This window comes from Streptomyces sp. NPDC049970 (genome assembly GCF_040660235.1).
Classification (GTDB): Bacteria; Actinomycetota; Actinomycetes; order Streptomycetales; family Streptomycetaceae; genus Streptomyces.
The window spans coordinates 57,672-171,945 of record NZ_JBFALP010000014.1 but is presented as its reverse complement, the minus strand read 5'-3'; the positions used below and the strand labels follow the sequence as shown (position 1 = coordinate 171,945).

Here is a 114,274-nt window from a genome sequence, read left to right as displayed (position 1 = left end):
AGCGGGTCCGGCCGGGGCCGGTGCGGCCGGTGGCGCGGGAGCGGCGGCGGCCGGTGGCGCGGGAGCGGCGGCGGCCGGTGGCCGCGGCGGGCTGCTGTCACGCAATCCGCTGAACACCAGCGCGGCGCCGGCCACCAGGGCCCAGGCGAGGTGTTTGACGGCTGGGAAGGACTGGGTGCGCGTGCTGTTCTCGGGCACGGTTTCCATCGCGTGTGCCTCTGCCTCACGGAGTGTCGGGAAGTCCGCGCGCCCCTGGAGCCGTGCCGGTCCGGGGCGGGCGGACGGGAGCCGTACGGTCAGCCGCGTACCGCGGTCGCACGGCGGCGCATCCTGACCACTCCCCCCGCCGCGGCTCCGGCGAGCAGCACGCCTCCCGCGGCGAGCTGGGTGCCCTGGTCGGTGGGAGCTCCGAAGCCGGCGTCGACGCCGCCGCTGGGAGCACGGTCCGCAATCCGGTAACTGTCCGTCAGCTTGATCCGCGGCGGGCACTTCACGGTGACGGTGTCCGAGCCGGGCGCGGTCCCCTTCGGGATCTCGAACACGCCTACGAGGACGCCCTTGCGGTCCCCCTCGAAGAGGTGGAAGGCACCGCCTGCCTCCGACGTCCCCTTGCCGTAGGTCTCCTTGCCGCAGGCTGTGGTGCTGACGGTGACCTGCGTACCGGGCGAGGCGTACCCGGGGCTGATGCGAATGGTCTGCTCACCTGCCGGGTCGGCCGCCGCCGCGACCGGTGCCGCCAGGGCGAGGGAACCTACGGCCAGACAGATACCCGCACCGATGCGTGTGTTGCGCATGAGGATCCTCCAACGGGAGCAGGGTCCGGCGGGACTGCGCGGTACCTCTGCTGTGCTCCGTGTCCGAGGCAACCGACACTCCGTCACCTGCGCAACACGAGTCGCTGCCGCGCCCGTCACCCGCCCAGGCGCGGTATTCGACCTCACGGCGCCTGTTTACGCAGGTCACTCGGCAGAGGGCGGGAACCGGGGAGGAGTCGTGCCGGCAGCGGCGAACGGGCTAAGGGCTGTCCCGTGACCGCTCGAATCCGGGCGCCCTGCGAACCGGCTCAAGCGAATTCCTCCGGAGGGGAGTTGGGTCAGCCCGCAGGTGCGGTGGGCGCCCGAGCCTCCCGGCGGAACGGACGCCGCTCCGCAACCGGGGCGGCCGGCCGCAGCCGCGGTCGACGGCCCGTCAGGTCCTGCCCCGGTCCGGATACGCGACGAGTCCCGGCAGGGTGCTCTCGTAGACCGGTGCGGGACCGCGCCGGGTGCGACGGCAGACGAGCCCAGCGGCCCGGTCCTGCTCGCGGGACCGGGCCGCTGGGCTCGTCCCGTGCGCGGAGCCGCCGGATTACCAGCCGTTCACGGGCAGGGCGGCAGCGCGGCCGGGCGACGGCCGGTCAGGGTCTCAGCTCTCGCGGCGTGCCGCCCAGACCGTGCGCTCGGTGCGGACCACGAGGTCGCGGCGGCGCAGGATGCTGTGGGGGCCGTCCGTGTCGAGCAGCCGGTCGAGTGCGGCACGGTCGGGAGCAGACAGCTCGTCGACCGCGCTCTGCCGCAGACGTTGCAGGGAGCTCAGCGCGTAGCGGCCGACGGCCGGGTCGCCGGAGCCCTCGATGTCGACGGTGACGGTGCGCTCGCCCTCGAGGGCGAATCCGGCAGCGGTCAGCATGGGCCCCCAGTCGGCTCCGCGGTGTGGCATGTGTTCGGCGTGGTGGCGCTCGCCGGCGGCGTGGCAGCGTTCCTCCAGACCGGGCCGGTCCGCCGGGGCGCCCTCCGGCAGGAAGCGGGGAAAGCCGGCCAGTTCGACGACGGCGAACAGCCCGCCGGGGGCGAGGATGTCGTGGACCGTGCGCAGCGCACGGGCCGGGTCAGCCATGTGATGCATCGAGGCCGACGCCCACACCAGTTCCGGATGACCGAGGTCGGGCCAGTGGGCGGCGTCGAGGTCGGCCTCGACGGTGCGTACGCGTTCCCGGACCCCTTCGTCGCTCGCCTTCTGCCGCAGGCGGTGAAGGTGCTCGGCCGAGAAGTCGACGGCCGTGACGTGCGCTTCGGGGAAGCGGGAGAGCAGGGCAAAGGTGCCGGTGCCCGTCCCGCAGCCCAGGTCCAGGATCTCCCGTGGAGCCCTCTGGGTGGGGAGCTGGGCGGTGATCTCGGCGATGTGCTCGGCGAGGACCTCCGCGTCCAGGTCGAGGATGTCCGCCTGGCTGTCGGAGTCCGCGACGTGTCGGGGGCCGTGGTGCGCCCCGTGGCCAGGGGTGTGTGAGTGCTCGTGGGTCATGTCCCCACGCTAGGACGATTTTGCGTCTGAAGCACGATCGCTTCCCGTTTCGGCAAGAGAATGACCGCTCGGGTTGCCGGAGGCGCAAAGAAGGGCGGGCGCGGCACGAGGCCACGGTCAGGAGCGTGCCGCCTCGCCGCCGTCCTCGCCGCGACCGGTGCCTCTGCGGCCGGTGCCGCTCTGGTGGCCGCGGCGGGCGTCACGGTCGAAGATGCCCAGAACCTCGCAGGGACCGCCCTCGGCCCCGATGGCGTGCGGCAGCATGGTGGGGAACTGGGCGGCCTGGTTGGTCTCCATACGGAAGTGGCGATGCCCCAGCATGAGGATCGCCGTACCGGAGAGGACGACGAGCCATTCACGACCGGGGTGCGCACGCATGCGCGCGGGGTTGTCGGGGGGCGGCTCGGTGATCCGCTGGCGGATGACGCTCATTCCGGGTTCCCCCTTGATCGGCCAGCGCAGCCGACCGTGCGCCCCGTCGATCACCGGACTGGTGACGACGTCGTCGGAGGCGGTCTCCACCAGCTGGTCCAGCGACGTGTCCAGGGCCCGGGCCAGGACGACCAGCTGATCCAGCGCGAGGCGGCGCTGCCCGTTCTCGATCCGCGAGAGGGTGGACTGACTGACGTCGGCGCGGGTGGCCAGTTCCTCCAGGGACCAGCCCTGGGCCAGCCGCAGCGCTCGGATCCGTTTGCGCACCAGGCCGTCAAGCCCGGGGTCATCTTGCGTCATGGGCGATACCGTATGCCCCGGGCGCAACTCGGGCGACGGCGTCCCGCCGCTCGGCCGTCATGGCCGACGTACTCAGGAACCCGCTTCGGAGAACCGGTCCCTCAACTCCCTCTTGAGGATCTTCCCGCTGGCGTTGCGCGGGAGTTCGCCGACGAACAGGACTCTCTTCGGTGCCTTGAAATGGGCGAGCCGCTCGCGGGCGTGCTCGGTGAGTTCGGATTCCGACGCCTCGCCCCTGAGCACCACGACCGCCGTGACGGCCTCGATCCAGCGCGGGTCGGGCAGTCCCACGACGGCCACCTCGGCCACCGCGGGGTGGGTGTAGAGGACGTCCTCCACCTGCCGGGAGGCGACGAGCACCCCTCCGGAGTTGATGACGTCCTTCACCCTGTCGACGACCGTGAAGTAGCCCTCCTCGTCACGTACCGCCAGGTCACCGGAGTGGAACCAGCCGTCGCGGAACGCCTCGGCGCTCTCGTCGGGCTTGTCCCAGTAGCCCTGGCAGAGCTGCGGTGAGCGGTAGACGACTTCGCCCGCCGTCCCGTCGGGCACCTCCTCGCCGTGCTCGTCGACCACCTTGGCCTCGACGAAGAGCACCGGACGGCCGCAGGACTCCATCCGCCCCTCGTGTTCGTCAGGGCCGAGGACCGTGGCGAGGGGACCGATCTCGCTCTGCCCGAAGCAGTTGTAGAACGCCAGCCCCGGAAGCCGTTCGCGCAGGCGTTCCAGCACGGGTACGGGCATGATCGAGGCGCCGTAGTACGCCTTGCGCAGTGCCCCTAGCTCACGGGTGGCGAAGTCCGGATGGTTGGCGAGTCCGATCCAGACCGTGGGCGGCGCGAAGAGGCTGTCGGCCTGCCCGGCCTCGACCAGGTCGAAGATCCGGCCGGCGTCCGGGGCGTCGAGGATGGTGTTCTCGGCGCCGACCGCGAGGTACGGCAGCAGGAAGACGTGCATCTGCGCGGAGTGGTAGAGCGGCAGCGAGTGCACGGGCCGGTCGGTGGCCCGGAGGTCGAGGGCGGTGACGGCACTGACGTACTCGTGCACCAGCGCCCCGTGCGTCATCATCGCGCCCTTGGGCTGGGCGGTGGTGCCGGAGGTGTAGAGCAGTTGGACCAGATCGTCGGCGCCGGGCTCGCGCGCGGCGGTGAAGGGGCGCGGGGTGTCCAGTTCGCCGAGGAGCGAGTCCCGCGTGTCACGCAGCGCCCGCACTGGGTGGCCGGCGGGGACGCGTGGGGCGAGGGCGGGGTCGGTGAGCACGAGGGCGCTGCCGGACTGCCGGAGGATGTACTCCAGCTCGTCGCCGGTGAGGTTCTGGTTGACCGGCACATGGACCAGGCCGGCACGGGCGCAGGCCAGATAGGCGATCAGGTACGCGTCGGAGTTGTGGGCGTACGACGCCACCCGGTCGCCGGGACGCAGGCCGTGCTCGGCGGTCAGGACCGCGGCGGCCGTGCTCACCGCCTCGTCGAGTGCGGCGTAGGTCCATGCCCGCTCGGCGTACCTGAGGGCGGTGCGCCCGGGAGTGCGCCGTGCGCTGCGTGCCAGGACACCGTCCACCGTGCTGCCGCGTACACCTGTCATGACGCGATCCTGGGTGGCGGGGCGCCGCCGGTCAAGAGCCGTCGACGCGTCCGTCGTGCGTGGCCGCGAGGCCACGGGCTCCGTTCGCGGACGTGAAGCGTTCCCGGAGGCGCGGGACCGATTGCCCTGACGTTGCGTCAGATTCTTTTGTTCCGTCAGGCACCCACGAGCGGCGGCGGTGACAGTAATCTCTGCCTCGGCAGGAAGTTTCATCACCGTACGAAATTTCGAAAGTTACTTTCACGCTGGTGCTTTCGACGTGAGGGGAAGGGGTTCCGGATGGCCGGAGACGTGTCGGACCGGGGAATGAGCCGTCGGAGGCTGGGCGGCGGGATACTCGCACTGGGCGGGGCACTCGCCCTGGCTCCGATCCCCTTCGCGGGAGCCGCGGGGCCCGCGGCCGGAGCGGACCGGGGCGCCGCGGGCAGTGGTGCGCCGGGCGCGGCACCGGGAAGCGGGGCGGATATGGGATCGCGGAGGGGCCGGCCGACGCTGCGCCGCGGCTCGGCGGCACGCGCCGGTCTGCTGCCGGATCAGCTGGACCAGCTGGTCGCGGATGCCGAGACCTATCTGTCCGACTCCCCCGCGCACCCCTGGTACGCGGGCGCGGTCCTGCTCGCCGGCCGCGGCGGCACCGTGGCGCTGCACCGGCCGATCGGCAAGGCGGTGCGCTACTCGGCGTACGACGAGAAGACCGACACCGGGGTGGAGTTCCCCCCGGACCAGCAGATCGCGATGGCCGAGGACACGGTCTTCGACCTGGCCTCGGTGTCGAAGCTGTTCACCTCGATCCTGGCCGTGCAGCAGATCGAGCGCGGGGCGCTGGAACTGGAGGCGCGGGTCGCCTCGTACCTCCCCGACTTCGCCGGCGGTGGCAAGCAGGACGTGACCGTGCGGCAGCTCCTCACGCACACCTCGGGCTTCCGCGCCTGGATCCCGCTGTACAAGGAGCCGACCCGGGAGGGGCAGCTGCGACTGCTGTGGCAGGAGGTCCTGGCCTCCGCGCCCGGCACGAAGTACCTCTACTCCGACCTGAACCTGATCTCGCTCCAGCTGGTCGTGGAGAAGATCACCGGCCGCACACAGGACGCCCTGCTCCGCGAGGAGATCACCGCTCCGCTCGGGATGCACCGCACGCGGTACAACCCGCCGGCCTCCTGGAAGCCGAAGATCGCGGCCACCGAGGACGCCCGGCTGCCCTGGTCGGGGCTCGAGCGCGGGCTGATCTGGGGGGAGGTGCACGACGAGAACGCGTACGGCCTGGGCGGGGTCGCCGGTCACGCGGGCGTGTTCTCCTGCGCCTGGGACCTAGCGGTGCTGGCACGCACCCTGCTCAACGGGGGCGTCTACGGCAGGTCCCGGATCCTGTCCGAGGAATCCGTGGAGCTGTTGTTCACCGACTTCAACACGGCTTTCCCGGGCGACGAGCACGGCCTGGGCTTCGAGCTCTACCAGCACTGGTACATGGGCGCGATGGCCACACCGCGCACGGCGGGACACACCGGGTTCACCGGCACGAGCCTGGTCCTCGACCCGAGCACGGACTCGTTCCTGATCGTCCTGGGAAACTCCGTCCATCCGGTGCGCAACTGGCGTTCGGGAAGCGCGCCGCGCGTGGCCACGGCCAACCGGATGGCGCGCGCGGTGCCCGTCCGCCCTGCCCGGGGCGGCACCGCCTGGTTCTCCGGCATGGCGAGCGCGACCACAGCGACGCTGACGCTCCCCCCGTTGCGCCCGGCCTCCTCCCGTCCGGTACTGAGCTGCGGTCTGTGGTGGGACACGGAGCCGGCGTCGGACTCCCTCCGGCTGGAGGCCTCGTCGGACTCCGGAGCGACGTGGCAGCCCGTCCCCTTCGCCACGGTGCCGGTGGAGGGAGCACGCCCCCGGAACTCCAGCCCGCATCCGGACGGCTCGGTCTCCGGCTGGTCGGGGCGTGTATGGCATCACCTGGAAGCGGATCTGAGCGGCTGGCGGGGCACGGAGGTGCGGCTGCGCTGGCGCTACAGCACCGACCAGCTGTATGTCGGGCGCGGTGTGTACGTCGACGGGGTCCGGGTGCGGGACGGCCGCCGTACGCTCTTCGACGAGAAGAGGCCGGGTGACGCGGCCCGCGTCGAGGCGACGGGGTGGACCGTTTCCGCCGACTGAGCGTGCCGGGCTGGTTGGATGGCCGGCATGAACGGAAACCAGTCCATAGACGCCCCGTGGGGCGTGTCGGTGTTCGGAGCGGCGAGTGTGGACGCCGCTCCGGACCTGGCACGCCTGCGGGTGGCCATATCACAGACCAGGAACAAGCCGGGCGAGGCCTTCGCGGCCACCCGGAGCGGGGTGAACCGCATCCGGGAGGTCCTGCGCGGGCACCAGGTCCCGGATACCGCCGTATCGACGTCGAGGCTGAACCTCCACTCGCAGTGGACCTACGGCAGCGAGCGCACGTTCCAGGGTTACGAGTGCACCGCGTCGTTCGTGATCGAGCTACGGGACCTCGACACCCTGGAGGGCGTGCTCATCGATGTCGTCGAGGCGGGCGCCAACGAGGTCAACGGCGTCGAGTTCGATGTGCGCGCCAAGAAGGAACTGCGGGCCGGGGCGCGTTCCGCGGCCGTGGTCGCAGCGCGCGAGAAGGCCGCCCTGTACGCGGAGGCGGCCGGTGCGCAGCTGGGTCCCGTCGTACACATCAAGGACGTGGACGCCGAGCAGGTGCAGAACTACCGCGGCCACGGCGGCAACGACGGTGACGGCGGCGAAGGCGATCTGACTCCGGGCAGGGTGACGGTGTCGGCGGGGGTCATGGTCGGCTTCTCGCTCATCGGCGGCTGAGGACCGCAGTCACCCTGGCGGCCCGGTCACCCCAAGGGCCGCCCGCACGAGGCCGAAGTCGAGGATCTCCACGACGCCGGGCGGCGGGACGGTGACGCCGGACGGCTTGACGTACCGGTGCGCGATCCCGGCGTCGTGAAGAGGTCCGCGGCACCTCAGGCGCTTGCGCACCCGCACCGTCCCCGACACCGCTTCGCCGACGCGGCCGAACCTGAACGCGTGACCGCTGCCGGCCCTCTCGGACCGCGAGCCCCCGGCTCGCCGGTGGCGTCGTCCCGATGAGCCGCACGTCTGCGCGACGTCGGGGATCGGCTTCTCCGTGGCGGGGAAGGGCGCCGCCCGCCCAGCGGTCCGGCGGGAGTCGTCGATCGCGGCCTCAGGAGCCGGCCCGGAGGGTTACGAAAGTTTCGGATTTCCCGAGAGTCCCGTTCGGTGTGTCCGGCTTTCACGGAGGGCACCGACGGCCCCTGATGACGACCAGTCGGCGTGGAAGCGCTGTTCACGCAGGTGGACCGCCCAACTACCCTCACATGAGCGGCTGTTCGCTCGGAAATGTTTCGGAAATGATGCGTTGACGCAGTGTCGCACCGAGCGCATACTCTCCCACGTTCCCCTTGTTCCACCGCTCGCCCTCCCGTCGGCACACGCGCCCCGAGGGCGGTCGGCCGACGGCTGCACAGCACCTCGAACGGTCCGCACCCCCAGTCCGGGCGCCCCTGTTCGACCCGCCCGGCACCGGAAGAAGAGGCTGGAAACGTGATGGTCCAGATACCCCCGCAGACACCACCGGGCAGCACGCCGAGCCGCCCGCACCTGCCGGTCCGCGCCCGGCGGGCGCTGTCCCTCGTCACCGCCGGCGTCCTGGCCGCGGCCGGTGTCGTCGCACTCGCCGGAAACGCGCAGGCAGTCGGTGCGCTCGGCGACGCCGCGGCCGCGAAGGGCCGGTACTTCGGAACCGCGGTGGCGGCCAATCATCTCGGTGAATCGGCGTACGCGTCCACGCTGGACGCCCAGTTCGACTCCGTGACTCCGGAGAACGAGATGAAGTGGGACGCGGTCGAGGGCTCCCGCAACTCCTTCAGCTTCGCGGCCGCCGACCAGATCGTCGGCCACGCACAGAGCAAGGGGATGAAGGTCAGGGGGCACACGCTCGTGTGGCACTCGCAGCTCCCCGGCTGGGTGGGCGGCCTGGGTGCGGATGATCTCCGCTCGGCGATGAACAACCACATCATCCAGGTCATGACGCACTACAAGGGCAAGATCCATTCCTGGGACGTGGTGAACGAGGCCTACCAGGACGGCAGCAGCGGTGCGCGGCGCAGCTCGCCCTTCCAGGACAAGCTCGGGAACGGATTCATCGAGGAGGCGTTCCGCACCGCCCGCGCGGTCGATCCCGGCGCCAAGCTCTGCTACAACGACTACAACACCGACGGCCAGAACGCGAAGAGCAACGCCGTCTACGCCATGGTGAAGGACTTCAGGCAGCGCGGCGTCCCGATCGACTGCGTGGGCTTCCAGTCGCACTTCAACGCCAACTCCCCGGTGCCGTCCGACTACCGGGCGAATCTGCAGCGCTTCGCCGACCTCGGTGTCGATGTCCAGATCACCGAACTGGACATCGAGGGCTCGGGTTCGGCGCAGGCCGCGAACTACACCTCCGTGGTGAACGCGTGCCTGGCCGTGACACGTTGCACCGGTCTCACCGTCTGGGGGGTCACGGACAAGTACTCGTGGCGCAGCAGTGGCACCCCGCTGCTCTTCGACGGCGCCTACGCCAAGAAGCCCGCGTACGACGCGGTGCTCGCCGCACTGGGCGGGTCGGGCGGAGGCGGTGACGGCGGCGGCAGCGGTGCCTGCACCGTCACGTACACCCAGACCTCGGCCTGGAACGGCGGGTACAACGGGCAGGTGACCGTCAAGGCGGGCGGTTCGGGCATCACGTCCTGGTCGGTGCCGGTGACCGTGCCCGCACCCCAGAAGGTGTCGGCCGTCTGGAACGGCTCGCCCACCTGGGACGGCTCGGGCGCCGTGATGACGGTGAAGCCGTCGTGGAACGGGACACTGGCGGCCGGGGCCTCGACGAGCTTCGGGTTCACCGTCACGACGAACGGCAACTCCTCGGCGCCTGCCATGGGTACCTGCACCGCCTCCTGAACGGTCCGTACGGGCGGAGCGGACCGCACCGGCAGCACGACCGCCTTTCGGTGCGGTCGTCCGACGGTGCGGACGCGTCGCGCCCGTACGGTCAGCCGGCGGTTCGGCGCCCGGCCCCCGTCGCGGCGAGCGCCGGGGCACCGGACGCGTCCGGTGCCGACGCGGCCCGGGGAACCCGAGCCGGCTCCGGGGCCTCGGCCGTCGATTCACGTACCACCAGGCGCGGCCTGATCAGCAGGGAGCGCCCCGCCGAGGGTGCGGAGTCGATCCGGGCCCTGAGCTGCTGGAAGGTCTCGGCCGCCATCTCCGGAAGCGGCTGACGGACCGTGGTGAGCGGCGGCTCGAAGAGGTCCGCGAGCAGGATGTCGTCGAAGCCGACCACCGAGACGTCCCGCCCCGCGCTGCGCCCGGCGTCCTTGGCGCCCCGGCAGATCCCGATCGCGCACATGTCGTTGATGGCGACGAAACCCGTGGGCGGGTTCTGGCGGGAGAGCAGCTCCCTGGCCGCGTTGCGTCCCAGTTCAGCGGCGTTCCTGTCCCCGAACTCGGTGGTGTCCGCGCCGGGCCAGACGATCGCGTCGGCCGGGTCGAGGCCCGCCGTCTCCAGCGCGGCTCTGAAGCCGCGCAACCGCTCCCGGCGGTTCACGCTGTTGACGGACCCGGAGACGAAGGCCAGCCTGCGGTGGCCCAGTTCGATCAGGTGGCGCGTGGCGAGCTCCGCACCCATCGCGTTGTCCACGCTGATACTGGCCAGTGACGACGGATCCCCCGCCTGGGCGGTGCGGTCGAAGGCCACCATCTTCAGCCCTCGGCCCAGCAGCGGCGTCATGTGGTCGAGCGACGGCAGCGACGAGCAGAGGACCACACCGCTCACACCGTCGGCGAGCAGCTCCTCGCCGTACCTGAGCTCACGCGCGGGGTCGCGCTCGCTGTTGCAGAGCAGTACGTGGTAGCCCTCGGCCAGCGCGATGGCCTCCAGCTCCCTGGCGAGCGCCCCCCAGAAGGGGTTGGCGACGGACGGCACGATCAGCCCGATGACCTTGATCCGACCGGTGCGCAGCATGCGCGCCGCCCGGTTGGGCCGGTAGTTGAGCTGTTCGATCACCTGCTCGACGCGCGCGAGGGTGGCCGCCTGCATACGGTCGGTACGCCCGTTGAGGACGTTGGAGACCGTGCTCGCGGAGACCCCTGCGGCCTCCGCGACCTGATGGATCGTTACCCCGCTCATGCCACCTCCGGTTCGGAACGCACTGCCGAGGTTAGTGTACCGATTTACTGAACGCACTCCACCGGTACACCCGTTAACATCCCTGAAAATTATTGTGCATCAGCTGTTGACGCCGCTCTGGCGACGTTCCTAGCATCAGTGCATCGATTTACCAGCACTTCCCAGCCATGTCCGGGACGTCATAGCTGGATCGATCCACCGACTCCACCTCAAGTCTCCACCTCAAAAGGGGTGTCCCATGGAACTCAACAGAAGGTCCGTACTCGCCGCCATCGGCGCGAGTGGCGCCGCGGCCGCGCTCGCCGGCTGCGGCGGCGGCGCCGCGTCGTCCGCCGGCTCCGCCGACGGGCCCGCCGAGGGTGAGATCACCCTGCTCACGCCGATCTACGAAGGCGCGGACGGGAAGACGCTGTTGGAGCAGAAGATCCTCGGCGGGTTCCGGAAGAAGTACCCGGACGTCAAGGTGAACGTGGACTACACCACGTATGCGCAGCTCAACGAGAAGATCACCACCGGTCTCGCGGGCGGACTGCTGCCCGACGTGCTGATGATGGGCGTCGGCTGGATCCCTCCGTTCGCCGCCAAGCAGGCGATCGCCGAGCTGCCGGAGAGCCTCGCCTCGGCGCACGACTACGAGAAGCGGGTGCTGGAGCCCTCGCGCTACGAAGGCAAGCTCTACGCCCTGCCCGTCGTCCTCGACACCCGGATCGTCGTGTACCGCAAGGATCATTTTGCCGAGGCCGGGGTGAAGCGGACGCCGGCCGACTGGACCGAGCTGCGCGCCGTCGCGAAGCAGCTGACCACCGGCGGTCACGTGGGATTCGACCCCTTCTCGATCGACCTGCGCCAGTGCTGGGAGACCTTCCTCTTCGCCAACGGCGGCCAGTTGTTCAGCTCGGACGGCAAGAAGGTGCTCTTCACCGGTGCGCGCGGGGTCGAGGCCCTCCAGTTGTTCAAGGACCTGATCAAGGACGGTTCGGCCGACTACGCCAAGAAGACGGACATCGGCGCCCCCTCGAACGTACAGACCGGCAAGGCGTCGATGATGATGACGACCAGCGCCCTGTGGAACCAGGTCAAGGACCAGAACCCCGAACTCGTCGAGGGCGACAAGCTGGGCTCGTTCGTGCTTGCCAACCGCCGGCCGGCGATGCTCCAGGGCGGCACGCTCGTCACGCAGGCCGCGCGCTCGAAGCACCCGGCGGCCGCCCGTGCGCTGGTGGAGTACCTCGCGACTCCCGAGTCGATCCTCGGGGCGGCGCGGCAGCGCGGGTCGGTTCCGGGTCTGCGCGACCTGAACGACACGAGTTACGTCAAGGAGAACCAGTTCGTCGATCTCTCCCTGAAGAACCTCCAGCACTCCGTCTCCGAGGGCGGCACGGCGGCCTGGATGGAGATACGGGAGAAGATCAAGCCCACGCTGGAGCCCGCGATCGTGGGCGACCAGTCCGCGAAGGACGCCATCGCGGAGCTCGGCCGTCTCGCCGAGGCCGCCATCGGCCGGATGTGAGGGCGTCATCGTGGGAGCGACAACCGTACTGAAGGCGCGGCCCGCACGGCCGCCCTCTACTACCGGGACCCCGGCTCCGGCGCGGACCGGGCGAACACCCGTCGGCCCGGGGCGCCGCCGACGCCGGGCGGGCATGCTCATGGTGGCGCCCGCGCTGCTGCACGCCTCGCTGTGGATCGGTCTGCCGGTCGTGGTCTCGGTCTGCCTGGCCTTCACGAAGTACGACGTCCTGACGGCGCCGGAGTTCGTGGGACTGGCCAACTTCAGGGACATGCTGGACGACGCGGTCTTCGTCAAGTCCATCGTCAACACCCTGCTCTACACCTTCTTCACCGTGCCGTTCGGGATGGCGCTGGGCCTTCTGGTGGCCCTCGCCCTGCACACGGGGCTCAAGGCGCGCGGCATCTTCCGCACCGCGGTGTTCCTGCCCCAGGTCACCGCGACCGTCGCGATCGCGCTGGTGTGGCTGTGGATCTACAACCCGGGCAACGGCCTGCTCAACGCGCTGCTTTCGTTCCTCGGCATCGACGGCCCCGCGTGGCTGTCCTCGACGACCTGGGCGCTGCCCTCGGTGATCCTCGTCGGCGTCTGGCAGGGCATCGGGATGAAGATGCTCATCTACCTGGCCGCGCTGCAGTCCCTCCCGAAGGAGCTGTACGAGGCCGCGTCGGTGGACGGCGCCTCCCGGGCGAGGCAGTTCTTCTCGATCACCCTGCCGCTGCTGAAGCCCGCGACGTTCTTCGTGCTCATCACCTCGATGATCGCCGCGTTCCAGTCCTTCGACCAGATCTACATCCTGACCGACGGCGGCCCGGCCAACAGCACCACGATGATGACGTACGAGATCTACAAGTCCGCCTTCCGGGAGTTCCGCGTCGGCTACGCGAGCGCGCAGTCCCTGGTGCTCTTCGTGCTGCTGATGGGCTTCACCCTGGTCAACAAGCGGATCATGGGAGGCACCCGTGGCCACAACTGAGCTGCTGAAGCCCGCTCCCGCGCCGAGGGCACGGACGAAGGGCGGGCGGGTCCCCGTCGGCCGGGTCGCGCTCTACGTGACGCTGTCCGTGGTCTCGCTCCTGATGGTGGTGCCGTTCGCCTGGATGGTGCTGACCTCGCTGAAGACCCCGGTGGAGATCGCCTCGCAGGACGCCGGACTGCTCCCGGAACACTGGCAGTTCGGCAACTACGCCGACGCGCTCAAGGCGGCGCCGTTCGCCACGTACGCCCGCAACAGCTTCGTCATCGCCATCAGCCACACCGTGCTGAACGTGCTGATGGCGTCGATGGCGGGATACGCGCTGGCGCGCATCAGGTTCCGCGGCAGTGAGGTGATCTTCTACCTCTTCATCGCGGCCCTGATGATCCCCACGTACACCAAGGTGCTGCCCGAGTTCCTGATCGTCCGCTTCATGCCCCTGGCGGGCGGCAACGACATCCTCGGCCAGGGCGGCAGCGGCTGGCTGGACAGCTGGTGGGCCCTCATCATCCCGGGCGCGGTGACGCCGTTCGCCGTCTTCCTCTTCCGCCAGTTCTACCTCGACCTGCCGGTGGAGCTGGAGGAGGCCGCCCGGCTCGACGGTCTCGGCGAGTTCCGGATCTACTCGCGGATCATGTCGCCGCAGGTCAAGCCCGCGTTCATCACGGTGGCGCTGCTGACCTTCGAGTCCTCGTGGAACAACTTCCTCTGGCCGCTGCTGGTCACCCACACGGACAGTCTCCGGGTGATCCAGGTGGGGCTCTCCGTGTTCAAGACGGAGAACGGCACCCAGTGGCACTTCCTGATGGCCGGCACCACGCTCGCCACCCTCCCCATGGTCGTCCTCTTCCTCATCGGCCAGCGCTACTTCGTGCAGGGCTTCGCAACCGCCGGTCTCAAGTGACCGGTTCCGGTCCCTGGTGGGCCGGTCACCGAAAGGGCTTCACCCATGTCTGCTGATCTCAACGGCTCCCGCGCACTGGTGACGGGGGCGGGCCACGGCATCGGCCGTGCCATCGCCGTCGCCCTGGCCGAGGCCGGCGCCGACGTCGCCGTCCACTACCACTCCTCGGCCGACGAGGCGGCGAAGACCGTCTCCGCGATCGAGGCGCTGGGCCGCAGGGCCAAGGCGTTCCGGGCGGACGCGACGGTGTCCGCCGAGGTGGACCTGCTGGTCGAGGAGGCCACCGGGTTCCTCGGAGGGCTGGACGTCCTCGTCTGCAACGCGGGCCACCTCATCGGCCGCGAGAAGATCGCGGAGATGTCGGACGACCACTTCGAGCAGGTGATCTCCACCAACCTGACGTCGACGTTCCGGACCGTGCGGGCGGCTCTGCCGCACCTGAAGCGGTCGTCCGCCGGGCGCGTGATCACGATGTCCTCGCTGGCCGCGCACAACGGCGGCGGTCCCGGCTCGGTGGCGTACGCGGCGGCCAAGGCCGGGGTGCGGGGCTTCACCAAGGGCCTCGCGAAGGAACTCGCCGGTACGGGCATCACGGTCAACACGGTCGCGCCGGGCTTCATCAAGGGCACCGCCTTCCACGACACGTTCACCGCCCTCCCCGCGCAGGAGGCGATGGAGGCGGGCATTCCGGTCGGCCGGGCGGGAACGCCCGAGGACGTGGCCCACGCCGTCGTCCATCTCGCGTCGCCCGCGTCCGGCTTCCTCACCGCGACCACGGTGGACATCGACGGTGGCGTATGGCCGCGTTGAGGCGGATCCCCCGGGAGCGGGGCGGCTGGTGGCACGCGTACGTCTGCCCGGCGCACGGCGTGGAACTCGATCACGGCGACCTTCTCGGCGGGGCCTTCCCGGAGGGCGGTGCGCGGTGCGCGCACGGCTGCCGGGTGGACACCGAGGCGGTGCGCGGCGCGTGGGTCGTCCTGTCGCACCAGGCGTGGGCCAGGCACCTGCGGGTGCTGGCCCACCGGGGGGAGCGCGCGGAGGCGGTGACGCGGCTGGCCGAGTACGCCGGGCTGTACGCGTCCCTCGCGACGGACCGGCACGACGAGGCGCAGGGCTGGATGCTGCGCGGCCGGCTGTTCCACCAGGCGCTGACCGATGCCATCTGGGCGGTGAGCATCGGGCACGCCGTGACCACGCTGGCCGAGGTCGGCACGGAGGATCTGGCTCCGCTGCTGCCGCTGCTGGACGAGTTGGAGCGGGCGGCGCTGGAGGCCCGGGGTGTCCTGACCGGCCGGGGGCAGCTGGCGTCCAACTACACCGCTTGGCTGAACGCCGCCGGCGCGTCCGCGGGCAGGGCGGCCTCCGCGGCCCGCGGACTGCCGTGGGAGGGCGCGAAGCAGTGGCTGGAGGGTGAGCACGGGCTGTACGCGCACCTGCGGGTCGCGGTGGCGGAGGACGGCTGGGAGTGGGAGGGCAGCACGTACTACCACGGCTTCGTGCTGCGTGCCGCGCTGCTGGCACTGCGCGGCACGGACCCCGCCGCGATCCCGTCCGACGTGGCCGGGGCGCTGGCCGGGATGACGGACGCGCTGGCCGCGATCGCGACTCCCGGCGGCGTGCTGCCCGCGCTCCACGACGGCCCGTACCTGCGCCTCCCGCTCGCCCTGGAGTGGCTCGAACTCGTCGCACTGGCACAGCAGTCGGTTCCCTCGGATGCCCTGGACGCGGTGGCGTCCCGGGCCCGGGAGGAGCTCGGAGCGTACGACGACGGTCTGGACCGCGAGCTGGACGGCTGGTTCGCGGGTCCGCCGCTGCCACGCCGTCCTGCGCCGGAGACGGTCACCGTCTTCCGGGCGGCCGGCTACGGCGTGGTGCGCGCGGCGGGCATCCACGCCCTGCTGGACTTCGGCCCGCACGGCGGTTCGCACGGCCACCGGGACAAGCTGTCGCTCTACCTCTACGGCGACACCACCCCGTGGCAGCCGGACCCGGGCCAGGTGCCGTACGCGCACGCGGAGTTCCGGGACATGTACGCCTCGACCGAGGCCCATCCGGCGTTCCGGGTCGACGGCGCGGAGCAGGCCGAGTGCGCGGGCGCGCTCCTCGGTTCGGACGCGCGGTCGGTGACCGCAGAGGTCACGACGGCGTACGAGGGGGTACGCGGAGTGCGCAGAGTGGTGGCGGGCGGGTGCTACCTGGTGGACCTGCTGAGCGTGACGGGCTCGGAAGTCCGCAGCTTCACCGCCCAGTTGCGGCCCGGCACGTCCCTGGACGTCCAGCAGCAGGCCGCCGGACCTGTGCTCACCACCTGGTACGGCGACGAGACCCTGCACGGCTGGCACACGCACACCCGCGGGGCGGAGGTGCGTCCGGTCTCGCGGCCGGGCCCCGGTCCGGCGGACGATCCGCAGCGCACGCGCACCCGGGTCGACTTCACCGCCGAGGCGGAGCGGATCACCTTCGCGTCGGTGTACCAGGCGGCATCCGCGGGCCCCGCGGTGACCGGTGTGCGGCTCGACGGCGAGGAGCTGACGGTGGAACTGGCGGACGGCTCCACGGCTCGCTTCGGGACGGGGTGCTGATCCATGCTGCTCTCCGCCACCCCGCCGCCCGGACCTCGGCCCGCACAGGAGACACGGCTGCGGGAGGAGGCCGCGCGCCATCGCGGGCTGACCCCGCCCCGTACGCACCCCCTGGCCAGCATCACCTGGCTCGGCCCGGCCGCCTCCAATCCGGCGCTGGCCTACCGCACCACCGGCGACCGGGTGCACCTGGACGAGAGCCGGCGCTGGATCGAGGCGGCGGTGCGGCTGCCGCACTGGGGTAAGGCGCACATGCCGGACCACGATCTGGACGCGGGCTGGCTGCTGCACCACCTCTCGCTGGCCTACCGGTGGATCGGTGACGCCCTGCCGGACGGTGTGCGGGCGCTGCTGCGGTACAAACTGCTGCTGCAGGGCCGGCGGATGTTCGAGTTCGCGGTGGCGAGCGAGGGCCGCTGGTGGTCGTCGTCGTACTGGCAGAACCACAACTGGATCTGCTACGCGGGCCTGGCGACCGCCGGCTACGTCCTGGGCAAGGAGGAGTGGACCGAGCGTGCCAAGGACAACCTCGGCACGGTCCTGGACCTGATGCCCGAGGACGGTTCGCACGCCGAGGGCGTCGTGTACTGGCGTTACGGGGTGCCGTTCCTGGCGATCCACCTCGACCTGCTCCAGGAGGCCGAGGGCGTCGACTGGTGGGACCGCGGCGGCTTCCTCGGCGCCACGTTCCGCTACCGGCTCCATCAGACCGCGCCCGGCTTCGCGTTCAACGTCGACCACGGCGACTGCCACGACCGGCGCAGCGGGCACAGCGCGGGCCTGTACTACCGGCTCGCGGCGCAGTACGGGATTGCGGAGGCCCAGTGGATGGGCGACCTGGCGTCCGATGAGCTGCTGTGGCAGGAGGCGGCGGAGAGCGGGGTACGGCCGGGAATCCTGCCGGAGGCCTATCTGGAGTACCTCTGGTACGACCCGTCCGTACGGGCGGAGCGGCCGGCCGAGACGCACGCCTACTTCCCGGACCTGGGGCTGCTCGCGGCGCGGACCGGCTGGGACGACGACGCCACGCTGGTGTCGTTCAAGGCGAGCCCGGGCGGCGGCCGCACGGCGTGGGACACGTCGGCGAAGCACCGTGCCGAGCTGGGGTGGGAGACGCTGAACCAGGGTCACCACCATCCGGACTCAGGCTCGTTCGTGCTGATCTCGCAGGGCGCCTTCCTCGCCGTGGACGAGGGTTACAGCAACCGCAAGCGGGCGGCGCACCACAATCTGCTGCTGGTGGACGGGCACGGGTACGCCGACGAGGACCGGTACCACGTCTACGAGGGCATCCCGTACGAGCGGCAGGCCGGTCAGCGCGACGTGCTGGCGGACGGCGAGGGCGGCTGGGCGCACGCGACGGCGGAGATCGCCGCGATGTACGACCCCGGGCTCGGCATCGGGCGCCTGGACCGGACGCTGGTGTTCACCCCGTCGGGGCGGCTCGTCCTGCTGGACCTGGCCGAGGCCGCCCAGGAGCGGGAGTGGACGTTCCTGCTGCAGACCGACCGGCCGACCGAGCCGCGCCCCGACGGCGGCAGGCTGATCAGGTCGGGGACGGCCACGGCTCTGGTGCGGCAGTTCGCGCCGGGCGACGCCTCGTTCGTCTGCGAGGTCACCGAGGTCGAGGCCAATCCGACGTCCAGTACCCCGGAACTGCGCCTTACCCGCACTCTGCACACACTGCGCGCCACCACCCCGCGGTCCCGCGAGGCCCTCTTCCTCACCGCTCTGGCACCGGGAGGGACGCCGGGTGGTGAGAGCGTCGCGTGCCAGGAGGGGCAAGGCGTCGCCTTCGCCGAGGCCGGGGAGACCGTCCTGCTGTCCCCCGCGCTCCGGCGCATACGCACGGACCAGCTCGACGCCGACGCCGCAGCCGTGCTGCTCGGCGCCGACGGCACGGCGTACGTGGTGCGGTGCACGCGACTGGAGCTGGCCGGGCGCGTCCTCGTCGACGCCCCGGAGCCGTACACAGGAAAGGTCGGCTGACCATGCGGGCAATCCTCCCGTCCGGCGGGACGGCGCTGCTGCGCCGGCTGGAGTTCATCGCGTTCCCGGCCGCCGCCGGAGCGGCGTGCACCGTGCTGTCCCTGGGTGTGGTGACCTGGCTGCCCGCGCTCGCGGCGATGGGGTACGCCCTTCAGCTGTGGCGCACCGAGGGCGACAGCCGGGTGTTCGCCAACGCGTTCGCGGCGTTCCCCCGCTACTGGCGGGCCCTGTGGCGGCACGGGCTCCTGTCGACGGCGGCGGCGGTCGTCCTGTCCGCGAACATCGTGTATCTGCTGGGCCGTTCCGAACCGTGGACGTTCGTCGTGCTCGCCGCGCAGGTGGGCATCGCCGCGGCTCTGGTCGTCCACCACGTCGCTCTGGCCGCCGAGGCGGGCCGGGACCGGGAGGGCTCGCCGCGCGTCTGGTCGGCCGGAGCCCTGGCGCTCGGATTCGGATCCCCGGCCCGTGGCACGGCGCTGCTCGGCGCCGTCGTCTCGGCCGTACTGCTCTCGCTCTTCGTTCCGCTGGGACCGCTGCTGCTGGGTCCCAGTGTTCCCGTACTCCTCGCTCTGTCCTTCGCCGATCCCAGGAGGCACACCTCATGAGCCGTGTACTGCGTACCGCCCTGGTCGCCGCGCTCGCCGCCGGCGTCCCGCTGCTTCTCGCCCCGCCCTCACCCGCCGCGGAGGCGGCGACCGCGTACTACGTCTCGCCGTCCGGTGACGACAGTGCGGCGGGGACGTCGGCGGGGGCGCCGCTCGCCACGATCCAGCGGGCCCTGGACCTGGCGCCGTCGGGCTCGGTGGTGAACCTCGCGGCCGGCACGTACCGGCAGGACGTGGTCACCACGCGCGCCGGGGTCACCGTCACGGGTCCGTCGAACGCCGTGGTCAAGGGTGCGGGCGACAGCCGGATCATCCAGGTGCGGCACGACTCCACGACCCTGAGCGGCTTCACCGTCGACGGGCTGCACGGCTCGGCCGACGAGGTCGCGGGCTACCGCCTCAAGCTCATCTATGTCATGAGCACGACTCCAGGGAACGGTGTGGGCGCTCTGCGCATCACCGGAATGACCCTGCGGAACGCGGCCGACGAGTGCCTGCGGCTGCGCTACCTGGTCACCGGCGCGGAGGTGGACGGCAACACGATCTCCGACTGCGGGGTCGCCGACTTCAAGTTCGGCGGGGGCGGCAAGAACGGGGAGGGGATCTACCTCGGCACGGCCCCCGAGCAGCAGGGCGCCAACGGGGCGCCGGACGCGGCGGCCGACGTCAGCAGGAACAACCGCGTCCACCACAACACGATCGCCACCCGGGGCAACGAGTGTGTCGACGTGAAGGAGAACTCGACGAACAACTACGTGGAGTACAACGACTGCAGCGGCCAGAAGGACCCGAGCTCGGCCGGGCTCGACGCGCGCGGCAGCGGCAACATCTTCCGCTGGAACACCGTGCACGACAACCTGGGCGCGGGCGTCCGGCTCGGTGGCGACACAGCGACCGACGGCACGGGGACGAGCGTGTACGGCAACACCGTCACCGGCAACGCGGGCGGCGGCATCAAGTTCATGCGCACCCCGCAGGGCCCGGTGTGCTCCAACACCATGAGCGGCAACACCGGCGGCGACGCGGTCGGTACCTACGCGAGCGAGTACGACCCGACCGGCGCGTGCCCGCAGTGACCGCCCGGGGGCCCGCGAGACGCGGGGTGATCACGGCAGCGGCGGCGGGGGTGGCCTCGGTCGTGGCGGCGCCCGCCGCCGGCGCGGCGCAGCCCGACGGGTCCGGCCGGCCGGCACGGGCGGGGACCTGGACCACGTCCTGGGCCACGGCACAGACCTCGCCGACCGCGGCGGACACGGTGGCGGCGGCCGGCCTGACCGACGGGGTGGCCACCGCGACCCTGCGCCTCTCGGCCGGCGGCCGAGTGCGCCTCAGATACGGAAACGCGTTCGGGGCCGTGCCCCTCCTGGTCGGGCCCGTGAGGGCCGCTGGGCGGGCGGTGACGTTCGCCGGGCGGCGGCAGGCGTGGCTGGCGGCGGGCGCGTCCCTGACGAGCGATCCGGTCGACGGACTTTACGCACCCGAGGCGTCGGCGCTGACGGTGGAGACCCGGCTCCCGGGGCCCACCGGCCCTCTCTCGTTCCACCGCAACACCCATGCCTCGCACACCGTCGACGGGGTCCGTACCACCTCGGTGTTCCTGCTGACAGGCGTCGAGGTGACGGGGGCCCGCGGACCCGTCGTCGCCGTGCTCGGCGACTCCCTCGCGGAGGGGGTCGGCACCCCTGACGACGCCGATCTGCGCTGGCCCGACCAACTGGCCCGGCGGCTTCCGGGCTCGGCCGTCGCCAACCTCGGTGTCAGCGGGAACAGACTGCTGCTGGACGACGACCGGTTCGGCCCCGGCGGCCAGGCCCGGTTCGACCGCGATGTGCTCTCGCTGCCCGGCGTGCGCACGGTGCTGGTCCAGCTCGGTGTGAACGACCTCCAACAGCCGCCGGGCCTGACGGACGCCTCGCTGGTGCTCGACGGCTACCGCCAGTTGGTGCTGCGGGCCCGAAGCGCGGGGCTGCGGATCGTCGGGGCGACCATCACCCCGTTCGAGGGCTGGATCCGCTGGACGCCCGAGCTCGACGAGGTGCGCCGGCGGATCAACCACACGGTGCGCACCGGTCGGCTGTTCGACGCCGTCGCCGACTTCGACACCGCGCTCCGCGACCCCACGCGTCCGTCACGCCTGCTGCCCGCGTTCGACAGCGGCGACGGCCTGCACCCCGATCCCTCAGGTCACGCCGCGCTCGCCGCGGCCGTCGACCGCCGACACCTGCTGTGAGGACACCGAAGATGACCCCAGCCACCGGCACCACACGCCGCACCGTCCTGGCCGGAGCGGCGGCGCTCGGCGCGGCCGTGACCCTGCCCCTCGCACTTGGGCCCGTAAACGCGTACGCCGCTTCGGGAGAGGCGGGCGCCCTGCGGGAGCGCTGGCACACCCTGCTGACCGGGGGCCCCGCGCTCGACCTGTCCGACGAGCGGATCGCCGCCGCCGTGGCCCGGACCGGCCGGGCGGCCGACACCGCGGTCAAGGGCCTCGACCCGGCCCGTACCGACGGGCTGTTCCCTGACCTGACCAGCACCACGCTCTCCAACCACGTCACCACGTCCTTCAAACGGCTCGCCGTCGTCGCGACCGCGTGGGCCGTCCCCGGCACCCCGCAGCACGCCGACCCGGCCCTGCGCGACCTGCTGCTGGCCGGGATCGACTGGATGCTGACGAACCGCTACGGTCCCGGGCACACCAGGTTCGACAACGACTGGGACTGGGAGATCGGCTCGGCACTCGCGCTGAACGACAGCGCCGTCCTGCTGTACGACGTGCTCGGCGCGGAACGGCTGGAAAGGGTGACGGCCGCGGTGCGGCACTACACCCCGGACCCGAACCTCTGGCGGGCCGACCGCCAGATCGCCACCGGCGCCAACCGGGTCTGGGTCTCCACCGTCGTAGCCGTCAACGCGGTGCTCAGGGACGACGGCGACGGCCTGGCACGGGTGCGTGACGCTCTTTCGGACGTCGAGGGTTCGGGCGCGAACAGCGTCCTGGCGTTCAACGACAGCACGGACGGCACGGCGGGCACCGGTGAGGGCTTCTACGCCGACGGCTCGTTCCTTCAGCACTACAAGCACCCGTACAACGGCGGATACGGCAAGGAGCTCCTCAACAGCCTGTCCCGGCTGCTGAACCTGCTGGCCGGCACCGCCTGGACGGTCACCGACCCGGACCTCGACAACGTCCGGACCTGGGTCCACGAGGGCTTCGAGCCGCTCCTCGCCCGGGGCGATGTGATGGCGTCGGTCTGCGGGCGGGAGATCGCGCGTCCCAGCAAGCAGGGCCACGCGTCGGCGCAGACCGTGATCGAGGCCGTGCTGCGGCTGATCCCCGGCTTCCCCGGCGAGGCGGCGGACGGGTTCACCGCTCTGGTCAAGCAGTGGATGGCGGAGGACACCTACCGGGACTTCCTCGCGGTCACCGACCCGGCGTCGCTCGTCGCCGCGCTGGACGCCATCGGGTCCCCCGTCCCCGCACGCGGCCCGCTCACCGTCCACAAGCAGCACCCCAGGATGGACAAGGCGGCGCACCACCGGCCGTCGTTCGCGCTCGGCATCTCGGCGTACTCGAGCCGGATCTACAACTACGAGTCGATCCAGAACGAGAACCTGCACGGCTGGCACCTCTCCGACGGCATGGTGCTGCTGTACACCGACGACCTGGGGCACTACAGCGAGGACTACTGGCCCACGGTCGACCCGGCCCGGCTGCCCGGCACCACCGTCGTGGCCGGCAGGCCCGCGGACTCCGCGGGGCAGCGCACGACGAGCACGGCCGACTGGGCCGGCGGCACCGCCCTGCCGGGCACGACACTCGGCGCGTACGGCATGGAACTGCGCGCGTACGGAAGCACGCTGCGCGGTCTGAAGAGCTGGTTCTGCCTGGACGACGTGATCGCCTGTGTCGGCTCGGGCATCAGCGGCGGTGCCGGCACCGTGGAGACGGTCGTCGAGAACCGCAAGCTCGGCGACCCGAGCGCGGCACTCCTCGTCGACGGCGTCCCCGTGTCCGGGGAACCCGGCTGGTCCGCGCGGCTGGACGGCGCGCGGTGGCTGCACGTCGAGGGGACCGGGGGGTACGTCTTCCCGGAGCCGGCCACGCTGCACGGCCTGCGTGAGGAGCGGACCGCCACCTGGCGGGAGATCAACCTCAAGTACGGCACGGACGCACCGGTCACCCGCCCGTATCTGACGCTGTGGCAGGACCACGGCACCTCGCCCGAGGACGCCGGGTACTTCTGGCTGCAGGCCCCGGCGGCGTCCGCCGCGCGTACCCGGCAGTGGTCGGCGGCGCCCCCGGTGGAACTGCTGGCCCGCTCCGGCGCGGTGCACGCCGTACGCCGGGCCGCCGACGGACTGGTCGCCGCGAACTTCTGGGGCGCGGGAGCGGCTCAGGAGCTGAGCTGCGACGGCCCCGCCTCGGTGCTGGTGCGCCCGGAGGGCAGGACCCTCACGGTGGCCGTGTCGGACCCGACGCAGCTGCGGTCCTCGGTCGTCCTCGGCCTGGACAGCCCCGGCCTGAAGGTCGTCGCGGCTGATCCCGGGATCAGCGTGACCCCGTCGGGCCGGGGTCTGCGGATCACCGCCGACACGGCCGGCCTGCACGGCGCGACCCTCGGCCTCACCCTGAAGAGGAGCTAGACCCTTGCTGTTCGACATGCCCCTGGAGCGTCTGCGCGAGTACCGGCCGGAGCCGGAGGAGCCCGCGGACTTCGACGCGTTCTGGGAGAAGACACTGGGCGAGACGGCCCGCCACGGCCTGGACGCGGAGTTCGTGCCGTTCGACGCCGGGTTCGCCACCGTGGACGTGTTCGACGTGACGTTCCGCGGCTGGGGCGGGCAGCGGATCAAGGCCTGGCTGATGCTCCCGCGCGTCCGCTCGGGCCCGCTGCCGGCCGTGGTGCAGTACATCGGGTACAACGGCGGGCGCGGCATCCCCTACTCCTGGCTGACCTGGAGCGCCCTCGGCTACGCCCATCTGGTCATGGACAACCGGGGCCAGGGCGGCGGCGGGAAGAACACCGCGGACACACCCGACATCGGCCCGGACGGCCACGGCTCCTCCTCCCCCGGGTTCGTCACGCGCGGCATCGAGGACCCCTGGCGGCACTACTACCGCCGTCTCGTCACCGATGCCGTGCGCGCGGTGGACGCGGCGAAGGCGCACGCGGCCGTGGACCCCTCACGGGTCGCCGTCATCGGCGGCAGCCAGGGCGGCGGCCTCGCGCTGGCGGTGGCCGGGCTCCGCAACGACCTGGCGGCGGTCCTGGCCGACGTGCCGTTCATGTGCCACTTCCGGCGCGGCTCGCAGATCACGGATGCCGGCCCGTACGCGGAGATCGCCCGCTGGCTGTCCGGGCACCGCTTCCGGATCGAGGAGGCGATGGAGACCCTGTCCTACTTCGACGGGGTCAACTTCGCGGCGCGGGCGACCGCCCCCGCGTGGTTCTCGGTGGGGCTGATGGACCGGATCTGCCCGTCCTCGACGGTGTTCGCCGCGTACCACGCGTACGCCGGCCCGGCCGAGCTGGAGGTGTTCGCGTACAACGGCCACGAGGGCGGCGCGGAGTACGACCTGCCGCGCAAGATCGGGGCGCTGCGCGGGGTGTTCGCCGGGTAGGCGCTGTCACCGGCCCAGCGCCGCCATGGCGGCGTTGTGGCCGGGCACCCCGCTGACACCGCCACCGCGCACCGCGCCCGCGCCGCACAGCAGGACGTTGGCGTGCGCGGTCTCCACGCCCCAGCGGCCGGTGTCCCCGGTGGCGTACGGGAAGGAGAGGTCTCGGTGGAAGATGTGGCCGCCGGGCAGCCCCAGTTCCCGTTCCAGGTCGAGCGGAGTCTTCGCCTCGATGCACGGCTTCCCCGTGGCGTCGAGGGCCAGGCAGTCGGTGATCGGCTCCTCGAGATGGGCGTCGAGTTCGGCCAGCGTCGCGTCGAGCAGGGCCGCGCGCGCCGCGTCGTTGTCCGCCTCGAAGAGCCGGGCGGGGGTGTGCAGGCCGAAGAGGGTCAGGGTCTGGTAGCCGCGGGCCACGAGGTCGGGGCCCAGGATCGACGGGTCGGTCAGTGAGTGGCAGTAGATCTCGGAGGGCGGGGCGCCGGGCAGTCGTCCGGCCGCCGCCTCGCGGTAGGCCTCGGCCAGCTGTTCGTACCCCTCGGCGACGTGGAACGTTCCGGCGAAGGCCCGGCGCGGGTCGACGGAGCGGTCCCGCAGCCTCGGCAGCCGCGTGAGCAGCATGTTCACCTTGAGTTGGGAGCCCTCGGCGGCGGGCGGCGGCTTCTCCCCGAGCAGCCCGGCCAGAGCCTGCGGCGACGCGTTGACCAGGACCGTGCGTGCCGCGACCACGTGCTCGCCGTCAGGGGAACGGACGGTGACCTCGGCGCGGGTGCCGTCGGTCTCGATACGGGTCGCCTCGTGCAGGACACGGATCTCGGCTCCCGCGGCCGACGCGGCTTCGGCCAGTGCGTCGGTGAGCGCGCCCATGCCTCCGACGGGTACGTCCCAGTCGCCGGTGGAGTTGCCGATCACGTGGTAGAGGAAGCAGCGGTTCTGGAGCAGGGACGGGTCATGGGCGTCGGCGAAGGTGCCGATCAGTGCGTCGGTGAGCACGACGCCGCGTACCAGGCCGTCGGCGAAGTTGTCCTCGACGGCGGCGCCGATCGGCTCCTCGAACAGCATGCGCCAGGCTTCCGCGTCGTCGACGCGCGCACGGAGGGCGTCGCGGGTCACCAGGGGTTCGGTGAGTGTCGGGAAGACGCGCTCGGCGACCCGCTGTGTCGTTCCGTAGAAGCGCTGCCAGGCCTCGTACTCGCGGTCGTCGCCCGTGAGCGCGGCGAAGGAGCTCCGGGTCCCGTCGCCGCCGACGAGCAGCCCCGTGGCCCGGCCGCCGCGCACGGCCGGTGTGTACGAGGAGACGGTGCGCTTGCGTACGGCGAAGTCGAGGCCGAGCTCGCGCACGATCTTCCGCGGGAGGAGCGAGACGAGGTAGGAGTAGCGGGAGAGCCGGGCGTCGACGCCCGCGAAGGGGCGGGTCGAGACGGCGGCTCCGCCGGTGCCCGCGAGGCGCTCGAGGACGAGGACCGACTGCCCGGCGCGGGCGAGGTACGCGGCGGCCACCAGGCCGTTGTGGCCGCCGCCCACGACGACCGCGTCGTAGTCGGCGCGCGCGGGTGTGCCGGGCGGGGTCATCTGGTCTGCGGACATGCCCCTTCGTAACACGCGCCGATCGTCCGTGGACAGAGGGCGGATCCGCGCGGTGCGACACCGGGGCACCGGAAACCTGTGGGCGGCGAGGTGCCGGCTGTGACAGGGTGCTCGCCCGGAACGACCGCCACCCGCCACGTCCCGCTCCGCGGGACGCCCGAGGAGACGCATGGACACCCCCGCACGTCTGATCCCGCTGCTGGAACAGTTCGACTGGGCGCGCGAGCGGCTCACCCACCGGTTGACGGGCCCGACGGCCGACAGCGGCAGTGGTACGGAGGTGGAGGTCGCGGCGCTGACGGACGCGGAGTACCTGTGGGAGCCGGTGCCCGACTGCTGGTCGGTCCGGCGGCACAGCGCGGGCCCCGGTCCGGGCGCGACGGCCCTGACCGGCTCCGGCGACTGGGGGCGTGACACGGCTGCGTCCCCGCATCCGTCGCCGCCGCCCTTCACCACCATCGCGTGGCGTCTGAGCCATCTCAGCGAGCTGCTGGCGCTGCGCGCCGACCACACCACGGGCAGCCACGGCATGACCCGCGGCGACTACCGCGTGGCGGGCGACGCCGCGGGGGCGGTCGCGGACTTCGAGGCGTCGGCGGACGCGTGGCGTTCGGCGCTCGTCGGCGCCGACGACACCGCGCTGGACACCGTCGGCCACAGCACCTACCCGTACGGCAGCGACCCGGAGGACCCCTTCGTCGACATCGTCTGGTGGGTCAACCAGGAGCTCCTGCACCACGGGGCCGAGATCGCCCTGCTCCGCGACCTCCACCGTGCGCGGGGCGCCTGCGCCTGACGTCAGCGCGGGGGTGCACCGCGCCGCCGGCGCAGGTCGGCGACCCTTCGGTAGAGGTCGACGGCCTCCGTGCCGCGACCGAGCTGTTCGAGGCAGTGCGCCTCGTCGTTGCGGCCCGCGAGCGTGTCGGGATGGTCGGGGCCCAGGACCCGTTCACGGGCCTCGGCGACCGCCCGGTACTCGGTCAGGGCATCCGCCCAGCGGCCGAGCCAGCCCAGGCCGACGGCCGTCTCGCGCCGGCTGACGAGCGTGTCCGGGTGGTCCGGCCCCAGGGTGCGCGAGCGGATCGCGCACACCTCGCGCGACTCGGCGAGCGCCTCCTCCCAGCGCGCCGTCCGCCCGAGGTTGACGCCCAGGCCGTGGCGCGCGCGGAGGGTCTCGGGGTGGGACGGACCGCTGACCCGGGCGCGGTCGTCGGCCAGGGCGCGGTACAGCTCCAGTGCCTCGGCGGTGCGGCCCAGCCGGCCGAGGCCGATACCCACCTCGTAGCGCGCGGAGAGGGTGTCGGGATGATCGGCGCCCAGGACCCGTTCGCGGGCCTCGGCCACGTCGAGGTAGGTCTGCAGGGCCTCGGTCCAGCGGCCCAGGCGGCCCAGCGTGTAGGCCACTTCGTACAGGGTGACCAGGGTGTCCGGGTGCTCGGCGCCCAGGACCCGGGCGCGGCTGTCCGCCACCTCACGGGCCATGCGGTACGAGTCCTCGACGCGGCCGAGCCTGCTGAGGTTGAAGGCGAGGTTGTGACGGCAGCGCAGGGTGTCGGGGTGGTCGGGGCCCATCGAGCGCTCCCGGGAGGCGAGCACCGCGGCGTACACCTGGTGCGCCTCGAAGTGGCGTCCGAGGCGCCCGAGGACGTACGCGGTCTCCTGCCGTGCCGCGAGGGTTTCGGGGTGGTCGGGGCCCAGCGCCCGTTCCCGGCCGTCGGCGACCCTGCCGAACTCGCGCAGGGCGTCCTCGGCCCGTCCGGTGCGGCTGAGGGTGAGTCCCACCTCGTACCTGCTGGCGAGGGTGTCGGGGTGGTCGGGGCCGAGCGCGTGTTCGCGTTCGGTGGCGACCGAGCGGTGCACCTCTCCGGCCTCCTCCCAGTGGCCGAGCCGCCCGAGGTCCACACCCGCGCTGTGCCGGTTCGCCAGGGTGGCGAGCAGCTCGGGCGACGGGGTGGGGCGGCCGGTCCCCGCCCGGGGGAAGGCGCCGGTGAGGGCGGAGCCGGTGGCCACCGTCCAGGCGACGGTCAGTACGGTCGCGTGGTCGGCGGCCGCGGTCCCCGCGGGCGGCTCCGAACCCAGAGCCCTGTGCCCGGGGGTCATGTCGCGGGTCCAGGACGGCAGCCGGGCCGCGCCCGCGACGATCCGCCCCACCGGTGGGGCGGGCGGGCCCCCTACGACGGCGGGCTGCTCGCCGCTGCGGCCGACGGCGATGCGCTGCCTCAGGTCACCGGCGTCGGCGGGCCGCTCCCCGGGTGTCTTGGCCAGCAGGTCGAGGACGACACGGTCGAGGAACCGGGGCAGTTCGGCCCGGCGGGCGCGTGGCGGCTCGGGCACGGTGTCGCGATGTCCGACGAGGACGGCCCAGGCGTCCTCCATGTCGAACGGCGGCACGCCCGTGGCTATCTCGTACAGCACGCAGCCCAGGGAGTAGAGGTCGCTGCGGTGGTCGACCTCCCCGCCGCTGATCTGCTCGGGCGACATGTAGTGCGGGGTGCCCATGGCGATACCCGTGCCGGTGAGCCGGGAGCTGAAGCCGATGTCGTGGCCGAGCCTGGCTATCCCGAAGTCGCAGATCTTCACCGCCCCGTCGTCGAGCCGCATGATGTTGGCCGGCTTGAGGTCGCGGTGCACGATGCCCTGCTGGTGGGTGTATCCGAGCGCGTCGGCGACCTGGTCGGCGATGTCGACGACGTCCTCCACCGGCAACGGGTGCTGCCTGTTGTCCTCCAGGAGCTGACTGAGGTTGCGTCCTTCCAGAAGCTCCATGACCAGGTACAGGACGCCGTCCGACTCGCCGAAGTCGTGGACGACGGTGACACCGCGGTGCTGGAGCGCGGCGGCGACCCGCGCCTCACGGCGGAATCGCTCGCGCAGGATGCGGGTGAAGTCCTGGTCGTGCTGCGGCCCCATCGGCTTCAGGCACTTGACGGCCACCTGGCGGCCCAGCGCTTCGTCCCGCGCGCGCCACACCTCGCCCATGCCCCCTCGCCCGATCAGGTCGAGGAGCCGGTAGCGGCTCTGGAACAGTCTGGTGTCCGCCATCGCCTGTCGTCGCCCCCGTCTGCTTCACTGCCCGCTGCCTACCGCTGTGCCCTCCCCGGCCCGTCCAGTATGGCGCCCTGTCTGCGGAGTTCGTACGGTGCGGGACGGCTGCCGGGACCGAGGCGTGCCATCGCCTTCGCGACGTGACCGGGCGGCAGCCGCCTTCGGAGGCGTCCGGGGACCCGTCGCAGGAGGGACCCCGCCACGCGCAGGCGGCGGTCGACCGCGGCCGGCGGCGGTGCGGTCCTGCCGTACAGCTCATGGGCGTACGGGGGCAGGGAGTCGTAGGCGAGGGCGGCCACGTGCCGCCACAGGAGGGCCCGTGCCGGGATCAGCGGGGCCGGGACGGGTGGGCTGCGCAGGAAGTCGTCGACGTCCGAGGCATCGGTGCCGGCGGCCGGCCGGGGACGGATGCCGGCGAAGTAGGAGGCGAGCGCGGCGGTCGATCCGGGCACGGCGGGCGGGTCGAGGCCCGGCCCCTGACGCGGCTCAGCGCTTGACCGCCCGCAGGACCACGAACTTGGGGTCACCCGCCACGGTGACGCAGTTGCCGAAGATCCGGCGCAGCTGTGTGTGGTAGGCGAGGTGCCGGTTACCGACGACCCAGAGCTCGCCGCCCTGCCGGAGCGCGGTGCGTGCTCCGTGGAACATGTTCCGGGCCGTGGCGTCGGTGACCGCCTGGTGCGAGTGGAACGGCGGGTTGGTGAGGACCAGGTCGACGCTTCCCGGGGCCACGTCCGCCATCGCGTCACCGACCAGGAAGTCCGCCTCGGCATCGGTGTTCGCCCGGAAGGTCTCCTCGGCCGAGGCGACCGCCTGGTAGGACTCGTCGATGAAGGTGACGGACGCGGCCGGGTTGGCGAGCGCCGCGGCGGTACCCACCACACCGTTCCCGCAGCCGAGGTCGACGACGCGGTCGGGGCCGGTCCGTGTGGGGAGGTGCTTGAGGAAGAAGCGGGTGCCGATGTCGAGGCGCTCGGCGCAGAAGATCCCGGCGTGGTTGGTGACGGTCCGGCCGGAGACCGCACCGACGTCGTCGGGCAGGTCGTAGTGGTAAGGCCAGGGACTCGGCGTCCTGGGCAGGGCCGGGTCCGGGGTGCAGAAGATCAGCCGTGCCTTCTTCACCGCGAGGGAGGTACGGGTGGGCCCGATGATCCGCTCGAACAGCTTGAGGGTGGAGGTGTGGATCTCCTTCACCATGCCGGTGCCGATGACGACGGTCCCGGCGTGCACGGCGGGCGCGAGCCGGTGGAGCTGGTCCTCGAGCAGCGCGAGGTTCTTGGGCACCCGCACGAGCAGCAGGTCCACCCGCTCGGGCGGGGTGTCGCGCGCCGACAGCATGCGCACGGAGTCCGCGGCGGCGCCGTTGCGCTCCAGGTTGGCGAGGGTCGCACGCCGGGAGAGGTACGAATCGGAGATCTGTACGGGACCGTGCGCGGCCAGCACGGTGGCGAGGGCGCCCCAGCGGTCGCCGACGACGGCCACGGTGCCGGACGTACGGACCGGTTCGCTCCCCTCGTCGCCGTCCAGCCGCCGCAGCAGGTACTCGTCGGCGGCGTCCCAGGCGCGGAGCTGGTCGCGCGGGTCCTCGGGAAAGCGGGCCAGGTCGAACTCGCCCTGTGGTGTCGTCAAACGGTTCATATGCGGTTCAGGCTAACCGAGTGGCGGGGAGCACCCCGCACGCTCCCCGGCCCGCGAGGTGCGCCGCCGGGGCCTACGGGAGCCGCTCGTCCATGGCCGACCGCCCTTCCTCGGACAGCGTGCGCCTCGCCCACTCCAGGCTCTCGGGGCTCAGATCACGCCCGGAGACGAGAACCAGGTCCTCCGCGCCGGGGTGGTCCTCGCCGCCGGTGTGCAGCAGGCGGTCAAGGGTCACGCCCCGGACCTCCGGCGCGGATACGGGATCGGACTCATCGCTCATAACGCCTCCTCGTCCTGACGGTCGCTCTCCCGCCGGGGCGCCGTCCGCGCACCCGATGCCCCGGCGGCCACCGGCGATGTGTCACTTGACTTGCACATGATGAATACGCAACGTTCACACGACCGGCACCGTGCGTGTGGAAGGCTCCCGACGGAGCAGACAGAACCCGGCCACCACGACACCGTTCGCAGCCCCGGAGAGGACACCCCACATGTCCAGTCGTCGCCATTTCTACGCGCGTCCACTTCTCGCCACAGCCGCCTCGGTCGCCGTCCTCACCGGCGTCGCGGCCACCGCACCTGCGGCCACCCCCACGGCGGCCGCAGCCGGGACGTCGTCCCCGGCCACCACCCTGGACGACACCTACTACCAGGACGCCCTGGGCAAGACCGGAACCGCGCTCAAGGCCTCGCTGCACACGATCATCAGCGACCAGACCAAGCTCTCCTACGACCAGGTGTGGGACGCGCTCAAGGCCACCGACCAGGACCCCTCCAACTCCTCGAACGTGATCCTCCTCTACACCGGGCGTTCGCAGTCCAAGAGCGCGAACGGCGGTGACACAGGCGACTGGAACAGGGAGCACGTCTGGGCGAAGTCCCACGGCGACTTCGGCACCGCGACCGGCCCCGGCACCGACATCCACCACCTGCGCCCCGAGGACGTACAGGTCAACTCGATCCGCGGCAACAAGGACTTCGACAACGGCGGCAGCGCGGTCTCGGGAGCGGCCGGCAACTTCACGGACAGCGACTCCTTCGAACCGCGCGACGCGGTCAAGGGCGACGTCGCGCGCATGATCCTCTACATGGCGGTGCGGTACGAGGGCGACGACTCCTTCGCCGACCTCGAGCCCAACGACAGCGTGAGCAACGGCTCGGCCCCGAACATCGGCAAGCTCTCGGTGCTGAAGCAGTGGAGCCAGGAGGACCCGCCGGACAGCTTCGAGCAGAACCGCAACGAGGTCATATTCGACCAGTTCCAGCACAACCGGAACCCGTTCATCGACCACCCCGAGTGGGTCGAGGCCATCTGGTAGGGCGTCACACCGGTCCGGCCAGGGCCTGCGCGCAGCGCTCGACCGCCTCCTCGCGGGAGCCGTAGCGCGGCAGGTCCTGGCCGGTCCGCTCCCGCACGAGGTCCGGGGGGCCGAGCCGGTTCCCCGGATCCACCACGGCCGCGCGCCGGCCGTCGCGCGCGAGCCGGGCCAGGCCGGCGTGCAGCAGGGCGAGGGCGACGGAGTCCGCTCCCGTCACCTCGCGCAGATCGAGCACGACCGAACCGACCTGGCCGGGGCCCGACTCGTCCAGGGCGAACAGCACCCGCTCGGCGGCGGTGAAGTCGAGGGCGCCCTGCGCGGCGACGACTCCGACGCGTTCGCGCAGCGCCCTCTCCCGCCGGCCGGACGGGGCCGAGGGCAGCACGTCGGCGGTGGTGGCCAGGGTGACGGTCGAGCCCGGCAGCGCGGGGTTCCTCATCAGGTGGAGCCCCAGCCTTTCCGAGAGTGCGCCGAGCGCGGCCCGGCCGCGCACCGAGGTCCCCGCCGCGTCGAGCAACGGGCTGTAGGCGGCGAGCCCGAAGCGGGCGGGCCCGGCCGCGATCAGGCCTCCCGAGACGCCGCTCTTGGCCGGCAGGCCGACCCGGAGCAGCCAGTCACCGGAGGAGTTGTACATCCCGCAGGTGGCCATGACCGCGAGCACCTGCGCCGCGACGTCGGCGGAGACGACGGCCTCGCCGGTGACGGGGTTGACACCCCCGTGCGCGAGGGTGGCTGCCATCACCGCGAGGTCGACGGCGGTGACCCGCACCGCGCACTGCCTGAAGTAGGTGTCCACGGCGGCCACCGGATCGACGGGCAGGGTCCCCGTGCTGCGGATCAGGTAGGCGAGGGCCCGGTTGCGGTCACCGGTCGCGGCCTCGGACCCGTACACCTCCTCGTCGACGTCGAGCTTCCGCCCCGCGAAGCGGCTCAGGGCCGTCAGGACGCGGGTGAACGCCGGAGCGTCCGGGCGGTCGGGGACCAGCGCCGTGGTGACGATGGCGCCGGCGTTGACCATGGCGTTGGCGGGCCGGCCGGTGCGGGGTTCCAGGCTGATGGCGTTGAACGCCTCGCCGCTGGGCTCGGCGCCGACCCAACGGCCCACCTCGTCGAGGCCGAGCGAGGACAGGGCCAGGGCGTAGACGAAGGGCTTGGACACCGACTGCAGCGTGAAGGGGGTGCCGGCCGCACCGGCGCTGTACCGGTGCCCGTCCATGCTGACGAGCGCGAGCCCGAAGTCATCGGCATCGGATCGGGCCAACTCCGGGATGTAGTCGGCCCTCTCCCCCTCTCGCACACCGGCGAAGCGCGCGTGCAGATCACGCAGCGCGTCCGTCACCGCCTCGGAGGCACTCACGGGCGCTCCCGGGCCGTCCCGGCACCCTGCGCACCCTCGGGCGACCGGGACTTCCACACCGTGAGCGCGGCCATCGCACGTACCTCCCGAGGAGATGGGGCACAACTCGCTCATCCTAGGTTCAAAAGGTATGAATTGACTCGTCGAACCATCCGCTCCGAGTCAGGGGCGGCGACCCGGCACCGCGGACCCCGAACCCTCCGGGAGTAAACGATGGACACGGACGCCCTGACCCCCGGCCTCTTGCGGGAACTCCGCAGGACACGGCCGTACCCGGCCCTGTCCCTGACGATGCCGACCCACCGCAAGGCGCCGGACAACGCGCAGGACGCCGTGAGGCTGAGGAACCTGGTGACCGAGGCGGCCAACCGCCTGGAGGCCGACCCCCGCGTGAGCCGGGAGGCCGGGGCGGCCGTGAAGGCCCAGCTCGACCGCGCGGTGGAGGAGGTCGACCAGCGGCGCGCCCTGGACGCCCTGGTCATCCTGGCCGATGCCGACGAGTACCAGATCTGGCAGCTCCCCCGCACCGCGCCGGAACGCGTGGTCCTCAGCGACAGCTACCTCACCCGCAACCTGGTCTCGGCCAAGGCCCGGGCACGGCTCTTCTGGGTCCTCAGCCTCTCCGCCGAGCACGCGACCCTGTTCTCGGGCACGGACGACGGCCTGCGCGCCGAGCGGAAGGGCGGGTTCCCGCTCACCGCCCCGCACGAGGAGCCCAACCCGCAGCGCGAGGAGCGGATCGGCGACACCCCGAGCACCTACAGCAGCGAGGACGCCCGCAACTTCCTGCGCACCGTCGACACGAAGCTGCGCGGCGTCCTGGCGGCAGACCCCCGCCCCCTCTTCCTCGTCGGCCTCCCGCCCGCGCTGTCCCTGCTCGACGAGGTGGGCGAGAGCGCGGGGAACGCGGTCGGCCGGGCGACCAAGGGGACGACCGCGGACACGACGCCGCCCGAGCTGCTCAGGGAACTGGGTCCGGCCCTGGACGAATGGCGGAAGCGGACCGCGGCCGGGATCCGGGGCCGCCTCGACAAGGCCATGAGCGGCCGCGCCTTCGCCGGCGGACTCGACGAGGTGTGGGCTGCCGTCAGGGAGGGCCGAGCGGGCCTGGTCACGGTCGAGGAGCACTTCGAGCAGACCGCACGGGTCACCGACGGGCATCTGGAGCCGGTGGGCCCGGACGGCGCACCGGCCACGGACGGCCAGGTCCGCGAGGACGTGGTGGACGAACTCGTCGAAGCGGCGCTGGACAACGGCTGCGAGGTGGCGTTCGTCGCCGACGACTCCCTCGCGGACCACGGCCGGGTGGCGGCGGTCCTGAGATTCTGACGGCGTGTCCCGCGTGAGGATTATATGAAGTATGTCTAGGTTTGGCGCTCCGAAGTCGATCCCACAGAGTTGATCTCGTCGATCACGCTCTGCACGAAGGAGAGCCATTCATGGAGCGATTCAGGCGCGCATCGGCGGCAGCCCTGTTGACAGCGCTGGCACTGGCCGGCGCGGCGGGCGGGGCCGTCGCCTCGTCCGACGTCCCCGCACCGCCGTCGGGACAGAGCGCCGAGGACCTCATGGCCCGGCCGGCTCTCTCCGCGCACGCGACCGCGCGCACCGTCGCGGCCTGGGAGGAGTTCCGTGTCCACGGATACGCCCGGAACATCGGCTCCGGCACGCCGGTCACGCTCCAGCAGAAGCAGGGCAGGCGCTGGGTTGCCCTGCCGGCCACGATGAGGACGGCCGCCGGGGGCGGGTACAGCCTGCGGGTGAAGCTGGGCATCAAGGGCGAGAACTCCCTCAGGATCGTCGGCGGCGGCGCCGTGTCGCCCGTCGTCCTCACGACCGTGCACTGAACGACGGCGAACCGGGCCGGCCCGACGCCGGACCGAGCGGCTCGTCCCCGCACCTGACACGTGACGCGGCCGGCCCACCACTCGGAGGGCCGGCCGCATCACGTCGGCGCGGGGCACGCCTGGGGCACTCAGCCCTCCCAGGCCCAGTCGGCCACCTCGGGCAGGTCCGTGCCGTGCTTCCGGATCCAGGCGTGGTGCCGGGTCCTGGCATCCGCCATCGCCTGCCGCACGGCGACGGCCCGTACCCCCAGCCCGGGCACCCGGTCGATCACGTCCATGACCAGCCGGTAGCGGTCCAGGTCGTTGCGGACGACCATGTCGAACGGCGTGGTGGTGGTCCCCTCCTCCTTGTACCCCCGCACGTGCAGCTGATCGTGGCCCGACCGCCGGTAGGCGAGGCGGTGCACCAGCCACGGATAGCCGTGGTACGCGAAGATCACCGGCTTGTCCCGGGTGAACAGGGCGTCGTACTCCGCGTCGGGCATCCCGTGCGGGTGCTCGTCGTGCGGCAGCAGACGCGTCATGTCGACCACGTTGACGACGCGTACGGCCAGGTCGGGAAGGTGCGTCCGAAGGAGCTGCGCCGCCGCCATCGTCTCCAGGGTGGGCACGTCCCCGGCGCAGGCCAGCACGACGTCGGGCCCGCGGCTGCCGTCCTCGCTCCCGGCCCATTCCCACACCCCGGCCCCGCGGGCGCAGTGCGTGCGGGCCTCGTCGAGGGTGAGCCAGTCGAACGAGGGCTGCTTGCCCGCCACGATCACGTTGACGTAGTCCCGGCTGCGCAGCACGTGGTCCGCCGTGGACAGCAGCGTGTTGGCGTCCGGCGGGAGATAGACGCGGACGACCTCGGGGCTCTTGTTGAGGATGTGGTCGACGAAACCGGGGTCCTGGTGCGAGAAACCGTTGTGGTCCTGGCGCCAGACGTGCGAGGTGAGCAGGTAGTTCAGTGAGGCGATGGGCGCGCGCCAGTGCAGCCGCCGGGAGGTGCGCAGCCACTTGATGTGCTGGTTGACCATCGAGTCGACGATGTGGGCGAAGGCCTCGTACGAGGAGAAGAGACCGTGCCGCCCGGTGAGGAGGTAGCCCTCCAGCCACCCCTGGCACAGGTGCTCGGAGAGCACCTCCATCACACGGCCGTCGCGGACCAGGTGTTCGTCGGTCGGCAGGATCTCCGCCTGCCAGGCCTTGCCGGTGGCCTCGTAGAGCGCGCCCAGCCGGTTGGACTCGGTCTCGTCGGGGCCGACGACACGGAAGTCGCGGCGCCCCGCGGTGGCCGCCATGACGTCCGCGAGGAGTCCGCCCAGGACCCGGGTGGGCTCGTGGAGGGAGCCTCCGGGCCTGTCGACCCGTACCGCGTGGTCCTCCAGCGGCGGGATCGGGAGGTCGCGCAGCAGCAGCCCGCCGTTGGCGTACGGCGTCGCACCCAGCCGCGCCGTGCCCTCGGGGACGCAGTCCAGGACCTGGGGCGTGGGCCGGCCCTCGGAGTCGAAGAGCTCGTGCGGGCGGTAGGACCGCATCCACCGCTCCAGCTGGCGCAGATGCTCCGGATTCTCCCGGACACCGGGCAGGGGCACCTGGTGGGCGCGCCAGGTTCCCTCGACGGGCAGCCCGTCGACCTCCTCGGGCCCGGTCCAGCCCTTGGGGGTGCGCAGCACGATCATCGGCCAGCGGGGGCGCTCGGACGCACCCTCGTCCCGGGCAGCGCGCTGGTACTCCGCGATGCGGTCCAGTGCGAGGTCCATGGCAGCCGCCATCGCCCGGTGGACGGTGGCGGGGTCGTCACCTTCGACGTAGAGGGGGTCGTGGCCGTATCCGCGCAGGAGCGCGTCGAGTTCGTCCTCGGGCAGCCGGGCGAGGACCGTGGGGTTCGCGATCTTGTATCCGTTGAGGTGCAGGATCGGCAGGACGGCCCCGTCGTGCACGGGGTCGAGGAACTTGTCGGAGTGCCAGGACGCGGCCAGCGGCCCCGTCTCCGCCTCACCGTCCCCCACGACGCAGGCGACGAGCAGTTCCGGATGGTCGAAGGCGGCGCCGTAGGCGTGGGCGAGGGCGTAGCCGAGCTCCCCGCCCTCGTGGATGGAGCCCGGGGTCTCCGGGGCGACGTGGCTGGGCACACCGCCGGGGAAGGAGAACTGCTTGAACAGCAGCCCCATCCCCTCGCGGTCGCGGCCGACGTCGGGGTAGGTCTGCGAGTAGCTGCCCTCGAGCCAGGAGTTGGCGAGGACCGCGGGGCCGCCGTGGCCGGGCCCCCAGACGCAGAGGGCCTGAGTGCCGCGTGCCTTGACGACGCGGTTGAGGTGCGTGTGGACCAGGTTCAGGCCGGGTGAGGTGCCCCAGTGGCCGAGCAGTCTCGGCTTGATGTGCTCGGGGGCCAGCGGTTCGTCGAGGAGGGGATTGCCCATCAGGTAGATCTGGCCGACCGCCAGGTAGTTGGCGGCCCGCCAGTGCGCGTCGAGTGCCGCGAGTTCGGTGTCGGACAGGACGGGTACCGCGGGCGGGGTGCGTGCGTGGGTCATGAGGCGTGTCTCCTAGCGGGCGTCCGGTTCGGGGCCGTACCAGACGGTGGTCGCGTTGCAGAACTCGCGGATGCCGTGTCCCGCAAGCTCGCGGCCGTAGCCGGAACGCTTCACTCCGCCGAAGGGCAGTGCCGGGTGGGAGGCCGTCATGCCGTTGAAGAAGACGCCTCCCGCCTCCACGTCGCGGACACAGCGGCTCATCTCCGCCTCGTCCCGCGTCCAGACGTTGGAGCTGAGTCCGAAGGGGGTGTCGTTGGCGAGTTCCACGGCCTCGTCCAGGTCCGCCACACGGTAGAGCGTCGCGACGGGGCCGAAGGTCTCCTCGCGGTGGATGCGCATGGCGGGGGTGATCCCGGTGAGCACGGTCGGTTCGTAGAACCAGCCGCGGTCCAGGCCCTCCGGCCGGCCTCCCCCGCACAGCGCGGTGGCGCCCTTGCCGAGGGCGTCCTCGACGAGCTCCTCGAGGTCGGTGCGGCCCTGTTCGCTGGAGAGCGGTCCCACGTCGGTGGTCTCCTCCAGCGGGTCGCCGACGGTCAGGGCCCGCATCCCGGCCGTGAACCGCTCGGCGAAGGCGTCGTACACGTCGGTGTGGACGATGAAGCGCTTGGCCGCGATGCAGGACTGCCCGTTGTTCTGCACGCGGGCCGTCACGGCCGTGTCCGCGGCCTTCTCCACATCGGCCGACGGCAGCACGACGTACGGGTCGCTGCCGCCGAGCTCCAGCACCGTCCTCTTCACCTCGTCTCCCGCGACGGAGGCGACCGCCCGGCCGGCCGGTTCGCTGCCGGTCAGTGTCGCCGCGGCGACGCGGGGGTCGCGCAGGACGGCCTCGACTGCGCCCGAACCGATGAGCAGGGTCTGGAAGCAGCCCTCCGGGAACCCGGCCCTGCTGAACAGGTCCTCGATGTACAGGGCGGTCTGCGGAACGTTCGAGGCGTGCTTGAGCAGCCCGGTGTTGCCGGCCATGAGCGCGGGCGCGGCGAAGCGCATGACCTGCCAGAGCGGGAAGTTCCAGGGCATGACGGCGAGGACGGGCCCCAGCGGGCGGTAGTGCACCCTCGCCCGCGAGGCACCGGAGTCCTTGACGTCGGCCTCGTCGGGGTGCTCGTCGGCCAGCAGGCGTTCGGCGTTGGCCGCGTACCAGCGCATGGCCTTGGCGCACTTGGCGGCCTCGGCGCGCGCGGCCTTGACCGGCTTGCCCATCTCCGTGGTCATGGTGCGTGCGATGTCCCGCTGATCCTCGTCCAGGAGATCCGCGGCACGGTTCATCAGACGGGCGCGCTCGGCGAAGTCCGTGGTGCGGTAGCCGCGGAACGCCCGGTGCGCGGCATCGAGCCTGCGCTCGGTCTCCCGCTCGTCCAGTGCGTCGAATGTCCTGAGCGTCTCACCGCTCGCCGGATCGACCGTCGCGATGGGCATGGCAGCGCCTCCTTGCATCGTTCCTCGACCGTGCCGCGCCGAGCGGCGCGGCCCTCACACACACGTACCCGGCCGGGACGGATCATGCGTGCCGGGAGGCACACCGCCCGCACCGGCCGGGACCGAATGGTTCGTCACACGAGTTCGGAGGCCGGGAGACCGCGGAAGGCGCGGCCTTCGGGCAGGGGTGCGCGCGGCAGCAGTCCGGTGGTGCACGGGGCCTCGACGTAGCGGGTGAACCACACGACCTTGCCGCCGTCGGTCCGGCAGGTACCCCAGCTGTCGCTCAGGGCCATGACCCGGCCGAGCCCGCCGCCACCGCCGTCCAGCAGCCGGGGCATACGCGAATCGCCGTCGGCCACGGACACCGTCAGGTGCCGGCCGGTCCAGCGCAGTTCGAGGACGCAGGGGTGCTCCTCGCCGACGTGCAGACGGACGTTCGTGAGGAGTTCGTCCGCCGCCCGGCACACCGGCCGTACGTGCAGGTCGAGACTCCAGTGGCGAAGGTGTGCGGCGACTATGCGCCGCATCCGGGAAATGCGCTCTGCCGAAACGTGCAGTTCGACCGAACACTGCCGGTCGAGTGGAACGGTCATCGTCGAGGCTCCTCACCGCGAGGCCCACGCGCTTCACCCCGTCTGAACCAACAACCCCCCGGACACGAAGCGTGAGCACTGATCACTTCTGGGTCACTCCTCAGGGTGGGCCCAGGGGGCCGGTCGCGCAACCGAGGGGGCGTCACGGCAGGTAGGGCAGCAGTTTGTCCGGGGTGAGCGGGAGTCCGCGGAGCCGGGCGCCCGTGGCGTGCCGTACGGCGTTCCCGATCGCGGCCGCCGTTCCGACGATGCCGATCTCGCCGATGCCCTTGCTGCCCATGGGGTTCAGGTGCGGGTCGTCCTCGTCGATCCAGTGCGCCTGGATGTCGGGGACGTCCGCGCAGGACGGCACGTGGTACGAGGCCAGGTCCCTCTCCGTGAAGTCCCCGAAGACCGGATCCATGGTGCTGCCCTCGGTGAGGGCCATGCCCAGCCCCATGACCATGCCTCCGATGAACTGGGAGCGCGCCGTACGGGAGTTCAGGATGCGCCCGGCGGCGTACACGCCGAGCAGTCTGCGCACCCGCACCTCACCGGTGAGGGAGTCGACGGCCACCTCGGCGAAGTGGGCGCCGAAGGCGTGGCGTGCGTACGGGCTCTCCCGCTCCGTCTCCTCACCCGTGTCCGCGGTGACGGTGATGCCGTCGGGCGGGACGGGGCCGCTGTGGCCGGCGAGCCGTGCGGTCAGGGCGGTGGCGGCCTTGTGCACCGCCGACCCCCAGGACGCCGTCCCCGAGGAGCCGCCCGCCAGCGGCGCGGCAGGCAGGTCGCTGCTGCCGATGTCGATCCGGACGTTGTCCGGGGGCGTGTCCAGGACCGAGGCGGCGATCTGCGCGAGGACGGTGCGGGCTCCCGTTCCGATGTCGGTGGCGTTGACCCCGACCCGGTAGGAGCCGTCCGGTGCGGCATGGAGGGACGCGGCGCACTTGGACACGAGTACCGGGTACGTGGCCGACGCGACCCCGGTGCCGAGCAGCCACGGCCCCTCCTCGCGGGACGCGGGCTGCGGGTCACGGCCGGACCAGCCGAACCGCCGGGCGCCCTCGGTCAGACAGGCCGCGAGATTCCGGCTGCTGAAGGGCCGTCCGCTGTCGGGTTCGGTCTTCGGCTCGTTGCGCAGGCGCAGTTCGACCGGGTCCATCCCGAGGACGTTGGCCAGTTCGTCCATGGCCGATTCCAGCGCGTACATGCCCGAGGCCTCCCCCGGCGCGCGCATCCAGGAGGGGCTGGGCACGTCGAGCGCCACGACCCGGTGCTCGGTGCGGCTGTGGGGCGAGGCGTACATGACGCGTGCGGGCACGGCGGCCTGTTCGACGAACTCCTTGATCCGCGAGGTCTGCGTGACGACCTCGTGCGACACGCAGGAGAGCACGCCGTCGCGGTCGGCGCCGAGGCGCACGCGCTGCACCGTCGGTGCGCGGTGCCCGACGATCGCGGCCATGTACCTTCGCGGCAGGGCGAGCTGGACCGGCAGCCCGGTGTGCCGCGCCGCCATCGCGGCGAGCACGACCTGGGGGCGCGGGGTGCCCTTGGAACCGAACCCGCCGCCGACGTGTTCGGAGACGACGGTGACGGCGTCCCGGTCGATGCCCAGGACCTGCGCGAGGGTGTCGCACACCGTGGTGGACCCCTGGCTGGAGTCGTGGACGGTCAGGCGTCCGCCGGCCCACACGGCGGTGGACGCGTGCGGTTCCATCGGGTGGTTGTGCAGCCCGCCCAGGGTGTAGGTCGCGTCGATCCGCACCGGCGCGGCGTCGAACGCGGCGGTGGCGTTCCCCCGTTCGCGCAGACCGGGGAAGCCGCCGTTGGCCTCGTCCGGAATCCTCAGGCCCGGGTGGTCCTCGGTGAGGACGACGTCGTGCCCGGCGGTGTCGTACTCGACCTGCACGGCCGCCGCACCGGCCCTCGCCGCTTCCAGGCCTTCCGCGAGTACGAGGGCGACGGGCCACCCGCGGTGCGGCACCCGGTCGTCCTGGAGCACGGCCAGGATCGGGTCGTCGGGCTCGTTCAGCCGGGGCGCGTTGTCGTGGGTCAGGACGGTGTGCACCCCCGGCAGGGCGAGCGCGTCGGCGGTGCGGACGGCGGTGACGCGTCCGCTCGGGACCGTGGCGGGCACGATCCAGCCGTACAGACAGCCGGGCCGGGTGTGCTCCGCGGCGTAGCGGGCGGTGCCGGTGACCTTGTCCCGGCCCTCCCGGCGGACGACGGGGGCACCCAGCGGCTGGGGGGTGTGGCTCATGGCGTAGGACCTCGGTTCGGGTGTGGGCGGGCCGGCGGGTCAGGCGGATGCCGCCCGGGAGGTGAGTTCGGTCAGGGCGCCGACGGCCAGCCTGCGGGCCAGCTCCACCTTGAAACCGTTGTCGCGCAGGGGTACCGCGGCTTCGAGCTCGGCGTCGACCGCCCGGGCGAAGGTCTCCCCGGACGCCGGAGCGCCCACCAGCACGCTCTCGGCCGCCCGGGCGCGCCAGGGCCGGTGCGCGACGCCGCCGAAGGCGAGGGCGGCATGCTCCACCCGGCCCTCCCGCACGCTCAGTACGGCGGCGACGGAGACCAGCGCGAAGGCGTACGAGGCACGGTCCCGGACCTTGCGGTACAGGGAGCCGGCTCCGGCGGGAGGCGGCGGCAACAGTACTCCGGTGATCAGTTCGCCCGGCCGGATCACGGTGTCCTGGTCGGGATTGTCACCGGGCAACCGGTGGAAGTCGGTGACGGGTACGGTCCGCTCGCCCTCGGGCCCGTGGAGCCGGACGGCCGCGTCGAGTGCCGCGAGCGCGACGGCCATGTCGGAGGGGTGGGTGGCGACGCAGTCCTGCGAGTGGCCCAGCACCGCGAGGTCGCGGTGGGCGCCCTCGCGGGCCGGGCAGCCCGAGCCGGGGACCCTTTTGTTGCAGGGCTTGGAGACATCCTGGAAGTACGGGCACCGGGTGCGCTGGAGCAGGTTCCCGCCGGTGGTGGCCGTGTTGCGGAGCTGCCCGGAGGCACCGGCGAGCAGGGCCTGCGACAGGGCGGGATAGTCCTTCCGCACGTCGGGGTGGGCGGCCAGGTCGCTGTTGCGTACGGTCGCGCCGACCAGGAGGCCGCCTTCGTCCGTCCGGGTCACGTGGTCCAGGGGCAGCCGGCTGACGTCGACGAGCAGCCCGGGCGACTCCACCCCGAGTTTCATCAGGTCGACGAGGTTGGTCCCGCCGCCGAGAAACCGGGCGCCGGGATCGCCGGCGCCGGCCCGTACGGCTTCGGCGACGGTGGTGGGACGGCGGTAGGCGAAGGGCTTCACGGGGTCACGTCCTCGATCGCCTCGACGATGTGCGGGTAGGCGCCGCAGCGGCAGAGGTTGCCGCTCATCCGTTCGCGGACCTCCTCGGCGCCGAGCGGGGCCGGGCCGTCGGCCGCGAGGCGGTTCTGCGGGGTGACGTGGGAGGGGAAGCCGTCCTCGGCCTCGCCGAGCATGCCGACCGCGGAGCAGAGCTGTCCCGGGGTGCAGTAACCGCACTGCAGCGCGTCCCGTTCCAGGAAGGCGGACTGCAGCGGGTGCAGCCGGTCGCCGTCGGCCAGCCCCTCGACCGTCGTGATGCGGGCGTCCGCCTGGGCGACCGCGAGCAGGAGGCAGCTGTTGGCCCGCCGACCGTCGACGAGCACGGTGCAGGCACCGCACTGGCCGTGGTCGCAGCCCTTCTTCGCTCCGGTGAGTCCGAGGTGCTCGCGCAACGCGTCCAGCACGGTGGTGCGGTGATCGAGTGTCAGGGTGTGTGACGTGCCGTTGACGTTCAACGCGAAGGTGGAACGGTCGTCGGGATCCGGCACCTGTGCCGTGTCCGTGCCGACGGTCCCGGGGATGGCGTTCATGTGCGCGTACCTTCCGGGTTCGGGTGGTGCGGGGCGTCACGCGGGGCGGTGGCTGTCCAGGCGCAGCCGGATCTCCTGTTCCTGGTCTCCGGCCGCCGTCCCGACGACGCGGACGGCGAAGGCGTGCGCGAGGTGCTCGCGGAGCCGGTCGACCGCCCAGTAGCCGCCCTGGGCCTCGACCGTCACCGGCGCGGACAGCCGAGCCGGCCCGGCGCCCTCTTTCGTCTCGGACACGTCGACGGTCGCCGTCCACACGGTCGGACGCGTGTCCGACGCGTCCTCGGGAGCGTCACCTGCGGGGCGGTCGGAGGCGAACGAGCGGCGCAGCACCTCGAACACGGTGCGCGCGTCCTCCTTGGGGCATCCGGTCACCGCCACCACGACGTCGCCGCTGCCCTGGTGCTCCTGTGCCTGTTCCCGTGGGCTGTTCACACTGGTTCCTTCCACCGGGCGCGCCCGGAGCGCTGCCCGGATGCCGGGGGACTCACTCCAGGCTCACCCCGGGGCCGCCCGTCGGCGACACGAGCGGGCACCCGGCGGGGCGGGCGCGGGGCCCGTCCCGGGGGAAGCCGACCGGGGGGACGTGGCCGCCCGACCGCCACCGTGAAGCCGATGTGAACTGTACGAAACATATTTACCGCTACATCGCCATAAAACATGAATTCATGCCACTGGCTGTCTGTGATCGATTCACCGGGGTATGCGCCCTGCATGGACGTAACGAACGGAGCAGGCAATGCACTCGCCGCCACTCTCGCCGCGGGCGGCCCGGGCGCCGTGGGTGTGGTCGTCGGCGTCGTCGGACTCGCCGTGGTGGTTCTGCTGATCGGCGGCTTCTGGTGGGGCATGCGGCGCAGGGACAGGGAACTCCCTCCGCCGCGCCCGGAGGAGCAGCCGCAACGGCCTGAGCACCGCACGGAGATCCGGGAGAGCGGCCAGCACACCTCGGACCGCTTCCCGGACGACGGCACCGCCCTCTCGCCGTACGAACTCGGCGGCCACGGTAACGAGGTGATCCCGCCGGACCCCGAGCGCCCGCGCGACTGACAGAGCGGCCACCGGACCAGGGACACGGTCCGGTCCGGTGGCCGCCGGCCTCGTCGCAGCCACCGCGGAGGGTGGGGATTGCTGACGTCGCCCCCTCCGGATCGAGGGCTCGGCCGCCCGCCCGGGGCGGCGGCCGAGCACGTGCCCCCCGACGTCACGAACGCGCCTCAGGGGGCGGGGCATGAGCGCGGCCGCCGCGTGTTGCGGGAGTCGCCGCAGCGCATGAGGCTGGTCCTGGCCGCGCGGCACCGGAGGAGTGTCCGCCGCGCAATCGACGAGGCAGAGGGACCATGACCACTGGCGAATCGCGGACCGCCCCGGAACCGGCAGCGCTGACCGGTGCGGCCGCGCCGTGCTGGGTCCACCTGGTGACCCGCGACCTGGAGGACGCCCGGCGCTTCTACGGGGCCGTCCTCGGGTGGACTTTCCGCCCGGGTCCACTGGGCAGGGAGTTCCTGATGGCGCGCTCGGACGGCGTACCGGTGGCGGGGGTCGGCGCCGTCGCCTCGGCCTACCAGGTCGCCGTCGCCTGGACGCCCTACTTCTCCGTCCGCGACGCCGACGAGGCGTCGGCCCGCATCCGCGAACGCAGCGGCACCGTGGCCGTGGGCCCGTTGACCATCGGCACGGGCCGCGCGGTACTGGCCGCCGATCGGGACGGCGCGGCCTTCGGGGTGTGGGAGTGGACCGGACGGGCGGCCTCCCTCATCCCTTCCGGGCACCGGGCGCACGCCTGGCTGCGCCTGCGCACCCGGAACGCATTCGACGCCGCGATCTTCTACGGCGAGGTACTCGACTGGGCGAGCGGCGAGCCCGGCGGCTGCGAGGTGGCGTACGTGAAGGAAGAGGTCCTCGTGCGCTGCAACGGGCGGCCACTGGCCCGGATCAGCTCCGGTGCCGTCGAGTCCGCGCCGGACCCGATGGTGCGCCCGCACTGGCAGGTGCAGTTCCCGGTGGCCGACGTACAGGCCACGGTCCTCGCGGCGCAGGAGCACGGAGGCACTCTCATGGAGCGGCGCTCCGTGCCCCACGGCAGCGAGGCGACGCTGCGCGACCCGGACGGCGGGCTCTTCACCGTGACGGACGTACGCAGCCCCGCCGACGCCGACGACTGAGCCGCTCAGCCCCGGTGGCCGGGGTCCGAGGGCGGCGTCTCCCAGTCCCCCTGTTCCCGGTTGCCCCGGACGATGGCCCACAGCGGGAACACGAACCAGCAGACGAGGAACCACAGGCCCATCGCACCCACCAGCCACAGTGCCACGACGTTGTGCAGCGCCACCCTGAGGATCAGCAGCAGTGTGCTGCACATGGTGCAGAAGAGCAGGCCGAGCCCCAGTTTCGTCAGACGCGAGGCCCAGATGACCGTCTGCGGCTTCATTCGCCGGCCGGTGAGCAGCCGGTGGTACGACACCGGGCCTATCAGCGCCGCCGCCGTGGCGGACCCGAGCATGACCGTCACCACGTAGATGTTCCGGTCGACGGTCGAGAGGTCCGCGAACCGGGGCTGGAACACCACGGCGAGCAGGAAGCCGAAGAGGATCTGTACGCCTGTCTGGGCGACCCGGAGTTCCTGGAGCAGTTCGCCCCACTGCCGGTCCGCCCGTTCCTCCTCGCTCTCTCGCCGACCGCTCTCCGGGTTCGCCCCGGTGCCGTCTCTGCCGCTGTCACCCTCGGACGCGGGTATCCGTCCCATCAACGCCTCCCCCAGCTCGAACATATGAGCTGGACGGATTCCCCGAGAACTCCTTGCGAATCCTGGTTCACGCCCCCTCTCCACGGCGGCGGCAGACGGGGAAAGCACCATGCCATGGTCGGGAGCGGGCACCGGTCGGCAGGCCACGCCCTCGACGCACCGTGACGGCTCACCTAAAATCGTCGTACGGCATCGCGCGTCGGTCACCGGCCGGGTGAGGCGTGGAGGTAGCCCGTGAGATGCCCGTTGGAGGCATTCCACAGTGTCAGTCGAGTTGAACCACACCATCGTCCACTGCCGGGACAACCGGGAGTCAGCCGATTTCCTGGCGCACATCCTGGGTCTCAGCACCGGAACCGAGTGGGGACCGTTCATCCCGGTGGTCCTCGCGAACGGCGTGACGCTGGACTTCGCGACCATTCCCGCCGAGTCGATCACCGTGCAGCACTACGCGTTCCTGATCTCGGAGGCGGAGTTCGACGCGGCCTTCGGCCGCATCAAGGAGCGGGGCATCGAGTTCTACGCGGATCCCCACCGGAAGCACCCGGGCGAGATCAACCGCAACGACGGCGGGCACGGGGTGTACTTCCCCGATCCCAGCGGTCACGGGCTGGAGCTCATCACCCGTCCGTACGGCGGATGGTCTTAGCGGTCCCTGTCCCGCACGCGCGTGGGGCCCGGCGCCGGCGCATTCGGGGCTCCGGCATTCACAAGGGGCCCCGGTCCGACGCGCGTAGGAGCGGTCCGGCAGCGGGCCGGACCGCTCGGCTCAGGGCCCGCCGCCCGTCGTGAGGACCAGTTCGGGGCGGTCCCACATCACGGCGGGCGGACGGGCGGACACCGTGCCGGTGCGTTCGGCGCCCACGCTGCGGTAGAAGCCTTCCGCCGGGGGGTGCGCCACCACTCGCACGGCCGCCAGCCCCGCACGCCGCGCCTCGTCACGGAGGTGCGAGACGAGGAGGCGCCCGATGCCCTGCCCCTGCGCCTCGTCGGCCACGAACATCAGGTCGAGTTCGGGCGGCGACAGGATCAGCGAGTAGAAGCCGAGCACCCTCTCGTCCTCGTCGACGGCCACGTGCACGCCGTGCGCCTCGATGTAGTCGGGCCCGACCTTGTATCCCGCGACCATGGGCGCGTAAGGGCCCTCGTAGGCGCGCGACGAGGTGACCAGCCGGGTGAGCCGCCTGGCGTCCCGGGCCACCGCTCGCCTGACCCGGACCTCGCTCCGCCGGGCCGTAGGACGCGATCTCATGACGCGAGTATCGCGCATCACGGCGACCGGGTGCGCGTCCCCTCGGCCCTGGCGGCCTCCGGCCCGCCGTTCCTCGGCCATGGCGTCGGCGTCGAACAGCGTCAGGTCCAGCGGCGGCCGGGCCGGCGCCACGCGGATGCTCTCGTCGACCGCGGCCAGGACACGACGGACCTCCGCGTCGCGGACCTGCTTGTCCACCCGTGACTCGAAGCCGGCACCGGCGGGTTGGCGCTCGGTCACGGGATGCCCGTCTCGGAACTGGCGCCGGACGGGGCCGTGTCGGACCGCGGGCGCGCCCGGAATCGACGTATTCCAGGTTACCGGTGATTCGCACGCTTGAACGGCGCCAGGTGGGTAACACGGCTGGTGCACAGAGCCCGGGGGATTGCCGGCCGGGCCCGATCCGGAAGGGGTTGACGAGAGTGGAAGAGCACGACGCACCGACCGCGAACCGACGGGGGCACACGTCATGACGACCGTGGTGATCATTGTCGCCGTCGTCCTGGTGGCGGCGCTCGCCTTCTTCCTCGTCCGCGGCCGGCAGACCGGCGGGCGAGGTCTGCAGCGCCGTTTCGGACCCGAGTACGAGCGCACGGTGGCCCGTCACGACGGCGACACCAAGGCGGCCGAGCACGAGCTGGCCGAGCGGGTGAAGCTGCACGGCTCGCTGTCCGAGCGGCCCCTGGACCCCGAAGCGCGTGAGGCGTACACCCGCCGCTGGGCCGAAGTGCAGGAACAGTTCATCGACTCCCCCAGGGACGCGATCGTCGAGGCCGACGCACTTCTGGCGCGGCTGGCGCGCGACAGGGGTTTCCCCGACGGCGACAGCTTCGAGGAGCAGACGGCCGCCCTCTCGGTCCACCACGCCGAGCAGGTCGACGGCTACCGCAGGGTGCACACGGCGGTACGCGGACAGGGCGGAACGGAGGAGATGAGGCAGGCCCTGATCGACTCCAGGGCGCTCTTCGACGTACTCCTCGCGGACTCACCGGACACGCCGGCCCGGACGGACCGGCACGAATCGAAAGGCAGTGCAGCAGCGTGACCAACGACAACGACCCCAGGACAGAGCCCGTCTCCTCCACGGAGCCGCGCCACACCACTGCACCGCGCACCACGCGTGAGGCCGCGACCGGAGCGGACACCCCGCGCGAGTCCGTGACCGGGGCCCGGGCTACGCCCGGAATCACCGGCGAGCGTGAGCCCGTGACCGGGACCGGGGTCACGCCCGGAACCACGCGCGAGCCCGCGACGGCCGTCGGCACCACCACCGGGACCACCCGTGAATCCGCCCTCTCGGCCGATTCGCGGACCGCGCACGACACCTCCGCCGGAGTCACGGCGGGCGACGGCAGGAGCCGGCAGGCGAAGGCCGCCGGCACCGGCGACCACAGCGTCCCGCCCGCCCCCCGGAAGGACGCCGGCGCGTCGTCGCACGAGCGGACCGGCCACCACGCGGGCACCGGCAGCGACCAGCCGCTGGTCTCCCGCAACGACCAGGAGAAGCTGGCGCAGCGCATGCACCATGCGGTCGCCGACTTCGTCGAGAGCCCGCGCCGGGCGGTCGAGGAGGCGGACAGCACCTTCGAGCAGATCGTCTCGGGCCTGACCGAGGCCCTCACGGAGCGCAGGCGCGCCCTGCGGGCCAGCTGGCAGGAGCAGGACACCGAGGCCCAGACCGAGGAGCTTCGGATCGCGCTCCAGCGCTATCGCGACCTGGGCGAACAGCTGCTGAAGATCTGAGCGGTGCGGCAGCCGCGAACCGGCCCGGTGCTCGTCCGACAGGACGCCGCACCGGGCCGGTTCGCGTCCGGGGCGTTTCAGCCCGGTACGGCCAGGTCCGCGCGCAGCCGGTCCGCCACCGCCCGGGGCAGGCGGAGGGCGTTGTCCAGGTAGCCGTCGAGCCCGCCCCAGCGCTCGTCCATGGCGTCCAGGGCCGCCTCGAGGTACCGGGGCCTCGCCTCGACGACCGCGGATGCGATGTCCGGGTCCCCGCCGGCGTCGAGGAAGTTCCGCACCGCCGGGCCGAAGGCGGCCCGGACCGCCCGGTTCACCGCGAGGAACTCCGCGCGTACGACATCGCGCGAGGCGCCCGCCGTCATCAGCAGCAGCGCGGCGGCCCAGCCCGTGCGGTCCTTGCCCGTCGCGCAGTGGAAGAGCAGCGGCCTGGCCCTGGGGTCGGCGGCGGTGTCCAGGAAGGCACGGTAGGCGGCCGCCGCGCCCGGGGAGAGGACCATCCTGCGGTAGGTCTGCGCGAAGAGTTCCTCCGCCCTGCCCCCTCCGAGCAGGGCCGCTGCTCCGTCCGGGTCGCAGAGCAGCGCCCTGAGCCGCGCCGGAGCCACCCCCGGGTCGTCGCCGAGGACATCGGCGACGAACAGCCTGGCGCCGGGCGGCAGCCGGTCGGGCGCCCACCGGCGCTCCTCGGCGGTGCGCAGATCGACGACGGTACGGATGCCGAGCGCGGCCACGGCCATGTCGTGCTCCGGGTCGAAGTCGCTCAGCTGTCCCGAGCGCAGCAGGGCCCCCTGCCGCAGGCGGTGGTCGCGCCCCAGCGCGATACCACCGAGGTCACGGAGGTTGACGACGGTTGCCGAGGAGACGGCCCGGGCGGTCTGCACGATGAACTGCCTCTTTCCCGACAGACTGCAGGTCGGAATCAACGTCGCACGGCGTGCGCGTATCGACAAAAGCAACGCGGGGTGCCGGGGTGTCGGCCGGCCGGGTGTCAGTCGGCGAGAATCCGGGTCTTCTGGGCCACGAACTCCGCGTCGGTGAGAACGCCCTGCTTCCTGAGCTCGGCCAGCCTCTCGAGCAGCGTGATGACGTCGTCCCCGCCGTCGGCCGGAACCCGCTCGTGCGCCACGACACGGCCGTCGGCCGACTCGACCGCACGGGTGAGGGGGACGGACCAGAGGTCCTCCCACACGATCAGCGCGACCGAGCTCCCCTCGGGGAGGCCGGCGACGACCTCGAGGTCGTCGACAAGCGGCAGGCCGGCCGGGCCGTCGTCCGGGGGCCGGAACGACACGAGTCCCTGCGGGTCCATCTCCCGCAGCTCCACGAGCTGGAGCGTGCCGTCCCCGGTCCTGCGGGCGAAGGCCAGATCGAGGATGCGTACGGCTTCCGACGCGACGGCGTCGGCCAGTACGGGCGCGATCACTTCTGCGAAGCGGTCACCGGGAAAGGTGACGACGAGGTACTCAACGGGTCCCACGTCCACGGTGCGTCCTTCCCCTCAGGTGCTGGATCGCCAAAAGCATAACTTCGGGCAATAAGTGACGCACTGTGAAACTTGCGGAGCAAGAGAACTAATTCACTGATCAACTGAATGAATTGCACTCATTCCGGCGAGTGCAAGGTCACAGCCTGTGGCCCTGCTGGACGTCAGAGTGCTGACCTAGCATCTGACCATGACGGTCCTGCCTGCTGACGGGCTCTCTCTGGCCGCCGATTTCCACGACCCCTCCCACGACCAGTGGCAGAGCCTTGTCGAAGGCGTACTGCGCAGGTCCGGCAAGGAAGTCACGGGTACGGCCGCCGAGGAAGCACTGTCCACCGCGCTCGGGGACGGGCTCACAGCCCGCCCCCTGTACACCTCCGACGACACGTCGGCCGATCCCGGCCTGCCCGGCTTCGCGCCCTTCACCCGGGGCAGCAGGCCCACGGGGAACACCGCGGACGGCTGGGACGTGCGCCAGCGCCACGCCCTGGCCGATCCCGTGCGCCTGAACGAAGCGGTGCTCGGCGACCTGGAGAACGGCGTCACGTCCCTCTGGCTGGCCGTGGGCGGCCCCTCAGGGGTGCCGGTCGCGGGCCTCGCCCGCGCTCTGGAGGGCGTCTACCTCGACCTGGCGCCGGTCGCACTAGACGCGGGCGCCGATGCCGGGCCCGCCGCAAAGGAGTTGCTCGCGCTCTACGAGGCGCGGGGCGTCACCGGGGACGCGGCACGCGGCAGCCTCGGAATCGACCCGCTCGGGCAGGCAGCCCGGACGGGCGCCGAGCCGGACACGGACGAGGCCGCGCACTGGGCGCGGCTCTGCGGCCGCGCGTTCCCCGGACTGCGCGCGATGGTCGTGGACACGCTGCCGTACCACGAGGCGGGCGGTTCGGCCGCCGAGGAGCTGGGGCTGTCGCTGGCCACCGGCGTCGCCTATCTGCGGACGCTGACCACGGCGGGACTCACCGTGGAAGAGGCCTGCGCACAGCTGGAGTTCAGGTACTCGGCGACGGCCGACCAGTTCCTGACCATCGCGAAGCTGCGCGCGGCACGGCGGCTGTGGTCGCGCGTGGCCGAGGTCTGCGGGGCTCCCGGAGCCGGGGCGCAGCGGCAGCACGCCGTGACCTCGTCGGTGATGATGACCCGTCGGGACCCGTGGGTGAACATGCTGCGCACGACGCTGGCCTGTCTGGGCGCGGGCGTCGGCGGAGCCGAATCCGTCACCGTACTGCCGTTCGATCACGCGCTCGGTCTGCCGGACGCGTTCGCCCGGCGGATCGCCCGCAACACCTCGACGATCCTGATGGAGGAGTCCCATCTGGCCCGGGTGACGGACCCGGCGGGCGGCTCCTGGTACGTCGAGCGGCTCACCGATGAACTCGCCGCGGCTGCCTGGTCGTTCTTCCAGGACGTCGAGCGGGCCGGCGGCCAGGCCGCCGCGCTGCGCTCGGGCATGGTCGAGGAACGGCTCGCGGCCACCTGGGCCGCGCGCAGCAAGGACCTGGCGCGGCGCAAGGAACCCGTGACCGGGGTCAGTGAGTTCCCGAACCTGTCGGAGCGGCCCGTGGAGCGCGAGTCCGCGCCCGCCGCCCCCTCGGACGGCGGACTGCCGCGGGTGAGGCGGGACGAGGCGTTCGAGGCGCTGCGCGCCCGGTCGGACCGGCACCTGGCCGCGACGGGGAGCCGTCCCACGGTGTTCCTCGCCGCTCTGGGTCCCGCATCGGCCCACACCGCGCGGGCGTCCTTCGCCGCGAACCTCTTCGTGGCGGGCGGGATCGAGCCCGTCCACCGGCCCGTCCAGGTGGACGCGTCGAGCGCTGCCGCGGCCTTCGCCGCGAGCGGGGCCACGATCGCCTGTCTGTGCTCCACGGACGCCCTCTACGCCGAACAGGCCGACGAGGTCGCCACGGCCCTGAGGGCGGCCGGCGCCGAGCGGATCTTCCTGGCCGGACGTCCGGGTGAGTACCCGGGCGCAGATGTCCATGTGTTCGCCGGCTGCGACGTCGTCGCCGTCCTCTCCTGTGAACTCGACCGTATGGGAGTGGCGTGATGCAGACCCCAGAGACCACCGGGGCCGACGTGCCCGTGGTGCCGGACTTCTCCGAGGTCTCCCTGACCGGGGGGCCTCCCGCCGAGGTGTCCGAGGACAGGTGGCGGACCGCTGTCAAGGAGTCGGCGGGCCGTTCCGAGGACGAGCTGCTCTGGGAGACCCCGGAGGGCATCGAGGTCAAGCCGCTGTACACCGGACGGGACCTGGAGGGGCTCGACTTCCTGGGGACCTACCCGGGAATCGCGCCGTATCTGCGCGGCCCCTACCCGACGATGTACGTCAACCAGCCCTGGACGATCCGCCAGTACGCCGGATTCTCCACGGCCGAGGAGTCCAACGCCTTCTACCGGCGCAACCTCGCGGCCGGCCAGAAGGGCCTGTCCATCGCGTTCGACCTGCCCACCCACCGGGGCTACGACAGCGACCATCCGCGGGTGACGGGCGACGTCGGCATGGCGGGCGTCGCGATCGACTCGATCTACGACATGCGTCAGCTCTTCGACGGCATCCCGCTGGACAAGATGTCGGTGTCGATGACCATGAACGGCGCGGTGCTGCCGGTCCTCGCCCTGTACATCGTGGCGGCCGAGGAACAGGGCGTGCCCGCGGAGAAGCTCGCGGGGACGATCCAGAACGACATCCTCAAGGAGTTCATGGTCCGCAACACCTACATCTATCCGCCCGGCCCCTCGATGCGGATCATCTCCGACATCTTCGCGTTCACCTCGCGGAGGATGCCCCGCTACAACTCGATCTCCATCTCCGGCTACCACATCCAGGAAGCCGGCGCGACGGCCGACCTGGAGCTCGCCTACACGCTGGCCGACGGCGTGGAGTACCTGCGGGCGGGGCAGGCCGCGGGGCTGGACGTGGACGCGTTCGCCCCCCGCCTCTCGTTCTTCTGGGCGATCGGCATGAACTTCTTCATGGAGATCGCGAAGCTGCGGGCCGCGCGCCTGCTGTGGGCGAAGCTGGTCAAGGAGTTCGGCCCCCAGAACGCCAAGTCGCTCTCCCTGCGCACCCATTCGCAGACGTCCGGCTGGTCGCTGACGGCGCAGGACGTCTTCAACAACGTGACGCGCACCTGTGTCGAGGCGATGGCGGCGACCCAGGGACACACCCAGTCGCTGCACACCAACGCGCTGGACGAGGCGCTCGCCCTGCCGACCGACTTCTCCGCACGCATCGCCCGCAACACCCAGCTGCTGCTCCAGCAGGAATCCGGCACGACACGCGTGATCGACCCCTGGGGCGGCAGCGCATACGTCGAGAAGCTGACGCACGACCTCGCCCGCCGCGCCTGGCAGCACATCCAGGAGGTGGAGCAGGCGGGCGGCATGTCGAAGGCCATCGACGCGGGCATCCCGAAGCTCCGGATCGAGGAGGCCGCCGCCCGCACGCAGGCCCGCATCGACTCGGGGCGACAGCCCGTCATCGGGGTCAACAAGTACCGGGTGGAGACCGACGAGAAGATCGACGTCCTCAAGGTCGACAACTCCTCGGTACGCACCCAGCAGATCGAGAAGCTCCGGCGGCTGCGCGAGGAACGCGACGAGGCGGCCTGTCAGGACGCGCTGCGCGCCCTGACGGAGGCGGCCGGGCGGGACCCCGGGCCGGACCTCGAAGGCAACCTCCTGGCCCTGGCCGTCGACGCGGCCCGGGCGATGGCCACGGTCGGAGAGATCTCGGACGCGCTGGAGAAGGTGTACGGCAGGCACGCGGGCCAGATCCGTACGATCTCCGGTGTGTACCGCAAAGAGGCAGGAGACTCCCCCTCCGTGGACCGAACCCGAGCCCTGGTCGACGACTTCGAGGAGGCCGAGGGGCGGCGCCCGCGCATCCTCGTCGCCAAGATGGGCCAGGACGGCCACGACCGCGGCCAGAAGGTGATCGCGACCGCCTTCGCCGACCTGGGCTTCGACGTCGACGTCGGCCCGCTGTTCCAGACGCCGGGCGAGGTGGCCCGGCAGGCCGTGGAGGCGGACGTGCACATCGTGGGCGTGTCGTCCCTGGCGGCCGGGCACCTCACGCTCGTACCGGCGCTGCGCCGGGAGCTGTCCGCCGAGGGCCGGGAGGACATCATGATCGTGGTGGGCGGGGTGATCCCGCCGCAGGACATCGACGCGCTGCACGAGGCGGGCGCCGCCGCGGTGTTCCCGCCCGGCACGGTGATCCCGGACGCGGCCCACGACCTGGTCAGGCGGCTCGGCGCCGCGCTCGGCCACGAACTGTGAGCCGCTGACGGTGGCCGCGAACATCGAGATCGACGCGTACGTCAAGGGTGTGCTGGACGGGAAGCGGGCCTTCGTGGCCCGCGCGATCACCCTCGTGGAGTCGGCCCGCCCCGATCACCGGGTGCTGGCGCAGCGGATGCTGACCGAGCTCCTGCCGCACGCCGGACGGGCCCGGCGGATCGGGATCAGCGGGGTGCCGGGCGTGGGGAAGTCCACGTTCATCGACGCGCTCGGCACTCTGCTGACGGGCCTGGGACACCGGGTCGCGGTGCTGGCGGTGGACCCGTCGTCCAGCCGTACGGGGGGTTCGATCCTGGGCGACAAGACCCGGATGGAGCGTCTGGCGGTGGACGCGCGGGCGTTCGTACGCCCCTCCCCCACCGCGGGGACGCTCGGTGGTGTGGCCAAGGCGACCCGTGAGTCCATCGTCGTGATGGAGGCGGCGGGCTACGACGTCGTACTGGTGGAGACGGTCGGGGTGGGGCAGTCGGAGACGGCCGTCGCCGACATGGTGGACACCTTCCTGCTGCTGACCCTGGCCCGTACGGGCGACCAGCTGCAGGGCATCAAGAAGGGCGTCCTGGAGCTGGCCGACGCCATCGCGGTCAACAAGGCCGACGGCCCGCACGAGCGCGACGCCCGTTCCGCGGCGCGTGAACTGGCGGGCGCACTGCGGCTGATGCACCCGGCGGACGCGGCCTGGACTCCCCCGGTGCTGACGTGCAGTGCCCGCGAGGCGACCGGTCTCGACGAGCTGTGGGAGCGGCTCGAACAGCACCGCACGCTCCTGGAGTCCACCGGGCGGCTGACGGCCAAGCGCCGTGAGCAGCAGGTGGACTGGACGTGGAGCATGGTCCGTGACGAGCTCCTGGACAGTCTCCGGGGCCACCCGGCCGTGCGTGCCCTGACCCCGGAACTGGAACAGCGGGTCCGGGCGGGCGAGTTGACTGCCACTCTGGCGGCGGGGCAGATCCTCGAAGCGTTCCGCGGCCCCGGACCGGACGGGGCGCGGCCGGCCGGGGGCTGAGGCGCCCCGGGGACCGCAGGGCGGGCGGCGTTCAACGTTCAGGCGGGGCAGGGCGATCCCGGACGACGCCACCTTCCTGCGGCGGCTGCGGCACACCGTCCCCGGTGCGTGACCGCCGACCCGGCGGGCGGTCCTGGGCCGTGGCCCGCGAATCCCCGCCCGCCGGTCGCTCCCGCAGGGGAGGCGCGCGCCGGTCAGCCCGTGGAGCCCAGCGCGTCGGAGACCAGGGCACGGGCCTCCTCCTGGACCCTGGCCAGGTGGTCGGCCCCCTGGAAGCTCTCCGCGTACACCTTGTAGACGTCCTCCGTCCCCGAAGGCCGCGCCGCGAACCACGCGCTGTCGGTGCACACCTTGAGCCCTCCGATGGCCGCGCCGTTGCCCGGGGCCTCGGTGAGCACGGCGGTGATCGGCTCACCGGCGAGGGTGTCCGCGGTGACCTGCTCCGGGGACAGCCTGGCCAGCACCGCCTTCTGCTCGCGGGTCGCGGGGGCGTCGACCCGGGCGTAGGCGGGGTCGCCGAAACGGGCGGTGAGTTCGCCGTAGTGCTGGGAGGGGGTGGAACCGGTGACGGCCGTGATCTCCGAGGCCAGCAGGGCGAGCAGGATCCCGTCCTTGTCGGTGGTCCACACCCGGCCGTCGCGGCGCAGGAACGACGCTCCGGCGGACTCCTCGCCGCCGAAGCCCAGGGTGCCCCCGAAGAGCCCGTCGACGAACCACTTGAAGCCCACGGGGACCTCCACCAGCTGCCGCCCGAGGTCGGCGGCGACCCGGTCGATCATGGAGGAGGAGACCAGGGTCTTGCCGATGCCGGTACCGGCAGGCCACCCGTCGCGGTGCGAGTAGAGGTAGCGGATCGCGACGGCCAGGTAGTGGTTGGGGTTCATCAGCCCGCCGTCGGGCGTGACGATGCCGTGCCGGTCGGCGTCGGCGTCGTTGCCGGTGGCGATCGTGTAGGCGTCGCGCTGCTCGATCAGCGAGGCCATGGCGTACGGCGACGAGCAGTCCATCCGGATCTTCCCGTCCCAGTCCAGCGTCATGAACCGCCAGGTGGGGTCGGCGAGCGGGTTGACTACGGTGAGGTCGAGCCGGTGCCGCTCGGCGATGCGGCCCCAGTAGGCGACGGAGGCGCCGCCCAGCGGGTCGGCTCCGATCCGGATACCGGCATCGCGGACGGCGTCCAGGTCGAGCACGGCCGGGAGGTCGTCGACGTAAGCGGTGAGGAAGTCGTGGCGTCCGGTGGTGCCGGCGGCCAGCGCCCGGGCGTAGGGGATGCGCCGGACCTCCTTCAGCCCGCCCTCGATCAGGGCGTTGGCGCGGTCCTGGATCCAGGACGTGGCGTCCGAGCCCGCGGGGCCGCCGTTCGGCGGGTTGTACTTGAAGCCGCCGTCCGCGGGCGGATTGTGCGAGGGGGTGACCACGATGCCGTCGGCGAGGCCGCCGGTCCGGTCCCGGTTGTACGTCAGGATCGCGTGGGAGACGGCCGGGGTCGGGGTGTAGCCGTCGTCGGTGTCGATCAGGACGGTCGCACCGTTGGCGGCCAGGACCTCCACAGCCGTGATGCGGGCGGGTTCGGACAGCGCGTGGGTGTCGGCGCCGAGGAACAGCGGCCCGTCGGTGCCCTGCCGGGTGCGGTACTCGCAGATGGCCTGGGTGGTGGCGGCGATGTGGTCCTCGTTGAACGCCGCCGCCAGGGCCGAGCCGCGGTGCCCCGAGGTTCCGAACGCCACGCGCTGGGCGGGCTCGGCCGGATCGGGGTGGACGGTGTAATAAGCCGTCACCAGGCGTGCCACGTCCACCAGATCCCCGGGCTGTGCCGGCTTGCCGGCCCGTTCGTGAACCATCGCTTCTCCTCTGTCTTCGTCGGCCGTTCGCGGACCGCCACGGGACGGACGATCATCACGAGTTGTACCCGATACCGCCCCTTCGACCGCACCCCGGGTACGACGCGGGACCAGCAGTACATCCGGATCGGGCGGTCCCCCAGGGCCGGTTCGGCATCATTGGCCGGTTCGCAGGGAAAGCGCGCCGAAGGCCGGCGGGCGACCGAACAGCACCTCCGGGCATACTCCGGGCACAGGAGAAACACCGGACACCGGAATTGACGCACGCACCCGGGGGAATTGAAGAGCATTACCGCCGGGCTTATCGGACGTGCAGGTGGGCGAACTGAGGCACAGGGCATCACCATCATGCGACAGAGCCCGGCGAAATCCCGATGACGCTCCCCTGACACGCCGCAGAGTTTCGCGGCGATTCGGCCGACGGCCCGGGAGTGGCAATCCGTCAGGCAGCGAGCGCGAGTCGTACGTGTTTTCCCACGTAACGTCTGCCACAGTGCACTTCGGTTTTACATACTTGATCTCCGCCGCCATATTCCTTGCCGCCGGTGTTCACCCGAACCCGCTCTTCGGGGGGCATGTGAAAGAGAGCCGAGCGTGCTGCAGAAGCGTTGCACCGAGGAAAGTCGACTGACGGTCCTTCATCTGGTCCAGCCGGTGGAGGGAGGAGTCGCACGGGTCGTCACCGACCTCGTCGCGGCTCAGGTCCGCGCGGGAGTGCGCCCGGTCGTGGCATGCCCGCCGGACGGGGAACTGGCGGCCGGGGCGGCCGCCGCCGGGGCTCGCGTGTGCGTGTGGCCGGCCGAGCGCGCCCCGGGGCCCCGGCTGGCCCGGGAGGTCTCCGCGGCGAGCCGTCTGGTCCGCGCGTGCGCCCCTGACGTGATCCACGCCCACAGCGCGAAGGCGGGGCTCGCGGGCCGCCTGGCCGTACGGGGCCGGGTGCCGACCGTGTTCCAGCCGCACGCGTGGTCGTTCGAGGCCCTGGAGGGCAGGGCGGCCGGGCTGGCGAGGTCCTGGGAACGGTTCGGGGCGCGATGGAGCGACCGCATCCTCTGCGTCAGCGAGTCCGAGCGCCGGGCCGGTGAACACGCGGGCATCTCCGCGCACTGGTCGGTGATCCACAACGGGATCGACCTGGGCCGCTTCCGACCCGCCGGCCGCGATGACACGGGGCCGGGCCGGGCGGCCCTTCCGCTGCTCGCGGGCGTCCCGGCCGGTTCCCCGCTCGTCGTGTGCGTGGGGCGTCTGAGCCGGCAGAAGGGCCAGGACGTCCTGCTGCGGGCGTGGCGGACCGCACACACGGCCGGTGCCCGGCTCGTCCTGGTCGGCGACGGTCCCTGCGCCGAGGAACTGCGGCGCACCGCTCCCCCCGGGGTGCTGTTCGCGGGCGCGAGTCCGGACGTGCGGCCGTGGATCAGGGCGGCGGACCTGCTGGTGCTCCCCTCGCGGTGGGAGGGGATGGCGCTGGCCCCACTCGAAGCCATGGCCTGCGGCACGCCCGTCCTGTTGTCCGACGTCAACGGGGCCAGAGAGAGCCTGCCTCCCGGGCACCTGCCCTACTGCCTCGTACCGCCCGAGGACCCCGCGGCTCTCGCGGCGGCCCTGTCCGGCCTGCTGTCCGACCCCGTTCTGCGGGCGGCTTTGGGCCGGACCGCGCAGAGCCGCACACGGTCGGTCTTCGACGTGACGAAGACGGCCGGAGCGGTCCTGCGCCTGTACCACGAACTTGTCGGCCAGTCCCTCCCCACGACGAGGAAGCGCACCGAGCGATGACGACGGAGAGTGCACCTGTTCCCCGAGCCGCCCAGGCGACCGCAGTACGGAGCGCGGCCTCCGCTGTGGGCCCACCGCGCAGCGGAAGTGACGACACACCTTCCCGGCAGGCCGCGGGAGGCGTCCGGCGCCGCCGGGCACCGACCGCGCTGATGGCCTCCGACGGGCTCGCCCTCGGCCTGGCCGTGGCGCTGGTGGCCCCGGGGCCGTGGCCACCGGTCGTCCTCCTCCTGCAGATCGCCCTCCAGTTCCTGCTCAACGCCTACCGGGGTCTGTACCGCACCGGGCTGTCGCCCTCGGTCCTGGCGGAACTGCCGGCACTGACCGGTCTCGCCCTGGTGCAGTGGTACGTCACCGCCGAGGCGCTGACGGCGTACGACCCCCGCTACGCCGTCGGCTGGGCCGCGCCCGCCTGTGCCCTCGGAGTCCAGCTGCTGCTGAGCTGTTGCGCACGCGCCGGGGTCCACGGCTTCCGGCGGCGGTCGGCGGCCCGCAATCCGCAGTCCACCCTGGTGGTGGGCGACGGACCGCTCGCCGACCGGGTCGTCGCCGTGCTCCAGCAGCACAGCCGGTACGGGATGCGGCCCGTCGGCCGGGTGGTCGGTTCCGCGACGGCCGCCGAGGGCGCGGAGGGGGAGACCGCCGGTGAGGCGCCGCTGCCCCTCCTCGCGTCGGTGCAGGACGCCGGCCGGGCGGTCATCCAGAACTCCGTCCGCCACGCCGTGTTCACCGTCCCGCCCGAGTCGACCGCCGACGGCACGGAGCTCTTCGCGCTGTTCGCGCGCCACCACTGCCGGGTGTGGCTGATCACCGACCAGGGTGTGGTCGCCCGCTGCCGGACCGCGCCGCGGCCGGACCACGTGTGGGGTTTCGCCGCCCACTCGCTGCACACCGGACCGCACCGCCCGCCGGCCCACCGGGTGAAGCGGGCCATGGACGCCGTCCTGGCCGCGGTCGCGCTCGTCGTCGTGTCCCCGGTGATGGCCGGCTGCGCGCTCGCCGTACGCCTCTGCGACGGTCCGGGCGTCCTCTTCCACCAGGAGCGCATCGGCAGAAACGGTCAGCCTTTCGTCCTCCTGAAGTTCCGCACCCTGCGGCCGGCGGACGAGCACGAGTCCGCCACCCGATGGAACGTGTCCTCGGACCGGCGCGTGAGCCGGGTCGGCAGGACGCTGCGCAGGACGTCGCTCGACGAGCTGCCGCAGCTGTGGAACGTGGTGCGCGGCGACATGAGCCTGGTCGGTCCCCGGCCGGAACGCCCCTACTTCGTAAAGCAGTTCAGCCGGATGCATCCCGGTTACCGGACCCGGCACCGGATGCCCGTCGGGATCACCGGGCTGGCACAGGTGCACGGCCTGCGCGGCGACACCTCGATCGAGGACCGGGCCCGCTTCGACAACCGCTACATCGAGACATGGTCGCTGTGGCAGGACATGTGCGTGCTCGCGCGCACGGCCGGCTCGGTGTTCCGGCTCGGAGGCAGCTGACCCGTGGCACTCACCGCAACCGTGGCACCCGCCGTACCACCCGCGGGCCGGAGCGCGCTCCTCCGGGAATGGGGCAGGAGCTGGCCGCTGCTCCCGCTGATCGCGACCGTACTGCTGCTGGCGGTCCCGGACGACGGCACGGGTGCCGGGGCCGTGTACGGGGTGCCGGCCCCCGATCTCCTGTCCGGCGTGGCCGTCCTCGTCTGTGCCGGCCGTCTGCTGTTCCTGCGGCGGCGTCCGCTCACCGCGGCCGCGGCCGTCGTGCTGGGCCTGCCCGCCCTGGGCCTGGCACTGGCCACGGTCACCGCCGCGGATCCGGCGGCGGCCCTGCCGGGGTTCGTCCGGTACCTGCAGATCTTCGTCCTGGTCCCGGCCGCGGTCCTCCTGCTGGTCCGGGACACCCGGGGCTTCCGGATCGTCGCCGGCTCACTCGTCCTCCTGGCCGCTGTCCAGGGCGCGACGGGCGTGCACCAGTACGCCACCGGGTCAGGTGCCTCGTACATGGGCGAGGACATCCGCGCCGTGGGCACGTTCGGCCCCAGTGACGTGATGGGGATGGCCACGGTCGTCGGTTACGGGCTCGTCGCCGCCGCCGCGTACGCGCTGCGCACCCCGGCGGGGACGCCGGCGTGGCTGCGGCCGTGGGCTCCGGCGACCGCCGCGCTGCTGGTCGTCCCGCTCACCCTGTCCTTCAGCAGGGGCGCGTGGATCGCGACGGCGGCCGGAGCGCTGACCGTGATCACGCTGACCGGCCGACGGCAGGCGGTCCGCGCGCTGTCGGTCCTCGCCGCGGCCGGGGTCGTACTCGTCGGAGGCTTCGGCGTCGGATCCGAGATGATCTCGCAACGGCTCACCAGCATCACCGAGGTGACCAGCGCACCCGACCGGTCGGTCAACGACCGGTACGCCATGTGGGCCGCCGCGACGGGCATGTGGCGGGAGCATCCGGCGGCCGGTGTCGGCCTGAAGGGGTTCCCCGCGCACCGGGACGGACACGCCTCGATCGGCCTCTCGGCAGGCAGCGACACCGCCGGGGCGGGGCAGGACTTCCGCAAGCAGCCGCTCCTCTCACCGCACAACATGTACCTGCTGGTCCTGGCCGAGCAGGGGCTCATCGGCTTCGTGGCGCTGGCCGGCTCGTGGGCCGCGCTGCTGGTGGGCGGGGTACGCAGGCTCGTCCGCGCCAGGGCCCGGGGCTCCGCGGCCGTCGACTGCGGTCTCGCCGCCGTCGGTCTGATGACCTGGCAGACCGTCGACTTCCTGTACGCGGACATCGGCGGCCCGTCCACCGTGCTCACCGGGATCGTGCTGGGTCTCGCCGCGTGGTGGGCACTGGCCGAGCCGGAGAGGACGACCGCCGCGTGAGCGCGACCGCCACCGGGACGGCCGGGGAGTCGGCGCAGGCAGCGGGCACCGCGGCTCCCGCTCCCGGGGCCCCGCCCGGGCCCGGACGGTTCCTGGCCAGGACGGTGGGCGGCACCGCGGGACTGACGCTGATCGCGGCGCTGTTGGGGCTGGTACGGGACCAGGCCGTCGCCCGGCTCTTCGGCGCCAGCCACGCCAGCGACGCCTTCCTGATCGCGTGGACGGTCCCGGAGATGGCGGCCACGCTGTTGATCGAGGACGGCATGGCGCTGCTGCTCGTGCCCGCCTTCAGCCTGGCGCTGACCAGGCGCGCCGCCGGCGGACACGCGACGGACCCCGTGCGCGCCCTGGTGGCCGACACCCTGCCGCGGCTGTTCGTCTGCCTGGCCTGTGCCGGCGCGCTGCTGGTGTGGGGAGCTCCCTGGGCCGTCGGCGCCCTGGCGCCCGGACTGGACGATCCACGGCTCGCGGTGGACTGCACGCGGCTGACCGCGGTCACGGTGCTCACCTTCGGCGTCACCGGGTACTTCAGCGCCGCCCTGCGCGCCCACGGACGCTTCCTGGCGCCGGCCGGGGTCTACATCGCCTACAACGTCGGCATCATCGCCATGACCCTGGCGCTGCACTCCGCCTGGGGGGTGCGGGCCGCCGCCGCCGGAGTCGCCGTGGGCAGCCTCCTGATGATCCTGACCCTGCTGCCCACGTTCGTACGCCTGGTGCCGCGGCGGGCCGGGACCGGGCGCCGGGCCGTGCGCAAGGAGTCCGCCCTGCTCGGCGCTACGGTCCTGGCTCCGGTCGTGCTGTTCGTGGTGAGCCGTCAGTCGCAGGTCTTCGTGGAGCGGTTCCTGGCCTCGTCCCTGCCGGACGGGGCCATCTCGCACCTCAACTACGCGCAGAAGGTCGCGCAGCTCCCGATGGTGCTGTCCATGATGATCTGCACGGTGACCTTTCCCGTGGTCGCCCGCGCCATGGCGGCCGGGGACCGGGAGGGCGCGCGGCGGCGGGTCGAGCGCGACCTCGCGCTCGCCGGGACCGTGGTGCTGCTGGGCACCGCGATGGTGCTCGGCTGCGCGCCCCTGATCGTCGAAGTGCTCTTCCAGCGCGGCGCCTTCGACGCCGCGGACACCGCGGCCACCGCCGGGGTGATGCGTCTGTACGCGCTCGGCCTGCTCGGCCACACACTGGTCGGCGCCCTGTGCAGGCCGTTCTTCTCGGCGGGCCGCCCCACCTGGTACCCGCTCGGCGCGATGGGCGCGGGACTCGTGGTGACGACGGCGGCGGGACTGGCCCTGACCGGCCCGTTCGGCGTCCGGGGCATCGCGGCGGCGAACGCCGTGGGAATCAGCACGGCGGCGTTGCTGATGCTGGTGGGCCTCGGCTCGCGGGCGGTCGCCGTCCGGACGCGGGCCGTCGCCCTGTCCCTCGTCCGCCCGGCCGGCGCGGCGGCGGTCGCCGCCGTGGCGGGCCGTCTCGCCGCGGACCTGGTGCCCGGGCCGGCCCCGGCGGGTCTGGCCGCGGGCTGCCTCGCCGTACCCCTGGCGTTCCTGCTCACCGGACTCGCGCTCCGGGCGCCCGAAGCCGTCCACCTGCTGGCACTCGTCCGACGGAGGTTCCCTCATGGCCGCTGACACCTCGGTACCGCACTCCCGTTCGCTCGCCCTCCGCTCGCGGCCGTGGATCCTCACGTACCACTCGGTGAGCGACCCGACGGACGATCCGTACGGCATCACCGTCTCCGCCGACCGGCTCGACGAGCAGCTGACGTGGCTACGGCGCCGGGGCCTCACCGGGGTGGGGATGACCGCGCTGCTCCGCGCCAGGACCGCCGGGGAGCGCGGCCTGGTGGGCCTCACCTTCGACGACGGGTACGCCGACTTCCTCGACGAGGCGCTGCCCGTGCTGCTCGCCCACGGCTGCGGTGCCACGGTGTTCGTCCTTCCCGGGCGGCCCGGCGGCTCCAACGTCTGGGATCCCCTCGGCCCGCGCAGACCGCTGCTGACCGAGGACGGCATCCGCACCGCCGCGGCGGCGGGCATGGAGATCGGCTCGCACGGCATGTTCCACCGGGACCTGACGGCGCTGTCCGACGACGAACTGCGCCAGGAGACCCACGACAGCAGGGATGCGCTCCGGCGCCTCACCGGGCACGCGCCGGCCGGGTTCTGCTACCCGTACGGCACCGCCGACCCGCGGGTCGTCGAATCCGTGCGGGACGCGGGATACGTCTACGGATGCGCCCTCGCTCCCGGCTCGTTGTCGGGGCCGCTCGCCCTCCCCCGTACCCACGTCAGCCATGCCGACCGCCGTACCCGCCTGCGGGCCAAGGAGGTACGCCACCGGCTGCGGCACCGTCGTGCCGCGTCGGGGCCGGGTGACGCCAGGTGAGGGCGCTGCACGTCATCACGGGTCTGGGGGTCGGCGGCGCGGAGCAGCAGTTGCGGCTGATGCTGCGTCACCTGCCGGTGCGTTGCGACGTGGTGACGCTCACGAACCCGGGTGCGGTGGCCGAGGGGCTGCGCGCCGACGGCGTCCGCGTCCACCACCTGGGGATGCGGGGCAACCGTGACCTGGCCGCCCTGCCCCGGCTGGCCAGGCTCATCCGCCGCGGTGCTTACGACCTGGTGCACACCCACCTGTACCGGGCGTGCGTGTACGGCCGGATCGCGGCGCGCCTGGCGGGGACGACCGCGGTCTCCACGGAACACTCGCTGGGGGACGCCGAGATCGAGGGGCGTCCGCTCACCCGAGGCACCCGGGAGCTCTATCTGCGTACCGAGCGCATGGGGGCGGCGACGGTCGCCGTCTCCGACACCGTGGCCGGACGGCTGCGCGACTGGGGCGTACCGGCGGCCAGGATCCACACCGTGCCGAACGGCATCGACGCGGCGGCCTTCCGCTACGACGACGGCCGACGGCGTTCCACCCGTGCCCTGTTGCGCGTTCCCGACGGGGCCTTCGTGGTGGGCGGCGTGGGCAGGCTCGTCCCGGGCAAGCGCTTCGACCTGCTGATCCGCGCCGTCTCCGGCGTGCCCGGCGCCTGGCTCGTACTGGCCGGGGAGGGGCCCGAGGCCGCGTCGCTGCGCGCTCTGGCGGCACGCCTCGGAGTGGGCGGCCGTGTCCGCTTCCTCGGGGAGTGCGGCACGGCGGACGGGTCCCCCGGCATCCCGGCCGTCCTCAGCGCCGTCGACCTGTTCGTGTCCGCCTCCCGCGAGGAGTCGTTCGGGCTGGCCGCCGTCGAGGCCCTGGCGGCCGGGCTGCCCGTGCTGTACGCGGCCTGCCCCGCCATCGAGGACCTCCCGGCGGACCGGGCACCGGGGGCGGGCCGCATCGGGTCCCCGTCGGCCACCGCCGATCCCACGGCCGAACTCACCGCGGCGCTGAGGCTCCGCATGGCGCGCGGCGCCCACCGGCTGCCGCCGCCGCCGGCCGTGGACCACTACGACATCAGGCTCAGCAGCCGGCGCCTGATGGACGTCTACGCACACGCCATCGACACAGTCCCCTCGACCGAGAGAGCACACCCATGACCGAGTCTCCCGCGCAGTCGGCCGTCCCCGGACGGTTCCGCAGGCCCCGCCCCGCATCCGTACGGCCCAGTTGGTGGCCCCTGCCCGTCTGCGTCCTGCTCGGAGCCGCCTGCGGATTCTCGTACGGAACGCTCGCCACGCCCGAGTACACGGCCACCAGTTACGCGATGGTCACCGCCGGGAAGGACATCGATCCGGCCGCGGCACTGGGGTACGCGCAGTCGTACGGCCGTCTGGTCACCAGCGACGCGACCCTCTCGTACGCCAAGGGGGCCGCCGGCGAGCCGGTGCGCGAACTGCGCACGCACGTCCTGTCCGAGACCTCACCGGACTCCCCCATGATCGCGGTGACCGGCACGTCGGCCGATCCGGACCGCGCCGCCGACATCGCCAACGCGGTCACCGAGGCCGTGGTGGTCAGCAGCGGGCACGTCGCGAAGGACACCGGCGTGAAGCTCATCAAGTTCTCGCACGCCGTGCCGTCGGCCGACCCCGTGTCACCGTCGGTGCCGCTGGGGGCGGCCGTGGGCGCGAGCGCGGGCGGGCTGACGGGCGGACTGGTCCTGCTGGTCCGTCCGCGCCGCGGGCGACGGGACACCGGGGCCCAGGTGCCCGCTCCCGCCCAGGGCGGCGCGGCCACCCCGGCCGAGGAACGGGAGCTCGTGCGATGAACACCGACCACCGCCGGCTCACCGTCACCCTCTGCCGGGATCTGGCCGAGTTCACGGCGCTCGCCCCGGAGTGGGACGCCCTGCACCGGCGCTGCCCCACCTCCACCCCCTTCCAGAGCCATGCGTGGCTCCGGTCGTGGTGGCTCTCCTACGGAACGTCGGGGCGGCTGCGGGTCCTGCTGGCGCGGCGCGGCGGCCGGCTGATCGGCGCGGCGCCGCTGATGCTCGTGCACCGCCCGATGCCGCTCCTGGTGCCGATGGGCGGGGCGATCTCCGACTTCTTCGACATCCTGGTGGACGGCGACGACATCCGGGCGGCGGTCACCGCGCTGGAGCGCGGCCTGCACCGCGCCGCCTCCCACACGGTCGTCGACCTGCGGGAGGTACGGCCCGACGCATCGGCCCAGCTGCTGTTCGGAGCCTGGTCCGGCGCACGGACCAGCCTGGCCGACTCGACGTGCATGGAGCTGCCCGCCGAACCGATCGACGCCCTCATCGGGCGGATGAGCGGTTCACGCGCGCAGCGGTCCCGGGCCAAGCTGCGCAAGATCGACTCACTGGGCATCGAGTGCCGGGCGGCCCCCGTGCACCGGGTGGCGGGGGCCATCGGCAACCTGCTGCACCTGCACGAGCTCCAGTGGCTCGGCAGAGGGGTCAACCCGGAGCACCTGCGTTCCCGCTTCTGCGCGCACCTGGTGCGCTCGGCCCGCCGGATGGTGCGCGACGGCGAGGCCACGGTCAGGGAGTTCGTGCTCGACGGGAAGGTGGTGGCCGCCGACCTGTCGCTCGGGTCGGCACAGCTGACCGGCGCCTACCTGTACGGCGTCGACCCCCGGCTCAGGGAGCGGAAGGTGGACGTCTCCTCGTTGCTGCTGCGCGAGATCGCGCGGGAGGCCGCGGACTCGGGTCGCGGGGTGCTGAGTCTGCTGCGCGGCGCCGAGCAGTACAAGAACCACTGGGCACCCGTGCCGGTCGTCAATCAGCGCCTGCTGCTCGCGCGCTCCGCCCTGGAGCCGATGCTGCGTCTGCGTGAGACGCAGCTGGCCGTCCGGGACCGGGCGGCGGAGACGGTGAAGGCCCGCTTCCCGGCCGCGCGGGACTGGCGGGGCAGGCTGAACGAGCTTCCGGCGGCCGGTCTCGCGATCATCGGCCTGAGTTGATCGTAGATGATGACTTTTGAGGTGATCCGTTACCGTCTGTCGACTGCCGCGTTGTCAGGGCACACCGGTCGCACTCTCGGCAGCCGGTGCCGAATCCCTCAAGGAGAACTGATGTCGCGTATCTCGAAGGTGGCCGCTGTCATGGCAGGTACCGGTGCCCTGATCGCCGGCGGTGCCGGTCTGGCCACCGCCGACGCCGGAGCGGGCGCCGTCGCCGCTCACTCCCCGGGTGTCGGTTCGGGCAACGCCGTCCAGGTGCCCGTTCACGTCCCGGTCAACGTCTGCGGCAACACGGTCAACGTGATCGCGCTGCTGAACCCGGCGTTCGGCAACACCTGCGCGAACGTGTCGGACCACCACGAGGCCGAGGCCGAGGGTGACTACGGCTACGGCCACTGAATTCCCTGACGGGACCTGCCGGGCCCCTTCTCTCCGCGTCGGTGCGGAGGGAGGGGGCCCGGTCGCGTCGTGGACGCCGCCCGGCACGCGCCGTTTCAGACGTAACGGTAGAGGCGGGAGTGGTCCATGAGCTGTGAGGGCGGCACGTCCCACGGCGGCATGGGCCGGTCGAGCGGGAAGATCCTGTCCCGCTGCGGGTCGTCGGCGCCGAGCGGGCCGGCGGGCAGGTAGCGGGCGCGCGGATGCGCCTTCTGCCAGCGGGTCCAGAGCAGGTCGATGAAGGCGTGGTGCAGCCAGAAGACCGGGTCGTCGGGCGATGCCGCGCCCGCCATGGACCCGCCGATCCAGCGATGGACCCGGTTGTGGTTGGCGACTCCGCGGGATCCTCTGATTCCCCAGCCCTCGATCCGGTTGCGGAAGCCGGTGGTGCTGACGCTGTTCCAGGGCGCGGCGTCGTAGACGGGGTCGCCCAGCGCGCGGTCCACCTCCGCCGCACCGGGCAGGGTGACCGGCGCGGCGGGCCGGCCGAGGTTCCGCCGCAGGTAGGGGTCGTCGGTGACCCCGGCGCTGATGCGCCAGTTCCCCCGCCGGTAGGCGAAGGGCCCCGTCATGACCTGCCGGTCGCCCGGCCGGCCGTTGCCTCCGAGCAGGTCGTCCGCCCACAGGGAGGCACTCGGGGTGTTGTCCCGCGTCCAGTCCCAGTAGGGGATCGAGACCCGGGGGTCCACGGCCCGCAGCGCCTTCTCGAACTCCAGGAGGTATCTGCGGTGCCAGGGGAAGAAGGACGGGGTCATGTGGGCGGGCCGCGGCCTGCTGTCGGCATCGGTGACGTAGTACTGCCGGTGCAGGTCGACGAACTCGTCGTAGCGTCCGGAGCGTTTCAGCTCCAGGATCGCGTCGACGAGGCGCTTCTTCTCCGCGCGGGTGAGGTCTCGCTGATTCTTGCGGCTGTACACCAGGGCTCGTCCTCGGAGGTCAGATGGCGTGCGGGGGCGCGGCGGACAGCTGGGCGGTACCGATCTCGTCGACCGCCGCGCGGGCCGCCGCGAGCAGCGTCGGGTAGGACTCGTAGTGGTTCACGGCGCTGAGGTAGCTCCCGTCCGCGCGCCTCATCACGTGCAGCGGCCTGCCGTCGATCCGTACGTCGGCCTCGGGCGCGGCGAGGACGGTTCCCGGCGCGGCGGCGTGCGGCTGCGCTCCAGCAGGAACAACCGCGGTGACCGTGCCGCGGATGTCACGCCCCTTGTACAGCTCGGAGAAGCGCTCGGGCCCCACGGCGTCTCGCTCCTGGGTGCCGGCTCCTGTCCCGGTGCCCCGCAGCACGACGGGGGCGAGCACGCCGCCGGTGCCCGCGATCACGGCCACGGTGAAGGCGGTGCGCAGCACGGCGCGGCGGGCCGGGCGCGCCGGCTTCCCGCCGGCGGGGGTGTCGGGGTTCATGGTGGGTGTACCTGCCTCTCGTCCGCTTCCGCGAGGTGTCTCGCTCGAGTGGGCAACGAGACGGGGGGCGAACGGTTCTCCTCGGCCGGACCGGACGGCCTGACCTCGAAGGCCCCGAACACCTGGCGCCCGGCATCCGGCGGGTGGCCGGATTGGTCCATTACACCCCGCGTGGGGCGGGCCCACGTCCCACGACTCACCGCGCCCGCCGGCGTGTACCGGACCCGGTGTCCGGCCGGACGGCCCTCGGACATCCCGCGACCGTGGGAATTCTCCGACCGGTCCGGCCGCGTCGGCCGCGCCGTGCCGCCCGACGGGCCAGCATGGCGGTCCGAACTCCCGGAGGTTGTGCATGAACGCGCCGACGCAGGCACCCACCGACCGCGCGCGAGGGACCGACGGTGCCGATCTCGCCGACCCGGCGTTCTGGCGGCTGCCCAGGTCACAGCGGCTGGCGGCCTTCGCCCGGCTCAGGGAGCTCGACGCACCGGCCCGCTTCACTCCGGGCACGGGGTCACGCACACCGTTCTACGCCCTCGTCAGACACGCGGACGTACGGGCCGCCAGCCGGCAGCCCCTGGTATTCGCCAGCGCGCCCGGGGTCACCATCCCCGAACCGGCGTCCTGGGCCAAGGCGGTGTTCGGCAACTCCATGGTCAACATGGACGGCGCCGAGCACGCGGGCCTGCGCCGGACCATCTCCCGCGCCTTCACGCCGAGGCTGCTCGCCGCGGCGGAGGAGAACATCTCCGCCGTCGCCGCGCGGCTGGTCGACGAGATGTCGGCCGAGGGTCCGGGTGACTTCATGCGGTCGGCCGCGTCCCGTATGCCGTTCGAGGTGATCTGCGACCTGATGGGTGTCCCGGCCCGTCACCGCGAGGGGATCCTCGCGCGGATCGACCAAGCGTCGGAGTACGTCGGGGTCCAGCGCCGGGGCCGGGCGAGGCTTCGCGTGCCCGGGCGAGGCCTGCGCTCCCTGGCCCGTATGCAGCTGGAGATGGCCGGCATCGCCCGGGAGCGCCGCCGCGTCCCGGCGGACGACGTGATCTCGGCCCTGGTGCGCGCCGATGTCGGCGGGCAGGCGCTGTCGTCGCGTCAGCTCGGCGCGTTCTTCTCGCTGCTGCTCGTGGCCGGTGTGGAGACCACCCGGAACGCGGTCGCCCACGGGCTGGTCCTGCTGAGCGGGCATCCCGACCAGCGGGCCCTCCTGGAGTCGGACTTCGACCGCTACGCCGACGGCGCGGTCGACGAGATCGTCCGCCACTCGACGCCGATCATCCAGTTCCGCCGCACGGTGGCGGCCGGGTGCGAGGTCGGCGGTCGCACCTTCCTGCCCGGTGAGAAGGTCGTACTCCTCTATGCCTCGGCCAACCGGGACGCCTCGGTCTTCGACGACCCCGACACGTTCGACATCACGCGATCGCCGAATCCGCACCTGGGGTACGGCGGCGGTGGACCCCACCACTGCCTGGGCGCGCATCTGGCCAAGTTGGAGATGAAAGCGCTCTTCCGCGAGATGTTCGAACGGCTGGGAGGGATCCGGTCGGTGGGAGAACCAGGTCTAGTCGACTCGAATTTCGACAACCGCGTCGGTTCCCTTCCTTTCACCTTCTGATGTGTCACCCGAACGGTCCCCCAATAGTCGGTGCGCGTCGCGAATGGTCTATTCCCGGGTGGTCCCGCGGCCCATTGTTGAATCTTTCTCCTTAGGGTCGGCAGGGTCGGATACAGGCCATAGTCCCAGGAGGATCCGTGCCCGCACAGCGCCGCTTCATCAATTTCGGCATCGGGGCGACCGCATTCGGCGTCCTTGTCGGCGGCGCGGTCCTCGTGGACCACGACGGCACGGACACCCAGGCCGGCAAGGGCCCCGCGCAGAGCGCCCCGGAACCGGTCGGAACGACCGCGATCGGCGCGTACCTGGACTACGGGCCGAAGGGTGTGCGGCGGATGGAGGAGCTCTCGCAGTGGCTCGGCGGTACGGAACTGCGGGTCGGGCACAGCTACCTGCCGGGCGACCTGTGGGAGAACATCGAGGGCCGCCCCGGCTTCCTCGCCTCGTGGGCGGCCTGGCGGCGTGCGGCGGACGACCGGATGTTCGTGCTCAACACGCCCATGCTCGAACGCAACGAGGAGCGCGTCTCCGACAGCGAGGTACGGAGTCTGCTGCGGGCGGGTGCCGACGGGCGGTTCGACGAGCACTTCCGCAAGCTGGCCGAGCGTCTGGTCCTGCTGGGGGTCCCGGACACGGTGATCGTCCTGGGCTGGGAGATGAACGGCACGACGTACACGCACCGCTGCGGCCCCGACCCGGTCGCGTGGAAGGCGTACTGGAACCGCATCGTCACCGCGATGCGGTCCGTCCCCGGCCAGAAGCTGCGCTTCGACTTCGCGCCGAGCAGGGGACGCGACGCCGTGCCCTGGACGGAGTGCTACCCGGGTGACGACGTGGTGGACATCATCGGCATGGACTCCTACGACCAGCCGCCGGCCCGGACGTTCGACGAGCAGGTGAACGAACCGTACGGCCTCCAGAAGCAGGTCGACTTCGCGGCGGAGCACGGCAAGCCGATCTCGTTCCCGGAGTGGGGTCTCTTCCGCAACGGCGACAATCCCGAGTACATGCGCCGCATGCTGGAGTGGTTCGACCTGCACAAGCCGCTCTACCAGACCGTCACGGACTACTGCCCGCACGGGGTGTGGCAGTGCTCCGAGAACCCGGAGTCCTCGGCGCTGTTCCGCGAGAAGCTGAGCGGGCTGCCGAACGCCGAACCGTCGGTACCCGCGCCGGACCCGAGCGCGACGCCCACGGCCCCGAAGCCCGACAAGCCCACGCCGACGGTGCCCGTGCCGGACACCAACGCGGACGAGTGGTGCTTCAGCATTCCGTTGAGCGAGTGGTTCGGCCAGTGGCTGACCGACCGCGAGTTCTGCGTACGCCGCTGAGACGCGGCCGGGGACGGCCCCTCCCCGCCGTCGCTCACCATCCGGTCCACAGCAGGTGGTTGACCAGGAGTGCGACGGCCGCCTGGGCGGCCAGCCAGCGGCGCCGGCCGAGGTCCGGGAGCAGCGCGGCGGCGGGCATCAGCCAGACCACGAAGGGCTGCCAGATGCGTTCCGTCTCCGCCTTGCTCATCCCGGACAGATCCGCGACGGCGATCGCCAGGAGCGCGGCCAGGGTGAGCACAGCCAGCCGCTGGGCTGCGGTCGCCGTGCCGGACCACACTCCGCGCACGGCGGCGGGGGCCGAGGCCGCTGCACGGCGCAGACCCGCGACGGTGGCGAGTCCTGCGGCCAGGGTGGTGCAGGCGAGGTTCCCCCAGACCCAGTAGGAGTAGGGGCGGGTCCCGCCCGCGCCCTGGTAGTAGCGCTCGACGAGCAGGTGGTAGGCCTCCCACCAGTTGAAGCCCGCCAGGGTGAAGGCGACGGGGGCGACCAGCGCGCCGAGGACGAGGGGCAGGAGCGGGCGTACGGAGCGGGCGGACACGAGGACGGCGGCCAGGAGGCCCGCGACGAGCGTCAGGCCGTAACTGAGGTAGCAGGTCAGTCCGAACAGCAGTCCGGATCCCAGCGCCGCGGCTGCCGGGTACCGGGCCGTGCGGGTGGCTGCGAGGGCCAGCAGCGCGACGGACCAGGCCGCGACGGCGGCGAAGTAGCCGTCCGCGGACGTGCCGGTCCAGACGGCGAAGGGGGCCAGGACGAGGAACGGGGCGGCGCGCCGGGCGAGGTGTTCACCCGTCAGCGCGCGCAGCGCGACCATGACGGCCACCGCCGCGGAGCCGCCGAGCACGATACACCACATGCCGGCCCAGGCGCCGCCCCCCAGTCCGACCCGGTCCAGGCCGACGAAGGTGAGCGTGGCGCCCGGCGGGTGCCCGGCGACGTGGGCGGGCCAGTTGCCCGGTGGCCCGATCACGATGTGGTCGGTGAAACCGCGCAGGGCGGAGCCGATGTCGTCGAAGCGGTCGATCACCCGCAGGTACTCGTGCTTGGTGGTCAGCCGGCGCGCGATCCCCCGGTACCAGCCCTCGACGAGGGCGAGCGAGAGGATCCAGGCGACCGAACCGGTCCAGCAGGTGAGGAGCAGGGCCCGCCAGGGAAGCCTGGCCGCGAGCCGTGGTCCGTACGCGACGACCGCCACCGCCACGGCGACCGCGGCGGGAGTACCCGGGCCGAGGTGCGGGTCCCAGGAGGCCAGCAGGGGCGGCCACTGGACCTGGAGGCTGCCGTCGCCCTCCTGGATGAACCATCCGACCACCACGGCCAGGGCCACCAGCAACACCCCCGCCCCGGCGGCAGCCAGGTCCAGGCGACAGCCGGCGGGACCGGCGGGTCGGGCCGGCGCGGTGGGTTCGGGAGTTCGGATGCGGTCGCTGCGTTCCTCGGTCGTCACGCGGGCACGTTACGCACCGGCGGGGCCCGGTGGGCGGTGCGACGCAGCCGCGTCACACAACCGTCAGATCCGCGGTCGGGGTGGCGCGTCCGGGCGGGGCCGACGTCAGACTTTCGTCAGGTGTCCTATCCGGCCCGGAGCGGTGGGCCGGGCATAACGTCGGCGCATGGGCGACACACGTCAGCGAACTCGTGCACACCTCCCCTCTCCTCCTTTCCCCCTTCCCACCGAGCGCGCCTTCTGGCGCAGTCCGGTGCGCGGGGTCTGGTTCACGGCCGTACTCGGGGTGGTGCTCCTCGCCGGTATCACCCTGATGTTCGTGACCGGTCTGCTGTCGTACGCGGCGTACAACCCGGACCTCGCCGCCGTGAACGACAAGACGCCGGACAAGGGATGGCTGGGTTTCTACCTGTTCGACTGGCCCACCGGCCCCCACTGGCTGTACCGGCTGACCCAGGGGATCCACGTCACCCTCGGCATCGTTCTCGTACCCGTCCTGCTGGCCAAGCTGTGGTCGGTGGTCCCGAAGCTCTTCACGCTGCCGCCCGCACGGTCGGCCGGACACGCCCTGGAGCGTCTGTCGCTGCTGCTGCTCGTGGGCGGGGCGCTCTTCGAGTTCGTCACGGGTCTGCTCAACATCCAGTTGGAGTACCTGTTCCCGGGGTCCTTCTACCCGCTGCACTTCTACGGGGCGTGGGTCTTCTTCGCCGCGTTCCTCGCCCACACCTTCCTGAAACTCCCCATGGCGCTGCGGGCGCTGCGCCACGGGCTCCCCACGGCGGAGAAGGACGAGTCGGCCTCACCCCGTCCCACTACGCCGACCGTCTCGCGTCGGGGCGCCCTGGCCGTCGTGGGAGCGGGATCGCTGCTCCTGCTGGTCACCTCCGCGGGTCGGAGCTTCGACGGGCTGCGACGAACCGCTCTGCTGACCCCGCGTGGCGGCGCGGAGCCGGGGTCGGGCCCCAACGGCTTCCAGATCAACAAGACCGCCGCGAAGGCCGGAATCGTCCCCGCCGAGACCGGCGAACGGTGGCGGCTCACCGTCGTCGGCCCGGCCGGGGAGTTCAGGCTGTCGCGGACGGAGCTCCTGGCCATGGCGCAGCACAGCGCGGCGCTGCCGATCGCCTGTGTGGAGGGCTGGTCGACGTCCGACCAGTGGTGGCGCGGGGTCCGCCTGGGCGACCTCGCCGCGCTCGCCGGCTTCCGGGACGGGCCGCCGGGAGTGCTGGTGGAGTCCCTGCAGCTCAGCGGACCGTTCCGTACGGTGGCGCTCAGGGACAACCAGGTGCGGGACGCGCGTTCGCTGCTGGCACTGGGCGTCAACGGTGAGGACCTGTCGCCGGATCACGGATACCCGGCGCGCGTCATCGTGCCGGCCGCGCCCGGCGTGATGAACACCAAATGGGTGAGCCGCCTGACGTTCGGAGAGCTGTGATGAGGGTGCTGCGCCGCTGGTACGGGGAGGGGCCGCTGCACCTGCTGCTGATGGCCGCCTCGTTCGCCCTCGCGGCCTATGCGGGGGTGCGGCTGCTCGACGGGGACACCTTCATGATCGTGGTGTGGTTCGTGGGGGCCGCGTTCGTGCACGACCTGGTGCTGGTGCCGCTGTACTCGGCGGCGGACCGGGCCCTGCGGGTGCCCCTCGCGGGGCGGCCCGGACTGGTCAACTTCGTACGCGTGCCGCTGCTCCTGTCCGGGCTGCTCCTGTTGATGTGGTTTCCCCTGATCACTCGTCATACGGAGCGCTACGAGCCGGCGAGCGGGATGTCCCCCGACAGGTTCCTGGGGAACTGGCTGTTGATCACCGCCGCGCTCTTCGGCGTGTCGGCGCTCTGGCTGGCGGCGCGGACCGTCCGGTCGCGGCGCAGGGCGAGGAACGGGCGGCCGTCGGCCTCCCACTGATCGACGGGCTCCCAGCCCTCCGACCGCGCGTGTCCGAGGAGGGCCGGCACCCCGACGCGGGCCCACGGGAAGTGCGGGGCGGCACCGAGTTGCTCACTGCCGTCGTCCAGGCGCACCTGGACCCGCTCGTCCACGTCGTGGGGCGCGGCCTCCGTGATGAGCAGTCCGCCGGGGGCCACCACGGCGGCGACCCGGCGGAGCAGGGCCCTCGGGTCACCGCCGATCCCGATGTTGCCGTCGATGAGCAGGGCGGTCCCCCAGCGGCCTTCGCCCGGCAGCGGCTCGAACACGCTGCGGCGGAGCGCCGAGCCGCCGATCCGCTGGGTCCGTCCGATGGCGGCCTCGCTGACGTCGATGCCCAGCGCGTGGTGTCCGCGCCCGGCGAGCGCGGCGACCAGCCGTCCGGGCCCGCAGCCGATGTCGATGACCGTCCCCTCGCTGCGGCCGAGTGCCGACAGGTCCGCGGCGTCGGCGTCGGCGCACCAGCGTTCGACGTCCAGCGGCAGCAGCCACCCGTCCTTCCGGCGGAGGAAGAGCGGGCCGCGGCCCTGGTCCAGAGCATGTGCGTAGGGGTCGGTCGCCCACGCGGCGGGGACGGCGCCTGCCGGCGGCAGCACGGTGCTCATCGGGCCACCGCCCGGCTCAGCCGGCTGTGGGCCTCGGCGAACCGTCCGCGCGGCGCGGCGGCGGCGACGTACCGCGCGTCCTCGGCCGTGTCCACGTCGCGCAGCGGCGGCAGGTCCCGCACCGTGAGGCCCGCGTCCGTCAGCCGTGCGCGCTGGAGTGCGCCCGTGTCGGGACGGGACATCGGCACGCCCCGTACGAGGCCGGGGGCGGGCGCGGCCAGGCCCAGGGCCCAGAAGCCGCCGTCCTCGGCCGGTCCGAACCAGGCGTCGCACCCGTCCCAGCCGCCCGGGGAGAGCACGGGGGCCAGCAGGGCCGGGGTGATCTGCGGGGTGTCCATCCCGATGAGCAGGGCCGGCCCCGTACAGGTACCGAACGCCGCCGCGATGCGTTCGTCCAGGGTGCCCGCACTCTGCGGGAGTACGTCGAGGCCCTCCGGCGTCCAGGGCCCGGGACGCCCGTCGAGGACCAGGACACGCCGCCGGGCGGGCAGGGTGAGCAGGGTCCGCAGCGTGTCCTCCAGGGCGGCGGCGGCGAGTTCCGCGGCCTCGGCCGGGCTGAAGGGCGGTGTGAGCCGGGTCTTGACCCGGCCCGGGACCGGCTCCTTGGCGATGACCAGCAGGGTGGTCGGCCCGTCGTGCGGCGTCCGTGTGCTCATCGGGTCGCCTCCGCCCGGACGCCGCGCGCGGTCCGCGTCTCCGGCTGCCGCAGCACCGCGCGCATGTCGCGCACCGCGTGCCAGGTGCCCAGCCAGGTGCCGGTGACCTTGGACCTGCCCGTACGGGGCAGATACGGCACGTCCGTCTCGGTGACGCGCAGTCCGGCGTCCGAGGCGCGCACCACCATCTGCAGCGGGTAGCCGCTGCGACGGTCCGTCAGGTCGAGCGCGAGGAGCGCATCCCGGCGTACGGCCCGCATCGGCCCGAGGTCGTGGAGCCGCAGGCCGGTGCGGCGGCGGAGCATCCTGGACAGGGCGAGGTTGCCCGCTCTCGCGTGCGGTGGCCACGCGCCGCGGGTCGTGGGGCGGCGCCGGCCGAGGACCAGGTCGCTCTCCCCCTCGGCGATCCGCCGGACGAACCCGGGGAGCAGCGCGGGGTCGAGCGAGCCGTCGCAGTCGCAGAAGCAGACGTACTCCGCCTCGGCCGCGAGCAGCCCCGCGTGGCAGGCGGAGCCGAAGCCGCGGCGCGGTTCGTGCACGACGGTCGCGCCGAGGGAGCGGGCGATGTCCGCCGACCCGTCGGTGGAGCCGTTGTCGACGACGATGGCCCGCCACCCTTCCGGGACGCGGGCCAGCACCCGGGGCAGGGCCTCGGCCTCGTCGAGGCAGGGCAGAACGATGTCGGCGCGGACGGGGCCGGCTGGATCAGTCGGTGAATAGTCGGTCACGCCGATCACCCTACGGAGCAAAAACCGGCATTCCGGTCATCAGGTTCTTACGAAATGTGGACGTCGGCCCCGCGGCGGCCGGAGACCGGTCGGCCGAACGGCTGGTGGTGCCACAGTGTCGCCATGCAGAACACCTCTTGCCCCCCGCACTCCCGGGCCGACTCTCCGACCGGTCACGGTGACGGCGTGTCGCTCGGCCGCGTCCTCGTCGTGGACGACGATCCGACCGTATCCGAGGTCGCCGCCGGATACCTGGAACGCGCGGGCTACCACGTCGAGCAGGCGGGCGACGGACCCGCGGCCCTGGAGAGCTTCGCGGCGCTGCGGCCCGACCTGGTGGTACTCGACCTGATGCTGCCGGGCATGGACGGCTTCGAGGTGTGCCGCCGGATGCGCGCGCACGGGCCGGTGCCCGTCATCATGCTGACCGCGAGAGGGGACGAGGAGGACCGGATCCTCGGCCTCGAGACCGGCGCGGACGACTACGTGACCAAGCCCTTCAGCCCGCGCGAACTGGTGCTGCGGGTGGAGGCGGTGCTGCGCCGGGGCCTGCGCACCGGCCCCGCCTCCCCGGCCCGGCTCGGCGGCGCCGGGATCGGTCTGGAGCCTCTGGCCCGGCGTGCGACCCGTGACGGCAGGGACCTGTGCCTCACGCTCCGCGAGTTCGATCTGCTCGCGTTCTTCCTGAGCCACCCCGGACGCGCGTTCACCCGTGAGGAGTTGATGCGGGAGGTCTGGGGCTGGGACTTCGGCGATCTGTCGACGGTGACGGTCCATGTGCGGCGGCTGCGCGGCAAGGTCGAGACCGACCCCGCCCGTCCCGGTCTGATCCAGACGGTCTGGGGCGTGGGCTACCGCTTGGACCTGCCGGGCGACGCCACCGCTCGGGGGATCTGAGCACATGGCCGACATCCTGCTGATCGCCCTGCTCGCCTTCCTCGGTGCCGCCGCGGCGGGGCTGTTGGGCGCCCTGGCCCTGCGGCTGCTGCGGCACCGTCCTCTCGCGGTATCCCTGACCGTCGTCGCCGCGGTGGCGGTGACGGCGATGCTGGCCGGGACCCTGACCGTGGCCTGGGCCATGTTCCTCTCCCCGCACGATCTGACGGTGGTGACGACCGTCGTCGCCATGGCCGCCGCGGTGTCCCTCGCGACCGCGATGCTGCTGGGGCGCTGGGTGGCGGCGAGGAGCCGGGAACTCACCCTTGCCGCGCGCTCCTTCGGCGACGGGGGCACGTTCGCCGCCCCGGCGGCGCAGGCCACCGCCGAACTGGCCGCGCTCACCCGTGAGCTGGCGGCCACCAGCGCGAAGCTGGAGAGCTCCAGGGAGCGCGAGCGTGCCCTGGAGAGGTCGCGCCGGGAACTCGTCGCCTGGATCTCCCACGACCTGCGGACCCCGCTGACCGGGCTGCGCGCCATGTCCGAGGCGCTGGAGGACGGTATGGCGGCGGACTCCGGGCGCTATCTGCGGCAGATACGCAGGGAGGTGGAGCGCATGAACGACATGGTCGGTGACCTCTTCGAGCTCTCCCGCATCCATGCCGGCTCACTCACTCTGGCCCCCACGCGGGTGTCCGCCCACGACCTGGTCGGGGACGCGCTGGCCGGGGCCCATCCGCTGGCCCGTGAGCACGGGGTGCGCCTCGTCGGCGACCGGGTCGACGCGGTGCCGGTGGAGGTCGACAGCAAGGAGATGAGCCGGGTCATGGGCAATCTCCTGATCAACGCGATCAGGCGCACCCCCGCCGACGGAACGGTCGCGGTGGCCGCGCAGCGCTCGCCCGACGGCCTCGTGCTCTCGGTGACCGACGGGTGCGGCGGAATTCCCGAGGAGGATCTCGCGCGGGTGTTCGACACAGGGTGGCGGGGCAGCCCGGCCCGTACCCCTCCATCCGGGGCGGGCCTCGGGCTGGCCATCGTCCGCGGGATCGTCGAGGCCCACTCGGGCCGCACCGAAGTGCGGAACGTGGCCGGCGGCTGCTGCTTCGAGGTGACCCTTCCGGCCGCGCCGGCCTGAGGCCGGGGACCCGGGTGCCGGGGTCCTACGTGTCCTGCCCTCCGACGCTCCGCAGGGGTGCCGTGGCGAACTCCCGCATCCCGGCGCCGAAGTCCGTCTCCGGCTTCCAGCCGAGTTCCTCGCGGAGGCGGCGCGAATCCGCGGTCACGTGGCGGACGTCCCCGAGCCGGTACTCGCCGGTGACGACGGGCGCCGGACCGCCGTGGGCCGAGGACAGGGCGTGGGCCATCTCGCCGATGGTGTGCGGGGTGCCGCTTCCGGTGTTGTAGGCGTCGAAGGTGCCCGGCTCCCGCTCGTCCAGTGCCGCGAGTGCCACCGCGTTGGCCGCCGCCACGTCCCGGACGTGCACGAAGTCGCGCCGCTGGCCGCCGTCCTCGAACACCCGGGGCGCCTCGCCCCGTGCCAGGGCCGAGCGGAAGAAGGACGCGACGCCGGCGTACGGGGTGTCTCGGGGCATCCCCGGGCCGTACACGTTGTGGTAGCGCAGTGCGACGGCCCGGCCGCCCGTCGCGCGGGTCCAGGCGGCGGCGAGGTGCTCCTGCGCGAGCTTGGTCGCCGCGTACACGTTGCGCGGGTCGCCGGCCGCCTCCTCGGTGACCAGCCCGGGCACCAGTTCCGCTCCGCAGACGGGGCAGCGCGGCTCGAAGCGGCCCGCGTCGAGGTCCGCCGCCGCTCTGGGGCCGGGCCTGACGGAGCCGTGCCGGGGACAGTCGTAACGCCCCTCGCCGTAGACCACCATCGAACCGGCGAGCACCAGGTTGCGGACCCCGGCCGCCGCCATCTCCGCGAGCAGCACCGCGGTGCCCAGGTCGTTGCACCCGACGTACTCCGGCGCGTCGGCGAAGTCCTTGCCGAGACCGACCATCGCCGCCTGATGGCACACGGCGTCGATCCCGGCCAGCGCTCCGGCGACCGCCTCCCGGTCCCGTACGTCCGCGACGATTCCCCGGACCCCGGGCGGCAGACCGGCCATCTCCGGCGCGGCGGAGGCGGCTGGTCCGTGCGCGGAGGGCAGCAGTGCGTCGAGGACCACCGGTTCGTGCCCGCCTGAGGCGAGCGTGCTGACGATGTGAGACCCGATGAACCCGGCTCCGCCGGTGACCAGTACGCGCATGGCCGCCACGCTAGGCCGCGGGACGACGCGGCGGCAGGTGCGGCGCGCCCACGTCACGGGACCGTAAGAACCTCCCGGGGCTGTCCCCCGGACGGCCGGGGCGCGCAGACGGCCGTCCGCGCGTCCCTCCGACGGTTGGGATACGGGTCCTTCCGACGCGTCGCTTCCCGATCACCCCGGTCTCTTCGATACTGGGTGCCGTAACCGGGTGCCGTACGCACCTGCGACAAGAGAACCGGAATCGCGCCGACGGCCGGTGGCACCACCGGCCGCCGTTGCTCTCCCCAGGAGGAACCGTTGCGCATGCTCATCAACGTGCCGGAGACAGTCGTCGCGGACGGGCTCCGCGGCATGGCCGCCGCCCACCCCGAGCTCGTCGTGGACGTGGAGAACCGCCTCGTCGTCCGGCGCGACGCGCCGGTGGCGGGAAAGGTGGGGCTCGTGTCAGGCGGCGGGTCGGGGCACGAACCGCTGCACGCGGGGTTCGTCGGTCCCGGAATGCTCTCCGCCGCGTGTCCCGGGGAGGTCTTCACCTCACCCGTGCCCGACCAGATGGTGCGGGCGGCGGCGGCCGTGGACAGCGGCGCCGGTGTGCTGTTCGTCGTGAAGAACTACACCGGTGACGTGCTGAACTTCGACATGGCGGCCGAACTCGCCGAGGAGGAGGGGGTCCAGGTCGCCCGGGTGCTGGTCGACGACGACGTGGCGGTGGCCGACAGCACCTTCACGGCGGGGCGTCGCGGCACCGGCGCCACCCTGTTCGTGGAGAAGATCGCCGGCGCCCTCGCCGACGAGGGTGCGCCGCTGGACCGGGTGGAGGCGGTGGCGCGCAGGGTGAACGAGTCCTCGCGGAGCTTCGGGGTCGCGCTGAGCTCCGTCACCACTCCCGCGAAGGGCACGCCGACGTTCGACCTGCCTCCGGGGGAACTGGAGCTGGGCATCGGTATCCACGGCGAGCCCGGACGCGAGCGCCGCCCGATGATGACGTCGAGGGAGATCGCCGACTTCTCGGTCCACGCGGTGCTGGAGGACCTGCGGCCGAGCGGCCCGGTGCTCGTGCTGGTCAACGGCCTCGGCTCGACGCCGCTGCTGGAGCTCTACGGGTTCGCCGCCGAGGTGCGGCGGGTGCTGTCGGAGCGGGGCGTGACGGTGGCTCGTACCCTGGTGGGGAACTACGTGACATCGCTCGACATGGCGGGCTGCTCGGTGACGCTCTGCCAGGTGGACGAGGAGCTCGTGCGGCTCTGGGACGCGCCCGTGCAGACGCCCGCGCTCCGCTGGGGCCGGTGAGCGGGCTCGCGTCCGGCCGTGCGTGCGATCCGCCCGTGAGTGAGGAACCGTCCGTGTGTGAGGAACAGGAGACCCAGTGCTCGACACCGATTTCTTCCGTCGCTGGATGGCCGCCACCGCGGCCGCCGTCGACCGCGAGGCGGACAGGCTGACCGAGCTCGACGCCGCGATCGGGGACGCCGATCACGGGAGCAACATGCGGCGCGGCTTCACCGCGGTGCGCGACGTGCTGGAGAAGGAGCCCCCCGCGACGCCGGGCGCCGTACTCACCCTGGCCGGGCGTCAGCTGATCTCGACGGTGGGCGGGGCGTCCGGACCGCTGTACGGGACCCTGCTGCGCCGCACCGGGAAGGCGCTCGGCGACGCCCCGGAGGTGACGCCGGCCGAACTGGCGGAGGCCCTCGGGGCGGGTGTCGCGGCGGTGGCTCAGCTCGGCGGTGCGCAGGCCGGGGACAAGACGATGCTCGACGCGCTGCTGCCGGCCGTCGAGGTGCTGGGCGACTCGTTCGGAGAGGCCGCGGACGCGGCGCTGGCCGGTGCCTCGGCGACGGTTCCGTTGCTGGCGCGCAAGGGCAGGGCCAGCTATCTGGGTGAGCGCAGCATCGGGCACCGGGATCCGGGGGCCGCCTCGGCCGCACTTCTGGTCGGGGCGCTCGTGGAGGCCGCCGGACCGGGCGAGGGAGCCGGCGCGTGAGCGAGGAGAACCAGGTCGGGATCGTGCTGGTCTCGCACAGCGGCCCGGTGGCGGAGGCCGTGGCCGAACTGGCCAGAGGGCTGGCGGCCGGTGGCGCGACGGCTCCGGTGGCGGCGGCGGGGGGCACGTCCGCCGGGGGCCTGGGGACGAGTTCGGAGCTCATCGCCGAGGCCGCCAGGGAGGTGGACAGGGGCGCCGGAGTGGCGCTGCTGGTCGACCTCGGGAGTGCGGTACTGACCGTGAAGGCGATGCTGGCCGAGGGCGACGAACTGCCCGACGGGGCACGGCTGGTGGACGCCCCGTTCGTCGAGGGCGCGGTCGCCGCGCTGGTCACCGCGTCCGCCGGCGGCGATCTGGACACGGTGGAGGCGGCGGCCTCGGACGCCTACGGGTACCGGAAGGCGTGAGATCCGAGGTGCTGACGGCGTGAAGCGCTGACTGCGCGGCCTGCCCGGCGGACACCGTGTGGCTCCCGGGCAGGTCCGGGAGCCACACGGCAGCAATTCGCGTGATGGAGCGTCAGGCAGCTGGTGCCACCGCCTCGGCCGCGATCGTGATCCGGACCTGGCTGGTGGTGCCGTTGACGGTCACGGCGAGCGTGATACCGCCCGGGCGGAGCGCGGTGAGCGTGCCCGTGGCCGGGTCCAGCGTCGCGATGTGCCGTCGGCCGGCGCCGTCCGCACCGCCGACGCGGACGTTGGGCGAGCCGGTCCAGTCCGCGCTGAGCGGGAAGGCGACCGGCACGCCGCGCGCGCCCTGGGTGACACTCGCTCCGACGTGCGCGCGCTCGCCCGCCACGAGTTCCGACGGCGCGTCCAGGGACAGCGCGTCGACGTGGGCGCGGGTCTGCACGGACACCCAGTCGGGCCCGCCGAGCCAGGGCCGCTCGCGCGCCTCGGCCTGTTCGCTCCGCGGAACGCGGTCGGCCCCGATCAGCGACCACCCGGTGAAGCCCCCCTCGTCCGGGGGACCGGCGGGCGCCTTGCCGGAGTTCCCGTTGACCAGGTAGGGGACTCCGTCGACGTGCGAGGCGTGGAAGACCCCGACGTGGCTGCCGACCATGGCCGCGCCCTTGCCCGTCGTACGGCGGAAGGCGGCCAGCCACTGTTCGAGGAGTGCGGCTTCCTTGCGGTCGCTGAGCTGGCTGCCCTTCTGCACGGTCGGGTCGCGTGGCGGCACGTGCTCGATCACCATCACGGAGCCGACGGACCGGTCCTTCGCCGCGGCGTCCAGCTGGGCCCGGAGCTCCTTGATCTGGGCGAAGCCGCCACCGCGCAGGCCGAGACTCGAGGTGTCGAGGGTGATGACCCGGGTTCCCTCGTGGTCGAACGTCCTCTGCGCGGGGCCGAACCGGGCGACGAAGTCGTCGATCCTCCCGCCCATCACCTCGTGGTTGCCCGGTACGTAGTACCAGGGCAGGGCGCCGCCGAGCTCCTCGTCGAGGACCTGCCGGGCGAAGTCGAGGTCGGCGGGCGACCCCTCGTCGACCAGATCACCGTTGACGACGAGGAAGTCCGGCCGCGCCGCCCTGATCTCGCGCAGGGTGCGGCGGGCCTGCCGGACGATCTCGCTGTCCGGCTCGCGGGCGACGAACTGGGCGTCGGACATCACCGCGAACTGCCAGTCCCTGCGCCCGGTCACGGCGGCGCTGTCGATCAACGGATCGGCGGGCACGACCTGTTCGGGGACATCCACGTCGGGCGGCACCTGCGCGGACAGGTCGTCGACGACGACCTCACCGGTGTACTGCCGTGCCGCGGCGGTCTCGGCCAGGTAGAAGCGGTACACGGACAGCGGCGTGGCGGCACCCGGCGGCACGGCGAAGGTGATCTGCCGCCAGCCGGTCCAGGTGACGTACGGCCCGCGCAGCAGTTGGTCCGAGCCCGCCGCGTCCTTGAGGTGCAGGGTGGGCCAGGCGCCGTTGCCGTCGCCCTTGATCCAGAGCGTGTACGACTGAGGGCGGCCCGGCACGGGTACCGGCCGGGGCGGAGCCGCGTAGGCCGCGCGCGTGGCCGTCGACCGGCTGAAGTCGTAGGTGAGCCGCAGTCCCGTGCCGGTGTGCCCCTCGGGCGTCGCGGCGACCGCGCCGTCCGCGCGGGCCTGGCTGAACTTCCAGGAGCCCGCGTCGTCGAAGGTGGACACCGCCTGCTCGGTGAGGCCGACACCGACCGCGAGGGCGGTCTCGGCTCCGGCCACGGTGGCCCTGACCAGTCCCGCTCCGTCGCCGGTGCGGGACCGCACGGTGAAGGATCCCCGCCCGTCGTCGGCGATGTCGAACAGGGCGTGGTCGTAGTCGAGGGTGACATCGCCCGGCTCGACGGGTGCGCTCGCACCGTGGGCGTCGAGACCGACGATGCCGAAGCCGCCGGTGGCCCGCGCGTCCGCGAGGCCGACGCGCTGGGTGGTCGGCCGGATGCGGGCCAGCCGGTCGAGGACCGTCAGCCGGGTCCCGCCGTGGGCACCGGCGCGTTCGGCCCGTACGTCGGTCGTCCCGCTGCGGTGGGCGGTGAAGGTGCCCTCCCGGTCCACACGGCCGACGGCGGGGCTCATGGCGCGCCAGCGCGGCGAGCCCGCGGCGGGACCGTACGTCTCGTCGAATCCGGCCGCGGTGAGCCGCCGGGTGAGGCCCGGGAAGACCCGCTCGGGGTGTCCTCCGGCGACCGGGTCGTCCCCGGGGGCGGCGCCCGGCGGCGTCCGGGTCTCCACCCAGAAGCCGTCGAGCCTGCCGCTGCCGTCGGGTGCCGTCAGGGCGAGGCCGTTGGGGACGGTGCGCTCACTGCCGTCGGACGGACTGTTCTCGGTCATGAGCGCGTCACTGCCCGGCTCCCGGGCGACGAGCGTCGAGGAGCCGCCGCCGTCGAGGTTCAGCGCGCTGAAGGAGCCGGCGCGGCGCATCATCTCGCCCAGTTCGGTGAGGGTGACGCCGCCGCTGTCGGCCTGGCGGCCGTCGACGGTGAGGATCTGCATGGTGCGGCCGTCCCTGGAGAAGCCGACGGCGGTCCGGGGCGCCGCGGTGTTGTTGCCCTCGCCGTCGTGGTTCTGCGCGACGCCGTCGGCGACGAGCAGCTCCCGCCCCCCGACGGCGGTGCGCGGGACCTCCCCGGCGTCGGTACGAGCGCGGTACTCGATGCCGACCGGGTCACCGGGCTCCAGGTCCGACAACGGGCCGGCACCGGCCTCACGGCCGACGAGCACGACGGTGTCCTCGGGTACGGCTCCCGACCCCGGGGTGGCGGAGACGGAGACCACCTTTCCACCGCGTACGGCGACTTCGGCGACGGGCTGCGCGTCGTCGACGGTCAGCGCGCGGTCGGCACTGCCCCAGGCCGAGGTGTAGGCGCCCACTCCCTGGGCCGGAACGTTCGCCGCGTTGTAGGCGGCGAGCGGGCGCGCGCCCGAGGGGAGGGTGAGGGTGCCCTCGAAGTAGAGCTCCAGGACACGTCCGGCGTCCCGCGGCCCGATGCCCACCGCGCGGTTGGTCCCGGGGGCCGGGGAATGGACCGTCCGGCCGTCCTTGACGCCGGGGCCCTGCGGCGCCCCGGTCTGGTTGATGTCGAAGAAGTCCGCGTTGACCGCGGCGACCGTATGGCGGCCGGGCCCCGGATCGTGCCCGGCCGCGAGTTCGGAGACGGTGCGCCGGTCCGTGACCTTGCCGGTGGAGAGGTAGTCGGCACGCACACCGGCGGCCAGGTCCACGGAGAGGGAGTCGACCCTCAGCCACTTGTCGGACTCCAGGCGGTCGTACGAGTCCAGTCGGACGCCGGGGGCGACGGGCCGTGAGGCGCGGGCCGTTTCGATGCCGTCCCCGTCCACGACGGATCTCGGGTCGCCTGACGGGCCGCCGGCGGGAGGGGGAGCGACGGGTCTGAGGATCTCGGCGGCGGTGTGCGGGCGGGGGTCCGGATCCTGGTCGGCGGCCGCGGGTGCGACGGCCCCGGCCGCCATCGCCGACACGGTCGCCAGCAGCACGAGTGGCCGAAGGGCGCCGCGGAGTCTGCCAAGGCCCACAAATCCTCCTGGTGCGGAGCGGATCGCGCGCGGAAAGCGCTGTCGGCGGACAGCATGACCGGGCGCGGGGGCACACACCAGAGGACAACAGGGACATCAGGAGGAACGGCGGGCGGCGATGGAGTGACTCCCCGGCGGCGCGGCAGCGGGTGGCCGTCGCCCTGTCCGACCGGCAGACTGACGACATGTCGACAGCCAAGCGCAGTGCGGGAATTCTGCTCTACCGCGTCGTCGGCGAGGGCGGCGACCGGGACGCCGAAGTGCTGATCGGCCACATGGGCGGCCCGTTCTGGGCCGGCCGCGAGGACGCCGCGTGGTCCGTCCCCAAGGGCGAGCCCGAACCCGGTGAGGAGTCCGCCGCCGCCGCCCGCCGGGAGTTCGAGGAGGAGCTCGGACTGCCCCTGCCGGACGGGGTGTGGGTGCCGCTGGGCGAGGCCCGTCAGTCCGGCGGGAAGACCGTGGCCGTCTGGGCCGTGGAAGCAGACCTGGACCCCGCCCGCGCGGTGCCCGGGACCTTCACCATGGAATGGCCGAGGGGGTCCGGTGTGCAGCGGGACTTCCCCGAGATGGACCGGTTCGCCTGGTGCACGGCGGACGAGGCCCGTGATCGCCTGGTGAAGGGCCAGCGGGTCTTCGTCGAGCGGCTTCGTGCCCATGTCCGGGACGGGAGGACGCCGGGGGCGGCATAGACCTCGCGGGGGCCACCTCGGCGCCCCGACGACCGGGGGACGTACCGCCAGGGACCCCGCCGGCCGTCAGTCCACGCACTCCCGCCGCTCCGGCCCGCCGGGCACGGCCCCGGCGTCCGCCGGCCTGCTCAGGGCCAGTGCGGCGACGTCGTCGCGCGGTACGCCGCCGGAGAACTCCTGGAGGTCCGTGTGGAGTGCGTCGAGGATCTCGGGCGGCTTCCGCCCCGCCCACGCGGCGAGCCGCTCGTCGAACGGGTAGAAGGCACCGGTCGCGTCCCGCGCCTCGGTCACCCCGTCGGTGTAGACCAGCAGGGCCGAGCCGGGCGGGAACCGGACCCACTCCGCGACGCGCGCCTCCCCGCCGAGATCGGCCATGCCCAGGGGTACGGACGTGTGGTCCAGCGTGACGGCCGACGCGGTTCCGTCGCACAGCAGCCTCGGGAGGAGGTGCCCGCAGTTGACGGCCCGCACCCGGTCGCCTCCGTCGAAGCCGAGCAGCAGCGCGGTGACGAAGCGTTCCGTCTCGCCGGTCTCCGCGGAGAAGTCGTTGTGCCGCACGACGGCGTCCTCGACCGCCTCGGCCACCGCGGTGAGTTCCGGTTCCCGGACGGCGGCCTCACGGAACGCGCCGAGGGCGGCGAAACCGACGCCGATCGCGGGCAGCCCCTTGCCCTGCACGTCGCCGATGATGACCCGGGTCCCGTGGGGCGACTGCACGACCTCGTAGATGTCCCCGCCGACGAACCGGTCCTCCTCGATCGGCTCGTAGAACCCGTGGGCGCAGATCTGGCGGGTGGCGACGGGGAGGGGGCGCAGGATCTGGCGCTGGAGCGCCACGGCCGCCGTGCGGAGCCGTGCCACCTCGGTGGCGTGCCGGATGCGTGCGGCGCAGGCGACCACCCCCAGGGCGCTGGCGAGGACCGTGAAGCCGATGAGGAACACCACGTCCCAGAACGCCCCGGCCAGGGTGATGCGGGATCCGACGACCACCAGCGTGACCCATGCCGCGACGGCGGTGGTCTGCCGGACCGTGCAGAAGACCGAGGCCAGCGCCGGCAGCACGACCATCAGCGGGATGACGGGCAGGTCGGTTCCCGTGAGGGCGTCGAGGGAGACGATCACGGCTGTCAGCACGAGGAGCCAGAGCGCGAGCGCCCAGTTCCCGATGCGGGCGGCGCCCGCGGCGGTCTCTTCCGGGTCCGTCCCCGGCAGTGGCGGCCTGCCCGCCTCCGGGAGGCGCCGGAGCCCTCTGACCACGGCACGCCTCCCAGCTTTTCGTCGCTATCGCCCCACTTGTTCCAAGCTACCCGTCCTCCGGTCAGCGGTCCTGGCGTCGGTCCGCGGCTCGGCGTCCGCCGGGACGACAGCGGAGAGGAAGGAGGTCGTACGGCGCAGGGTGAAGCCCAGCTTCTCGTACAGCCGTACGGCTGAGGTGTTGGCGGCGGCCGCGTGCAGGAAGGGTGTCTCGCCGCGCTCCCGGATGCCGTGGGCGACGGCACGGACCAAGCGGCCGGCGAGCCCCTGGCCCCGGACGGACTCGTCGGTGCACACGCCGCTGATCTCCGTCCAGCCGGGCGGGTGCAGCCGCTCCCCCGCCATCGCGACCAGGACCCCGGCGCGGCGGATCCCCAGGTAGGTGCCGAGCTCCACGGTGCGGGGCAGGAAGGGACCCGGGCGGGTGCGCGCGACCAGGTCGAGCATCTCCGGCACGTCCGCGGGGCCGAGGAGCAGGGCCTCCGGCTCGGGTTCGGCGGCCACGGAGTCGTCCACCAGCTGCACGCCCTCGGCCCGGAAGACGATCTCCCAGTCGGCGGGGGGCGGCTCGCGGAAGGCGGTGAGGGTGACGGACTTCCCGGGTCCCGCGAGGAGGGCGACGTCGGCCCAGTCCCGGGGTTCGGGGTCGTCGGGCAGGGCGAGCCACGGAGTGACGTCGGGGTGGTAGCGCAGGACCCTGCCACGCCGTTCGGCGAAGCGGGCGTGCGGCCCGGTCAGTGAGGCGCGGACGGGATTGTCCAGCGGATGCCCCTGAGGCACGGGGGCCGCGGCCCCGGGATCAGCCGGCTTCCCGGGTACGGAAGGATTCGCGGGCGCGGGCCCGTCCACGGGCGCGTGCGGGTTCGCGGACTCGTTCACGGGCAGGGGTGTGGCCTCGGACATGGGTTCTCTCGCTCCGGTGGTTTCGGCGACCGACGACAGGGGTGGAATGCCGATTCACCCTGCACCTATTCCCCGGGGCCGAGCTGTTCACGAGAGCGCAACCAACGCGGCCGGCACTCCCGGGGCTGACCGGGTCGGGGGGCGGGTACGGGTACCGATACGCGGAGGTTCGGTGAATCGTGCACCGGCGCCCCGGATCCGCCCCCAACAGGCTTCCGCCTGTGGCACCCTGGATACGGCCGCCCCACCGGGCTCCCCCGTACCGGTGGGGCGGTTTCGTGCGCTCCCGCCCGCCCGGGGCCCGGACGCGACGGCCCCGGAGAGCGATCGCGGCGCCTTCCGGTCGGCATCGCCACCGGCGTGACTCCGACGGACTTCTCCACCACACGAGTCGATGCCTTCCGGCACGCGCCCGAACGCGGGACGCGCCGGCTCCGGGCGCTTCTGTTGCGGCGGCGTTTCAGCTTCGTGGCCACGTGCGCGACCTGCTTCCGTCCCCGCACCGGTGGCCTCTACGGTCCGTGAACAGTACGCCGCCGCGCGTCGCCTCTCGTGCTCGCGCGGGCACCCTCCGAACCACCGTGCGAGGTATGACATGAGCCAGCCCGTCGACTCCGTCACCGCGGGGCACACGCCTGAGGACCACGACCGGCAGGACGCCGGGGCCGCCTGGTCCTTCGAGACGAAACAGATCCACTCCGGTGCGGTCCCCGACCCGACGACGGGCGCCCGGGCGGTGCCGATCTACCAGTCGACGTCGTTCGTCTTCCGCGACACCCAGCACGCGGCAGACCTGTTCTCGCTGGCCGAGCCCGGCAACATCTACACCCGGATCCACAACCCCACCCAGGACGTCCTGGAGCAGCGGGTCGCCGCGCTGGAGGGCGGGGTCGCCGCCGTCGCACTCGCCTCCGGCCAGGCCGCCGAGACGCTCGCGCTGCTGACGCTGGCCGGCGCGGGGGACCACATCGTCTCCTCCGCCTCCCTCTACGGGGGTACGTACAACCTGTTCCGGCACACCCTCCCCCGGTTCGGCATCGAGGTGTCGTTCGTGGAGGACCCCGACGACATCGAGGCATGGCGTGCCGCGATCCGGCCGGGCACCAAGGCGCTGTTCGCGGAGACGCTCGGGAACCCGCGCGGCGACGTGCTCGACATCCGGGCCGTGTCGGACGTGGCGCACGGGGCGGGGCTACCGCTGATCGTCGACAACACGGTGCCCACCCCCTACCTCCTGGGGCCGCTGGAACACGGCGCGGACATCGTGGTGCACTCCGCGACGAAGTTCCTCGGCGGGCACGGCACGACGATCGGGGGTGTCGCCGTGGACGGCGGCACCTTCGACTTCGGTGCGCACGCCGAGCGGTTCCCGAACTTCCACGCACCCGACCCGAGCTATCACGGACTGCGCTACTGGCCGGACCTCGGGCCCGGCGCCTTCGCGGCGAAGCTTCGGGTACAACTGCTGCGCGACCTCGGCCCCGCCCTCTCGCCGCACTCGGCGTTCCTGCTGCTCCAGGGTGTGGAGACGCTGAGCCTGCGTCTGGAGCGGCACACCTCGAACGCGCTGGCACTGGCCCGCTGGCTGGAGGCACGCGACGAGGTGTCGGCGGTCCACTACGCGGGCCTGGAGTCCAGCCGCTGGTACGAGGCCGGGCAGCGCTATCTGCCGCGCGGCGCGGGTGCAGTGCTCGCCTTCGAGCTACGGGACGGGGTGGAGGCGGGCAAGCGGTTCGTGGACGCGGTCGAGCTGTTCAGCCACCTCGCCAACATCGGTGACGTGCGGAGCCTGATCATCCACCCGGCCTCCACCACGCACAGTCAGCTGACCGAGGAGGAGCTCACGGCTACGGGGGCGACCGCGGGGCTGGTGCGGCTCTCGGTCGGTCTGGAGAACGTGGACGACCTCAAGGCCGACCTGGAGGCAGGGTTCCGCGCCGCCGAGGCGGCGTCCTGAACCGGATCGCCGCGCCCCCGGCGCTCCCCCTCCCGCCGGCCTCCGGAGGCCGGCGGGAGGGGGATCCGCCCGGCCGCCGTTCGTGGGTGACGCTCGACGGGCCGCTCGGACTCGAGTCCGGGGCCACGCTGCCGGGCGTACGGCTCGCCTACGAGACCTGGGGTCGCCTCGCCGCGGACGGCGCGAACGCGGTGCTGGTCCTGCACGCGCTGACCGGTGACAGCCACGCCGCGGGTCCCGCCGGCCCCGGACACCCCTCGGCCGGATGGTGGGACGAGCTGATCGGGCCCGGCCGCGCGCTGGACACCGACCGCTGGTACGTCGTCGCGCCGAACGTGCTGGGCGGCTGCCAGGGCAGCACCGGGCCCTCGTCCGTGCGCCCCGGCGCCGTCCGGGGCTCCGCCTTCCCGTCTCTGACCATCCGTGACCAGGTGTCCGCGGAGGCGAGGCTCGCCGACGCACTGGGAATCGGCAGGTGGGCCTCGGTGGTCGGCGGTTCGATGGGGGGCATGAGGGCGCTCGAATGGGCGGTGAGCCGCCCGGACCGTACGGGGTCCCTGCTGGTGCTCGCCGCCCCCACCGCGTCCTCGGCCGAACAGATCGCCTGGGGCGGTCTGCAGATCTCGGCGATCCGGGCCGACCCGGGCTGGCGCGGCGGCGACTACCACGACGCGCCGCCCGGCTCGGGTCCGCACCGGGGACTCGGGCTGGCCCGGCAGATCGCCCATGTCACCTACCGCAGCGAGCCGGAGCTGGCGGCCAGGTTCGGGAGGCGGGCACAGGCCGGTGAGGTGCCCTCGCGGGGCGGGCGCTACCAGGTGGAGTCGTACCTCGACCACCACGCGGCCAAGTTGGTGCGCCGTTTCGACGCGGGCAGTTACGTCACGCTCACCGAGGCCATGAACGGTCACGACGTGGGTCGGGGCCGCGGCGGCGTCGCACGGGCCCTGCGCCGGGCGGACATGCCCGCCCTGGTGGCGGGCATCGACTCCGACCGGCTGTACCCGCTCGCCCAACAGGCGGAGGCGGCGGCCCTGCTGCCGGGCGCCGACCGCCTCAGGACCATCGAATCCCCCTGCGGTCACGACGGGTTCCTCATCGAGACCGGCCAGGTCGGTTCCCTCGTGCGGGAGTTGCTGGCAGCCGCCCACTGACCCCTCCGACGGACCGCACAGCCCGCCCTCCCCTCCGGCCCCCTCCCCCAGGAGCACCCATGAGTTCCGAACCGCAGTCCGAAGCCGCCTACGACCGGATGCGGTTGCGGCAGTGGTCCCGCGGCAGCGCGCGAGCGGCGGGTATCGACCGCCGTGATCTGCTGCGGCTGGTCGCCGCGGCCTCACTCGCCGCTCCACTGGTCCCGGCCGCCGCCGCCCCGGCCCGTGCGGCGGTCACGTCGCCGGGGGTGGTGAAGCCGCTGCCACCGGAACTGTTCACCGTGCGCGGCACCAACGCGGAGACGAACTTCGCGGCGCTGCGGGACACCGGGCTGCTCACTCCCGCGGACCGCTTCTTCGTACGCAACCACACGGCGACCCCTCTCATCGACCCGGCCGAATGGAAGCTCACGGTGTGGGGCAGCGGGCTGAGGGGCGGGCCGGTGGACTTCTCGTACGAGGCGCTGCGGGCCCTTCCGGCGGTCTGCCGCACCGCGTTCGTCGAGTGCGCGGGCAACGGCCGGAGCCTCTTCACCTCGCAGCAGGGCCGGCAGGTCAGCGGCACCGCCTGGACCCTCGGCGCGATCGGGACGGCTCGCTGGCGCGGGGTGCGGCTCGGCGATGTGCTGCGCCGGGCGGGCATCGGCCCGAACGCCGTGGACGTGCTGCCGCGCGGCCTGGACGCCGAGGTCGTCAGCGACGGCACGAACCTGGGCCGGGTCCGCAGGCCGCTGCCGGTGGCGAAAGCGCTGGACGACGTGCTCCTCGCGTACGAGATGAACGGCGAGCCCCTGCCTCCCGACCACGGCGCCCCGGTCCGCCTGATCGTGCCGTCCTGGGTGGGCATCGCCAACATCAAGTGGGTGGGCGACATCGAGGTGAGCGCCGAACCGCTGCTGACTCCGTGGAACACAGGCCTGTACCGGCTGTTCGGACCGGGGTACCCGCCCGAGGGCAGTGCGCCGCTGACCCGCCAGACGCTCAAGAGCGCGTTCGAACTCCCGCCCGGTGCCTCGTTCGACGCCGGCCGCAGGCACCTGCTGACCGGCCGGTCCTGGTCGGGTGGCGCCCCGGTGCGGCGGGTGGAGGTCAGCACCGACGGAGGCACCGTGTGGCGCGCGGCCCGGCTGCGCGACGAGCCCCGCGCGGGGAGCTGGGTGCGGTGGACGGCCGACTGGGTGCCCCGGACCGCGGGCCCCGGCGTGCTGCTCGCCCGGGCGACGGACCGGTCGGGGCGTACCCAGCCCGCGACGGCGGCCCACAACACGCAGGGCTATCTCTTCGACGCGGTGGTGAGGCATCCGGTGACCGTCGTCTGACGCGCTATTCGGCGCGGCCCGCGTAGTACGTGGCGATCATGTCCTGGTCCCCGTGTCCGGCCGCCTCCGCACGGGTGAACCGCTCGGCGGAGGCGGCGACCAGGTCCAGCCTGACCCCGGACGCCTCGGCGGCGTCCAGGATCAGCCGGGTGTCCTTGAGCGCCGTGGAGAGTGCGAAGCTCGGGCCGAGGTCGCCCGAGAGCACGGCGGCCGACTTGCCCTGCAGATACGGCGTGTCGAGCGGTCCCCCCTTCATCGCGTCCAGGAAGAGCCGCGGGTCGAGCCCGAGGCCCTCGGCGAGGTTGAGGCACTCCGCCACGCTGTTGACCATGTTGATCACCCAGGTGTTGGCGACGAGTTTGAGCCGGGTGGCCGCGCCCGGTTCGTCGCCGACCCACAGGGTGCGCTGTCCGATGGCCTCCAGCACGGGCAGTGCCGTCGCGCGGGCACCGGACGGGCCGGCGACGAAGACGGTGAGCGCGCCCTGCTCGGCGGGCTGCTTGGTGCCGGACACCGGGGCGTCGAGGTAGACCAGGCCCAGGCCGGAGGCCCGGTGCGCGAGGTCGGCCGTGGCGTCGATGCCGACGGTGGAGCACTGCAGCCAGATCTGCCCGGGGCGCAGCCCGGGTGTCGCGGCGGTGAGCGTCTCCGTCACGGACCGGCCGTCGTTCAGCACGGTGAGGACGACGTCGGCGCCGCGCACCGCTTCCTCGGCGGTGCCGGCCACCGTGGCGCCGTGCGCGGCCAGAGGCTCCGCCTTGGCCCGCGTGCGGTTCCAGACCCGGACGGGGAGCCGGGCCCTGAGCAGGCTCAGGGCCATCCCGGATCCCATGATCCCGGTGCCCAGGACCGCGACGGTCGGCGTGCCCGGGGCTGCGTCCGCGGAGTGCGGGGTGGTCATGGGAGGTTCCCTTCGTCGATGCGGACCGGTCACGGGACCGGCGGGTCTCAAGCCTGCCGCAGCGCGGTGTCAAGTACGGCGCCGTGTACGGCTCTGGCGAGTCGCGCGCCCCAGCGCGAGCGCGGCCCCGCGAACGGTTCGCCGGGCCGGTCCCCGGGGTCGGGCGCGGCGACGCACACCGCGTCGGTCGGTGTGCCGGAGCAGTCGAGTCCGGCGTCCAGGAGCGCCTGGACCTTCGCCTCGGTGGCGGTCGCCACCGCGTTGACGAGAGCGGCGTCGCAGAGGGCGACGGGAAACGTGACGACGATGTTCACGGTGCCCGGCGGCAGCGGTCCGACGGAGCCCTCGGCAGGCACCGCCGCCCACCCCCGTACTCCGAGCCCCCCGGTGACCGTGGCCCTCACCCCGCCGTCGTCCGCGGTGGTGTACGCGGTCACGTCGGCGGCCGTCATCAGCCCGGCGCCGGGACCGGTGAGCCCCTCGGCCGCCGCGATCTCCGCCAGGTGGCGGTCGGGGTCGAGCCGGGGATAGCCACCGGGCACCTGGGCGTTCAGGATCCAGCCGCGTGGTCCGATCCCACCGCCGAGCACGGCGCTGCTGCACACCCGCCAGCCGGTTCCCAGCCGCCAGACGAGGTGGTGGAGGCCGACGCCGTCCTCCTGCCGGGCCAGCAGTTCGCCGCGCTGCCTCGGCAGGTCGATACGTGCGGAACCGATGGCGCACCCCCGGTGCAATGGCCCGCCGACGGTCGGCGAATGCGCGTCAATCATACGGTCGGGCCGGGGCGCGGGAAGCGGCGCACCCAGGAGGGCGCTCACCCGAATGGCGTAACCCGGGCCGTGGGCCGCGAGCCGCGTGGAGCGGGGCCACCGCCCATCCCGGGTGTCCCGGACCGCTCGCCGACCGGGCCGGGAAGTTGCAGCGTCCAACCGGGTGAGGCGCGATGGAATCCGGACGCGCCTCCCCTGCTGGACCCACCTACAGGACGCGCCCGGGCGAGGAGGAATCGGCATGGGAGCCGCTGACGGTTTCACGGATTCCGGAGAACTCGACGGTCTGACCGTCTACGACAGTGACGGCGAGAAGGTCGGCACGGTCGGGCGGGTGTACGTCGACGACGACACCGGCAAGCCGGACTGGATCACGGTCAAGACCGGCATGTTCGGCATGAAGGAGAGCTTCGTTCCGCTCGCCGGAGCCCGGCGTGTGGGGTCCGACCTGCACATCTCGCATCCGAAGGAGCGCGTCAAGGAGGCCCCCCGGGTCGACGCGGACGCGCACCTGTCCGTCGCGGAGGAGGAGGAGCTCTACCGGCACTACGGGCTGAGCAGGAAGGGCACCGGGACCGGCGGTGACGGGCGCACGGCCTCCGGGACCGGCACGGCGGCCATGGGCGCCGCCGGAGCGGCCGGGGCCGCCGGCGCGGCGAAGGGCGGCCGGACGAAGCCCACCGACACCACAGCCGGCATGGGCACCACCGGTGCCGGCGCGGGTGGGCACCGCGACATGGACACGTCCTCCACGTCGCGCCCGCTCGCGGGAGCCGGAGCCGAGCGGTCCGCCGGGGGCGCCGGTGGCCAGGAGGAGATGATCCGGTCCGAGGAGCAGCTCCAGGTCGGTACGGAGGAGTACGAGAGCGGCCGGGCCCGCCTGCACAAGTACGTCGTCACCGAGAACGTCACCAGGACGGTGCCCGTGTCGCACGAGGAGGTACGCGTGGTGCGCGAGCCTTTCCAGCCGGACGAGAAGGCGACGGGTACCGCGGGCCGGACCGACCTCGGTGAACAGGACGTCGAGGTCACCCTGCACGCAGAACGAGCCACCGTCCGCAAGGAGGCTGTCCCGGTGGAGCGGGTCCGTCTCGAGACCAGCAAGGTCACCGAACAGAAGGAAGTCTCCGCCGAGATCCGCAAGGAGAAGATCGACTACGCGGACGGCAAGGACATGGGCAGCGGCAAGGACATGGGCGGCGAGTTCGGCCAGGGACGTCGTCGCTGACCCCTCACACAGCGGCCACGCGCCGCACGACCACAGCGAGGGGCGGACCCGGGAGGTTCACGGGGCCGTCCCTTCGTCGCGTCGCCGTGCTCCGGGGACGGCGCGGCCCGGCAGGAAGCGTACGGCGGGCCGGCCGTCCGGTCCTTCCGGTGTGACGACGGCGCGCACCCGGTAGACGTCGGCGATGAGTTCCTCGGTGATGACCTCCGAGGGCGTTCCGCCGGCCACCACCCGGCCTTCCCTCATCACGGTGATCCGGTCGCAGAACATGGCGGCCAGGTTGAGGTCGTGGAGCGCGACGACCGCGGTCACGGGGAGCGCGGCGACCAGGGACAGCAGCTCCAGCTGGTGCTGGATGTCCAGATGGTTGGTCGGCTCGTCCAGCAGGAGTTCGCGCGGCTCCTGGGCGAGTGCCCGGGCGATCTGGACGCGCTGCCGCTCGCCTCCTGACAGGGTGTGCCAGGACTGCCCGGCGCGGTCGGCGAGTCCGGTGCGCGCCAGCGCATCGCGTACGGCGGCCTCGTCCTCGGGCCCCGGCGCGGACCAGGCGCGCCGGTGCGGGATGCGGCCGAGGCGTACGACGTCCAGGACGTTCAGGTCGACCTGGGTGACCGCGTGCTGGTCGACCACGGCCACACGACGGGCCACGGCTCTGCGGCCGGTGTCGGCGAGGGTGCGGCCGTCGAGGGTGACCACGCCCGCGCCGGGGGTGAGTACGCCCGCCATCACCCGCAGCAGGGTGGTCTTGCCCGAGCCGTTGGGACCCAGGAGGCCGACGGTGGCGCCGGGCGCCGGCGAGACGCTCACCCCGTCCAGCACGATCCTTCCGCCGGCCTCCCTGCTGACCCGTGCCGCCCGCAGGCCCTCGCCCGGAGACACGGCCGCGGGCTTCTCCCGCGTCACGCGCTCCTCCGGGTGCGGTAGAGGACCAGGACGAAGGCGGGCACCCCGATCAGCGAGGTGACCACCCCCACCGGCACCTCCTGCGGGTCGAGGACGGTCCTGGCCAGGGTGTCGACCCAGACCAGGAACACGGCCCCGGCCAGTGCGGTCACCGGCAGCAGCCTGCGGTGCCCCGAGCCGGTCAGCGCCCGGGCCGCGTGCGGCAGCACGAGACCGACGAAGCCGATGGCGCCCGCCGAGCTGACGAGGGCCGCGGTCAGCAGCGCGGTCGTGCAGAGCAGCACGATCCGGGTGCGGGCGACGTGGACCCCGAGTGCGGCGGCCGCGTCCTGGCCGAAGGCGAAGGCGTCGAGGGTGCGGGCATGGCCGAGGCAGATCAGCAGCGTGACGGCCAGGACGGCGGAACACAGCCACACGTCGCTCCAGCCGACCCCGCTCAGGGAGCCGAGCAGCCAGAACAGGACGCCGCGTGTCTGCTCCGCGTCGGCGGCGGTCATCACGACGAAGGAGGTCAGGGCGGAGAAGAGCTGCATGGCCGCGACGCCGGACAGGACGACACGGTCGGTGGAGCCGCCGAGGGTGTGGCTGAGCAGCAGCACGAGGGCGAAGGAGAACAGGGCCCCGACGAACGCGCCCGCCGAGACGGGCACCGCTCCCCCGCCGACGCCCAGGACCACGACCACGACCGCCCCGGTGGACGCGCCGGAGGAGACGCCGAGGACGAACGGATCGGCCAGCGGGTTGCGCAGCAGGGACTGCATCACGGTGCCGCACACCGCGAGCCCGGCCCCGCACACCGCGGCGAGCAGGGTGCGGGGCATGCGCAGGTTCCAGATGATGCCGTCCCGGATGGGGGTCAGCCGGGCCTCTCCGACGCCGAGGTGGGAGGCCACCGCGGACCACACGTCCGGGACGGAGATGCGCGCGGGGCCGATCGTGACGGCGACCGCGACGGACAGGAGGAGCAGGGCCGCACCGGCGGTCCACACCAGGCCGTCGCGCAGGACACCGGATCCGGCCGCCCGGCCGGTGGGCGCCGACTCGGGGGCGACGGTCGGCGCGGGTCGGGTGTCCGTCACTCCGCGAGTCCGAACGAGCGCAGCCCGGCCGCGACGCGTTCCACGCCCTCCACGGTCCGGATGCCGGGGTTCATGGCCTGGCCGCTGAGCAGGACGTACCGCTTGTGCCGCACGGCGTCCATGTTCCTGGTGGCGGGGTTGGACTCCAGGAACGCGATCTTCTTGCGGGCGCTCTCGGCGGTCTGCGACTTTCGGGTCAGGTCGCCGATGACCAGCACGTCGGGGTTGCGGTCCGCGACGGTCTCCCAGTTGATCTGGGGCCACTCCTCGTGCGTGTCGTCGAAGACGTTCTCCGCCCCGAGTTCCCCGGTGATGATGCCCGGAGCCCCGCAGCATCCCGCCAGGTAGGGGGATTCGGAGTTGGCGAACCAGTAGAGCAGCGTGGCGTCGGACGCGTCGGTCCGGGTGGTGGCCGCCGTGATCCGGGCCCTCAGCTCGGAGACGAGCGCGTCGCCCCGTTCCGGGACCCCGAACAGCCTTGCCAGGTCCCGCACTTCCGTGTAGACGCTGTCCATGGTCAGGGGCTCGGTGCGGGAACCGTCGCCGCTGCCGCTGTTGTCCTTGGCCGTGCAGTCGGCGGGCGAGACGTAGGTGGGCACTCCGAGGTCCTCGAACTGCTCGCGGGGCGCCACACCGCCCTTGCCGAGGGTCGACTCGAACGAGGCGCTGACGAAATCGGGTTCCAGGCCGAGGACCTTCTCCGACGAGGGGCGGTTCTCCGCGATGCGGGGGACCTTCGCGTTGGCCTTCTCCAGCCCCTCCATCACCGGGTCGGTCCAGGTGGAGGTGCCCGCCAGCCTGTCCTGGAGGCCGAGCGAGAGCAGGATCTCCGTCGATCCCTGGTCCAGGGAGACCGCGTGGTGCGGGGCGGCGGCGACGGTCACGGTGCGTCCGCAGTTCCTGAGCGTCACCGGGTAGCCGTCGGCGCCCGCGCCGTCTGCGGAGCGGGAGGAGCCGCCGCCGTTGCCGCCGCAGGCGGCCAGCAGGACAAGTCCCGCGATGAGCAGGGTGGTTCGGCGTACGGCGGTGGCTATGGGCGGCACGGAGTCCCTCGGCGTCTCTGGGCTCTTGCGCGAAGCCCGGTACGGAGTTCCGCTCCCGGTGCGGAAGCGGGTGCCAGCAGGTCTTCGGACTCGGGTTCGTCCGGGCGGAGCGCCTTCCCGGGGCACCCGAGGGTGTCCCAGTGGCCGTGGCCCCGCCCGTCCCCCTCACCGCTGCGCGTCAGCTCCGGATTCGCACCGGATTCCCTGACTCCACGTGGAGTACGACTGGCTTCTGCAAGTTATCACGCGGTGTTCCGACGGATTCCGGGACCGTGCCAGGAACGGCGGCGGGTGCGGCGGAGTCCGTCCCCGCGCACCCGCCGCCGGACGTCTCAGGGGTGGGGGCGAACCGATTCGCCGCCGGTCGCGGACGACTTCCCGCACCGGCGCGAGAGCACCGACACGGTTCCCCAGTAGGCCAGCAGGACGGCACGGAGGACCAGGATCTCCAGGCTCTCGCCCACCAGGCCGCGTGCCGTGCGGAGGCCGCTCATCGGGCCTCTCCCCCACCGGCGTGCCAGGATGCCCGGGGATCGTCGTACGCGTCGGCGTAACCGGGTCCCGCGATCGGCCAGTCGGCCAGCAGCTCGGCGGGCAGGGCGAAGGAGCCGGCCAGTTCCTGTGCGTGCGCGGCGACGGTCGCGACCAGTTCCTCGGCGGTCTCCGCGAGGGACTCGACCTGATCGCGGCTCAGGAACCCGGCGGCCAGCAGGTCGCCGCTGTTGCGGGCCACCCACTCGACGGCGAACAGCCGCTCCAGCTCCCCCAGCCGCTCCTTGGCCGCCCCTTCCGGCAGAGCGGAGCGCGCGTCGGAGAACGCCTCGGCGGCCTGGAGGTACGCGAAGGCCTCGACACCGCGCAGGGCCGGCCCCGAGGCCGCGTTCCACCGCCCGAGGGCGTCGGCGTCGGGCACCCGCAGCGCCCGGGCCCTGGCCCGGGCGAACCAGGTGTCCCGCACCGCGGCGAGGAGGGTGCGCAGGAAGCGCGGGTCGCTCAGGTCGCCGGGCCCAGGGACGGCGGTGGACTCCCGACCGGGGTCGGCGGCGAAGAGCATGTCGGCGGCCGCCTTGGCGTACAGGGCGATGTTGTCTCCCTCCGCGGTGATGGCGCCCTCCACCCCGGTGACCAGCTCGGTCATGCCGTTGTTCTCCAGCAGGGCCTGAGCACCGCAGCGTTCGCGGCTCTGCACGATGACCTCTCGGGCGCGCCAGGTGATCCAGGCCTTCGCCACGTCGACGAGCGTGCCGGCCTCCGTACGGCCGCTCTCGTCCGTACAGCTCTCCCACCGGTCCTGCGCTCTGAGGTGCAGGAGGCTCATGGCGAAGACCGTGGCCATGGCCGAGGCGAGCGGCCCGTGGTGGGTCCGGTAGGCGTTGACCGGCACCTTCGGTGTGCCCCGGGAACCGGAGACGAGCCGGTGGCCGCCGTACCGCACCGCGACCGCCAGGGTCGCGCGGGCCGAGCCCGCGGCGCAGGCGCTCATGGAGATCCGGCCGGGGGTGACCCGCCCGATGGTCGTCAGGAAGCGCCGCCGCCTGTCCCCGGGCCCGGTCCTGAACTCGCCCTGCGCGCCCGCTCCTTCGCCGTCGCCGAGCAGGGCGTCCCGCGCGAGGAACAGCTGGTCGAACGAGGTGAGGCAGTGGTCGACGGGGCTGCCCATCCGCGCCGGCAGCTGCCGGACCCGTACGCCCGGCAAGGGCCGCACGTCGTCGGTGAGCCGCACCAGGAAGAGGCGTACGCCGTGGTCCGTGCCGTCGGCCAGCAGGCGGGCGGCGACCAGACCGGACTTGGCACCGCCCGCGGGGCCGGTGTTGGGCATGAACTTCTGCGCGCCCGCGTTGGGGGTGTGCAGGACGAATCCGTCCCGTTCGCCGTCGTAGGTCGCGGTGGTCTCCATGGCCGCAGCGTTGTTGCCGTGGGCCACCTCCGTGCAGAGGTAGGTGCCGATGCGCCGCATGGAGAGGTAGTCGGAGAGGTCGCGGCGGCCGGCTCGGTCGTGGTCGAGGAGACTGCCGAGGAACAGGTTGTAGTGGATGCCCGCGACGGTGGTGAGCGCGGGGTCCACCGGGCCGAGCCAGGCGTGCAGGGCGGCCAGCGCCCGGAGGTCGGCGGCGAGGCGTGCTCCGCTGTCGAGCGACCGGTTGAGGATGCGCAGCCGGTCGTAGGCGAGTTCCAGTCGCTCCTCGGGTGTTCCCCCCGCGGGGCGGCGGAACGGTTCTGTGCTGATCAGCCGCTGCCAGAAGCCGTGCTCACGACGGAATTCGGGACCGAGGAGGACGCCGGTCAGCAGATCGGCGGTGGAGGGTGGGGCGGAGTCGGTAAGGGTCACGGTCATACCGAGTTGAACGACCGGGGTGGGGCGAGGACACCCTCGTCACCCGGGGGCAGGGACGCTGGTCAGAGCCGCTGCCAGCTCCGCCCGGTCGGGAGGCAGGGCGCCGGACCGCCCCACCGTGACGGCGGCGGACGCCACCGCGTGGCGCAGCACGTCTCCCAGCACGGCCGTGTCCATGGACCGCAGCCGGGTGCGGCCCCGCTCTCCGAGCAGCCCGCGCGAGGCGAGGGCGTGCAGCGTGCCGGACATGAAGGCGTCGCCGGCCCCCACCGTGTCCGCGACCCGGACGGACGGCGCGCCGACGCGCACCACCGTGTCGCGCAGGAACGCCAGCGCGCCGCCGGCACCCGTGGTGAGGAGGACCACGGCCGGCCCGGCGCGCAGCCAGCGGGCGGCGGCGTCTTCGGGTTCCTCGTCCGGGTACAGCCGGCGCAGGTCCTCGTCGCTGGCCTTGGCGATGTCGCAGACCGCGACGAAGCGCTCGGCCCGGCGTACCGCTCGGGCGCGGTCTCCCGTCAGCCCGGCACGCACGTTGGGGTCGTAGCTGACGGTCGCGTCCGTCCGCAGCGTCTCCACCAGGTCCAGGACGGTGGCCGCGCCCGGTTCGAGTCCGGTGGCGAGGGAGCCGGTGTGGACGTGCCGCGGCGGCTCCCCCGGCCGCTCCACCGCGCCCAGGGTCCAGGTGATGTCGAAGCTGTACGTGGCCCGGCCCTCGTCGTCCAGTTCGACCGTGGCGGCCGGGGTGGGCGCCGGGCTCCCGTCCGTCAGCACCCGCACCCCCGCGGCGGCGAGGTGGTCCCGGATCAGCCGCCCGTGGGCGTCGGGGCCGAGCTGGGTGACCAGCGTGGTGGCGCGGCCGAGCCTGGCCAGTCCGTACGCGACGTTCGCGGGGCTCCCGCCGGGGTGGGTCCGCTCCGGCGCGCCGGGAAGCCGGACGACGTCGGCGACGCATTCACCGATGACCAGCAGGGCGGGGCTGTCGGGCATGGGCGGTGGTTCTCCTGGGGGCGCGGGCGGCGGTGCGCGGTGGGGCACGGCGGTCGCGGGACGCGCCGCCGCCGATCTGCCCGGTGCGTACGGGCCCGCGGGGACCCGGGGTCCGGCGGGCCGCGGGGACGCGTCGCTCAGGAGGCGCCCTCGCGTCCCTCGTCCCCGTACCGGCGTTCGAACTTCGCGACCTGGCCCTCGGTGTCGACCACCCGCGCCCTGCCCGTGAAGAAGGGGTGGCTCTCGGCGGAGATCTCGACGTCGACGACGGGGTAGCTGTTGCCGTCGTCCCAGTCGATGGTCTGCTCGCTCGACGCGGTGGACCGGGTCAGGAAGGCGTACCCGGCGGATCGGTCGCGGAAGACCACGGGACGGTACGACGGGTGCTTGTCCTGCTGCATGGCTGCTCCTGGGGGGTACGGGGATCTCGCGTCCCGGCTCCGGGCCAGCCTGGCCAACGGCGGGGGCCGGCGCGATCCGGGGCGTCCGTACGGAGCATCGGGCGGGCCACCGGGCGGCTCAGGGGTGCGAGCCGCCGGGTGCGACCTGCCCGATCCTGATCAGCCCGCCTGCTCCAGGGCGTCGGCCACGAGCCCGAGGAAGCGCGCGTGGGCCCTGGGGCTGCACACGGGCTCCGGATTCCACGGCACGGTACGCACCCGGCCGGCGGCCGCGAGCCACGCGGGCACGGCGATCTCGGCGAGGGGGACCGCGTTGGTGCGGACGTCCGCCAGGACGATGCCGGGCTCCAGCGCCGCGACCCCGTCCCAGTCGAGGGTGGCCCAGTTGACACCGGCGCCTTCGGGCGGCGCCGCGAGGGCGGCCCCGAGCTCGGCCAGGACCCGCAGCTCGGGCCACATCCGGGGCCGGGCGGCGTACGCCTGCTCCTGGCCCGCGGGTGACAGCGCCAGGACACGCGGCCCCTCGGGAAGGGCACGTGCCGCGGCACGCAGGCGCGCGCGGGCCGCTTCCAGGTCACGCACCGCGTCCGGCGGCGTCGAGCCGCCGAGCGCACGCGCGAGGCCGGCGAACCGCTCGGTGACGTGGTCCAGGGTGCGCGCCTGGCCCACGTCGATCACGACGACGGGGACGCTCTCCTCCAGGTGCTCGGCGGTGTCCGGGTCCAGTCCGTAGAGCTGGCCGTGGCCGTAGCTCACGGCGACGACCAGATCGGGTCGGCCGCGCAGCAGCGTGTCCGTGTCGAGGTCGTCCCCCGCGCCGCGGTAGTCGACGCCGTCCAGCGGCAGATCACCGGTCTTCGCGCGGTCGGGAGCCGCGCCGTCGTGTCCGGAGCCGAAGATCCCCTCGCACCGGACGCCGTGGTCCCACAGCGTCGCTCCCGCCTGGGTGTACGCCAGCACCCGGGACGGCCGTCGGTCCGCCACGGCCACCCGGCCCCGGTCGTCCTCGAAGCTCCACCCGCTCTGCTCCGCCATACCGCCTCACCCCTCCGGAACCGCGGCCTCGGCCCTCTCCGGGGCTCGCCGGTCGTTTCCTGCCCGGCCCACCGGCTCCTCACGCTCCGTGGACCGCCCCAGACAGGTGAGCGGCCCCGGGTCGGGGACGTCGATCGCCTGGAAGCCGAGCCGCCCCCTTCCGCTTCGGGAGCGCTCCCACAACGCCCTCGGGCCGCTCAGGGCACCTCGCTCCCACGCCGGGCCTCCGTACGGGCCAGTTCCACGTTGAACTGGGCACCGGTCAGCAGCGCCAGGTTGGTGAACCAGATCCAGATCAGGAAGACGACGAGGCCGGCGAGTGAGCCGTAGAGGCGGCTGTAGCTGCCGACCTGGGTCGCGTACAGGGCGAAGCCGGCCGAGGCGACCAGCCACAGGAACGCGGCGAGCACGCCGCCCGGCAGCCCCTTTCGCACACCGCGCGCGGAACTCGGCCCGGTACTGAAGAGGACCACGATGAGGCAGGCGACCAGGCAGAGCAGCACGGGCCACTTGAGGCCGGCCCAGAGCGTCTCGCCGACCTGCGCGAGGCCCAGCAGCCGGCCGAGCCAGCGCGCCAGGGGCCCGGAGAGCACGAGGGCGAAGGCGCTGGCCATCAGCAGGACGAGCAGGCCGATGGCCGAGGCCACGATGATGTGCACCTGGCGCAGCGGCGGCCTGGTGTCCTTCACGTCGTGCATGGCGTGCAGGGCCCGCCGGAAGACGGCCAGGTAGCTGGAGGCGGACCACACGGCGCTCACGCTCCCGGTGGCGACGAAGAGCCAGACCGCGGTGCGCTCCTGGGTCGCCGCCTCAAGGGGCCGCCGCAGGGCGGAGCCGGACTCGGCGGGCGCGATGGCCGTGATGTCGGCGATCAGGGCGTTGGTCGCGTCGGGATTGGCCAGGCCGATGACGGAGACGGTGACCAGGAGCGCCGGGAGCAGCGCGAGGATGGCGTAGTAGGTGAGGGCCGCGGCCCAGTCGGAGACGTCGTCGTTCCACAACGAGACGGGGGTCCGGCCCAGGGCTCTGCGCCATCGCCTCGTCGTCTCGGTGCGCCCGCCCGTGCGCGGTGGGTGTTCCGCGAGGGGGGTGTCGGTCCTGCTGGGCACGCGGGTTCTCCGGGGACGTAGGAGGAGCGGAAAAGCGGATGGGCCGGGCGCCGTCCCGCGTGCTCGGACGTCCGGCCACCTACCTTTCTCTCATGCCTCGATCCCGCGGTTGTACTCCAGGTCCGGTCAGTCGTTGACGGCGGTCAGCAGGACCACCGCGTCCTCCAGGGCCAGCAGCCCGTGCCGCTCACGCGGAACGGGGTGCAGCCGGCCCGCCGCCAGCTCCACGTCCCCTGATCCCGCGGTGATCCGGACGGCACCGCGCAGCACTTGGAACGATGCCGCCGGCGGCGCGTTGTGCTCGTCGAGCGCGGAGCCGGCGGTGAGCGCGATCACCGTCTGCCGCAGTGGCTCCTGGCGCAGCAGCAGGTGCGCGCTGCGCCCGTGCGCGTTGGCACGGGCTGCGGCCAGGTGCTCGTCGGCGAGAGCGTTGAGATCGTCCATAGGACCACTGTGCCGCAGCCTCCGCTCCCCCGCTATCCCTCCTTGCGCAGCCAGGCCGCGGTGTCGACGGGCAGCAGGCCGGCGGCGTCGAGGGGGGCGCTGGTCAGCAGGACCTCGTCGTGGTCGGGCAGGGGGACCGGGTCCTTCGACAGGTTGACGACGCAGACCAGACCGTGGGTGCGTGTGAACGCGAGGACGCCGGGCGGCGACGGCAGCCAGCCAAGCCGGCCGTCCGCCGTCTCACCGGGGCCGGCGGCGAAGCCGGGTTCGGCGCGGCGCAGTCCCAGCGCCCGGCGGTAGAGGGTGAGCATGGACGCGGGGTCGGTGCTCTGCACGTCGGCGGCGTAGGAGGGCCAGGACTCCGGCTGCGGCAGCCAGGGTTCGACCGAGGATCCGAAGCCCGCGTAGGGCTCGCCGGCGGACCACGGCAGGGGCACGCGGCAGCCGTCGCGGCCCGGGTCGACGCCGCCGGAGCGCAGGTGCATCGGGTCCTGGACGCGCGTGAGCGGGATGTCGGCCTCCGGGAGGCCCAGCTCCTCGCCCTGGTAGAGGTAGACGGCTCCCGGCAGCGCCAGCGAGAGCAGGGCTGCGGCCCGTGCCCTGCGGGTGCCCAGCTCGAGGTCGGTCGGGGTGCCGAACACCTTGGCGGCGAAGTCGAAGCCGGTCTCCTCGCGCCCGTAGCGGGTGACCGTTCGCGTCACGTCGTGGTTGCAGAGCACCCAGGTGGCGGGGGCGCCGACCGGGGCGTGCTCGGCGAGCGTGTCGTCGATCGAGGTGCGTAGGAGTCCGGCGTCCCAGGGGCAGGCGAGGAAGGTGAAGTTGAAGGCGGTGTGCAGTTCGTCGGGGCGCAGGTAGCGGGCGAAGCGCTCGGAGTCCGGGAGCCAGACCTCGCCGACGAAGATGCCGTCGTACCGGTCTGCGATGGTGCGCCAGGAGCGGTAGATGTCGTGCAGCTCGTCCCGGTCGACGTAGGGGTGCGGGTCGACGCCCTCGGTGAAGTCGGGCAGCGCCGGGTCCTTGGCGAGCAGGGCCGCCGAGTCGATCCGTACGCCGGCCACTCCCCGCTCGAACCAGAAGCGCAGGACGTCCTCGTGCTCACGGCGGACCGCGGGGTGCGCCCAGTTGAGGTCCGGCTGGCCGGGGGCGAAGAGGTGCAGGTACCACTGGCCGTCGTCGATCCGGGTCCAGGGTGTGCCGCCGAATTCGGAGACCCAGTCGTTGGGCGGGATCTCACCGTGGTCGCCGCGCCCCTCGCGGAAGTGGAAGAGCTCGCGCTCGGGGCTGCCGGGTGCGGCGGCCAGCGCCGCCCGGAACCAGCTGTGCCGGTCGGAGACGTGGTTGGGAACGATGTCGATGACGGTGCGGATACCCAGGCCGCGGGCCTCGGCGATGAGCTTCTCGGCCTCGGCGAGATTGCCGAAGGCGGGGTCGATGGCACGGTAGTCGGCCACGTCGTAGCCGCCGTCGGCCAGCGGGGAGAGGTACCAGGGGGTGAACCACAGCGCGTCCACGCCCAGTTCCACCAGGTAGGGCAGCCTCGCTCGCACTCCCGCGAGATCGCCGGTGCCGTCTCCGTCGCCGTCGGCGAAGCTGCGTACGTAGACCTGGTAGATGGCGGCGTCGCGCCACCACGGTGCGGTGGCCTCGGTCGGACGGATGGCTGCCACGTGACGTTCCTTTCGGGCAGGAGGTACTCCGCCCCCGGCCCGGAGACGGGGCGTCGGATGGTGGGCCGGAGGCGGAGTGCTGGTGGGAGGCGGTGGTTCCGAGGCGGGTCAGCCCTTGAGGCCGCCCGCGGTGAGACCGCTCATGATGTTGCGCTGGAAGATCAGGAAGATGAGCAGCGTGGGGACGGACGCGATGGTGAGCGCGGCGATCAGGACGTTCTGCGGCACCCCGTTGGAGAGCGAGTAGATGCCCACGTTGAGGGTCTGCTTGCCCGGGTCGGGGAGGGTGAGCATGGGCCAGAGGAAGTCCTTCCAGACTCCGACGACCGCGAAGATGGACACGACGCCGAGGATCGGCCGGGAGATCGGCAGCACGATGCTGCGCAGGGTGCGCAGGGGCGAGGCGCCGTCGATGGCCGCCGCGTCGAGGAGTTCGCCCGGTATGGAGTCGAAGAACCTCTTCAGCAGGAAGATGTTGAAGGCGTTGGTGACCGAGGGCAGCCAGATCGCCCAGGGCGAGTTGAGCAGGTTGCGCTCGAAGACGGGAACGTCCAGGACCGTGAGGTACTGCGGGACCACGAGCACGGTCGCCGGGATCATCAGGGTGGCGAGCATCATGCCGAGGATGACTTTGCCGAACACCGGCCGCAGCTTGGACAGCGAGTAGGCGGCCGCCACGTCGAGGACCAGCTGGAAGGCCAGCGCCCCGAACGCGTAGTACAGGGTGTTGAAGAGCAGCTTGGACAGGTCCATCACGGTCCACGCCTGGGAGTAGTTCTCCGTGTGGACCGATGACGGGAAGGCGGTGGGCGGGCTCTGCACGACCTCCTGGGTGGTCTTCAGACCGCCGGTGACCATCCAGTAGAGGGGGCCCAGGAAAGCCAGGGTGAAGGCCGCCGTCACCAGGGCGAGGACGATCCAGTAGACGGCCCGCCCCCGGGGGCGGCCGAGCTGGGCGGGTGAGACCAGGGTCCGCTGGCGGCCCTGGTCCGCGTCCGGGCGGCGGGCCTTGCGTCCGCCGGCCGCGCGCCGGGAGACAAGCGTGTTCGATGCCATCGTCGTGCTCCCGTCCTAGTCTTCGCTGCTGCGGCTGAGGCGTACGTACACCGCGGAGAAGCCCGCGAGCACCACCAGCAGGACGAGCCCGAGGGCCGCCGCGCCGCCGTAGTTGTTGAAGTTGAAGGCGTACTGGTAGATGAGGTAGACCACGGTCGTGGTGGAGCCCTCGGGGCCGGCGCCGTTGGTGAGCAGGAACGGCTCGGTGAAGACCTGCATCGTCGCGATGACCTGCATGAGCAGCAGCAGCGACAGGATGAGCCGGGTCTGCGGGATGGTGACGTGCCAGATCTTGCGGAGCAGCCCGGCACCGTCGAGCTCGGCCGCCTCGTAGAGCTCACCGGGGATGCCCTGGAGCGCGGCGAGGTAGATGAGTGTGGCTCCGCCCATGTTCATCCATGTCGACGCGATGACGACGGACAGCATGGAGGTGTCGGGGTCCTGGAGCCATTGCTGGGCCGGCAGGTGCAGGAACTCCAGGATGCGGTTGAAGAGTCCGTAACCGGGGTCGTAGAAGTACTTGAAGAGCAGTACGGAGGCGACCGGCGGCAGCATGACGGGCAGGTAGACCAGCAGGCGCAGATAACCCTGCGCGTGCCGGAACTCGTTGAGTACGACGGCGACGACGAACGGGACCGCGAAGCCCAGCAGGAGCGCCAGCACCGTGAAGAGCAGCGTGTTGCGCCAGGCCTGCCAGAACGCGGGGTCGTTGAAGACGTAGCTCAGGTTGGACCAGCCGGCCCAGGTCGTCTCGCCGTCCTCCGTCTTCTGGAAGGCCAGGAAGAACTCCCTGACCATCGGGTACCAGGAGAAGAAGGAGAAGCAGAGGACCGCTCCGATCAGGAAGCCGTGCGCCGAGATGTTGCGGCGCACGGCGCGCACGAACTCCTCTCGGGCGGAGTCCGGCCCGGTGGGGCGTTGGTGCTGCCCGGGTGGCGGTGCGCTCGCCTTCCCGGTGGACAGGGTGGGGGCCGACATGGTCTCTCCTCGGTGCCGGTGCGGTCGCTCGCGGACGGATGGCCGGATGCGGGGCCGGGCCCGCCCGGCCCGGCCTCCGCACGTCCGTTACTGGTTCGCCAGGACCTGGTCGACCTGCTGCTCGGCGGTGTCGAGGAGCTTGTCGATGTCGGCGTCCTCGTTGGTCAGTACCGCGGACATCGCGTTGTCGAGGATCTTGTAGATCTCCTGGGCCTTCGGCGGCTCGGCCTTGCCCTGGACCGGGTTGTCCGTGAAGGCCTTGAAGTTCTCCACGGGCATGGTGGCGTTGGCGGCGCGGTCGGCGTCGTCCTTCGCCTTGCTCTCGCCGGTGAAGAAGTTCGGCTGCGGCAGTCCGACGGGCAGTGCGTCGGCCTTGGTGCGGGCCCACTCGAACTGGCCCTTGCCGGGCGTGAGGTTCTTGAAGTTCAGCCAGGCGACGGCGGCCTTGATCCTGTCGGGCGAGCTGCCCTTCTTGATCATGTAGTTGTTGCCCCCGAACAGGGTGCCCTGGGCTCCGGGTATCGGGCCCAGTCCGAAGTTCTCGTACTCGGCGCCGAGCTGCTGCACCATGTAGGCGATGTCGTCGGGTGCCGCCAGGAACATGCCCAGCTTGTCGGTGGATATCTGCTTCTGCAGATCGCCCCACTTCAGCAGCTGGGTCTTGCCCATGCTGTCGTCCTCCCAGCGCATGTCGTGCAGCTGCTGGAGGACCTGCTTGCCCTTGTCGTCGTTGAACGCTGCCTTCTTCCCGCTCGCGTCCACGACCTCCCCGCCCAGGCCGTACTGCGTGGCGGTGAAGTGCCAGCCGCCGTTGTTGCCGGCGCTGTACTCGCCGAAGCCGGCGGTGCCCTTGCCGAGTGCCGCGATCTTCCTGCTCGCCGCACGGACCTCGTCCCAGGTCGCCGGCGGGGTGTCAGGATCCAGACCGGCCTGGGTGAACAGCTTCCGGTTGATCATGAGGCCCATGGTGTAGTTGCTGGTCGGCAGCGCGTAGAGCTTGCCGTCCTTGCGTGCGACGTCGAGCACCTGGGGCTGGATGTCCTTCAGCGCCGGCACGGACGTGTCGTCGACGTACGCGGAGATGTCCTCGGCGCCGTCGTTGTCCAGTACCTGCTGGAGATCGGTGAAGTACGCGTAGAACACGTCCGGTTGGGACTTTCCCTTGAGCATGGCCGTGAACCGCGGCGGCTCCAGGCACTGGCCGGGTGTCGACTTCCCGTCGATCTTGACGTTCGGGTACTTCTTGTTGAACGTCTTGACGTCCTCGTTCCACTCGCGCAGCTCCGCGGCCTTCGCGGCCGGCGGCATGCAGTCGATCGACAGCGTCACCTTCGCCTTCGGATCGAGCGGCGCCGACGGATCGGACGACCCGCTGCCGGATTCGTCGTTCCCCCCACCGCTGCTGCTCGTGCCGCAGGAGGCAAGGGCGGTCAGGGCGAGCGCGGTGACGACAGCGGCGGCGGAGGCACGGCGGGTACGGCGAAACCCAGCACTTCTCATCGGTGGTCCCCTTCGGGCATGAGCACGGAAGGCCTCGGCCGACTGTCTGCCGGGGCGCGGCACACTCAACCACTGGCGACATGCGAGCGCAATATCCCGCGCAGTTTTCGTAAATGTTTGACAGCGCTCCGCATGTGAGGACGTGTCAGGCAGCACGAGCCGCGCCATGACCGAAGCCGCCCTGCGGCCCGTACGGGGAGTTCCAGGCGTGGTTGGCGGCCCGCACGGCCCACAGGGGCCCGGACGGCCCATGGAGGCCATCCACCGATCTCTGGGGCTCATTCACGCAAGAGGCGGACTTCAGGATGCAAGCGGTTACACGCAGCGGGGTGTCGCCCGGGCCCCTTTCGGAACCCCGGCGACACCCCGCCCTACCGACTCCGGACTGCCTTACGGATTGATATTGATCTTGAAGGTGGAGGTGGTGTTCTTCACGTCCTGGGCGTTGCCGCTGAGCTTCAGCCCGTTGAACGTGACCTCACCGACGGCAGGGCCCTGGCCCGCCTCCGGCATCTCGTTGGCCCACAGCCCGAAGCCCGACCTGGCGTCGAAGGCGTCACCGCTCTTGCGCGCCCCCGTGATCGAGATGTCGGTGAGCACCGTGTCCTTGATCGGGAACTGCGGCTGCCCTCCCACGTAGTTGGTCTGGAACATGATTCCGCTGTAGGTGGGGTCGACGATGTCCACGTGCGAGATCCTGATGCCCTGGAAGACCTTGGAGGCCGAGAACAGCCAGATCCCGGGGAAGGTCTGCGTCCCCCAGAAGTGCCCGCCCGACCGCACGACCGACACGTTCTCGATCGCCGTGGGACCGGTCCCGAATCCGTTCATCGGGTAGCCGAAGTCCAGCGAGCTCACCGTGATCCCGGCGTACACCAGGGTGTCGGCGATGAGGATGTTGCGGAAGGTGTTGTCGTAGCCGCCGTACACGGCCACCCCCGCGGCCCGCCAGGTGAGGATGGACGTGAGGTTCTCGTACACGTTGTTCTTCATGTCCGAGCCGCCGGAGTCGATCGCCGAGAACAGCGCGAAGCTGTCGTCGCCCGTGGCCCGCGCCTCGTTGTTGGTCACGTGGTTGTCCGTGGAGCCGTTGGTCATGTTGACGCCGTCGGCGAACATGTTCCGGATCCGTGAGTTCTTGATCGTGACGTTGTCGGTGTTCGCGCCCCAGTAGAGGCACACCATGTGCTCGTTCCAGATGTTGTCGATCACGATGTCGGAGACGTTGGAGAAGTCGAACACCTTGCCCGGTCCGTCGATACGGGACGTGTAGTTGCCGAAGTACGCGAAGTTCGAGAACGACGAACCCTTCGCACCGGCCTCCGCACGGAACCCGATGTCGGTGTTGTCCTGCGTGGACGGGGCACGGAACCGGGTGAACCAGGGTCCGGCGCCGACGACCTTCACGGCCTTGCCGTAGACCTGGAACTTGGATGAGGTGGAGTAGTCGCCGGCCGGAAGGTAGACACCCACGAGGGTGCCCGTGGTGTCCATCCGGACCTTGTCCAGGGCGTTCTGCACGTCCTGGTGGGTGAAGCCGGCGGGCACGGTGTAGGTGGCCGGGTCCGGGTTCGCGACCTGGGAGACCTGCTCCAGGCTGACGAAGTCGATCGCGTAGGTGCTGGTGTTGGCCGCGTCCTTCTGAAGGCGGATGCGGCTGCCCGCCGGGACGGTCCTGCCCAGCATGACGTTCGCCTCGTCGTAGATGTGCCGGGGCGCGCCGGAGCCGGGGTCGTTGCCCGGCCCGGTCTCGTTCCCGTACAGCCAGGCGTACTTCGAGGTGAGGTCGATCGCCTTCAGGAAGGT

Annotated in this window: 98 protein-coding genes, 1 pseudogene and 1 riboswitch (2 of these 100 only partly in view); of the genes and pseudogenes, 48 read left to right on the top strand and 51 right to left on the bottom strand. The window is 72.5% G+C overall.

Going from position 1 to position 114,274, the window contains the following annotated elements:
* The 5 genes from AB0I83_RS23315 to AB0I83_RS23295 form a co-directional block, all read right to left on the bottom strand.
* Positions 1-207 carry the 5' end (the start) of a class F sortase gene (locus AB0I83_RS23315; protein ID WP_363305976.1) on the bottom strand. The gene continues 696 nt to the left of window position 1, outside the view, so the window shows 207 of its 903 coding nt (coding positions 1-207); its start codon is at positions 205-207; the stop codon falls past the left edge of the window.
* A gap of 89 nt (positions 208-296) precedes the next feature.
* Positions 297-794 carry a sortase gene (locus AB0I83_RS23310; protein ID WP_363305975.1) on the bottom strand — a complete coding sequence of 166 codons (498 nt, stop codon included), beginning with the start codon at positions 792-794 and terminating at the stop codon, positions 297-299.
* Positions 795-1,404: 610 nt separating this feature from the next.
* Complete coding sequence (locus tag AB0I83_RS23305) at positions 1,405-2,280, bottom strand: class I SAM-dependent methyltransferase (RefSeq protein WP_363305973.1); 876 nt, start codon at positions 2,278-2,280, stop codon at positions 1,405-1,407.
* Positions 2,281-2,397: 117 nt separating this feature from the next.
* Complete coding sequence (locus AB0I83_RS23300; protein WP_356532063.1) at positions 2,398-3,012, bottom strand: XRE family transcriptional regulator; 615 nt, start codon at positions 3,010-3,012, stop codon at positions 2,398-2,400.
* Positions 3,013-3,084: 72 nt separating this feature from the next.
* Positions 3,085-4,596, bottom strand: a complete 1,512-nt coding sequence (locus tag AB0I83_RS23295) for an acyl-CoA synthetase (protein ID WP_356532065.1) — start codon at positions 4,594-4,596, stop codon at positions 3,085-3,087.
* 279 nt (positions 4,597-4,875) lie between these two features.
* Here AB0I83_RS23295 and AB0I83_RS23290 point away from each other — a divergent pair, with 279 nt between their 5' ends.
* From AB0I83_RS23290 to AB0I83_RS23280, 3 genes are all read left to right on the top strand, one after another.
* Entirely contained in the window at positions 4,876-6,744 is a 1,869-nt protein-coding gene (locus AB0I83_RS23290; RefSeq protein ID WP_363305972.1) for a serine hydrolase, read from the top strand.
* A gap of 27 nt (positions 6,745-6,771) precedes the next feature.
* Positions 6,772-7,416, top strand: a complete 645-nt coding sequence (locus tag AB0I83_RS23285; protein ID WP_363305970.1) for an SIMPL domain-containing protein — start codon at positions 6,772-6,774, stop codon at positions 7,414-7,416.
* Positions 7,417-8,175: 759 nt separating this feature from the next.
* Complete coding sequence (locus AB0I83_RS23280) at positions 8,176-9,570, top strand: endo-1,4-beta-xylanase (RefSeq protein WP_363305983.1); 1,395 nt, start codon at positions 8,176-8,178, stop codon at positions 9,568-9,570.
* 91 nt (positions 9,571-9,661) lie between these two features.
* Here AB0I83_RS23280 and AB0I83_RS23275 read toward each other — a convergent pair whose 3' ends face one another.
* The gene (locus tag AB0I83_RS23275) at positions 9,662-10,798 is read right to left on the bottom strand and encodes a LacI family DNA-binding transcriptional regulator (protein WP_363305969.1); all 1,137 of its coding nucleotides are present in this window, start codon (positions 10,796-10,798) and stop codon (positions 9,662-9,664) included.
* A 238-nt stretch (positions 10,799-11,036) separates the two neighbouring features.
* Between AB0I83_RS23275 and AB0I83_RS23270 the strand changes: the two genes are divergently transcribed.
* From AB0I83_RS23270 to AB0I83_RS23220, 11 genes are all read left to right on the top strand, one after another.
* Positions 11,037-12,308 (top strand): ABC transporter substrate-binding protein, encoded by a 1,272-nt coding sequence (locus tag AB0I83_RS23270; RefSeq protein WP_363305968.1) that lies wholly within the window; start codon positions 11,037-11,039, stop codon positions 12,306-12,308.
* Between the two features lie 133 nt (positions 12,309-12,441).
* Positions 12,442-13,284 (top strand): sugar ABC transporter permease, encoded by an 843-nt coding sequence (locus AB0I83_RS23265; protein ID WP_356532074.1) that lies wholly within the window; start codon positions 12,442-12,444, stop codon positions 13,282-13,284.
* Positions 13,271-14,188: a carbohydrate ABC transporter permease gene (locus AB0I83_RS23260; RefSeq protein WP_356532076.1), complete on the top strand. Its 918-nt coding sequence runs from the start codon at positions 13,271-13,273 to the stop codon at positions 14,186-14,188. The genes AB0I83_RS23265 and AB0I83_RS23260 overlap by 14 nt, the downstream gene beginning before the upstream one ends.
* A gap of 45 nt (positions 14,189-14,233) precedes the next feature.
* The gene (locus tag AB0I83_RS23255; protein WP_356532077.1) at positions 14,234-14,998 is read left to right on the top strand and encodes an SDR family NAD(P)-dependent oxidoreductase; all 765 of its coding nucleotides are present in this window, start codon (positions 14,234-14,236) and stop codon (positions 14,996-14,998) included.
* Positions 14,986-16,773: a heparinase II/III family protein gene (locus AB0I83_RS23250; RefSeq protein ID WP_363305967.1), complete on the top strand. Its 1,788-nt coding sequence runs from the start codon at positions 14,986-14,988 to the stop codon at positions 16,771-16,773. Before AB0I83_RS23255 ends, AB0I83_RS23250 begins: the two co-directional genes overlap by 13 nt.
* Before the next feature lie 3 nt (positions 16,774-16,776).
* Positions 16,777-18,762: a hypothetical protein gene (locus tag AB0I83_RS23245; RefSeq protein ID WP_363305966.1), complete on the top strand. Its 1,986-nt coding sequence runs from the start codon at positions 16,777-16,779 to the stop codon at positions 18,760-18,762.
* 2 nt (positions 18,763-18,764) lie between these two features.
* On the top strand, positions 18,765-19,367 hold the full coding sequence (locus AB0I83_RS23240; protein WP_363305965.1) for a DUF624 domain-containing protein: 603 nt from the start codon (positions 18,765-18,767) through the stop codon (positions 19,365-19,367).
* Positions 19,364-20,443, top strand: coding sequence for a right-handed parallel beta-helix repeat-containing protein (locus tag AB0I83_RS23235; RefSeq protein ID WP_356532084.1), 1,080 nt, complete (start codon positions 19,364-19,366; stop codon positions 20,441-20,443). The genes AB0I83_RS23240 and AB0I83_RS23235 overlap by 4 nt, the downstream gene beginning before the upstream one ends.
* Complete coding sequence (locus tag AB0I83_RS23230) at positions 20,431-21,597, top strand: GDSL-type esterase/lipase family protein (RefSeq protein WP_363305964.1); 1,167 nt, start codon at positions 20,431-20,433, stop codon at positions 21,595-21,597. Before AB0I83_RS23235 ends, AB0I83_RS23230 begins: the two co-directional genes overlap by 13 nt.
* An 11-nt stretch (positions 21,598-21,608) precedes the next feature.
* Complete coding sequence (locus AB0I83_RS23225; RefSeq protein ID WP_363305963.1) at positions 21,609-24,011, top strand: polysaccharide lyase 8 family protein; 2,403 nt, start codon at positions 21,609-21,611, stop codon at positions 24,009-24,011.
* Positions 24,012-24,015: 4 nt separating this feature from the next.
* Positions 24,016-24,990 carry an alpha/beta fold hydrolase gene (locus AB0I83_RS23220; protein WP_363305962.1) on the top strand — a complete coding sequence of 325 codons (975 nt, stop codon included), beginning with the start codon at positions 24,016-24,018 and terminating at the stop codon, positions 24,988-24,990.
* 6 nt (positions 24,991-24,996) lie between these two features.
* Here the strand turns inward: AB0I83_RS23220 and AB0I83_RS23215 are convergent, their stop codons facing one another.
* The gene (locus AB0I83_RS23215) at positions 24,997-26,571 is read right to left on the bottom strand and encodes an NAD(P)/FAD-dependent oxidoreductase (RefSeq protein WP_363305961.1); all 1,575 of its coding nucleotides are present in this window, start codon (positions 26,569-26,571) and stop codon (positions 24,997-24,999) included.
* Positions 26,572-26,740: 169 nt separating this feature from the next.
* On the opposite strand from AB0I83_RS23215, the gene AB0I83_RS23210 reads away from it, so the two are divergent.
* Positions 26,741-27,367 carry a DinB family protein gene (locus AB0I83_RS23210; protein WP_363305960.1) on the top strand — a complete coding sequence of 209 codons (627 nt, stop codon included), beginning with the start codon at positions 26,741-26,743 and terminating at the stop codon, positions 27,365-27,367.
* Positions 27,368-27,369: 2 nt separating this feature from the next.
* On the opposite strand, the gene AB0I83_RS23205 is transcribed toward AB0I83_RS23210, so the two are convergent.
* The 4 genes and pseudogenes from AB0I83_RS23205 to AB0I83_RS23190 all read right to left on the bottom strand — a co-directional run bounded on the left by AB0I83_RS23205 (position 27,370) and on the right by AB0I83_RS23190 (position 31,534).
* A complete protein-coding gene (locus tag AB0I83_RS23205; protein WP_363305959.1) occupies positions 27,370-29,613 on the bottom strand; it encodes a serine/threonine-protein kinase in 2,244 nt (747 codons plus the stop codon).
* A gap of 38 nt (positions 29,614-29,651) precedes the next feature.
* A pseudogene (locus AB0I83_RS23200) lies at positions 29,652-30,086 on the bottom strand (oxygenase MpaB family protein); the annotation flags it as partial.
* A gap of 16 nt (positions 30,087-30,102) precedes the next feature.
* Positions 30,103-31,254: a methyltransferase gene (locus tag AB0I83_RS23195; RefSeq protein ID WP_363305958.1), complete on the bottom strand. Its 1,152-nt coding sequence runs from the start codon at positions 31,252-31,254 to the stop codon at positions 30,103-30,105.
* Between the two features lie 73 nt (positions 31,255-31,327).
* On the bottom strand, positions 31,328-31,534 hold the full coding sequence (locus AB0I83_RS23190) for a hypothetical protein (RefSeq protein ID WP_363305957.1): 207 nt from the start codon (positions 31,532-31,534) through the stop codon (positions 31,328-31,330).
* A 211-nt stretch (positions 31,535-31,745) separates the two neighbouring features.
* Between AB0I83_RS23190 and AB0I83_RS23185 the strand changes: the two genes are divergently transcribed.
* Positions 31,746-32,573, top strand: a complete 828-nt coding sequence (locus tag AB0I83_RS23185) for an endonuclease (protein ID WP_356532099.1) — start codon at positions 31,746-31,748, stop codon at positions 32,571-32,573.
* A gap of 4 nt (positions 32,574-32,577) precedes the next feature.
* On the opposite strand, the gene glsA is transcribed toward AB0I83_RS23185, so the two are convergent.
* Entirely contained in the window at positions 32,578-33,930 is a 1,353-nt protein-coding gene (gene glsA, locus AB0I83_RS23180) for a glutaminase A (protein WP_356532101.1), read from the bottom strand.
* 213 nt (positions 33,931-34,143) lie between these two features.
* On the opposite strand from glsA, the gene AB0I83_RS23175 reads away from it, so the two are divergent.
* A complete protein-coding gene (locus AB0I83_RS23175; protein ID WP_363305956.1) occupies positions 34,144-35,259 on the top strand; it encodes a chemotaxis protein in 1,116 nt (371 codons plus the stop codon).
* Positions 35,260-35,369: 110 nt separating this feature from the next.
* The gene (locus AB0I83_RS23170) at positions 35,370-35,777 is read left to right on the top strand and encodes a hypothetical protein (protein WP_363305955.1); all 408 of its coding nucleotides are present in this window, start codon (positions 35,370-35,372) and stop codon (positions 35,775-35,777) included.
* A gap of 128 nt (positions 35,778-35,905) precedes the next feature.
* On the opposite strand, the gene AB0I83_RS23165 is transcribed toward AB0I83_RS23170, so the two are convergent.
* The 7 genes from AB0I83_RS23165 to AB0I83_RS23135 all read right to left on the bottom strand — a co-directional run bounded on the left by AB0I83_RS23165 (position 35,906) and on the right by AB0I83_RS23135 (position 44,583).
* Positions 35,906-38,293 carry a phosphoketolase family protein gene (locus AB0I83_RS23165; RefSeq protein WP_363305954.1) on the bottom strand — a complete coding sequence of 796 codons (2,388 nt, stop codon included), beginning with the start codon at positions 38,291-38,293 and terminating at the stop codon, positions 35,906-35,908.
* 12 nt (positions 38,294-38,305) lie between these two features.
* A complete protein-coding gene (locus AB0I83_RS23160) occupies positions 38,306-39,712 on the bottom strand; it encodes an NADP-dependent succinic semialdehyde dehydrogenase (protein ID WP_363305953.1) in 1,407 nt (468 codons plus the stop codon).
* 134 nt (positions 39,713-39,846) lie between these two features.
* The gene (locus AB0I83_RS23155) at positions 39,847-40,308 is read right to left on the bottom strand and encodes an ATP-binding protein (protein ID WP_363305952.1); all 462 of its coding nucleotides are present in this window, start codon (positions 40,306-40,308) and stop codon (positions 39,847-39,849) included.
* A gap of 142 nt (positions 40,309-40,450) precedes the next feature.
* Positions 40,451-42,547 (bottom strand): xanthine dehydrogenase family protein molybdopterin-binding subunit, encoded by a 2,097-nt coding sequence (locus tag AB0I83_RS23150; protein ID WP_363305951.1) that lies wholly within the window; start codon positions 42,545-42,547, stop codon positions 40,451-40,453.
* A gap of 39 nt (positions 42,548-42,586) precedes the next feature.
* Positions 42,587-43,582, bottom strand: coding sequence for a xanthine dehydrogenase family protein subunit M (locus tag AB0I83_RS23145; protein WP_363305950.1), 996 nt, complete (start codon positions 43,580-43,582; stop codon positions 42,587-42,589).
* Positions 43,579-44,151, bottom strand: a complete 573-nt coding sequence (locus AB0I83_RS23140) for a 2Fe-2S iron-sulfur cluster-binding protein (protein ID WP_363305949.1) — start codon at positions 44,149-44,151, stop codon at positions 43,579-43,581. Before AB0I83_RS23140 ends, AB0I83_RS23145 begins: the two co-directional genes overlap by 4 nt.
* 36 nt (positions 44,152-44,187) lie before the next feature.
* Entirely contained in the window at positions 44,188-44,583 is a 396-nt protein-coding gene (locus tag AB0I83_RS23135; protein WP_356532114.1) for a hypothetical protein, read from the bottom strand.
* Positions 44,584-44,862: 279 nt separating this feature from the next.
* Between AB0I83_RS23135 and AB0I83_RS23130 the strand changes: the two genes are divergently transcribed.
* Complete coding sequence (locus tag AB0I83_RS23130; protein WP_356532115.1) at positions 44,863-45,198, top strand: DUF6479 family protein; 336 nt, start codon at positions 44,863-44,865, stop codon at positions 45,196-45,198.
* Between the two features lie 290 nt (positions 45,199-45,488).
* Entirely contained in the window at positions 45,489-46,313 is an 825-nt protein-coding gene (locus tag AB0I83_RS23125; RefSeq protein ID WP_356532117.1) for a VOC family protein, read from the top strand.
* A 5-nt stretch (positions 46,314-46,318) separates the two neighbouring features.
* On the opposite strand, the gene AB0I83_RS23120 is transcribed toward AB0I83_RS23125, so the two are convergent.
* On the bottom strand, positions 46,319-46,891 hold the full coding sequence (locus tag AB0I83_RS23120; protein WP_363305948.1) for a DUF6328 family protein: 573 nt from the start codon (positions 46,889-46,891) through the stop codon (positions 46,319-46,321).
* 262 nt (positions 46,892-47,153) lie between these two features.
* On the opposite strand from AB0I83_RS23120, the gene AB0I83_RS23115 reads away from it, so the two are divergent.
* The gene (locus tag AB0I83_RS23115) at positions 47,154-47,540 is read left to right on the top strand and encodes a VOC family protein (RefSeq protein ID WP_363305947.1); all 387 of its coding nucleotides are present in this window, start codon (positions 47,154-47,156) and stop codon (positions 47,538-47,540) included.
* Between the two features lie 120 nt (positions 47,541-47,660).
* Here AB0I83_RS23115 and AB0I83_RS23110 read toward each other — a convergent pair whose 3' ends face one another.
* The gene (locus tag AB0I83_RS23110; RefSeq protein ID WP_363305982.1) at positions 47,661-48,161 is read right to left on the bottom strand and encodes a GNAT family N-acetyltransferase; all 501 of its coding nucleotides are present in this window, start codon (positions 48,159-48,161) and stop codon (positions 47,661-47,663) included.
* Positions 48,162-48,612: 451 nt separating this feature from the next.
* On the opposite strand from AB0I83_RS23110, the gene AB0I83_RS23105 reads away from it, so the two are divergent.
* Positions 48,613-49,188 (top strand): hypothetical protein, encoded by a 576-nt coding sequence (locus AB0I83_RS23105; protein WP_356532122.1) that lies wholly within the window; start codon positions 48,613-48,615, stop codon positions 49,186-49,188.
* Positions 49,185-49,886 carry a hypothetical protein gene (locus tag AB0I83_RS23100; RefSeq protein ID WP_363305946.1) on the top strand — a complete coding sequence of 234 codons (702 nt, stop codon included), beginning with the start codon at positions 49,185-49,187 and terminating at the stop codon, positions 49,884-49,886. The genes AB0I83_RS23105 and AB0I83_RS23100 overlap by 4 nt, the downstream gene beginning before the upstream one ends.
* Before the next feature lie 77 nt (positions 49,887-49,963).
* Here AB0I83_RS23100 and AB0I83_RS23095 read toward each other — a convergent pair whose 3' ends face one another.
* Together AB0I83_RS23095 and AB0I83_RS23090 are read right to left on the bottom strand one after the other, a co-directional pair.
* Entirely contained in the window at positions 49,964-50,761 is a 798-nt protein-coding gene (locus AB0I83_RS23095) for a tyrosine-protein phosphatase (protein WP_356532125.1), read from the bottom strand.
* 107 nt (positions 50,762-50,868) lie between these two features.
* The gene (locus AB0I83_RS23090; RefSeq protein ID WP_356532126.1) at positions 50,869-51,363 is read right to left on the bottom strand and encodes a DUF6325 family protein; all 495 of its coding nucleotides are present in this window, start codon (positions 51,361-51,363) and stop codon (positions 50,869-50,871) included.
* Positions 51,364-51,553: 190 nt separating this feature from the next.
* Here AB0I83_RS23090 and mutA point away from each other — a divergent pair, with 190 nt between their 5' ends.
* Genes mutA through meaB form a run of 3 tightly spaced genes read left to right on the top strand, consistent with a single transcriptional unit; the run spans position 51,554 to position 56,671 of the window.
* Positions 51,554-53,410 (top strand): methylmalonyl-CoA mutase small subunit, encoded by a 1,857-nt coding sequence (gene mutA, locus AB0I83_RS23085; RefSeq protein ID WP_363305945.1) that lies wholly within the window; start codon positions 51,554-51,556, stop codon positions 53,408-53,410.
* Positions 53,410-55,644: a methylmalonyl-CoA mutase gene (gene scpA / locus AB0I83_RS23080; RefSeq protein WP_363305944.1), complete on the top strand. Its 2,235-nt coding sequence runs from the start codon at positions 53,410-53,412 to the stop codon at positions 55,642-55,644. The genes mutA and scpA overlap by 1 nt, the downstream gene beginning before the upstream one ends.
* Before the next feature lie 10 nt (positions 55,645-55,654).
* The gene (gene meaB / locus AB0I83_RS23075; RefSeq protein ID WP_363305943.1) at positions 55,655-56,671 is read left to right on the top strand and encodes a methylmalonyl Co-A mutase-associated GTPase MeaB; all 1,017 of its coding nucleotides are present in this window, start codon (positions 55,655-55,657) and stop codon (positions 56,669-56,671) included.
* Between the two features lie 194 nt (positions 56,672-56,865).
* On the opposite strand, the gene pgm is transcribed toward meaB, so the two are convergent.
* A complete protein-coding gene (gene pgm / locus AB0I83_RS23070) occupies positions 56,866-58,512 on the bottom strand; it encodes a phosphoglucomutase (alpha-D-glucose-1,6-bisphosphate-dependent) (protein ID WP_356842566.1) in 1,647 nt (548 codons plus the stop codon).
* Between the two features lie 594 nt (positions 58,513-59,106).
* Between pgm and AB0I83_RS23065 the strand changes: the two genes are divergently transcribed.
* The 9 genes from AB0I83_RS23065 (at position 59,107) to AB0I83_RS23025 (ending at position 68,891) form a co-directional block, all read left to right on the top strand.
* A complete protein-coding gene (locus AB0I83_RS23065; RefSeq protein ID WP_356532134.1) occupies positions 59,107-60,282 on the top strand; it encodes a glycosyltransferase family 4 protein in 1,176 nt (391 codons plus the stop codon).
* Positions 60,279-61,769 carry a sugar transferase gene (locus AB0I83_RS23060; protein WP_363305942.1) on the top strand — a complete coding sequence of 497 codons (1,491 nt, stop codon included), beginning with the start codon at positions 60,279-60,281 and terminating at the stop codon, positions 61,767-61,769. The genes AB0I83_RS23065 and AB0I83_RS23060 overlap by 4 nt, the downstream gene beginning before the upstream one ends.
* Positions 61,770-61,790: 21 nt before the next feature.
* Entirely contained in the window at positions 61,791-63,134 is a 1,344-nt protein-coding gene (locus AB0I83_RS23055; protein WP_363305981.1) for an O-antigen ligase family protein, read from the top strand.
* A 92-nt stretch (positions 63,135-63,226) separates the two neighbouring features.
* A complete protein-coding gene (locus tag AB0I83_RS23050; RefSeq protein WP_356532275.1) occupies positions 63,227-64,762 on the top strand; it encodes a lipid II flippase MurJ in 1,536 nt (511 codons plus the stop codon).
* On the top strand, positions 64,752-65,519 hold the full coding sequence (locus AB0I83_RS23045) for a polysaccharide deacetylase family protein (protein WP_363305941.1): 768 nt from the start codon (positions 64,752-64,754) through the stop codon (positions 65,517-65,519). Before AB0I83_RS23050 ends, AB0I83_RS23045 begins: the two co-directional genes overlap by 11 nt.
* Positions 65,516-66,661: a glycosyltransferase gene (locus AB0I83_RS23040; RefSeq protein ID WP_363305940.1), complete on the top strand. Its 1,146-nt coding sequence runs from the start codon at positions 65,516-65,518 to the stop codon at positions 66,659-66,661. Before AB0I83_RS23045 ends, AB0I83_RS23040 begins: the two co-directional genes overlap by 4 nt.
* Positions 66,658-67,332 carry a lipopolysaccharide biosynthesis protein gene (locus tag AB0I83_RS23035; protein ID WP_363305939.1) on the top strand — a complete coding sequence of 225 codons (675 nt, stop codon included), beginning with the start codon at positions 66,658-66,660 and terminating at the stop codon, positions 67,330-67,332. Before AB0I83_RS23040 ends, AB0I83_RS23035 begins: the two co-directional genes overlap by 4 nt.
* A complete protein-coding gene (locus AB0I83_RS23030) occupies positions 67,329-68,492 on the top strand; it encodes a GNAT family N-acetyltransferase (RefSeq protein ID WP_356842571.1) in 1,164 nt (387 codons plus the stop codon). The genes AB0I83_RS23035 and AB0I83_RS23030 overlap by 4 nt, the downstream gene beginning before the upstream one ends.
* Positions 68,493-68,603: 111 nt before the next feature.
* Positions 68,604-68,891 (top strand): chaplin, encoded by a 288-nt coding sequence (locus tag AB0I83_RS23025; RefSeq protein ID WP_356532144.1) that lies wholly within the window; start codon positions 68,604-68,606, stop codon positions 68,889-68,891.
* Between the two features lie 95 nt (positions 68,892-68,986).
* On the opposite strand, the gene AB0I83_RS23020 is transcribed toward AB0I83_RS23025, so the two are convergent.
* Complete coding sequence (locus tag AB0I83_RS23020) at positions 68,987-69,847, bottom strand: tyrosinase family protein (protein WP_363305938.1); 861 nt, start codon at positions 69,845-69,847, stop codon at positions 68,987-68,989.
* Between the two features lie 19 nt (positions 69,848-69,866).
* The gene (locus AB0I83_RS23015; RefSeq protein WP_363305937.1) at positions 69,867-70,331 is read right to left on the bottom strand and encodes a tyrosinase family oxidase copper chaperone; all 465 of its coding nucleotides are present in this window, start codon (positions 70,329-70,331) and stop codon (positions 69,867-69,869) included.
* 352 nt (positions 70,332-70,683) lie between these two features.
* Here AB0I83_RS23015 and AB0I83_RS23010 point away from each other — a divergent pair, with 352 nt between their 5' ends.
* The gene (locus AB0I83_RS23010) at positions 70,684-71,946 is read left to right on the top strand and encodes a cytochrome P450 (RefSeq protein WP_356532149.1); all 1,263 of its coding nucleotides are present in this window, start codon (positions 70,684-70,686) and stop codon (positions 71,944-71,946) included.
* Positions 71,947-72,083: 137 nt separating this feature from the next.
* A complete protein-coding gene (locus tag AB0I83_RS23005) occupies positions 72,084-73,277 on the top strand; it encodes a glycosyl hydrolase (protein WP_363305936.1) in 1,194 nt (397 codons plus the stop codon).
* Between the two features lie 34 nt (positions 73,278-73,311).
* On the opposite strand, the gene AB0I83_RS23000 is transcribed toward AB0I83_RS23005, so the two are convergent.
* Positions 73,312-74,724, bottom strand: a complete 1,413-nt coding sequence (locus tag AB0I83_RS23000) for a hypothetical protein (protein ID WP_363305935.1) — start codon at positions 74,722-74,724, stop codon at positions 73,312-73,314.
* 166 nt (positions 74,725-74,890) lie between these two features.
* Between AB0I83_RS23000 and AB0I83_RS22995 the strand changes: the two genes are divergently transcribed.
* Positions 74,891-76,159 carry a molybdopterin-dependent oxidoreductase gene (locus AB0I83_RS22995; RefSeq protein WP_363305934.1) on the top strand — a complete coding sequence of 423 codons (1,269 nt, stop codon included), beginning with the start codon at positions 74,891-74,893 and terminating at the stop codon, positions 76,157-76,159.
* A gap of 310 nt (positions 76,160-76,469) precedes the next feature.
* On the opposite strand, the gene AB0I83_RS22990 is transcribed toward AB0I83_RS22995, so the two are convergent.
* Genes AB0I83_RS22990 through AB0I83_RS22980 form a run of 3 tightly spaced genes read right to left on the bottom strand, consistent with a single transcriptional unit; the run spans position 76,470 to position 78,636 of the window.
* Positions 76,470-77,252 (bottom strand): methyltransferase domain-containing protein, encoded by a 783-nt coding sequence (locus AB0I83_RS22990; RefSeq protein WP_363305933.1) that lies wholly within the window; start codon positions 77,250-77,252, stop codon positions 76,470-76,472.
* Complete coding sequence (locus tag AB0I83_RS22985) at positions 77,249-77,908, bottom strand: DUF2064 domain-containing protein (RefSeq protein ID WP_363305932.1); 660 nt, start codon at positions 77,906-77,908, stop codon at positions 77,249-77,251. Before AB0I83_RS22985 ends, AB0I83_RS22990 begins: the two co-directional genes overlap by 4 nt.
* Positions 77,905-78,636, bottom strand: coding sequence for a glycosyltransferase family 2 protein (locus AB0I83_RS22980; RefSeq protein WP_356532158.1), 732 nt, complete (start codon positions 78,634-78,636; stop codon positions 77,905-77,907). Before AB0I83_RS22980 ends, AB0I83_RS22985 begins: the two co-directional genes overlap by 4 nt.
* A 123-nt stretch (positions 78,637-78,759) precedes the next feature.
* Here AB0I83_RS22980 and AB0I83_RS22975 point away from each other — a divergent pair, with 123 nt between their 5' ends.
* A complete protein-coding gene (locus tag AB0I83_RS22975; RefSeq protein ID WP_356532159.1) occupies positions 78,760-79,533 on the top strand; it encodes a response regulator transcription factor in 774 nt (257 codons plus the stop codon).
* Between the two features lie 4 nt (positions 79,534-79,537).
* Entirely contained in the window at positions 79,538-80,650 is a 1,113-nt protein-coding gene (locus AB0I83_RS22970) for a HAMP domain-containing sensor histidine kinase (RefSeq protein ID WP_363305931.1), read from the top strand.
* 25 nt (positions 80,651-80,675) lie between these two features.
* Here the strand turns inward: AB0I83_RS22970 and AB0I83_RS22965 are convergent, their stop codons facing one another.
* Positions 80,676-81,764, bottom strand: coding sequence for an NAD-dependent epimerase/dehydratase family protein (locus AB0I83_RS22965; RefSeq protein ID WP_363305930.1), 1,089 nt, complete (start codon positions 81,762-81,764; stop codon positions 80,676-80,678).
* A 297-nt stretch (positions 81,765-82,061) separates the two neighbouring features.
* Here AB0I83_RS22965 and dhaK point away from each other — a divergent pair, with 297 nt between their 5' ends.
* The 3 genes from dhaK (at position 82,062) to AB0I83_RS22950 (ending at position 84,155) form a co-directional block, all read left to right on the top strand.
* On the top strand, positions 82,062-83,054 hold the full coding sequence (gene dhaK, locus AB0I83_RS22960) for a dihydroxyacetone kinase subunit DhaK (protein WP_356532162.1): 993 nt from the start codon (positions 82,062-82,064) through the stop codon (positions 83,052-83,054).
* A 76-nt stretch (positions 83,055-83,130) separates the two neighbouring features.
* Entirely contained in the window at positions 83,131-83,748 is a 618-nt protein-coding gene (gene dhaL, locus AB0I83_RS22955) for a dihydroxyacetone kinase subunit DhaL (RefSeq protein WP_356532164.1), read from the top strand.
* The gene (locus tag AB0I83_RS22950; RefSeq protein ID WP_356532166.1) at positions 83,745-84,155 is read left to right on the top strand and encodes a PTS fructose transporter subunit IIA; all 411 of its coding nucleotides are present in this window, start codon (positions 83,745-83,747) and stop codon (positions 84,153-84,155) included. The genes dhaL and AB0I83_RS22950 overlap by 4 nt, the downstream gene beginning before the upstream one ends.
* Before the next feature lie 112 nt (positions 84,156-84,267).
* On the opposite strand, the gene AB0I83_RS22945 is transcribed toward AB0I83_RS22950, so the two are convergent.
* Entirely contained in the window at positions 84,268-87,693 is a 3,426-nt protein-coding gene (locus tag AB0I83_RS22945) for a phosphodiester glycosidase family protein (RefSeq protein ID WP_363305980.1), read from the bottom strand.
* A gap of 248 nt (positions 87,694-87,941) precedes the next feature.
* Here AB0I83_RS22945 and AB0I83_RS22940 point away from each other — a divergent pair, with 248 nt between their 5' ends.
* Complete coding sequence (locus AB0I83_RS22940; RefSeq protein ID WP_363305929.1) at positions 87,942-88,445, top strand: NUDIX domain-containing protein; 504 nt, start codon at positions 87,942-87,944, stop codon at positions 88,443-88,445.
* A 66-nt stretch (positions 88,446-88,511) separates the two neighbouring features.
* On the opposite strand, the gene AB0I83_RS22935 is transcribed toward AB0I83_RS22940, so the two are convergent.
* Positions 88,512-89,702: a PP2C family protein-serine/threonine phosphatase gene (locus AB0I83_RS22935; RefSeq protein WP_363305928.1), complete on the bottom strand. Its 1,191-nt coding sequence runs from the start codon at positions 89,700-89,702 to the stop codon at positions 88,512-88,514.
* Between the two features lie 24 nt (positions 89,703-89,726).
* Positions 89,727-90,602, bottom strand: coding sequence for a GNAT family N-acetyltransferase (locus tag AB0I83_RS22930; RefSeq protein ID WP_363305927.1), 876 nt, complete (start codon positions 90,600-90,602; stop codon positions 89,727-89,729).
* A gap of 595 nt (positions 90,603-91,197) precedes the next feature.
* Here AB0I83_RS22930 and AB0I83_RS22925 point away from each other — a divergent pair.
* Genes AB0I83_RS22925 through AB0I83_RS22915 form a run of 3 tightly spaced genes read left to right on the top strand, consistent with a single transcriptional unit; the run spans position 91,198 to position 95,032 of the window.
* On the top strand, positions 91,198-92,559 hold the full coding sequence (locus AB0I83_RS22925; protein ID WP_363305926.1) for a bifunctional o-acetylhomoserine/o-acetylserine sulfhydrylase: 1,362 nt from the start codon (positions 91,198-91,200) through the stop codon (positions 92,557-92,559).
* Positions 92,560-92,564: 5 nt separating this feature from the next.
* Complete coding sequence (locus AB0I83_RS22920) at positions 92,565-93,713, top strand: homoserine O-acetyltransferase (protein ID WP_363305979.1); 1,149 nt, start codon at positions 92,565-92,567, stop codon at positions 93,711-93,713.
* Positions 93,714-93,772: 59 nt separating this feature from the next.
* Positions 93,773-95,032 carry a sulfite oxidase gene (locus tag AB0I83_RS22915; RefSeq protein WP_363305925.1) on the top strand — a complete coding sequence of 420 codons (1,260 nt, stop codon included), beginning with the start codon at positions 93,773-93,775 and terminating at the stop codon, positions 95,030-95,032.
* Between the two features lie 4 nt (positions 95,033-95,036).
* On the opposite strand, the gene AB0I83_RS22910 is transcribed toward AB0I83_RS22915, so the two are convergent.
* Positions 95,037-95,933, bottom strand: coding sequence for an NAD(P)-dependent oxidoreductase (locus tag AB0I83_RS22910; RefSeq protein WP_363305924.1), 897 nt, complete (start codon positions 95,931-95,933; stop codon positions 95,037-95,039).
* Positions 95,934-95,980: 47 nt separating this feature from the next.
* Complete coding sequence (locus AB0I83_RS22905; RefSeq protein ID WP_363305923.1) at positions 95,981-96,703, bottom strand: adenosylcobinamide amidohydrolase; 723 nt, start codon at positions 96,701-96,703, stop codon at positions 95,981-95,983.
* Positions 96,704-96,944: 241 nt separating this feature from the next.
* Here AB0I83_RS22905 and AB0I83_RS22900 point away from each other — a divergent pair, with 241 nt between their 5' ends.
* Entirely contained in the window at positions 96,945-97,931 is a 987-nt protein-coding gene (locus AB0I83_RS22900; RefSeq protein ID WP_363305922.1) for a PRC and DUF2382 domain-containing protein, read from the top strand.
* Between the two features lie 57 nt (positions 97,932-97,988).
* Here AB0I83_RS22900 and AB0I83_RS22895 read toward each other — a convergent pair whose 3' ends face one another.
* The 15 genes from AB0I83_RS22895 to AB0I83_RS22825 form a co-directional block, all read right to left on the bottom strand.
* Entirely contained in the window at positions 97,989-98,810 is an 822-nt protein-coding gene (locus AB0I83_RS22895; protein ID WP_363305978.1) for an ABC transporter ATP-binding protein, read from the bottom strand.
* Positions 98,811-98,830: 20 nt separating this feature from the next.
* Positions 98,831-99,838, bottom strand: a complete 1,008-nt coding sequence (locus tag AB0I83_RS22890) for an iron chelate uptake ABC transporter family permease subunit (RefSeq protein WP_356532283.1) — start codon at positions 99,836-99,838, stop codon at positions 98,831-98,833.
* A gap of 71 nt (positions 99,839-99,909) precedes the next feature.
* The gene (locus tag AB0I83_RS22885; RefSeq protein ID WP_356532178.1) at positions 99,910-100,956 is read right to left on the bottom strand and encodes an ABC transporter substrate-binding protein; all 1,047 of its coding nucleotides are present in this window, start codon (positions 100,954-100,956) and stop codon (positions 99,910-99,912) included.
* Positions 100,957-101,013: 57 nt separating this feature from the next.
* Positions 101,014-101,201, bottom strand: a riboswitch (cobalamin riboswitch).
* A gap of 87 nt (positions 101,202-101,288) precedes the next feature.
* Complete coding sequence (locus AB0I83_RS22880; RefSeq protein ID WP_363305921.1) at positions 101,289-101,450, bottom strand: hypothetical protein; 162 nt, start codon at positions 101,448-101,450, stop codon at positions 101,289-101,291.
* On the bottom strand, positions 101,447-103,291 hold the full coding sequence (locus AB0I83_RS22875) for an acyl-CoA dehydrogenase (RefSeq protein WP_363305920.1): 1,845 nt from the start codon (positions 103,289-103,291) through the stop codon (positions 101,447-101,449). Before AB0I83_RS22875 ends, AB0I83_RS22880 begins: the two co-directional genes overlap by 4 nt.
* Positions 103,292-103,330: 39 nt before the next feature.
* Positions 103,331-104,278, bottom strand: coding sequence for a carbohydrate kinase (locus AB0I83_RS22870; protein ID WP_363305919.1), 948 nt, complete (start codon positions 104,276-104,278; stop codon positions 103,331-103,333).
* Positions 104,279-104,415: 137 nt separating this feature from the next.
* Complete coding sequence (locus tag AB0I83_RS22865) at positions 104,416-104,679, bottom strand: type B 50S ribosomal protein L31 (protein WP_356532184.1); 264 nt, start codon at positions 104,677-104,679, stop codon at positions 104,416-104,418.
* A 159-nt stretch (positions 104,680-104,838) separates the two neighbouring features.
* Positions 104,839-105,714: an ABC transporter substrate-binding protein gene (locus tag AB0I83_RS22860; RefSeq protein ID WP_363305918.1), complete on the bottom strand. Its 876-nt coding sequence runs from the start codon at positions 105,712-105,714 to the stop codon at positions 104,839-104,841.
* Positions 105,715-105,911: 197 nt separating this feature from the next.
* The gene (locus AB0I83_RS22855) at positions 105,912-106,823 is read right to left on the bottom strand and encodes a YihY/virulence factor BrkB family protein (protein ID WP_356532189.1); all 912 of its coding nucleotides are present in this window, start codon (positions 106,821-106,823) and stop codon (positions 105,912-105,914) included.
* Positions 106,824-106,949: 126 nt separating this feature from the next.
* Positions 106,950-107,267 carry a cupin gene (locus AB0I83_RS22850; RefSeq protein ID WP_356532191.1) on the bottom strand — a complete coding sequence of 106 codons (318 nt, stop codon included), beginning with the start codon at positions 107,265-107,267 and terminating at the stop codon, positions 106,950-106,952.
* Positions 107,268-107,299: 32 nt separating this feature from the next.
* On the bottom strand, positions 107,300-108,934 hold the full coding sequence (locus AB0I83_RS22845; RefSeq protein ID WP_363305917.1) for a glycoside hydrolase family 13 protein: 1,635 nt from the start codon (positions 108,932-108,934) through the stop codon (positions 107,300-107,302).
* A 108-nt stretch (positions 108,935-109,042) separates the two neighbouring features.
* Positions 109,043-109,990, bottom strand: coding sequence for a carbohydrate ABC transporter permease (locus tag AB0I83_RS22840; protein WP_363305916.1), 948 nt, complete (start codon positions 109,988-109,990; stop codon positions 109,043-109,045).
* Between the two features lie 15 nt (positions 109,991-110,005).
* Positions 110,006-110,968 carry a sugar ABC transporter permease gene (locus AB0I83_RS22835; protein WP_356532196.1) on the bottom strand — a complete coding sequence of 321 codons (963 nt, stop codon included), beginning with the start codon at positions 110,966-110,968 and terminating at the stop codon, positions 110,006-110,008.
* 87 nt (positions 110,969-111,055) lie between these two features.
* Positions 111,056-112,468: an extracellular solute-binding protein gene (locus tag AB0I83_RS22830; protein ID WP_363305915.1), complete on the bottom strand. Its 1,413-nt coding sequence runs from the start codon at positions 112,466-112,468 to the stop codon at positions 111,056-111,058.
* A 390-nt stretch (positions 112,469-112,858) separates the two neighbouring features.
* Positions 112,859-114,274: the end of a discoidin domain-containing protein gene (locus tag AB0I83_RS22825; protein WP_363305914.1), read on the bottom strand. 2,871 nt of this gene lie beyond the right edge of the window; only the last 1,416 of its 4,287 coding nucleotides appear in the window; the start codon falls outside the window, past its right edge; it ends in the stop codon at positions 112,859-112,861.

Bases quoted from the DNA above. Each gene is read 5' to 3' on its own strand.
- AB0I83_RS22995 (WP_363305934.1), top strand. From the start codon at position 74,891: ATGGGCGACACACGTCAGCGAACTCGTGCACACCTCCCCTCTCCTCCT.
- AB0I83_RS22990 (WP_363305933.1), bottom strand. From the start codon at position 77,252: ATGAGCACCGTGCTGCCGCCGGCAGGCGCCGTCCCCGCCGCGTGGGCG.
- AB0I83_RS23025 (WP_356532144.1), top strand. From the start codon at position 68,604: ATGTCGCGTATCTCGAAGGTGGCCGCTGTCATGGCAGGTACCGGTGCC.
- AB0I83_RS23190 (WP_363305957.1), bottom strand. From the start codon at position 31,534: ATGAGCGATGAGTCCGATCCCGTATCCGCGCCGGAGGTCCGGGGCGTG.
- AB0I83_RS23310 (WP_363305975.1), bottom strand. From the start codon at position 794: ATGCGCAACACACGCATCGGTGCGGGTATCTGTCTGGCCGTAGGTTCC.
- AB0I83_RS23125 (WP_356532117.1), top strand. From the start codon at position 45,489: ATGACCACTGGCGAATCGCGGACCGCCCCGGAACCGGCAGCGCTGACC.
- AB0I83_RS22865 (WP_356532184.1), bottom strand. From the start codon at position 104,679: ATGCAGCAGGACAAGCACCCGTCGTACCGTCCCGTGGTCTTCCGCGAC.
- AB0I83_RS22985 (WP_363305932.1), bottom strand. From the start codon at position 77,908: ATGAGCACACGGACGCCGCACGACGGGCCGACCACCCTGCTGGTCATC.
- AB0I83_RS23035 (WP_363305939.1), top strand. From the start codon at position 66,658: ATGACCGAGTCTCCCGCGCAGTCGGCCGTCCCCGGACGGTTCCGCAGG.
- AB0I83_RS22940 (WP_363305929.1), top strand. From the start codon at position 87,942: ATGTCGACAGCCAAGCGCAGTGCGGGAATTCTGCTCTACCGCGTCGTC.
- AB0I83_RS22930 (WP_363305927.1), bottom strand. From the start codon at position 90,602: ATGTCCGAGGCCACACCCCTGCCCGTGAACGAGTCCGCGAACCCGCAC.
- AB0I83_RS23235 (WP_356532084.1), top strand. From the start codon at position 19,364: ATGAGCCGTGTACTGCGTACCGCCCTGGTCGCCGCGCTCGCCGCCGGC.
- AB0I83_RS22880 (WP_363305921.1), bottom strand. From the start codon at position 101,450: ATGAGCGGCCTCCGCACGGCACGCGGCCTGGTGGGCGAGAGCCTGGAG.
- AB0I83_RS23105 (WP_356532122.1), top strand. From the start codon at position 48,613: ATGACGACCGTGGTGATCATTGTCGCCGTCGTCCTGGTGGCGGCGCTC.
- AB0I83_RS23285 (WP_363305970.1), top strand. From the start codon at position 6,772: ATGAACGGAAACCAGTCCATAGACGCCCCGTGGGGCGTGTCGGTGTTC.
- AB0I83_RS23210 (WP_363305960.1), top strand. From the start codon at position 26,741: ATGGACACCCCCGCACGTCTGATCCCGCTGCTGGAACAGTTCGACTGG.
- AB0I83_RS23130 (WP_356532115.1), top strand. From the start codon at position 44,863: ATGGACGTAACGAACGGAGCAGGCAATGCACTCGCCGCCACTCTCGCC.
- AB0I83_RS23255 (WP_356532077.1), top strand. From the start codon at position 14,234: ATGTCTGCTGATCTCAACGGCTCCCGCGCACTGGTGACGGGGGCGGGC.
- AB0I83_RS22830 (WP_363305915.1), bottom strand. From the start codon at position 112,468: ATGAGAAGTGCTGGGTTTCGCCGTACCCGCCGTGCCTCCGCCGCCGCT.
- AB0I83_RS23265 (WP_356532074.1), top strand. From the start codon at position 12,442: ATGCTCATGGTGGCGCCCGCGCTGCTGCACGCCTCGCTGTGGATCGGT.
- AB0I83_RS22860 (WP_363305918.1), bottom strand. From the start codon at position 105,714: ATGGCGGAGCAGAGCGGGTGGAGCTTCGAGGACGACCGGGGCCGGGTG.
- AB0I83_RS23160 (WP_363305953.1), bottom strand. From the start codon at position 39,712: ATGCCCATCGCGACGGTCGATCCGGCGAGCGGTGAGACGCTCAGGACA.
- AB0I83_RS22970 (WP_363305931.1), top strand. From the start codon at position 79,538: ATGGCCGACATCCTGCTGATCGCCCTGCTCGCCTTCCTCGGTGCCGCC.
- AB0I83_RS23165 (WP_363305954.1), bottom strand. From the start codon at position 38,293: ATGACCCACGCACGCACCCCGCCCGCGGTACCCGTCCTGTCCGACACC.
- scpA (WP_363305944.1), top strand. From the start codon at position 53,410: ATGCAGACCCCAGAGACCACCGGGGCCGACGTGCCCGTGGTGCCGGAC.
- AB0I83_RS23240 (WP_363305965.1), top strand. From the start codon at position 18,765: ATGCGGGCAATCCTCCCGTCCGGCGGGACGGCGCTGCTGCGCCGGCTG.
- AB0I83_RS22915 (WP_363305925.1), top strand. From the start codon at position 93,773: ATGAGTTCCGAACCGCAGTCCGAAGCCGCCTACGACCGGATGCGGTTG.
- AB0I83_RS23270 (WP_363305968.1), top strand. From the start codon at position 11,037: ATGGAACTCAACAGAAGGTCCGTACTCGCCGCCATCGGCGCGAGTGGC.
- AB0I83_RS23225 (WP_363305963.1), top strand. From the start codon at position 21,609: ATGACCCCAGCCACCGGCACCACACGCCGCACCGTCCTGGCCGGAGCG.
- AB0I83_RS22925 (WP_363305926.1), top strand. From the start codon at position 91,198: ATGAGCCAGCCCGTCGACTCCGTCACCGCGGGGCACACGCCTGAGGAC.
- AB0I83_RS23110 (WP_363305982.1), bottom strand. From the start codon at position 48,161: ATGCGCGATACTCGCGTCATGAGATCGCGTCCTACGGCCCGGCGGAGC.
- AB0I83_RS23280 (WP_363305983.1), top strand. From the start codon at position 8,176: ATGGTCCAGATACCCCCGCAGACACCACCGGGCAGCACGCCGAGCCGC.
- AB0I83_RS22840 (WP_363305916.1), bottom strand. From the start codon at position 109,990: ATGGCATCGAACACGCTTGTCTCCCGGCGCGCGGCCGGCGGACGCAAG.
- AB0I83_RS22835 (WP_356532196.1), bottom strand. From the start codon at position 110,968: ATGTCGGCCCCCACCCTGTCCACCGGGAAGGCGAGCGCACCGCCACCC.
- AB0I83_RS22900 (WP_363305922.1), top strand. From the start codon at position 96,945: ATGGGAGCCGCTGACGGTTTCACGGATTCCGGAGAACTCGACGGTCTG.
- AB0I83_RS23030 (WP_356842571.1), top strand. From the start codon at position 67,329: ATGAACACCGACCACCGCCGGCTCACCGTCACCCTCTGCCGGGATCTG.
- AB0I83_RS23010 (WP_356532149.1), top strand. From the start codon at position 70,684: ATGAACGCGCCGACGCAGGCACCCACCGACCGCGCGCGAGGGACCGAC.
- AB0I83_RS23300 (WP_356532063.1), bottom strand. From the start codon at position 3,012: ATGACGCAAGATGACCCCGGGCTTGACGGCCTGGTGCGCAAACGGATC.
- AB0I83_RS22965 (WP_363305930.1), bottom strand. From the start codon at position 81,764: ATGCGCGTACTGGTCACCGGCGGAGCCGGGTTCATCGGGTCTCACATC.
- AB0I83_RS23120 (WP_363305948.1), bottom strand. From the start codon at position 46,891: ATGGGACGGATACCCGCGTCCGAGGGTGACAGCGGCAGAGACGGCACC.
- AB0I83_RS23290 (WP_363305972.1), top strand. From the start codon at position 4,876: ATGGCCGGAGACGTGTCGGACCGGGGAATGAGCCGTCGGAGGCTGGGC.
- AB0I83_RS22850 (WP_356532191.1), bottom strand. From the start codon at position 107,267: ATGGACGATCTCAACGCTCTCGCCGACGAGCACCTGGCCGCAGCCCGT.
- AB0I83_RS23060 (WP_363305942.1), top strand. From the start codon at position 60,279: ATGACGACGGAGAGTGCACCTGTTCCCCGAGCCGCCCAGGCGACCGCA.
- AB0I83_RS23150 (WP_363305951.1), bottom strand. From the start codon at position 42,547: ATGAGCCACACCCCCCAGCCGCTGGGTGCCCCCGTCGTCCGCCGGGAG.
- AB0I83_RS23275 (WP_363305969.1), bottom strand. From the start codon at position 10,798: ATGAGCGGGGTAACGATCCATCAGGTCGCGGAGGCCGCAGGGGTCTCC.
- AB0I83_RS23045 (WP_363305941.1), top strand. From the start codon at position 64,752: ATGGCCGCTGACACCTCGGTACCGCACTCCCGTTCGCTCGCCCTCCGC.
- AB0I83_RS23170 (WP_363305955.1), top strand. From the start codon at position 35,370: ATGGAGCGATTCAGGCGCGCATCGGCGGCAGCCCTGTTGACAGCGCTG.
- AB0I83_RS23155 (WP_363305952.1), bottom strand. From the start codon at position 40,308: ATGACCGTTCCACTCGACCGGCAGTGTTCGGTCGAACTGCACGTTTCG.
- pgm (WP_356842566.1), bottom strand. From the start codon at position 58,512: ATGGTTCACGAACGGGCCGGCAAGCCGGCACAGCCCGGGGATCTGGTG.
- AB0I83_RS23215 (WP_363305961.1), bottom strand. From the start codon at position 26,571: ATGTCCGCAGACCAGATGACCCCGCCCGGCACACCCGCGCGCGCCGAC.
- AB0I83_RS23305 (WP_363305973.1), bottom strand. From the start codon at position 2,280: ATGACCCACGAGCACTCACACACCCCTGGCCACGGGGCGCACCACGGC.
- AB0I83_RS22905 (WP_363305923.1), bottom strand. From the start codon at position 96,703: ATGATTGACGCGCATTCGCCGACCGTCGGCGGGCCATTGCACCGGGGG.
- mutA (WP_363305945.1), top strand. From the start codon at position 51,554: ATGACGGTCCTGCCTGCTGACGGGCTCTCTCTGGCCGCCGATTTCCAC.
- AB0I83_RS22945 (WP_363305980.1), bottom strand. From the start codon at position 87,693: ATGGCGGCCGGGGCCGTCGCACCCGCGGCCGCCGACCAGGATCCGGAC.
- AB0I83_RS23250 (WP_363305967.1), top strand. From the start codon at position 14,986: ATGGCCGCGTTGAGGCGGATCCCCCGGGAGCGGGGCGGCTGGTGGCAC.
- AB0I83_RS22910 (WP_363305924.1), bottom strand. From the start codon at position 95,933: ATGACCACCCCGCACTCCGCGGACGCAGCCCCGGGCACGCCGACCGTC.
- AB0I83_RS22870 (WP_363305919.1), bottom strand. From the start codon at position 104,278: ATGCCCGACAGCCCCGCCCTGCTGGTCATCGGTGAATGCGTCGCCGAC.
- AB0I83_RS23185 (WP_356532099.1), top strand. From the start codon at position 31,746: ATGTCCAGTCGTCGCCATTTCTACGCGCGTCCACTTCTCGCCACAGCC.
- AB0I83_RS23205 (WP_363305959.1), bottom strand. From the start codon at position 29,613: ATGGCGGACACCAGACTGTTCCAGAGCCGCTACCGGCTCCTCGACCTG.
- AB0I83_RS23245 (WP_363305966.1), top strand. From the start codon at position 16,777: ATGCTGCTCTCCGCCACCCCGCCGCCCGGACCTCGGCCCGCACAGGAG.
- AB0I83_RS22975 (WP_356532159.1), top strand. From the start codon at position 78,760: ATGCAGAACACCTCTTGCCCCCCGCACTCCCGGGCCGACTCTCCGACC.
- AB0I83_RS23140 (WP_363305949.1), bottom strand. From the start codon at position 44,151: ATGAACGCCATCCCCGGGACCGTCGGCACGGACACGGCACAGGTGCCG.
- AB0I83_RS23295 (WP_356532065.1), bottom strand. From the start codon at position 4,596: ATGACAGGTGTACGCGGCAGCACGGTGGACGGTGTCCTGGCACGCAGC.
- AB0I83_RS23195 (WP_363305958.1), bottom strand. From the start codon at position 31,254: ATGAACCGTTTGACGACACCACAGGGCGAGTTCGACCTGGCCCGCTTT.
- AB0I83_RS22875 (WP_363305920.1), bottom strand. From the start codon at position 103,291: ATGACCGTGACCCTTACCGACTCCGCCCCACCCTCCACCGCCGATCTG.
- AB0I83_RS23175 (WP_363305956.1), top strand. From the start codon at position 34,144: ATGGACACGGACGCCCTGACCCCCGGCCTCTTGCGGGAACTCCGCAGG.
- AB0I83_RS23015 (WP_363305937.1), bottom strand. From the start codon at position 70,331: ATGAACCCCGACACCCCCGCCGGCGGGAAGCCGGCGCGCCCGGCCCGC.